We start from the raw sequence: 115,343 nt of genomic DNA on the forward strand, positions 1-115,343 counted from the left end.
ACCATGTAAATCAATAGTTTGACCATTAAATAAAGCCTCAACAAAACAAGCACACTCAGTATGTCAACCAGGTCTTCCTTTTCCTCATGGACTATTTCAACTAATACCTATTGTTGTTGATTTTCACAAAGCAAAATCTAGATTATTTTCTTTAGCAACTAAATTTTTAATTCTAAAATTTGGAATTAAATCTTCAATATTTTTATGTGCCAAACTTCCATAATCTTTTAACTTATTAACTTTAAAATAAACATCACCAGCAGTAACATATGCATAATCTTTAATAATTAATTTATTAATAAATTCAATAATCTTTGAAATATATTCACTTACTTTTGGTAATTTTGTAGGAGAAATAATATTTAATTTTTCTAAGTCTTCATAATATGCTAACGTATATTTTTTAGTAACTTGTTGTTCTGTTATTTTTAAATCCGCAGCTTTCTTAATAATTTTATCATCAATATCAGTAATATTATGAACATAATTTATTTTATAATTTTGATCAATTAACAAACGATGTAAAACATCAAAAACAAGTACACCACGAATATTGCCAACATGAATATAGTTATAAACAGTAGGACCACATAAATACATATTAACTTGCTTTTTATTAGGGGCAAGCGGTTGCAATCTTTGTGAAAAACTATCATAAATTTTAATCATTTAATTAACCCTTCTTAATAAAGTTTAGTTTTCATATACTCTATTATACTGTAAAGAATATCAATCTGTAACAAAATAATTTTTTAAATTTAAAACTCTCTTTAACAAAGAGAATCATTAATAATTAAAAAAGTATTAATTATTTGAAATTTCATAATTTTTGATAGATATCATTTTTATGTTTTTATTTTTTTTCAGTTATATATAAATTTCCTTTATTAGCAGAAGTTATTGTTCCTATATAAATAGTATCATTAATATTTGTTAAACTTCAAACTGCACCATTAGTATTCTCTCAATCAAGCATCAATCCAAAACTTTTATCAGCTTTACTTTTATATATTTTTCCTTCACCATTATTATTTTTTATTCCTACATAAAGTGTACTATCAACATTTGTTAAACTTGAAACTTCACCATTAGTATCTTTTCAACCAGATACTGGCTCAATCTTAGCATTAATATCATTAGTATTTATTTTATATAAATTTCCCTTTTTATTAGCAATTGATGTTCCCACATAAAGCACACCATTAATATTTACTAGAGCATGAACTTCACCATTATTATCTTTTCAATTAGAAACTTTTTTAAAAGTATCACCAGTATCGCTTTTATATAATCTTCCATTACCATTGCTAGTTATTGTTCCAACATAAACTGTACCATTAACATTTAATATACTTAAAGCTACACCATTACTAGCAGTTCAACTAGTAAGATCAGTAACTTTATCATAACTATTAATTTTATATAATTTTCCACCTTTAGTATCTTTTGCTCCAACATAAACTTCACCATTATTAGTACTTACTAAAACATGAACTTCACCATTAGTATCTTTTCAACCAGATACTGGCTCAATCTTAGCATTAATATCATTAGTATTTATTTTATATAAATTTCCCTTTTTATTAGCAATTGATGTTCCCACATAAAGCACACCATTAATATTTACTAGAGCATGAACTGCACCATTATTATCTTCTCAATTAGAAATTTTTTTAAAATTAGTAATAGTACAACTTAAAGAAACTTCGTTTTTATAAGTACCTTTACCATTAATAATGATTTTTGCAGTGTCAATAAAACTTTTAATATCAAAATCATCTTCAGTTAGATCAATTGCTTCTTTATTTTTATCTTTAATAGCTTTTAAAATTTCAGATTTATTTGGTTTGTCCAATTGACCAATGTAAATAATACCTAATTCCTTTTTAATAATAACTGTATTTAAATCAGTTTTTTCTACTGGTGAAGGTCTTTCTCCACCACAAGTGACGACACTTATACTTGTTACTCCAATTAAAGTTACTACTGCTAGACTACTTAGTAATTTCTTCATATATCTTTACCACCTAATCTTTAATATTTTAATACAATCATTTTACATGATTTCTATATCAATAAAAATAAACATGCTATTAAAATTAAAATAGTAATATTAAAAAATTACTATTAATTTAATATATTCTCAATAAAGAGATAAATTTAAAAATGTTACAAAAAATATCAGAAATTTTAATTAAATAATTATTTTTTGGTTTATTCTTCAGGTACTCTATTATATTGTAAAGATTGCGGATCTGTAGCGAAATAATATTTTTTAAATTGATTTTCTAAATTTAAAGTTTTCTTTAATGCAGAATAACAAGTAACAATTAAAAAAACATTAACCGTTAAATCAATAGGATATTTTATAACTCTTAATGGAAAATACATTAATCATAAAGGTGGTAATCCAGGAAATAATATTTTTAATGCAATAGGATCAGTACCAGTAATAATTAATGAAGTAATAGCATAAGCAATTGGCAAATATCAATAAAATGTCTTTTTACTATAATAAATTTTACTAAAATTTAATACTAAATAGTAAGGTAATATACATCATAAAATACTAGTAAAAGTAAAAAATAAACATGGTGATGCACCACCAGTACTAAATAATAAACCTAAAAAATCACTGGCAATACCACTAAGAAAACCTAATATTCCACCACAAAAGAAACCTATTAAAACTAATATAAAATTACCCAATTTAATTTCAAAATATTTAGAAAATGGTAAACTTTTTAACATTAAAGCACCTGTTGTATTTAAAGAAACAGCTAATGCTAACATTATTCCACTTAAGCAAATAAATTTTATTTGCTTTATCTTTTTTTTATTATCTTTATAATCAAAAACTGTGATTAATAAAAAAGTAATTAAAATTAACACTCCACCAATTATATTCAATAACAATACATTCATTTAATTACCACCCTTTTTTATCATAATTATTTTCTTTGTTCTTAAATAATTATAAACATCTGCTAAAAAATAACAAGAACCCGTAATTAAAATTATTTTATGAGGGCTACATTTAATCATTTTTTGATAATCAAAAAATTCACCAGTAATACTATTTAAATTACTATTACTACAAATAATAATATTATCTGAGACTTTTTTTAAACAACTAATTAATTTTTGTGGATATTTATTTTTTAAACAAGAAAATATAATTTGTTGAGGAATAATTTTATTAATTTTTAGCGTTTTAATTAATGCTTTAATACCATCAATATTATGAGCAGCATCAAAATAAATAGTTTTATCATTAATTTGATATTTCTCAAATCGTAATCTAATATTAGTATTATTAATGATTTTTAAAGCTTGTTTAATATTAATTTCTAAAAATGTTTTTGAAATTACTGTTAAAACTAATTCTTTATTTTCTTGATAGTATGGTTGATTGATTAATCTTGGAGAATATATAGGTTTATAACCTTCCATATCGATTTGCTTTTTTAATTTATTATTTAAATTACCTGAAATAAAAAGATTTTTTGTCGTTGATTTTACTATTCCCAATTTTTGATGTAATATTTCAGATGTAGTTTTATCAAGTCTATCTTGATGATCTTTACCAATTGAAGTGATAATAGCATATGTTGCATCAATGATATTTGTAGGATCAATTTTTCCACCAATCCCAACTTCAATTATTACTCATTGCACATTTTGTTCTTGAAAATAAATTAATGCAATTAAAGTTAAAATACCAAAAAAACCTAATTGATAATATTCAATATCATCAAAAATCAAGTCTCTAATACGAACTAAATCTTGATTACTAATCATTCTATCATTAACAATAATTCGTTCATTAACAAACTCAATATGGGGAGAAGTAAACAAACCAATTTTTTGTTTTAAGGTTTGTGATAATATAGCAAAAATTAAACGCGATACTGAACCTTTACCGTTTGTTCCAGTTACATGAATATACTTAATATTATTGTTTAAATACTTTGGAGTAATAATTTTTAATTTTTTTAAACAATCTTTATTTGAATATTTAGATATTTTTTTAAAAAATTCTTCATTCATATTTTTAAAATCCTTTATTTAATAATTATTATTATCAATATTAATTAAAGGATTAACAGTTCTTCAAGTCACATAAATTATAATTGAATTAATTATAATTTTAAGAGGCGCTTGCACAATTCTCATAATTGCTGTTACTCCATAATCCTTGGCATTAGGATCAAATAAAGTCATATCAGCATAGGAGGCTATAAGCACTGTTGTTACATACTCGGCTACTACCGCTAATAAAATAATTGGTAAAATTTCTTTAATTCTATAAATTTCTTTTTTCAATAAATAATAAAATAAAACACTATAAATACTTAATAGGCCAATAATGCCACCACCACCCATAATACTAGCCAGAACATATTTATTAACAATAATTCCTGACATAGAATATGATGATTGCTTACCTGAAATAACAATATACATGCCACCACCAGCAAAGAAAATAATAAAAAAATTAATTAAAGCAAAAATAACTCATGGATAATCTTTTAGTTTTACTTTAAATATTCCAGCAATTCCTGCCAAAAAACCAGTGAAAATAATACAAAACATATAATAAATGCTAATATATGAAGGAACAAATAACATTACTAAAATATCCGTTACTGCAGCACAAATAATACCTATAATTGGACCAAACATATAACCGGTTATTTTAATCATTAAACCCTCAAAAGCAATTCTAATTGGTGGTAATACTGTAATGGGTATCGTAATAGAAACAATAATAGTTGCCACAACTGATACCGAAGATAACATTGTTATATAAGCAATATTTTTAGTAGTAAAACGAACACCTTTATATTTATCTTTACGAAATCATTTTCAAAAACTATTCATTAAAATATATGCTAACATTATGCTACTTAAAGTAATAATTAAATAAATAGCTGTAGATCTACTAAATAAATTTAAGGTATTTAAATCATATCGTTGAGAAAATATGTGATTAAATATTAAATTATTGGGCATTTAAATAACCACCATTCCCGAAATATTCTTTAAAACTATATTAATTTTAACAAATATATCATAACATTGTTTGCTTAAATACATATAATAAAATTAGTATTTTTTTATTTTTATCACTTAATGGGAGTTTTATTTTTTGAAATCAATCAATTATTAGTTTTGCTAAATGGTCTTGAATTAAAAAAACCATTATAAGCACTTAAAGGTGAAGAATGTGCACTCTCAATAATAAAATGTTTTTCTGTGTCAATTAACATTTTTTTATTTCTTGCATTTTTACCTCATAAAATAAAAACAAGATTAGTACAGTTTAAATTTAAAAATGATAAAACATGATCAGTAAAAGTTACTCATTGATATTGTAAATGACTATTAGGTTGACTTTGTCTGACAGTTAAAGTTGTATTTAAAAGCAAAACTCCCTGTTTAGCTCAAGTTGTTAAATTACCATCATTATCTTTTTCAATATTTAAATCATTTTTTAGTTCTTGAAAAATGTTTTTTAAACTTGGTGGTAATGGAGTATTTGTTTTAACACTAAATGCTAAACCATGAGCTTAATTTGGCTGATGATAAGGATCTTGACCTAATATTATTACTTTAACCTTTGATAAAGGAGTTATTTTAAAAGCTTGAAATATTTCTTCTCATTGAGGATAACAAAGATAAGTCTGATATTCTTTTTTAATATCTTCTAATAATTTAGTAAAATATGTTTCTTTATATTCTTGTTGAAAAAATTCTAATCATGAGGAATCAACAAATAAAGTTTTATTATACATTTCTTTCACCTACTACTTATGATAACTTTGATTATTAAGTATTTGTAATGAACGATATATTTGCTCTAATAAAACAACATAACATAATTGATGAGGTAATGTTATTTTACCAAAGGAAATTTTAATTAAATTAATATTGTCTTTTAATATTTGTGCGACACCATTACTACCACCAATAATAAAACCAATTTTACCTTGTTGATAAATTTGATTTTTATTAATCATCTGTGATAATTGTTCGCTACTTATTAATTGTCCTGATAAATCTAATAAAAATCATTGATAATCATTATTCTTTGATATGTATTCAGTGATTTTATTAGTTTCAATTTTAATATTATTAGGAATTGAATTTAATTTAGACTCGATAATATTTTTTGTTTCAATATTAGTTCGTTTTTTAATTCGTTCTAAATAATCTTTGGCAGCTGATTTTCAATATGTTTGTGACAACTGACCAATACAAACAATTTTAATATTTATCATTATGATTCTGAAAAAGTCATGTTATTTATTCTTTCATGAACCACTTTATCTGGGTTACGAAAATCAACATCACCCAAAGCTTTATCAATAGTATTTGGATTAATAACAACTATTTCTTTTTTATTTTTATCAACTCATAAACTAAAACTTACATCAATTTGAATATTAAAATCAATTTTAAAAGTTTTATTCATTTTTGAATCTTTCATTATAAAGAATAAGTGAATTCAACCTTTTTTAATAATGGTTTTATTTTTATCATCTTTAAAGTCAGTAATTTTTGGTGAAACAATACTAGTTTTAGCAACTTTTGAAGGATTTTCTGCTTCTGTTGCTGTTTCATATGTAACATATCAATAACCATAATATTGCTGTTTAGATATATCATTATCAGTTAAACCAAAAACTAAAATACTTCCATTTGCATCTTTACAACTAAATGGTTCATTCATTACTTTATTTGGATCATTATTAACATTATAATTAATACTCTCATAATTACCTGATTTATATTGATCACTATTATAAAAATCCCTAGCAGCATCTGTAACTTCTAATGCATTACGATGAATTCTAATTTTGTCTGCTGCTAGTTGCATAAATGCAGTAAGTGGTTTATATAAAAGTTTAGTATCATATTGATAGTATTTATTATAAACATAATCAACTAACGGATCACCATCTTTGTTTGATGGCTCGTTTTTAAAATTTGTTTCAATCTTTGAACCATCTCCAGTACCACAAGCCACAATAGTACTCACAGAAGAAGAAAGTAAACTAAGTGTTGAAAATAAAGTGATTAATTTACGCATTTGATTGTTATTCTCCTTAAACTAAATAATAATTAAATATTCACTAAAAATTGTAACTTATTTTTTTATAAAAAGCAAAAGGAAATTCATATAGGTAAAAATACATTTTTTAAAATTAAAATATTAATGTTTATTTTAATATTTTAATAAAATTATTATTATCATAAAAGGAATTAAATTTTTATCGTTGATAATTGCTTTTGCAAATCTATTTCATCTTTAAAAGATCAGATTTATTAATTTTTTGTTGAAATTTCATTGCTTCTTCATATGTTGGTAATTTGTCTTTATTTTATTCTAAAATTTCTTCATTTAAAATATCGTTAGTATTTTTCATTAAAAAAAATTAAAGACTTCCAAATGATTATTTCAAACGACTAACATTAAAGCATTATATCCATATTCATTTACTTGATAAAGATTTCATTATTATCTATTAAATACTTGACTATCTCTAAATCATTATTTTTGATAGTTAACATCAAAATAGTGAAATCATCTTTAATTACATAATTTATACTAACACCATTCCTAACTAATAATTTAACTTTTTCTAAGTTATTATTCATAATGACTTGTATCATTTTTTCATTTTTCTTATTAAGAAATACTCTTTTTTCCTAATGTACTTTTTTTCTCTTTCTATAAATTAAACTTGATACAATAATAAATTTAATCTTATTAGTTTAAATTGTATTTAATATTTCTGCTTTTGTTTCCAAAGGTAATTGAGATTCTATTAAGCCCATATTCTCTCATTTTTGTTTGCTTGCATTTTTTGATTCTTCTGATAAAGGTTGCTGTAACTCTGGAATTTCAGTACTTATTAATTTTCATACTTCATTTAAAGATGTTAATTTTATTTCTTCTTCATTTAATTTATTTTTAATTTTTTGTTCTTCTTTTTTTAAATTTTTTTTATTTAAACTATTTTTTAAATTATCACAATTTTCAGTAGTTTTTTTAATTTCCATTGCAAAAAAATCTCTAATATTTTCCAATGTTGTAGATAAATCTTTTACTTCATCTTCATGTAATTCCTTTATTGAAATTAATTTTTTTTCTAAATAATTTATTTGAAATTCTAGTTTTTCAATTGTTTTATTTTGTTCTTCAATTTTTTGATCTTGTCAACTAGGTTTCTCATTTTCTTGATTTATTTCGGTTTGGATTTCAATACTTACTAGTTTTGATTGATTAATTGTTCTTAAAGACTCCTGAATTTTTTCCTTTTTTTCTCTAATTGCATTTTTTATTATTTTTTTTTCTTTTAATTTAAAATTAATTTCTAAAGTTGTGAAATCATCTTTAAATTCATTTTCTATTTTTTCTTTTTCTTCTCTTATGTTTTCTAAATTATTTTGAATGTTAAAATTTTCATTAAATTTTTTAATATTGTCAGCATTTTCTTCTCAATAATTTTCAATAATCTTAATAAATTCTATATTTTCTAATTTATTAACTTCTTTTAAGAAATTAATAAATATTTTTTGATCTTTACTAATATTTTTAATTCATTTTTCTTTTATTTTTTTAAGTTCAAACATCATCGTATGTTTATTTTGCTTAAAAAAATCCTCAATTTTATTAATTTTATCCTCAATTTTTTTTATTTTTTTATCATTAATACTTAACTCAGTATCATGTCTTGTAATATTATCTTGTAACTCCGTAATATAATCATTCTTTTTCTTAATATCACTATTCTTTTTTTTAATCACTACATCTATTTCTTTTAAATATTGTTTTTTTCCTTTTTTATCATCTGAAATATTTGGAATAAATATTTGATTTTCAATATTATTTTTATTTTCTTCTAAATCTTGCAAGTAAGTAATTTTTTTAATTTTTATATTTTTCTTTCGTTTTTCTAAATTTTCAATTTGTTTTCTTTTTTCTGCTATCTCTTTCTGATGCATTCTAATTTGTTCTTTTTTTTCTTCTAATTCATTTTTAAATAATTCTATACTTTCTTTCACTTTATCTTTAGTTTTAATAATTTCTTCTTGTTCACTTATTAATTCTTTTTCTCGATCATTATATTTTTCAAATATATCATTGTATATTCTTTCTTCATTTTTAATAATTTTTTTAATATATCGGTTAAATATGTCATCTATTAATTCAAAGAAAAATACAAAATTTTTATCAAATTTACTTTTTAAATCTTTATCTTCATTTAAAATTAATTTATATTCATCTCCACTTTTCATTCTAAATGCTCAAAAAGATAAAATTAATTGAGTCATAACTTCTTCTTTAAAAAGATTTTCAAAAATTTTCTCTTTTTTATTTTCTAATTCCTCATTTTTTTGATATAGCCTACGAATTTCTTTATCAATTTTTATTTTTAATTCTCGTGTTTTTTTTAAAAACTCTTTTTTATTTTCAAAAATATTTAAATTTATTGTTTTTAAAAAAATAATATCATTACTTATTGTTTCACTTAAAAAATTAAAAAGATTAAAATAATCTGTGATTTCAGTAAACTCAGTACTATTTTGACTACCCTTATTAATTTTATTTTGTTCAATTAATGTTTTATTTTTTTCCAAGAATAATAATTTTTCATTTTGTTCTTTAATTTTACTATCAAGTTCTATTAAAAAATAATCTAATTGTTTAATTAATTTTAAATCTTCTTTTTTTTCTCAAAAATAAGAAAAAAAATTATATTTTAAATCATTTCTTAATTCTTTAATTAATTTATCTAAATCAGTTTTTTTATTTTCTTTTAATTGAGTTAATGGTGCTGATGTACTTGGGTTTTCAAAATCAGTATCTTCTGAATTAGAAAAAAAGTTATCTTTTTCATTATACTCTTTAAAAAAATTCTTAAAAGTTTCAACAACTTCGTCTAAATTTTCATCAGTTAAAGGATAATTTCTAAATTTTTTTATTAATTCATTAAATCAAGGCATAAATCTTATTCTCCTAAATTTTATTTATAAAATAAAAAAACCAATTGTTTTTAAATAAAACAATGGGTTTGAAAACTTATATTTTTCAATCTTTTGTGTTAATAACAATAAAACGCTCCTTATTCTAAAGATCTAAAGAAGTATCTTGATTATAACTAATTAATTTATCTTTTTTTAAAAAAAAGATAAATTACTATTATATGTTTATATAATAAAAATTTATCACAAAAATTATTTTTCAGCTCTAGGTTTCATATGTGGAAATAATAATACATCTTTAATACTATTTTGGCCAGTTATTAACATGACCAAACGATCAATACCAATTCCCAATCCACCTGTTGGTGGCATACCATACTCCAATGCTTCAACAAAGTCTAAATCCATAGTTGCTGCTTCATCATTACCACTATTTTTTTCTTTTACTTGCTCTTCAAAACGATTATATTGTTGCAAAGAATCATTTAGTTCCGAATAAGCATTTGCATATTCTCTACCAGCAATAAATAATTCAAAACGATCAGTAAACTCTTTACTATTTTTATTTAATTTAGCAAGTGGTGAAATTTCAATTGGATAATCAAAAATAAAAGTAGGTTGAATTAAAGTTTCTTCAACAAAAGATTCAAAAAATAAATTAATAATATGACCAGTACTATTATAATGATCTGGAATATGAAGTTTATAACTTTTTGCAAGTTTTAATATAAGTTTAAATGTTTTATTTTTTTCAATATTTCTAATATTATCATCTTCAATATTATGATATTTTAAAATCATATCACTAATTTCTTGGAAAATTTTAGTAAACTCTTCATCTTTGATCATAGCTTTTTTAATTGAATCAATCATACTAATTTTTGTTCACGATTTTTCAAAATTTAATATATTTTCATCATATTCTAATATTAATTTATTATGCACTGTATTAATTAAATGTTTTATACAAGACTCTGTTAAATCCATCATATATTTCATATCTTGATAGGCAACATAAATTTCAATAGTTGTAAATTCTGGATTATGTTTTTTACTCATACCTTCATTACGAAATAATCTACCAATTTCATAAACTTTTTCAAAACCACCAACTATTAATCTTTTTAAATGTAATTCAGTAGCAATCCGTAAATATAAATCGGTTTTTAATGTATTATGATGAGTGATAAAAGGTTTAGCGGCAGCACCACCATATACTTCTTGTAAAATAGGTGTTTCAACTTCTAAATAACCTTTATTATTTAAAAAACTTCTTAATTCATTAATAATTTGTGTACGTTGTAAAAATGTCTTTTTAGTTTCTTGATTCATAATTAAATCTACATATCTTCGTCGATAACGTTCTTCAATATCTGTTAAACCATGAAATTTATCTGGTAAAGGTCTAAGTGCTTTTGATAACATTACAATATCATAGATTTGAACTGTTAGTTCTCCTTTATTGGTTTTCATAACCTTACCTTTAATACCAAAAAAATCGCCTAAATCTGCATATTCTGCAAATCATTCAAATTTTTTTTGATTAATATATTCTGGTTTTAAATAAATTTGAAATTTACCTATTTGATCTTGCAAATGAGCAAAAATTGAACCCTTTCCCATTTCTCTTTTTGTCATTAATCTACCCGCCATTTTAATTTGATCATTAGGTAAATTAGCAACAAATTTTGCTAACTCTTCTTTATTTTTATTTCTAAATTCACTATTTAAAGTTTCACAATTATAATTTCTTTCTCAATTACGCCCATAAATATCATAATTTTGTTTATATAAATCTTGTATTTTTTGATATCTTAATGCTTCTTGCTCTGTCAAAATACGTCCATTAATTTCAAGTTTAGTTTCTTTCATTGTTTTCATCCTTTGTATTTAAAATAAGTATTTAAAATAAAAAAATTAAATTAAATAAGATTGTTTAGGTTTATACATAATGATATCAATTTTCAATACCAAATTCTACTGTCAACAATTAATTTTAAATTTTATAATAAAACCCGAGGCTTTTTAATAATCTGTGTATCTTTGTTTTACAAAGTTACTAATTTAGATTAATTCTGTCTTCAAATTTTATCATAAAATGAGCAATTGCTGTATTTCAATTTTGAATAGGCAATGTTCATTTTTTTGTTATATTTTCAATTGCCAAGTAAAATATTTTGAAAACTGCCATATCATTAGGAAAAACTTTTTTATTTCTGATGATTTTTCGTAATTGACTATTAACAGATTCAATAGCATTTGTAGTATAAATCACTCTTTTGATTTCTACTGGATAACTAATAAAAACCATTAAATTATCTCAATTTTTATATCAAGATTTAGTAATTTGAGTATATTGTTTATTTCATTTACTTTCAAACGATTCTAAAGCTTGCATTGCTTGTTCTTCACTACATGCACTATAAATTGGTTTTAAATCTGCAACTAGACCTTTTCGATGTTTGTATGAAACATATTTTAAACTATTTCTAATTTGATGAACAATGCATAATTGATGTTCTGTTTTAGGATAAACTGATTGTATTGCTTCTGACATGCCTGTTAAATTATCACTACAAGCAATAAGAATATCATTTAAGCCACGATTTTTCATTTCTGTGAAATTAGATAATCAAAACTTAGAACCTTCATTTTCACTAATTCATAATCCTAAAACATCTTTTTTGCCTTCTAAATCAACTCCTAATGCTATATAAACTGATTTGTTAATAATCCGTTTATCTTGTCGTACTTTAACTACTATACAATCAAAATAAACAATAGGATAAATACTTTCTAATGGTCGATTTTGTCATGCTTTAACATCATCAATAACATCATCAGTAATTTGACTAATAACACTTTCACTAATATCAGCACCATGATATAACTCTTGCAACTGCATTCTAATGTCAGATAATGTCATTCCTTTTGCATACAAGGAAAGAACTTGTTGATCAAAACCATCAAATCTTCTTTGCCTTTTAGGAACTATTACAGGAGTAAAATTACTATTGCGATCTCTTGGTACATCAATTTCAATTTTACCTTGTTGAGTTATTAATTTTTTTGAACTTGTACCATTACGAGCATTTTCAGTAGTACTATGTTGATTTTTTTCATATCCTAAATAATTTTGCATTTCAGAATTCAACATTTTTTCAACTAATCTTTTTGTTAATTCTTTATATAAACCGCCAGGTTTAAAAACTGTTGTTAAATCTTCAGTATTTTCTAGTAATAAATCTACTGCTTTTGATATTGGATCATTATTATTAAAGTTATCTTTTTTAGCCATCTGTAACTCACTCTTTCTAGTCATTTAATTATATTTACTAGAATTAATTAAACATAGTTATTTTTGTAAGTTACACAGATTACTAAACATTTCCTAAAACCCTTATATTTATAATAAGGGCTAAAATTTAATTTAAATATTTCTACTAATAGATATCTATAAAAATTAGAGACAATTTATTAATCATTTTTTACCTTCTAAATATTAATTTTGTATAAAACATGTTTTGCTAAAATATCACTTTTATTTATTTTTGGATGATAAGATTCTTTTTTTTCATACCTATTCGTTTCATTACATTTTCTGATTTAATATTTAATATACTAGTAAAACTATAAATTTCAGTGAATTTTAATTTTTTTTGCATATTTTAAACATTCTTTAGCTGCTTCTGTTGCTATTCCTTGACCTCAAACACTTTTTTTAAAACGTCAACCAATTTCAATACATGGTCTAAAATCATCAATAAAATCAACTTCGCTAAAGCCAATAAAGCCAATAAATTTATTATCTTTTTTAAATTCAACAGCATAAAAACCAAATCCATTATTATTTAAATTATTTTTAATTTTCGAAAAATATTTTTCTGTATCATCTTTTGATAATGTACTAGGAAAATATTTCATGACATCTTTATCAGAATTTAATAAAACAAGTTCATCTAAATCACTATCTTCTCAATATCTAATTTTTAATCTAGGGGTTTCAAAAAATATCATATTTTTACTCCTTTGTTATGATATTTTTTCTATTAACAATTTGTTAGTTTATTTAATTAATAATATTAACTTCAATTTATTTCACTTGGTTTCATTGGTTTTTCATTATTCTTTACACTAATAATTTTACCATTTTTAACGTTAATAACAGTATTTGCAACATATTGGAAGTTAGAATTATGAGTAACCATAATAATTGATGTTTTATATTCTCGATTAACATCCAATAAAATCTCTAATACCTTACGCCCCATTTCCTCATCAAGTGCTCCTGTTGGCTCATCACAAAATAAAATTGTCGGATTTTTTGCTAGTGCTCTACCAATCGATACTCTTTGTTGTTGCCCACCTGATAATTGACTTGGAAATTTATTCATATGTTCATCCATTTCAATAACTTGAAAAATATCATCAATACTCATATTTTTATTTTTAGCAAGATTTTCACCAACTTCAGCATTTTCACGAGCAGTTAAGTTAGTTAATAAATTGTATTGTTGAAAAATAAAACCAACATTATCTCGTCTAAATTTAGTTAAATGACTATCTTTTAATAAAGATAAATTGTATCCCGCCACAAAAACATCACCAGTATTAGGTTTATACAATCCCGAAATAATATTTAATAATGTTGTCTTACCACTTCCCGATGGTCCTAAGATAACAACAAAATCACCTAATTTAATTTTTAAATTAACTCCTTTTAATACTTCATATTCTAAGTCTCCAGTTAAGTAAGATTTTTTAACATCAAATAATTCAATAACATTAGTTTGAGTATCAGGAGTATTATTAGTCATTGATATAATTTTACCTGCTAAAATTTCTTTTGAATGAGTTTTTGTTAATTTTTTAATTGCTTTTTGATTATCTTTAAAAGCTTGCAATTTGGCTTTATTAGCTTCTATTTCTTCCTTTGATTCTGCTTTATCATGAGATTTATGGGTTACTGGTGGTATTGTAGCTTCATTTTTAGATACTGACTTCTTTGTAAAACTAGATTCTAACTTATTTTTAGTTACTTGTTTACTTCCAATGTCTTTATCATCTTTTTTAATTTCCTTATTATCTTTTTTCATAATCATTTCTCCTTTTTAATTCCATGCTTTTATAAACAACACACTCATTTTATCAATTACTTTACCTTATTTATATAGAAATACTTAAAAAATATTTTAACTTCCTTGTAATAAATCTGTTACTGGTTTGTATTTAATTAAATATAACCCAACAGCATAGCCAATAACCATTATTAAAAATACCATTCCAAAGCAAGATAAAATTGTAACTAGATTAGCAGCCACATTAAAAACAACGCCTGCTTTAATTGCAATAATTAAAGTAATAATATTCCACACAACATAAGAAATAATAGTACCTAAAATAAAAGCAACCAATAAAGCAATAATATAGGAGCCAATAATCAATCTGTTAATTTCATTTACACGATAACCCAAAGATTTCATCATTGCAATAATTAATAAATTATTATCTAAAATCATATTAACGATAATTACCAATACAAAAGCTACAGCAAATAATGTTAAAATTTTTGTAATATTTATAATTGTTCTAATTCCATCAAATATTTCAACTAATAATCTTTTAACTAAATCATTAATAAAAGGTATTTTATTAATAGGTTCTAAATTTTTTGCTAATATTTGTTCTTTAGTATATTCTGCAGATGGTTGCAAAATATTTATATAATTTAATGGAAAAATATTGCTATCTTTAGATAATCAATGATTAAAAGAATCTGATATTGGTTTTGGATCTTCTGACGGGGAAGGTTTTATTAATCCAATAGATGTTCGTAAATCATCAAGATTAATATAAACATTCGAATTGTCTAAATTATTTTCAATAATTCCTTTAACTTGATAAATTACTGGAATTGTATAATTATATCAACTTGCTAACATTAAAAAGTGATCATCAATTTTATAATCATTTAAAATTGATAATGTTTTTGAAATAACTGCTGGTAAAATATAAGCTGTAGTTGTTATATTTTGTCCTTGATTATCAGTATAAGTAACTTTTTGTGATTGTAAATTATGAGAATTATTAAAAATAGGATCAATATCACGATTTTTTGCTTCTTTAAAGTTAAATCAATTTTTTCAAACTAAATCTTGATATGGATCATTATAAAGTCCTGTTGCTTTAATTTTTTTTGCAAGCATGCGACCTTGATTATGTCCTTTTCATTCATTAGGAGGTCTTAAATTTATTTCAATAGTTGGATAATACTTATTATTATAAATATTTAAACCTAAACTAATACCAGGCAACGGGTTTATTTCTGGATTAATACCTGTATTTGTTGAAATATAATTAAATATTTGATGAATATTTTGACAAATAATTTTCATTAATGGTTCAGGTATTATCTTTTTTGGATTAATAAAATCTTTACAATCAGATTTGTTCTTAGTTTTTTGATAAAGGATATTAATTTCTTCACTATTCATAAAATAATTTTTAAAGTTATTATTATTAATAATACTTTCAATTTTTTTAGCTTTATTATCATTATCAATATGAAAATCATCAGCTATTCATTGATGATATTTATTAGTACCGGTTTCTTTATCTTTCGTAATATCTTTTTCTGAAACTCAATCAAAAACCTGCTTATCAATACTTAAATTAGAATCATTAGTATATGTATACATTGATGAAGTTGATGTATTTCATTTAACATCTTTATTGTAATATCCATATAAATTATTTATTTTATTATCAAATAAATCAGTAGCTGAACTTTGAAATAGTAATAAAAAACTAACAAAAATAAAAGTAAAAAATACTAAAAATAGTTTTCCAACCGATTTTAGAGTGAAAGCAATTGCTAAACGCTGTTTAAATGGTCAATAACGAAAGGGGTATTTTAAAACTGAAATTAGTTTAGAACTTGAATTACTTGGTCTATCATAAATTAATAATAATGGACTAACGCGTAATTTTGTTTCCGATTGCATATAACTAATTACTATAAAAATAATAGGAATAATTATTAAACTTACAATAAATACTATCCAACTAAAAAATAGTATTGGTAATGGCATAAAAAACCCAATGTTATTTAACGAATTAAATCATATTTGTAACCCTAGACCAATACCTAAACCAATAATACCAGAAATGAATGTTATCAAAAATATTAAAATTACAAAACTAATAGCAATTTGAAAATTACTATAACCAAGGGCTTTTAATAATCCTATCTGTGGTTTTTGTAAATCAATTTCTTTTCTAACATATGACATAATGATAAAAATAATAACTAATAATACTACAAGAGTAATTGCTGTAAACATTATATTTTCCATTTTAAAACTCTCTAGAATTTGTCCTGATCGAATATCTTCGCTATCACTACTAATAATTGAACCAAAACTAAAACTAAAAGTTTTAATTAAAAGTTCTTCTAACTTACTAACAAAATAGTTATCGTTATTGTTAACTTTTAATAAAAATATATTATTTAAATTAGTTCTAAATGTAGAGTCTTTTATTAAATTATTAAACCATTGATTTGACATATAAACAGGACTTGTATTTTCAGATGTCGGATTAGGATTTGTTGCAGTACGACTACCAGTAATTCCCCAATAAGCATAACCAAAGCCAACAACTTTTAACTTTTCAACTTTATCAATAACTGTTATATAATCATTTAATTTAATATTATTAATACGTGCAAATTCAGGATTGATTACTATTTCTAATGGATTAATAGGCTTAATACCTTCGGAAATATAAACTTCATTAATATTATTTCTTTTTGGAGCAAAATCAAAAGATTCACTTTTTTCTGAAGTATAAAATCCATTTTCTAATGAATAATAAATTTTTTTAAGAGAACTAACGTTTTCATAATCAAAAGTTTTAAAAAATGATTTAGCAAGTTCATAATGTTGCAAATTATAAATTTCATCATTTTTAACTTCGTTTTCTAAAATATCATTAAATAGTATTCCTTGATAACTTAATCCTCAATTTAACAAATAATTTTCAAAATCTTTATTAATATCTACTCCCGAAGGAAGGATAGGAAAACTATTATTTCTAAGATTATTTTCTTTAATTTCATTTATCTGTTTATAAATTTCTTGCTTTTGCAGATGATCTTTAAATTGTTTTTTGATAATTGTTTGGATTCTTGATGTTGCAGTAGCAGTATCTTTATAATTATTTAATAATTGTAAATTAATACGATAGTCATATTTACCACTATTGTTTAATACTGTATAAAAACCTGATTCAACTCTTGATGCTGTACTATAAAGTGCAGAAATAGTAGAAATTATAATAACTAATAGTATTATAATACCTAAATATTGTAATAATCTTTTCTTGATTCCTCTTAAAACATTAACAAAAAGATTGCTCATTATAACTCCAATATTCTTATACAACTTAAAAAATGCTAATAGTATAATTTTATCATAATAAAATAATGCTAATTATATTTGAACTATATTAAAAAATAAAAATTTTAATATTATTATTAAATTCTAAACTTATTTACTTAACTACTTTTTTTACATTTTTCTAAAATTGCAATTTTATTAAGGTCAGCAATACCAACATAAGGTAAGTTTCTCAATTTTTCATCATAATCAAGACCATATCCTACTAAAAAATGATCAGGAACTTCAAAGCCATATCAATCAGCTTCAATTTTAGCAACTCTTTTAGATTTCTTATCTAAAAGAGTAATTATTTTTACCGATTTTGCTCCAAGTTGTTGTAAATGATCACGAATTTTAAATAACGAATTACCTGAATCAATAATATCTTCAACAATTAATAAGTCACGACCCTTAACATTATTAATAACATCCATTCTTATTTTTGGTTTATTTACCGCCTTTGTTTGTCCTAAATATGACTCTACATACATAAAATCAACCAAACAATCAATCTTAAGGTTTAACATAAATTGTGATAAAAAAGGTAAACATCCTCTTAATATCCCTACTAAAATAATGGGCTCTTTATTATCTTTATAATAACTATTAACTGATTTTGTAAGTTCAATAATTTTATTATTGATTACATCAGTACTTAATAATATTTTTTCTACTAATTCATGTTTTTCCAACATTGTTTTTTCTCCTTATTACTTTTTATATTATATTTACCAAATAAAAAAAGAAAATAAAACAAAACTTACACATTATCGAAAATATTAAAATAGTAAGTTTTCTTTTTTTATTATAATAATTTAATTATTTCTTCTTAGGAACAACTGATATTGTATCATCATCAGTCCCTGAATTATTATCTTCCTTTTTATCATTTGATTCATTATCCTCTTTGGAAGGATTTTTACTATTTTTTTGCATTTCTTTTTGCATTTCTATTACTTCAATTGGTAATTTATTATATTTATCAATATATTCTATTTGTTCAGCAGTAATTGTTTCTAAAGTCATTAATGACTTAGCAATTAACTCTAATGTATCTTTATGTTTTTTAATTGTTGCTACTGCTTCAATATAACAAACATCTAATAATTTTTTAATTTCTCCATCAATTTTAGATGCAATATCATCAGAAAACTTATTTGCTGCAAAAGGTGAATACTCATTACGTGGACTTTCAAATTGAACTAATCCTAATTCAGATGACATTCCATATTCAGTTATCATTTTTCTGGCAATATTTGTTGCTTTTTCTAAATCATCATGAGCACCAGTAGTAATATTTGCATTACCAAACATAATCTCTTCTGAAGCGCGACCACCTAAATAACCAGTAATAGTTGCTCTTAAATGTACTTTTGAATAAAACATAGTATCTTCTTTAGGAGTCATAATAGTATATCCACCTGCTTGTCCACGTGGTATTATTGTAACTTTTTGAACTTTAGAAGCATATTCTAGTTTTAAACCAATAAGAGCATGTCCAGCTTCGTGATATGATACTATTTTTTTATCCATATCAGTAATTATTCTTGAAGTTTTAGCAGGTCCACCAACAACTCTATCAATAGCTTCATCAATTTCTACTAAACCAATAACTGTTTTATTATGACGAACAGCTAACAACGTTGCTTCATTTAATACATTTTCTAATTGTGCACCACTAAATCCTGGCGTTCTCTCTGCTATTCTTTGAAAATTAACTTTTGGCGAAATATTTTTATTACGAGCATGTAATCGTAAAATTGCTTCACGTTCTTTAATATCAGGTCAACTTAAAGAAATTTGACGATCAAATCTACCTGGACGTAATAACGCTTCATCAAGTATATCAGCACGGTTAGTAGCAGCCATAATAATAACTCCCAAGTTAGTTTCAAATCCATCCATTTCAACTAATAATTGGTTTAAAGTTTGTTCATTAGTTGCAGTTGAAGCTGAGGCACGTTTTCTTCCTACTGCATCAATTTCATCAATAAAAATAATACAAGGAGCACTTTTTTTAGCAGTAGTAAACATTTCTCTAATTCTTGAAGCTCCAACTCCAACAAAAACTTCTTCAAATTCAGAACCAGAAATTGAAAAGAAAGGAACACCTGCTTCACCAGCAACTGCTTTTGCTAATAAAGTCTTACCAGTACCAGGCGGTCCTACAAGAAGAACTCCTTTTGGCACTCTTGCACCCATTTGTGCATATTTTTGTGGAAACTTTAAAAAATCAACAACTTCTTCTAATTCCAATTTTTCTTCTTTAATACCAGCAACATCAGTAAATCTAGTATCTGATGTTCTAATCTTAGCACGACTTTTTCCCATTGAAAAAGGACTCATGCCACCACCGGCACCCATTTTATTCATTTTAGAAAATAATCAAAATGAACCACCAACTAATACTAATATTGGAAACATACTAATTAAAAATGTTTTTCAAAAGGGAACTAATTCACTAATAATTGTGGGATTAATATCAAAGCCTTTACCATCTTTATCTTTTCTGAATAATTTTTCAATAACATCATGATAAAAACCACCTGTAGCAGTTCCAGAAACTGTCGCTTCAAATCGTTTTACCTTACCATTAATTCCTAAAAAACCTGTAATATAAGTAGTATGATCAAAAAATTGAACTTGTACTCCATCAATTTTGCTAACAGTGTCACTACTATTGCCAGGGAGTTTACCATCTCTAAGTAGTGTTTCTAATTGAAATTGATCTAAAGTTAAAGCATTTCCTCTTAAAAAATATCACAATAAAATTCCAACAAATACTAAAAAAGCAACGAATAGTGCAACAATTATTCAATTAATTTTAATTCGCGTTTGCATTATTTTTTCACCTACGTTTAATTTCTAATTTATTTTCTTAAATAATACCATAATATTTTAGCACATACAAATTAGGTTTCTCACTAATATTGTTTTTATTTACTGATAATTTTGGAATTGCCACTACTTTTCCGCTTGAATTTATGATTACTGGTCATATAAGACGTTCACGATATGGAATTTTATTATCAATAAATAAACGATTAATTTTTTTTGTACCAAATGGTGTCTCAATTTCTTCTTCACCATTATTAGTTCTAATTGTTAATGGAAAATCTGATTTATTAATATATAAAGCTTGAAATTCACCACCTGTTGGTTCAGTTTTAGAAATAGTAATTTCCTTAAAATTATAGTTATTTATTTTAGAAATTTTATAACTAAATTGTTTTGGTTCATTTTTTTCACTAATATATGCAAAATTATATTCTTTAATAACTCAAGTATTTTCAGAAATACAAATAGTAATATTTGGTTTACTAGATTTAGTTAAAACTCTAACTATTTCTTTAATTTTAGCCTTTTTTAAAGATAAAACTAATTCTTCATCATATTGGCTTAAAAATTCATAGATAATCATTTGTTGTAATTTAAATTCATATTTTTTAAACTCATTAATAGCAAGCACATCATCATTAATAATAGTATTATAAATTACTTCAAGTTCATCTTTCAGTAATTCTTGTTCACTATTTAATTCTTTAATTTCACTTAACATTAAATTAATATCAAAATCAGTAAGTTTATTAATTTGTTGTTGTCTAATTCGATTTCTTTCATAAATAATTAATTCATTTGTTTCATCAAATCCATATTTAATATGATACAAAGTTAAATAGTCAATAATATCTTCTTTTTTTAATTCTAACATTGGACGATAAACCGATAAAGATTTATATGTTGTTTTAAATTTTAATCCATAATAAGAAACTATTGCCTTGCGTTGTTTTTGAATAATATATGTTTCAAGTAAATCGTAAATATGATGTGCTACAACAAGATTATAAACTTGATATTTTTGAGCAATTTCATTAAAAAAATCATATCTAAGTACACGTGCTTGACTTTGAAAATTTTGTTTTTTATTGTATTCCTCTTCTTTAATATTTTTTACTTCTAAAGTTATTTTATTATTTGTACAGTATTCTCGAACAATTTGCTCATCAACATTACTACTTCAACGTTTATGATAATTAACATGACAAACAATAATTTTAAACTCATTACGTACTAAATTATCTAATAAAAACATACTATCTGGACCACCTGATACAGCTAATAAGTAAGTTATTTTTTTATTAAGTTTATTTAATCAATTAATATTCATTTTAAACACCTAACCTTACACTTATATTAAGATTATTTATATCACTTTGCTATTTCATCAATATAAGTATTATTTTCATTATGACAAATCAATGGTGGCAAAACAATCATTCCTTCTTTCGCTAAAAATCCTGCTTCAATTAAAAAAACATTGGCAGCCTGATTAATTTTAGGATAAACTATTTGTAATTTTTTAGGTGTAATTTGATATTTTTTTAATAAAAGTAATGTTTCATTTATTCTTTCTACACTATTTATCATAACCAATCGCCCTTTGTCTTTTAATAATTTACTTACACTAGCAATAATCTCCTCTAAATTAATATATACTTCATGTCTTGCTGGAATTTTTAAAGGTTGTGCTTTTACTTTGCTTTTATCCCATAAAGGAAAAAAAGGTGGATTGCATACAATTAAATCAACTTTTTCTTTTTCTCTTTGAGCATAAATTTTTATGTCTTCATGAACAATGACAATTCTTTTTTCTAAATCATTAAGTTTTATATTTTCTAAAGCAAGTTCAACAGCTGGCTCTTGAATTTCAATACCAATTACTTTTCCTTGAAATTTTGCCGATAAAATTATTGGAATAACAGCATTATTAGTTCCAAAATCAATTATTGTTTTAGTACTAGGTTTTATTTTAATAAAATTACTTAATAAAATAGTATCTAAAGAAACACAAAACATATCTTTTCTTTGAATAAGTTTAATTTTTTTATCATCTTGATTTAAAATTAAAATTTTTTTTGTACTTTCCATAGTTTAATTATCACTTACCTTAATAAGAAAAGAATTTATTAATAAATTTAAGTTAACATTAAATTTTAATTTGGTAATTGTAAATGAAATTTGTTCTAAAATATAGGCTATATTTTTTAAATTACTATTTTTTCATAAATTAACTAAACTTTCAATAAAAAAATTATTAAAATCATACTTTTTAAATAAAAGAAAAGTTAATTTATTAAAAACTACTAAATTAAAAAATCTAAAAAAGTAAATAATTTCTTCTTTTAAACTAACTATTTTTTTATTCAAAAGTTGATTGTTAACCTTTTTATCATTATCATTAATAATAAATTGTTTAATAATTTCAATATATTTTTTTAATTTAAGTTTACTACTTTCATCTGTCAAAAAAATAGTATTTGAAAATATTTTTAATATTAATAATTGTTCATCATCATAATTGTTACTAACAAATATATCATTTTCTTTTGAACAATTTATCAATTGACAACGAGATTTAATAGTAGGGAGTATTTGATTAATATTAGTGGTAGTAAAAATTACATAAATATTTTTAGATAATTCTTCTAAAGTTTTAAGCATAACATTTGAAGCTGAAATTGAAGAAAATTCAATTTGATTTATTAAATAAATTTTACTAGCATCTTTTTCTAAATTAGTTTTAGAAAAATCATTAATAATTTCTAAAACAATATTTTTATTCATAATATTATTTTTACTAAAATCAAATTTTTTAAAATCAAAATAACTATTAGTTTTAATTTTAAAACAATTTTGACACATATTTTCTTCAGTACATTTTTTTAATTGATTATTATTTTTACAAATAATTTTTTTTATTAACTTATTACTAACATTTATATTTAATATTTTATTTTTCGAATACAATAAAATTACCTGTGGAATATTTTCCATTGCAAAAATAGAAAAATTTTCTGATTCTTCATTTTCAAATAAAATTACATTATTTTCCTTCATTAGATCCTCTAATTTTAATTTTTTTTTCTTTAAAACCTTTTTCTTCAACTAAATTTATGATTAGTTCATAAACACTATTAAAAACTTTTTTTTCTGATAAATTAGCATTTATTGTATGAACGCGATTTGGATTACTAATAGCAATTTTTTTATAACCATTATATACTTTTTGATGAAATTCTAATGTTTCTTCATCTAATCTATTTAATTTTTCACCTTTTCTTAATAAAATTCGTTGTAAACCTGTTTCTGGTTTAATATCAAATAAAACTGTCAAATCAGGTTGATAATCTTCAAAAATAAGTTTTTGAATAAGATTTATTTTATCAATATCTAAATTTCTAGCATAACCCTGATATGCTAAAGTTGAGTCAGAAAAACGATCAGAAATAATGATTTTATTACTGTTTTTATTTGGCAGAATTTTTTCAATTAAATGTTGTCTTCTAGCTGCAATATAAAGCAAAACTTCTGTTCATGGATCCATTAATGTATTTTCTTTATTTAAAATAACTTGTCTTATCTGTTCAGAAATTTCGCTACCACCTGGTTCTCTCGTAATAATAACATCAAAACCATCTTGTTTTAATTGTTCTTTAATCATTTTTAAAACTGTAGTTTTACCTGCACCTTCTGGCCCTTCAAAGGTAATAAATAACATTTTTCTACCTCTTTCTATGCTAAAATTACTAAACTCTTCTAAAACTTGCCAGCAATATTTTTTTCTTTTTCATCTATTTGTTTTAATGCTTTATTTAGTTCTGTTTGTAACATATCATTAATACTTGAATAATCATTCTCTGCTTCTTTCAATAATCCTTCAATATTAATTGAAACTAGTTTACGTCCACCTGTTATAATAATTTTAACCAAACCATCAATATCAGAAAAAGTAAATTCTTCTTTTTTAAATTTTGTTAACTTTCCTTGAATTGCTTGTGCTTGTGCTAACATTCTTTTCATATCCATATTTTTTTCACCTCATATTTTTATATTTCTTCAATTTCAGTAAATATTTTTTTAATAAAATTTAAAGTCGGATCTCTATCTACGTTGGTAAATGACTCAATTACAGGTTTTGATATTACAATATCTACTGGTTTTGGTAATATTTTTTTTGTTAGTAACTCTTGATATTTTTTTCTTGTTTCCTGTCATTGATTTTTATCAAGGGCATAAATCATATATTCATTTTCTAATAAAATATTTAAAAATTCTCTATGTTCTTTACTTAAAAAACTTTGATTTATTAAATCAGATTGAATAATGTTTTTGGTAATAATAATAATGCCATTAGTAGATGCTGCCGCAATAATAGTATTTATATAAACTTTAGTTATGTTTCTAAATTTATTATCATTAATAAATTTAGAAATATTTTTTCACTTTTCACTAACTTCTTTTCTAATATTTTTATCAGCTTGTAAAATTAAATTAATGGCTTTATCAATTATCTCATCATTTTTTAAATTTTTCACAGTTGGTACATCAAAAATTTCTTTTTCTTTAATATTAGTATTTTCTTCTTTTACTAAAATTGAAGTTAATTCTTCATTATTTTTATCTATTTCGCTTTTTTTTAAAATTTTTGTTATTTCATCTTTACTATTTAAATTTATGCTTTTATTTTCTATATTCATAATAGATATTTTTGCTTTTTCTAAATAATTTAATGAATATTTATTCTCAAAATTTTTAATTAAATTTAATATTTTTAGTATTAATATTGGTTTTAAATCATCAACATCTTCTTGAATTAAAATTTCATTAAATGAATTCAAAATTAAAAGTAAATCAGATTTTACTACTTCAGAAAAAATATTTACTTGTTGAATATTTATCATTTTAAGTAATTCTGTTTTTTTAGTAATAGCATAAATTAATATTTCTTCAAGAATATAAATAAAATCAATAATATTTTTTTTATATTGAATAGTATATTCATCAAATAATGTTAATTGTTTTATTACTTGCTCAATATTACAATTAAATATATTAATTAAAAATAATATTTTATTTTTTGTTGATAAAACAGAAAATATTTTTTCAACATTTTTAAGTGTTATATTGTTACCATAATTAAATGTTTTTTCTAAATAATTTAAACCATCACGTAAAGAACCTTCGCTCAATATTGCTAATTCCTCTATTGCTTCAACCTCAAAATTAATTTTTTCTTTTGTTAAAACATCAATAAAATGTTTTTTAGTTTCATTTACATTAATTTTTTTAAATTCAAATCATAAACAACGAGAAATTATAGTTGGAATTACTTTATACGGTTCTGTTGTTGCTAAAATAAAAATAATATGTTGTGGTGGTTCTTCTAAGGTTTTTAATAATGCATTAAAAGCAGAAGTTGTTAACATATGAACTTCATCAATAATATAAACTTTATATTTAAAATTCATCGGTAATAAGTTAATATTATCTCTAATACTTCTTATTTCATCAACACCATTATTGGAAGCACCATCAATTTCTAAAATATCAATACAATTATTTGAACTAATGTTTATACAATTTTCACAAGTATTACATGCATCTCCATCAATGTTATTTTGACAATTAATTGCTTTAGCAAATATTTTAGCCGTTGATGTTTTTCCTGTACCTTTTGAGCCTGAAAATAAATAAGCATGATTAAAACTATTATTTAAAATAGAATTTTTTAATATTCTTACAATATTATCCTGACTAATTATTTCTGAAAAAGAATTTGGTCGATACTTTCTATAAAAAGATTTATGTTTCATTTAAATCACCTATATTTATCCTAACAATTTTTTATAAAATTTGTTATAAAAACAATTATTATAAATTACGAATTTCTCCAAAAAAACTTTGTAACATTTCTTTACTATCTAAGTTTAAAGAATAAGTATATTCACTACGATGATTAAATCTTTTATCTAATGTTAAATTATAGAGTGATTCAACACATCCAAATTTACTATCTTTTAAAGCAAAAACAATATGTTTTATTCTTGTTTGTAACAAAGCACCTACACACATTAAACATGGTTCTAATGTTGTATAAATAGTACAATTTAACAAACGTCAATTATTAATTTTTTTACATGCTTTTTTTATTGCAATAATTTCCGCATGTTGAGTTGGATCTTTATCTTTTTCCTTTTTGTTAAATCCTCTACCGATAATATTATCATTTTCATCAACAATAATTGCACCAATTGGAACATCACCATTAATAGCAGCTTTTTTAGCAAGTTTTAAGGCAATTTCCATGTAATTTTGTTTTTTCATTTAAAGAAACCTCTTTTTTATTTTTCAAAATAAAACCACCGCACACAATCCTAATCCTTATGGCTGCTACCTTTCGGTCCTGACCCGGTTCGAATGTAATCGTTGCAGTGGCATTATTAATTATAACAATTTTTTTTATAAAAAAATACATTTTTTTTAATTTATAATGTTTCACGTGAAACATTATAAATTAAAAAGTTTTTAAATTATTCATATAAGGTTGTAAAATAATAGGTATATTTACAACATTATCTTCTTCAACATAAAAATTTTCTAAAATTGCTGCAACAACTCGATCAATAGCTAATCCTGATCCATTTAGTGTATGTGGAACTACTTTCTTATTATCTTGACTAACTCTAGTTTCCATTCTTCTTGCTTGAAAATCTTCACAATTACTACATGAAGAAACCTCACGATAACACATTTGAGAAGGTAATCATAATTCTAAATCATAAGTTTTAGCAGCACTAAAACCAATATCACCACTACATAAATTAATAACTCTATAAGGAATATCTAATTTTTGTAAAATTAATTCAGCATTTTTAGTTAACTCTTCAAGGGCATCATAAGATTTTTCAGGATCAACAATTTGAACTAATTCTACTTTATTAAATTGATGTAACCTAATTATTCCTCTTGTATCTCTACCAGCAGAACCAACTTCTGAACGAAAACATGGTGTATAAGCGCACATTTTTATTGGTAATTCAGAAAAATTAATAATTTCATTGCGATAAATATTTGTTAAAGGAACTTCTGCTGTTGGAATTAAATACTGTTCATTATTTAATTGAAATAAATCATCTTTAAATTTAGGAAGTTGCCCTGTACCAAATAAGTTTTCTTTATTAATAATTAATGGTGGTAAAAATTCAGAATAACCATTTTTTAAATGAGAATCAATCATAAAATTCATTAATGCTCTAACTAATAAAGCACCTTTATTTTTATACATAATAAATCTAGTACCACTTAATTTAGTTGCTTTTGAAAAATCAATTATATTTAATTTTTCAGCAATTTCTCAGTGTGGTTTACTATTTTTTTTAATAATTTTCCCTCATTTTCTAACTTCTTGATTATTAGTTTCATCGTTTCCTTGTGGAACTGAAAAATGTGGTATATTAGGAATTACTAATTGTAATTCATATATTTTATCTTCTAAATCTACAATTTTTAAATTATTTTTTATAATTTTTTCTTTTAAAATAATCATATCATCTTTAATTTTTTTTATTTGATCATTTTTTTTATTTTTTAATAATTCACCAATTTGTTTAGATTGCTTATTTCTTGTTTCTTCTAATTTTTGATTTTTTGTTTTTAAAATTCTTATTTCTAAATCTAAATTAAAAATTTTATTTATTTCATTTTTATAACTTTGGCCCCTTGTTTCTATTTTATTAATAGTTTTTTCCAAATTATTACGTATTTTTTCTATATCAATCATTTTAGCACCTCTTAAATTAATCAATAAAAATAGTTTTTTCTTTAGTGATTGGGATTGTTACAATTGAAGAAATTGCATCTTCTTCTGTTTTAAATCTAATTAATTTAACACCTATAGTATTTCTACTTGTAGTTCTTATATCTTCTAAAGAAAATCTAATAACTGTACCTTTTAAAGTCATAATTAATAAATCATTACTATTATTAGTGTTATTTATTGAATTTATACCAATTAATTTTCCTGTTTTTTGAGCTAATTTCATTGAAATTACACCCTTACCACCACGATTTGCTAAACGATATTCTTCAAATCGTGATATTTTTCCATAACCTTTCTCACTAATAGAGACAACTAAATCACCATCTTTATTAGAACACATCCCAATTACATGAGTACCTTTTGTATCTATTCCTTTTACTCCGCTAGCTATTCTTGACATTACTCTAACTTGATTTTCATTGATTCTAACTGCTCGTCCATTAGCCACAGCAATAATTATTTCATTATTACCTGTAGTTTTCAGCACATCTACTAATTGATCATTTGAACGCAATTTAATAGATATTTTACCATTTTGGTAAATAGATTTAAATTGATCTAAAGTTGAACGTTTAATAATTCCTTTTTTAGTAACAAAAAATAAATTAGCATTTATATCATAATCTTCTGATATAGCAATTATTGTTTTAATAGTCTCATTTTTTTCTGTTGCTATTAAATTAACAATTGGTGTTCCTTTAGCCGTTCTTGAATAATTTGGTACCTTATGAGCACGAATTCGATAAACTTTCCCTTTATTACTAAATATTAACAAATCAGAATGAGTTGAAGTAATTAAAACTTTATCAATATCATCAGTATTAATATCAGTGCCACCAGCACCTTTAACACCAACACCACCACGATGTTGAGTTCTATATGTGTCTAAAGGTAAACGTTTAATATAACCGCTTTTTGAAAGAGTTATAACCACCTGTTCTTCTTTAATTAAAGCTTCATCAATAATTTCACCTTCATAATTTTCAATAATTTCAGTTCTTCTATCATCACCATAATTTTCTTTAATTGTTGTTAACTGAGAAATCATTAATTCTATTTGCTTAGAAGGTTCATTAATTAAAGTTCTTAATCGAATAATTTCTTCATTAATAAATGATAATTCATTATTTAATTTTTCTTGTTCTAAATCTGTTAAACGTTGCAGTTTCATTTCTAAAATTGCTTTAGCTTGCTTTTCAGAAAATTCAAATTTATTCTGTAAATTAGTTAATGCTTCTTCTGTTTTCTTTGATTCCTTAATTATTTTAATAATTTCATCAATATTTTGTAATGCTTTAACAAGACCAAAAATAATATGATATTGATGTTCATATTTTTTTAATTCAAAATTAGACTTATTAAGAATAATTTCAATTTGATGTTCAATATAAATTTCAATAATTTCTTTTAAATTCATTACTTTAGGTTGTTTATTATGTAATGCTAATAAATTTATTGTGAATGTTGTTTGTAATGAAGTAAATTTATATAGTTGATTTAAAATAAGTTCAGCATAATCAATATTTTTAATTTCTAATACTAATCTTATTCCTTCACGATTAGATTCATCTCGCAAATCAGTTATATAATTTACTTTTTTTTCTTGAACTGCTTTAACTATATTATTTATTAAATTAGTTTTATTAGTTTGATAAGGTATTTCTTCAACAATAATTGCAGGTTTACCATTTGATAATTTTTCAACTTTAGTTTTACTACGAACTGTTATTGTTGATCTTCCGTTTAAATAAGCATTTTTAAATGAATTTACACCTAAAATCATTGCACCTGTAGGAAAGTCAGGTCCTTTAACAATATCTAATATTTCCATAATATCACAATCAGGATTTTGAGCTACAAAAATAATTGCATCAACTATTTCTCTTAAGTTATGTGGTGGAATACTTGTTGCCATTCCAACAGCAATACCTGTTGTTCCATTAACTAATAAATTAGGAAAATAAGCTGGTAAAACACTAGGTTCTTTTTCAGCACCATCATAATTTTCAACAAAAGTAACTGTATTTTTATTTAAATCTTTAACCAACTCTCCTGCCATTTTACTCATTCTAACTTCAGTATATCTCATAGCAGCAGCACTATCACCATCAATTGAACCAAAATTACCTTGGCCATCAGCTAAAGGATAACGATAATTAAATTCTTGTGCCATTCTTACCATTGTTTCATAAACTGCAATATCACCATGAGGATGAAATTTTCCAATACATTCTCCAACAATACGTGCTGCTTTTTTATAAGGTTTATCATATGTCATACCTAAAATTGCTAAAGAATATAAAATTCGACGATGTACTGGTTTCAATCCATCTCTTGCATCTGGTAAAGCTCTTGAAACAATAACTGACATTGAATATTCTAAAAAACTAGTTCTCATTTCATCAGATATATTACGAACATATTTATTAGAAATAAATGTTTCATTTTTTTTAGTTATTTCACTCATATATAAACTCCTAATTTTATTTTATTAACTTTTAAGCATCAATGTTTTTTACATATTTAGCATTTTCTTGAATAAATTCTTTTCGTAGAAATACATCTTTCCCCATCAATATTGAAAAAGTTTCATCTGCTTCTGAAGCATCATCAATACTTACTTGTAATAAAATTCTATGTTGTGGATCCATAGTTGTTTCTCATAGTTGTGTGGCATTCATTTCTCCTAAACCTTTATAACGTTGAATGTTAAAATTAGTTCCATTAAAATTATCTTTAATTTCTTGCAATTCTTGATCATTATATGCATATTTAACAAATTTACCACTATAAAATTTGTATAAAGGAGGCTGAGCTATATATATATAACCAGCATCAATTAAGGGACGCATGTAACGATAAAAAAATGTTAATAATAATGTTTTAATATGTGAACCATCAACATCAGCATCAGTCATAATAATAATTTTATGATAACGTAATTTAGTAATATTAAATTCTTTACCAACACCACAGCCAAAGGAAATAATAAGATTATTTATTTCTTCGTCAGAAAAAACTTTTAAAAGTCGTGCTTTTTCAACATTAATTATTTTTCCCCTTAATGGTAAAATTGCTTGAATTTCTCTACTTCTTCCCAACTTTGCAGTTCCACCAGCTGACTCACCTTCGACAAGAAAAACTTCTGTTTTAGTTGGATCTTTAGAAGAACAATCTGCTAATTTACCAGGTAAATTAGAAAATTGTAAAGGATTTTTTCTCGAAGTCATAATATTCTCACGTGCCTTTTTAGATGCTAAACGTGCACTTACTGATAAAATAACTTTGTTAATAATAATTTTTGCTTCAGCAGGATTTTCCAATAAAAATTTATTAATTATTTTTCCAGTTACATTAGAAACAATTTTTCTAACTTCAGAATTACCAAGCTTTGTTTTAGTTTGCCCTTCATATTGTGGATTAGGATGTTGAATTGAAATAATTGCTAAAATTCCTTCTTTAACATCATCACCAGTAAATGTTTCATCATTATTTTTTAAAAGATTATTTTTTTTCGCATAAGAATTCAATTCTCTTGTTAATGCTAAACGAAAACCATCTTCATGTGTTCCACCTTCAGGTGTATTAATATTATTACAAAATGAAAATATTTGAGATTCTTCACTTTCATTATATTGAAAAGCTATTTCTGTGTTTATACCATTTATTTCAAACTCTCCATAAATAATTTCATGTTTTAAAGGTTCAAATTTATTATTTAAAAAGGCAACATATTCTTTAATGCCCCCTTCATAACAAAAAGTTTCTTCTTTATTTTCACGTTCATCAATAACTTGAATAGTTAAACCTTTATTTAAAAAAGCAAGTTGTCTTAACCTTGTTTTAATTATTATAAAACTAAAATTTACAGTTTCAGTAAAAATACTTTCATCAGGTTTAAATAAAACAGTTGTTCCTTTTTTATCACTTTGTCCAATAATTGCCAATGGTAATTCTGGTTTACCACCTTCAATATATTTTTGAAAAAAAATATTACCATCACGGTAAATAGTAACTTCCAAATACTTACTTAAAGCATTTACTACTGAAGCACCAACACCATGTAAACCACCTGATACTTTATAAGAACCATTATCAAATTTTCCACCAGCATGTAATGTAGTAAAAACCGTTTCTACTGTTGAAATATTAGTCTTTGGATGTATATCAGTAGGAATACCTCGACCATTATCTTTTACTAATATTTCATTATTTTTAGTAATAGTTACAGAAATTTTTGTACAAAAACCAGCAATAACTTCATCAACAGCATTATCAACTATTTCTCAAACTAAGTGATGTAATCCTCTTTCTGCAGTGGAACCAATATACATTCCAGGTCGTTTTCTAACTGCTTCTAGTCCTTCTAAAACTTGAATTGAGTTAGCATTATAATCATTTGGAGTCCTTGTGCTCACTATTTTCACTCTCTTTCATCATTAAATATTTTCATTAATTTAATAATGAAAATATTTAAAATTTCAAAAATAAATTCAAAAAAAAGACTTTTTATTCTTTAAAATAAGCATATTATTTTACATTTTATATATAAATTATACATTTTTTTTGATTTAAAACAACATAATTTTTTTAAAAGAAAAATTAAAAAATCTTTATTCAAAAATAATAAATTACTTTTTTTAAAAATATTTAACAAAAAATCTATTTAAAATTTTCTATTAAACTAATAATACTATTTGCCATTTGTTGATGAAATCACATACCTGGATGAAATTCATCAAAATAAAAATATTTATTTAAATTACTTTCATTAACTCCAGAATTAAAAACCGGTTTATAAGAATATTTTGTTTCTTTAGACATCATTTTACAAATTGTAGCACTAGTTTCAACAATTCCATCTGGAATTTTACTTTTAAAATTATTCATATCAGTTGCTAATTCTTTTGAAAGAAAAAAGGTGTAATAATATTTTTATAAATTATTTTCATTTCTAATATCATTTTCTTTCATTGTTTTTGATATTCAATACATGTTTTACGTGCTATTTGTATTTTTTGTTGATTATTATGTAATATCTTTTTAATTTTTGGTGTTAATGTTAAGTCAGGAACATCACTAATAATAATTTTATTTGCACCATTTTTAATTAATAATTTTATTGCTTTTTTTTCTTCATTTATTACATTATTAATTTTACTGTTAATAATAATAGGATCTGTTTTATTCATTAAATTAGCAATATCATTAGCTCCCATTTCTATTCAAATAACATCTTTTTTTTGTAAAGAATGTTGTAATAACAACATTTGTGTTTGATGAGACAAATCAAAAGTTTTAATAATATCTAAATTATTATCACTGCTATCAGCAACTTCTCCTCCATAAGCATAATTATTACCCAAACTTTGAAATGTTTTACCATTGATGTTAAATAATCACCCAGGTTTAAAATTAATATTTAATTTTTCAGCAATTAATTGTGAAGCTACTTTATTACTACTTCAACAATTATTATAATAAGGTTTATCTAATTGAAAATGTTTACATTTACTATTACTATTTTCTAAATATTGATTTTGTGCAAATGTTCCTGCACCAGTATCTGACAAACTATCCCCTAAAACATAAAATTCACTAATAGTATCTTGCTTATTTTTACAAGCAATTATATTTAAATTAGTAAAAATTAAAATAGTAAACATACTTAACAATCGTAATTTCTTCTTCATTATTTTTTTACCCTTTCTTAGCTTATTAATTAAAAATAACTATTTTATTTAGTTATATCATATTATTTTTCTCCAATTGGTAAAACTAGTTGTAATAACCCAGTTTCTTCTTCACTATCAATAATTGTATAATTTTTTGGTCAAGAAATTTTCAAATTTACTTTTTTACATTTATTAAAAGATTTTAAAGCATTAATAATTAATTTTGAATTAAAAACTACTTTTATTTCTTCTTTTAAACTTTTAGATTTTACAATATGAAATTTTTTAAATTGTTCAATTACTTCACCTATACTATCATTATTAGATAAACAATTAATTTTAAAATCATTTTTTTCTACATTGATTCAAAATTGAATCATAGGTGAAGTATCTTTTTTTGCTAAAATTATTGATAATTCAATAATTTTTAAAAATTCTCTAACGTTATTAATTTCAATAATATTTTTTTCTTTTTCTATAATATTTTTAATAATATCATCCGTATTTGGATAAGTACCCTCAATCATTCGTGTTTGAAATAAAAAATTTTCAATTTCAATAATTAAATTATAATCATTTTCAAAATAAAAATTTATATTTGAATTTAAATCACTAGTAATTTTATCAATTTCGTTTAATAAATGAACTGGAATATTAAACTCTTTATTATTAAATTCTAATTTTTCTTCAAAAGAAAATCACTTTTTTGCTAAACAATATCCATCAGTTGCTGTAACAAATAACTTTTGATCATTAAATTTAAAATTAATTCCACTTAATGCTGGTTTATTATTGTTTGTATTTGTTGCAAAAGCAATTTGTTCATTTATATTTTGTAACAAATTTTTATTAAAAGATACTTTATTTTTAATATTTTTGTTAAAGTTGATTTTTGGAAATTTTTCAATTGTCATTGTACTTAATTTAAAGATAAAATCATTATTATCATTTTTAAAATTACTAATGATTAAATTATTAATTTTAAGTTCAAATAAAATTCATTCATCTTCTAGTTTACTAAAAATATCATAGATAATTTTAGTATTAATTAATACTGAACCGATGTTTAATATTTTTAAATATTTTTCATTATTATTTAGTTCATATTTTAATGATAAATTACCATTAGATGCAGTTAAAATTATTTTTTCTTTTTCAACTTCTAATAAAAAACAAGATAATTTTTCATAAGTATTATTAGAAATTGTTATTTTTATTATTTTTTTTATTATTTTGAATAATATAGAACTTTTGATTTCAATTTTCATAAATATCTCCCATTTTTAAACATTAATAATTAATTATATATTATATATATTAATTATTATTATTTATTTAATTATTAATAATATTATGATGTGGATTAATGTGGATAACTAATTTTAACTTATAAAATAAAGAAAAAATAAGAATTTTATATGTTAATAATTTATGATTAAAATAGTGGATTAATTGTGTTTTAAACATTCACGTGATAATCTTTCAATATTTTTTTTAAATTCATAATTAGTTTCAATATTTTTTTTAATTTTGTTATAAGCATTCATTACTGTTGTATGATCTTTACCTCCAAATTCAGAACCAATTTTTGTATATGATTCGTTTAAAAGTGTTTTTATTAAATACATTGCTACATGGCGTGCTATTGTTATTGTTTTAACTCTAGAAGTACTAATCAATAATTTGATTGGAATATTATAATATTCAGATACGATTGTTTTAATTTTTTTAATAGTTAGTTTTTCTTTTAATGAAGTATTTGATGTTTTAAAAGCTTTCATAACGTCTTCAAGCACTATTAAATGATTAGGCTTTATATATAAAATGCTGTAAAAAATTAATCTATTTAATGCTCCTTCTAATTTTCTAACATCACTATTAAAATTTAAAGCAATAAAACTTAAAGATTCTTCAGTAAAAATGCTTGGATTATAATTTAAAGACTTAATTTTTTCTTTTAAAATGATTAATGAAGTTTCAAAATCTGGTGAATCAATACCAACACTTAAACCACTTTGAAATCTTGAAACATTTCTTTCTTCAAAACCATATAAATCATCAGGATGTTTATCTGATGTAATAACAATTTGTTTTTGTTTGTTAACAAAGCTATTAAATATATGAAAAAATATTTCATTTGTTTTACTACGATTAGCTAAAAATTGAATATCATCAACGAGAAGAACATCGTATTGATTAAATGAATCTTTAAATTTTTCAATATCATTAATATTTTGTTTAATAATTTCTGGTACCATACGGCCAAATTCTTCAGAAGATAAGTAAAGTACTTTTTTTTGATTATTATATTTTGTTAATATTTCATTTTCAATAGCATGAAGTAAATGTGTTTTTCCTAATCCAGAATTACCATAGATAAATAAGGGATTTCAATACCTACCAAGTTCTATGGTAATTGAAAATGCTGCTTGATAAGCATCGTTATTTGATTCTCCTTTAACAAAGTTATTAAATTGAAATTGTTTTTTAATTTGTTGCAATTTATTAAATTCAACAAAATCTTTTTCTACATATATTTTTTGCTTCTTTGCTTCATTAAGTTCTAAAAATTCAATTTGAAGATTTTGTTGAATAATTCTTTCTAAAATTTCTTTAACTTTAAATGTTATATTTTTAGTTAAAATTTCTTTTGCGAATAGTGAATCAACAATAATTAAACATTTATTTTCAAAAATATCATAAATATAAGTGTTTTTAATATAGTTATTAAAAACACTTGGATCAATCATTTCATCATATTGAAGAAAATTTCTAACTTTATTTCAAATGTTTTGAAAGTTTTCTCGCTTATTATCAGTGTTATTCATTTTAAAAACCTCTTTAATTAATATAATTATTGTGGATGAATTGTGGATTAATGTTGATAACTTTTTTATAATTATAATCTGTATTATACTTTTAAAAAAATAAAAAAAAATAATATTTATTATTTAATATTATAAATGATTTATTTTTTTGTTAAACTAATATTGTTTTTATTAAAAATAAAATTAAAAATAAACAGAATAATTTGTTAAGATATAAATATTATGTTAGAATACTCTTAATGATTTTTTATTAGAATTTTTAAAAAAAGGAGAAAAAAATGAAACCGACATATCAACCAAGTAAGAGAAAACATCAAAAAACTCATGGTTTTTTTGCAAGAATGAAATCTGCAACAGGGATTAATGTTATTAAAAGAAGACGTCAAAGAGGACGTAAAAAATTAACAGCATAGTTTAAAAAATAAAATAAGGTGAACAAAATATGGAAAAAAAATACCGCCTTTTGAAAAATCATCATTTTAAATATTTAATTAATGAAGGAAAAAGTATTTCAAATGGTCAATTTTTTATCTATTATATGAATAGAGTAGATTTTGAAACTATACGAGTAGGCGTATCAGTAGGAAAAAAACTAGTTCGTTTTGCTTTTGCACGTAATAAGATTAAACGTCAAGTACGAGGAATGTTAGTAGATATTAAAAAAGATTGACCAGTAGATATAGTAATTATGATTAGAAAAAATTATTTATCTAATACATATGAAGAAAATCTTAGTTCTTTATTACATCTTTTAATGAAAATCCCATTATAGGAGAGTAAATTTAATGCAATATAAAAAGTTTTTATTTCCTGAACAACAGAAAAAAAACGTTTGATTAAAAATAACATGAAAATGAACTAAAATTATTTTAGGAACTTTTTTATTGATGTCAACACTTTGAGGTTGTGGTCAGACTATGGGTGATCCTAATGTTGCAACTAGTGATGTTATTTCAGCTTATGATTTTCAAAGATATAATGTAGCGGCTGTTTTTTTTGAATTACTTATTGGTAACAGTGATGTAGCAAAAAATCACATTTTTCATTTTAATGGTAATAATATTTATGAATATGGATTTACAGGGATTAGAACATGAAGTGAAGCTTGAACGCAAACTAAATCACCGTTCTTTGGAATGTTTGTTTATCCAATCGCTTGAATCTTAGTTAGTATTTCTGCTGGATTAAGTGGTGGAGTTGATGTAAATTCAAAATACTGATCAGTAAGTGTTATTTTTGCTATTATTTTTACAACGTTAATTATTAAACTTATTACATTAGTATTTACTTTTAAAGCCCAACAAAATCAAGAAAAAATGCAATCAGTGCAAATGAAAACTTCCGAAATTCAAGCCAAATATAAACATTCACGTGATCCAAGTGCAAAACAAAAACAACAAATGGAATTAATGGCTATTTATAAAAAAGAAGGAATAAATCCAATGGCTGCTTTTATTCCAATGTTTTTATCACTTCCTTTCTTAACAGCTATGTTTACTGTTATGAAATCAACTAATTTATTAAAAAATACTGTTGTTGGTGCTATTAGTTTAGTTGAACAACCATGAACTATGGTTACTCATGGCCAATTTATGTATTTAATAATTATTGTTATATATATACCAACACAATTAGTTTCTATGTTATTACCGATGTTTTTAAATCGTTCACGACAGAAGATTAAAACTAAAGAAGCAAAAGCTGCATTAAAAAAACAAGTTATTATTCAAAGCGTTATGATTTTTATGTTTTTATTTTATGTATGTGTTGCTCCTTCAGGATTAGGCATTTATTGAATTATTTCTGGAATATTACAAATATTTCAAACTCTTGGTTTTCATTACTATAATAAACATAAACGTAGTCGTTATAAAAAAAATGGTACAATTAGTACACCATTTTCAAGTAAGATTAAAAAGATATTTACAAAATCTGAAATAGTTGTTCAACCTAAAAAAATAAGTAATTTATTATAATGTGGAGAAAAAAAGATGGAAATTAAATCATTTAAAAAAAATATTGATTTAGAAAAAACTATCAAAAATTTGCCCCCCAAAACATTTTATATAAAATTAGGTATAGAAAAACGTTTATTTAAAACTATTACTAAAATTTTTATTTTTAATGAAAATGATGTTAAAAATTATTTGAATGATAAATGACATGATTTATTGGAACTTTTTAATATAAAAAATTATCAAGAAGAAATAATATTAAATGGTAATAAATTTTATATTAATATTAATTGTAAGTATAAAAATTCAATTTTAATTGGCAAAAAAGGTTATACAATTAGTGCTTTACAAAATTTACTTATTACTTATTTAGAAATAAAATTTAAAAGAAACTATCAAATAGTAATAAATGTTAATAATTATTTAAATATTCAAAAACAAAATTTTAAAATTAGAATATATGAAATTATAAAAAAAATAAGAATAAGTAAAGAAATGTTTCATTTTGAATCAATGCCTAATAACCAAAGAAAAATTATACATGAAATAGTTAAAAATATTGAAGGAATATCAAGTTTTTCTGAAGGTATAGGTTATAACCGACATGTAGTAATTAGATTGGAAAATTAGAGTAATCTAAGATTTTAAATCTTAGATTGTTTAAATGAAAAGAGGAAAAAATGTTAAATGATACTATTACTGCAATTGCAACCGCACCTTTAAATCAAGCAATCAGTATTATTAGAATTTCAGGAAAAGATACTTATGAGTTATTAAATAAGGTTTTTGATAAAGATATTTTAAATCAGAAAGGTCACACTTTAATAACAGGATATATTATTGATCATAATAAGAATAAAATTGATCAAGTTGTTTTGGCATGTTATCGCGCTCCCAAATCTTTTACAGGTGAAGATACAATTGAAATTAATTGTCATGGCGGAGTGTTAATAACACAAAAAATTTTGCAATTATTACTATCTACAGGTATGAGAATGGCAACAAGAGGAGAATTTACGAGAAGAGCTTATTTAAATGATAAAATTGATTTAATTGAAGCAGAAGCTATTAATGATTTAATTATGGCTGAAAATAATACTATTTTAAAAACCGCTATTAATAGTTTAAGTGGTAAAACAAGAGTACTAATTGATGAATTATCTTCAGAATTACTAACTTTAATTGCTAATATAACAGTTAATATTGATTATCCTGAATACGATGGAGTTGAGGAAAAAACAATTAATAATGTTATTCCATTAGTTGAAAAATTTTTAAATAAAATAAAAGTTATTAAAGAACATAGTAAAATTACTAAAACTATAAAAGAAGGAATTAATACAGTTATTATTGGAAAACCTAATGTTGGAAAATCTTCCCTATTAAATGTGCTTTTAAATGAAGATAAAGCTATTGTTTCTAATGAAGAAGGAACAACAAGAGATCTGGTAGAAGGCAAAATTAATTTGGGTGATATTAGTTTAAATTTAATTGATACAGCAGGTATACGTCATACTTTAAATGATATCGAAAAAGCAGGTATTGATAAATCACATAAGGCTTTAAATGAAGCAGATTTAATAATATTAGTACTTGATGGTTCAAAAGATTTAAGTGTTGAGGATAAACAATTATTAGAAAAAATAAAACATAAAAATTACCTTATTGCTATTAATAAAACGGATTTAAGGTTAAAATTAAAATTAGACATTAAAAATAATTTTAATGTGGTAAAAGTTAGTGCAATAATGGGCGAAATTGAAAATCTAATTTTAGGAATAAAAAATAAAATTATAACTACTGAAATTAATTTTGATAAAGAATTACTTTTTGCTAATACAAGACAATTAGCATATTTGGATGAAATTGAACTTAGTATTTCAGAAGCATTAAAAGATTTAAAAAAGAATATTTCGATAGACTTAATTATTGTTCACTTACAAATTGCATGAAATAAGATTTTAGAAATGCAAGGTAAAAAATTTGAAACTGATTTATTAGATGAAATTTTTAAAAGATTTTGTTTAGGAAAATAAAAGGGAAGGTAAAATATATGGCTAATAATGGAATTTTTGATACTCATTGTCATTTAATGTCAAAACATTATGATGAAACAGAAATATTAAAATTATTAACTGATGCTTATTCAGCAGGTGATAGCATTGGTAGTATTTGTAATGTTGGTTTTGACTTAAATACTAGTAAGCAAGCTGTTAGTCAAATTTATGAATTTGAGAGTGAAGAAAAAATTCCTAATCTTTATGCAGCTGTAGGTATTCATCCAACAGAAGTAAATACTTGCGATAGTAATACTATTTCAGAATTGAAAAAATTAATAGCAACCGGTAAAGTAGTTGCTATTGGTGAAATTGGATTAGATTATTATCATAAATTTACAGAACCACAATTGCAAAAAAAATGATTTATTGAACAATTAAAATTAGCTAAAGAACATAAATTACCTGTATTATTACATATTCGTAATGCTTTTGAAGATGCTTTTGAAATTATTAAAAAAGAAAATATTACTAATGGTGTTCTTCATTGTTTTACAGGAACAAAAGTAATAGCTGAAAAATTTATAAAACAAGGTTTTTATATTTCTTTTGCAGGTAATGTGACATATAAAAATGCTTTGAAGTTACAAGAGGTGGCAAAAAATATACCAATTAATAAAATATTAGTTGAAACAGATGCGCCATATTTAACTCCTGAACCAAAAAGAGGCAAAAATCCCAAAAATGGATTAACAATTAATCATCCAGAAAATATAATATTTACAGTTAATAAAATAGCTGAATTAAAGAAGATCCCAAAACAAAGTATTATTAATGCAACTAGGGAAAATGCTATTAATGTTTTTAAATTAAATAATGAATTGAAAAGAAATAATGAGTAATAATGAGAAGTTTAAAGTAGCTATTTTTTTAGCAACAGGCTATGAAATGGGTGAAGTAATAATTACTATTGATCTATTAAGAAGGGCTAATATTGTTATTGATTTAGTAAGTATTGAAAATGACTTAAAAATCAAATCAAGTCATAATGTTTTTATTTTATGTGAAAAGAAAATCAGTGATATTGATTTGTTAAGTTATAAGATGCTAATTTTACCGGGTGGTAAAGTTGGAGTAGAAAACTTAAGCAAAAATGAATTATTAAAATCAATATTAGTTATTTTTGCTAAAGATAGTAATAAGTTTATTGCTGCTATTTGTGCAGCATCCCAAATTTTAGGTCAATTAAATTTAATAGATAACAAAAAAATTACGCATTATCCAGGCACTAATATTGGTTTAAATAAAAGTATTATTTTAGATGAAAAAGTAGTAGTTGATAATAATATTATAACTGGAAAATCAATTGGTGCTGCATTTGAATTTGGTTTAAAGTTAATTGAAGTTTTAGAAAGTAAAGAAATTTCTGAACAAATTAAAAAACAATTAGTTTTTTAATTTGTATTTTTTATATAAAGTTAAAGTTATTACTTTTAAAATAGTTAATGACCTATACTTTTTATACAGTTAAAATAATAATTTTAAATATAAAAAATACATTTTAATTTAATCAATAAAAAATATTGTTGACATTTAAAAATGTATTTTTTTAATTTTTTTTTAAAATAATAATATAATAAGTGTATAAAAAGGGGGTTTTTATAAAAATGAAAAAATGATTAAATATTTTAGGAACGATTGAATTTACAACAGTAAGTACAACAGCAATAGTTGCTTGTAAAACATCAGAAAGTATTTTAAGTAAATCATTTGCTTCTAGTTATAATGTTGATGACTTTAGTAATTTAGAAGGTTTTGGTATTAAATATAACGAAGAAAATAATACATATGATTTTGTTTGATCAAAATTAACAGTAGATTTAGCAACAATTATAGTACCAATTAATAATACAGTTCCAGTTCAAAAAATTTCCAAAGATAAAAATATTGAAGTTAAAGAAAATGAATTAGTAGCAATATATTCTGCAGAAGATCAACAAGGTTTAATTATTGGTTCAGAAAATTTTATTACAATTAAAATTAAATTAAATTTATATAAAGGAGTAAAAGAAGAAACAAATAAAGTTGAACTAGTAGATCAAACAGTAGAATACGATGTTTCATTAAATTTATTTGTTAAACAAAACTTAAAATTTTTAACAACTCCAACTGTAAATTGTAAAGCAGATATTGCTGAATTTAAAACTATTTTAGTAAAAGAATTAAAAAAACAAAATGGTTTTTCTAAATTAGATATTAATATGATTAATATTGTAAAAGTAGATGGTGATCCTTTAATTACAGAAGATTTAAAAGAACATGATACACATGTTAAATTAACATTAACAGATGAGGGAAAAAACCATTTTATTGGTGAAAATAATGATTTAAAAGTTAATTGGGTTCCAGAAGTTTAATAAAATAAATTATGGAATATTTATAAAAATAAAAATGTAATATTTTAATTTATGAAAGGAAAATATATATGAAAGCTTTAGTAACATTATTAGGAACGATTGGTTTAACATTTACAAATGCAAATAGTTTTTTAAATATAAATAATAGTCCAAAAGAAGTTAAAGAAATAACTTATGAATTTAGTGAAAATAAAAAAGATATTGTTCATAGTTATAAAACTTCATCAGTATCAAATCCAGCTTATGAAAGTTGAGATTTTGTAGTTTCTACAGGTTTAAAATCTTTTCAAAAACCAAAATCTATTAGAATATTAGAATGATTCTTAAATAATGGTTCAGATAAAATAGACTGAGGTTCAGAACATTATGATGTATTTTCTGTTCCTTTAAAAATAATGGGAAAAGAAATTAATAAAATTAATGAGGGAAAAATTACAGATGAAGAAGTAACATATAATAGAATGAATTTTTCATTTAAAGAATCGTATCAAGATTTTTTAGCAACTGCTGAAGTTGTTAGAGGTATAACTACTGCATTATTTTTTGATAATCTTGATTGACACATTCAATTTTTATTTCCTGCAAAATTAACATTCGATATGTCATTTTCTAATGTATTGGAATGGCAACCCTTTTTAGGACTATTTTTTGGTAGACATTTGTTTTTGATAACTAATTGGAGTTAGGTAGTTTAGAGTACTGTGAATTCTTATGTTGTTATATCAATTGATGTAATCAAATAATTCTAATTTTAATTGGATTAATGATGTAAAATTTTTATCATTAATAAATTCAATTTTGAAAGTTTTAAAAGTTGCTTCAGCAACAGCATTGTCATAAGGACATCCTTTTTTGCTTAAAGATCGAGTTATGTTGAAAGCTAATAAAAGTTTATCAATAGTTTTATTATTGAATTCATTACCGCGATCAGTATGAAATATTTCAATATCTTTTAAACAGTGATTTGATTGCATAAATGCTTGATATACTAATGATGCATCTTTTTTAACTCCAACACTATGTCCAATAATTTCGCGGTTAAATAGGTCGATTAATAGGCAAATATAGTTTCATTTACCATTAACTTGAACATAAGTTAAATCACTAACAATAACTTCATTTTTAATTCTATTATTAAAGTTTCTATTAACAAGATTGGTTATTTGACTATCATTGACTTTATTATGATAATTTTTGAATGATAATTTAGTGTATTTTGATATTAAATTATGCTTATTCATAATTTCTTTAATTTTTCTGCGTGATAAATAAATTTCTTGGTTTGCTAGTATGACTTTTAATCTTCTAGTACCATAAACTTCTTTATTTTCTTTAAAAGCACTAATAACAGCTTGTTCATAAATATTATTTTGAATTTTATTTTTTTTCTTTAAATTAAAATAATATGTTGATTTAGAGAGTTTTAAAAAATGACACATTGTGCGCATTTTATATTTAGATTTATTATTTGCAATAATCTCTATTTTCTGCCTATTATTAGTGCTGCTTGCTTTAAAATATCAATTTCCATTCGTAACTGTTTTAATTCTTTATTTGCTTGAATTAATTGTTTTTCTAAATCTGAAAGATTATCTTTAGTTTTAAAACTACCTGAATTAGTAAATTGCTTAATTCAATTGTAAGTAGCTGCTCTTGTAACATTGTATTCTTTAACAAGGCAAGATACTGATTTGCCACTTTGATATAAAGCTACTATTTGTTTTTTAAATTCATCTGAATATGAGTTAATAGTGACCATAATTATAATTACTTTCTTTTAACTAATTTGTTCACTTGTCTATGTAATTAGTGTCCAATAAAGTGTAACCCATCCATAATTAAAAAATGTAAATATTCCATAAATAATACAACTAATAAGTAATATTATTGACATAATCATTCCAATTATTAAACCTATTTTAATAAAATTATTATTATTTATCATTTTTTGACTACTCCTTTTTTTACTTTATATAAAATTTTAATATAAAATGTTATAATATTATTATACTACTTATGGGAGAAAGATAATCTAATGCAAAAAATAAATATTTTGTTTAAAAATCAGATTCAAAAGAAAATTAAAGTAAATAATTTATTAAAACATAAAAATCAAATTGTATATTTTTATAATGTAATTGTCTTTAAAACATATATATTAGTTTATTATTATTACTATAAATAAAAAACACAAACTTAAAATACTACCAATTGATAATAATATTATAAACTACTACTTTTTCAGCTAGATTAATAATTTAACAAGTTAATATTATTATTTTTTTAAAAAAAATCTTTAAAAGAATACTATAAAAATATTAGCCACTGCTTATAAAAAATAAATAATATAAAAACTTTTTTCTAACTAAAAGCAGATTGTAATTTGAAGTGTAAAACTTTGAATTACAATCTGCTTTAATAATTTTATATTATAACTTTATTTTAAATATTTAATTAATAATCTATTGCAAATTTCAATCCATACCCTAAACTTCTAGTTAAATATACTGGATGGGTTGGATGGGTTACACTTTATTGGACACTAATTACATAGACAAGTGAACAAATTAGTTAAAAGAAAGGAATTATAATTATGGTCACTATTAACTCATATTCAGATGAATTTAAAAAACAAATAGTAGCTTTATATCAAAGTGGCAAATCAGTATCTTGCCTTGTTAAAGAATACAATGTTACAAGAGCAGCTACTTACAATTGAATTAAGCAATTTACTAATTCAGGTAGTTTTAAAACTAAAGATAATCTTTCAGATTTAGAAAAACAATTAATTCAAGCAAATAAAGAATTAAAACAGTTACGAATGGAAATTGATATTTTAAAGCAAGCAGCACTAATAATAGGCAGAAAGTAGAGATTATTGCAAATAATAAATCTAAATATAAAATTCGCACAATGTGTCATTTTTTAAAACTCTCTAAATCAACATATTATTTTAATTTAAAGAAAAAAAATAAAATTCAAAATAATATTTATGAACAAGCTGTTATTAGTGCTTTTAAAGAAAATAAAGAAGTTTATGGTACTAGAAGATTAAAAGTCATACTAGCAAACCAAGAAATTTATTTATCACGCAGAAAAATTAAAGAAATTATGAATAAGCATAATTTAATATCAAAATACACTAAATTATCATTCAAAAATTATCATAATAAAGTCAATGATAGTCAAATAACCAATCTTGTTAATAGAAACTTTAATAATAGAATTAAAAATGAAGTTATTGTTAGTGATTTAACTTATGTTCAAGTTAATGGTAAATGAAACTATATTTGCCTATTAATCGACCTATTTAACCGCGAAATTATTGGACATAGTGTTGGAGTTAAAAAAGATGCATCATTAGTATATCAAGCATTTATGCAATCAAATCACTGTTTAAAAGATATTGAAATATTTCATACTGATCGCGGTAATGAATTCAATAATAAAACTATTGATAAACTTTTATTAGCTTTCAACATAACTCGATCTTTAAGCAAAAAAGGATGTCCTTATGACAATGCTGTTGCTGAAGCAACTTTTAAAACTTTCAAAATTGAATTTATTAATGATAAAAATTTTACATCATTAATCCAATTAAAATTAGAATTATTTGATTACATCAATTGATATAACAACATAAGAATTCACAGTACTCTAAACTACCTAACTCCAATTAGTTATCAAAAACAAATGTCTACCAAAAAATAGTCCTAAAAAGGGTTGCCATTCCAAATTCAAGCAAGTAAACCAGTAACCAATAAAACTATGAAAATTATAAAAAATTTACGATATTTTTTCATAAAATCTCCTTTTAAAAAAATTATTATTAATAATTTCAATTCCTTATTTAAATTAATAATCATAGAAAGAAAAAAATGTACCTTCTAGAAATTTTATATTTTTGTTTGCTTTTTTTGAAATTGATAACTAAATCATTACCATTATTTTTTCATTTCATTTTGAATAGTAATTTATTATTTATATAAGTAAAAAATGCACTTCTATAAATTTTAAAAGTGCATTTTATTTAAACTTATTTTTTATCCTAAATCTTCATCTTTTGTTAGAATTTCGCGGTTAGGATTTTGTTCAACTATTAATTGTTTGTAAATTGTATCACGATATTTTACACAACCATCAATAACATTATCTAAAGGATTTTGAGCAACACGTACTTCAAAAATATCTCCCTCATATTTTTGACGAATTGGTTTTGTACCTTTTTCAGCTTTAACTTCGATGAAATATTCCTTAGCCAATTCTTCTTTAATAAATTCATCAATTTTTTTAATGTAAGCTCCACCACCACAAATTGTGATTCCCTTACCTTTTTTCTTTAAGTCACTAACACTACCAGCAGCTTTTTCCCCAGAAGTTCTTAGTACTCTACGAATTGATGGAATAACATGTTCTCTAAATTGAACTTGCATTACATTTTCACGAATTTCTTCTGGTGTAATTTCAATAGTTTTAGAAATTGACATTGTTTCTCCTGGCTGAGAGTCTAATCTAGGTAATGAAACACCTGAAATAGTATATGGTTTTTCATCTTGATATTTCATAAGTGAACCGATGTTCTTTTTAACATCTTCTGCTTCTTTAGTACCAATTTTTAAAGCATGCTTTTTAGCTATGTATTCTTGAATTTTTTGTGTTAAATAGTCTCCAGCACAATGTGTTGTATATGAATATAGGATTGAATCGTTGCTAAGTACGGCAATATCAGTACTTCCCCCACCAATATCAACACACATAATTGCAGTTCCAAAAATATCTTGGCCTGAACCTAATGCTGCCATTTTAACTTCTTCTTGAACAAATCCACGAAGTGCTCCTAAACGATGAACTATATTTTCTAATGCTTCTCTTTGTACTGAATTAATTTCACTTGGTGTTGCCATTAAAACAATTAAATTACGGTTTTTATCAGCTTGTTTTGAATCTTTAATTTCAAGTCTAAAATCTTGAAAAATTTTAGCAAGCATACGTTGTAAAGCATCTGGATCAGCAATATTACCATCACGAACTGGACGCTTAATAACAACATTTTCATTTGTTTTATCAATTAAAGCTTTAGCTTCTTCACCATAAAGAATAACATTTTTTTCATAGTCTTCAGCAAGATAAGTTGGAGCATCATATGTAAGTCCAATGTTAACATACCTTGCTTTAAAGTTTTCTGTTCCAACATCTAAAGCTAATCATTGGTAGTCATTAATAGACTTAATATTACTTTTTTTATTTAAGTTTTCTTTGGGTTTTTTATCAAATAATCCCATTTTTTTTCCTCCTTCTACACACCTGGAATTTTAATTACTTGGTCTAATGAATCCTTTTTCATATACATCTTGTTTATGAGTTTCATAGGCTTGAGTCCCTCTAATTACACATTCTCTTGGATTATTAGCAGATACCACATGTTCTAAATTTAGTCGTTTTTTTAGATAAGTTGTAATATTTTCAAGCAAAGCACCCCCACCAGTGATAGTTAAACCGTCTTTCATAATCATTTCTGAAAAGGCAGGTCCAGCTTTATCAATAATGTCACTACATAGTGCAATAATTGGTTCAAAGGCTTCAGTAACTACTCTAGCTACTTCTTGCTTAGGAACTGTAATTTGTTCAGGTTTTTTAGTTTTAGTACTTTTTCCATGGATAGTAATTTTATTTTCACTATCTTTTTCACCATCTATTCAAATACCACCACTAATTTTTGTTTTTTCAGCCTCCATTGAGCTAAGAGATATATAGTGCATTTTTTCAAAATGTTCTTTAATACTACGTTCAATAGCATTTCCAGCAATTGGAATTGAATCTTGAACAATAACTTCTCCACTTGATAAAATGGCACAGTCAGAAGTTCCACCACCAATATCAAGAATAAATACTCCTGAAGCATCTCAAAGTGCTTCCCCAGCACCAATAGCTGCCAATTTTACTTCAGGAACAATAACAACTTTTTCAGCTTTCATTACGCTTTCATTACTTGCATTATATCTATTGGGAAATTTATCACTATAAATTGGAATTTTAGCTATTTTTTTTCCTTGTAGAATTTCACGTAAAACAGTTCTATCTAATTTATAAACCTTAGATGGAATAGCTACAAGTGCTACTGAATTTTCTCAAATTTTTTCAGCTTTCACATCAATAATTTGTGTAAAAATTTCAGTTAATAAAGCAATCAAAGCATTATTGTCACTAATAACACCATTAGCCATTGGTTCTCTGAAAATTTTATTCGCTGGAGTTTTTTCCTTCATTAATAAAGCGGCTTCACCAATGAATACTTCTCCGTTTTCTGTATCAAATACAATTGCTGATGGTTGACTATAAACAACCCTTCCATTAACTCTGACAATTAAATTTCTTGTTCCTAAATCTAGAGAAACAATATTAACGTCTTGGTTATTGTGTCCGTCATTAGCAACCTCTATTTTTGTTGCCATATAAAAATCATCTCCTTTTCCCACTCAAATTAATATTTATTTATTAAGTTGATATATGTTAATATTACCACATGTAGATTTGCTAGTAGTAAATTTAGCATATATGATTAGTTGGCTAACTATTTGTTTAATTATTACTAGTATATAATTAACTAAAAATGTGAATTGGAGAATAATAATGGAAAATCCAAAAAAAATATTGAAAAAATACGACTTACATGCAGTTAAAAAGTTTGGACAAAACTTTTTAATTAATAATAATATAATTGATAAAATTGTTAAAACTAGTAATTTTAAAGATGAAGATGGCATTGTTGAAATTGGAGCCGGCATTGGTCATTTAACTAATAAATTACTCAGCACTGCGCAAAAAGTTGTGACAATTGAAATTGACAAAAAATTAATTCCTGTTTTAGAAAAAGAATTAAATGAATACAAAAATTTAAAAATTATAAATGATGATTTTTTAAATTTAGATTTAAAAAAAATCATTAATGAAGAATTTGCAATAAATCAAAAAATTCATGTAATTGCAAATTTGCCTTATTATATTACTTCACAAATTGTTTTAAAATTATTAGAAAATATTGAATTATTTGATTCATTTACATTAATGATGCAAAAAGAAGTTGCACAAAGATTTTGTGCTAAACCTAAAACTAAAGTATATAATAATCTTTCTGTTATGTGTCAATTTTATTGTGATGTTAAAATTATTTTTGATGTTAGTCCTAATAATTTTACTCCGATACCTAATGTTACAAGTAGTGTTGTTTATTTTAAAGTAAATCCTAAATTTCAACTTGATGAACCACAATTATTTTGAAAATTTGTAAGAAGTTGTTTTGTTAATAAGAGAAAAACATTAGTTAACAATTTGGGTATTTATTTAAATAGCAAAGAAAAAGCCGTTAATTTAATTAACGACTTATCTTGATCATTAACAATAAGATCTGAAGAATTAACATTTTCAATGTTTTACCAGTTATTTACTATTATTAATAATAAATACCTTTCAGAATAATTATTAAAATTAATGATATTAGAATGTGGATAATAAGTATATAAAACACCTCAGCAATAATCCTTGTTTATTAATAAACATATTTTTAAATATTTATTATCCGTTAACTATTATAATGATTTTATTTTTTCTTGCAAAAGATATAACTTTTTATTAATTATTTTTAATTAATAGTCTTTAAATTTAATATACTTAAATTGTAATAAACATTGTATAATGAAATTATAATTATAATTTTTAGAAACATGTAAAGGAGGATTTAATGAATAATGTAGAAAACATTGTAGTTTTTGGTTTAAGTGCTAGTCAAAAATTTACACAAGAAGTTTGTAAAAAACTTAATATTGAACCTGGAAAAGCAGAAATTAGTCGTTTTGCTGATGGTGAATTTAACATTCAATCTATAACATCAGTACGAGGGAAAGTGGTATATATTATCCAATCAACTTCGCCGCCAACTAATGATAATTTAATGGAATTATTAATTTTTGTTGATGCTTTAGTTCGTGCATCTGCTGCTAAAATTCATGTAGTAATTCCTTATTTTGGTTATGCTCGTCAAGATCGAAAACAAGGTGGTAGACAACCTATTACTTGTAAACTTGTTGCAAATTTATTAACTGTTGCGGGTGTTGATCGTGTTATTACTGTTGATTTACATTCACCACAAGAACAAGGATTTTTTGATGTTCCTGTTGATGATTTACGAGCAACTCAAGATTTAGCATCTTATTTAATTGAAGAAAATTTAACTAATTTAGTTGTTGTATCTCCAGATCATGGTGGTGTTACTCGTGCTCGAAGATTGGGTAATTATTTAAGTGTACCTTTGGCAATTATTGATAAAAGAAGAACAACTCCTAATCAAAGTCAAGTTAAGTTTGTATTAGGAGATGTTAAAGAAAAGAATGCTATTATTATTGATGATATGATTGATACAGGTGGTACTATTATTAATGCAGCAAAAGCTATTAAAGAACATGGTGCAAAATCAGTTTATATTTTAGCTACTCATGGTATTTTTAGTGGTCAAGCTTCAAAAAATTTGAAACAAGCTGTTATTGATGGAATTATTAAGGAAGTTGTTATTACTAATACTATTGAAATTTCTGAGGAAAAAAAGTTTAATGGTTTAAAAATTATTTCAATTGCTGATTTTATTGCAAAAATGATTGATGCTTCAATTAATAATAAATCATTAACAAAAGTTTATGATGATAAAACAAATGAATTAATAAAAAAAATTAATAATAAAAATAGTAAAAAATAATAAAGAGGAAATTTAAAATAGATGAAATTAGTTATTGGATTAGGAAACCCATGTAAAGAGTATGAATTGACACGTCATAATATTGGTTTTATTATTATTGATATGATTTGTGAAACATTACAATTAAAAATTAATCAAACTAAATTTAATGGTCAATATGTTAAAACTGTTGTTAATGGCACTGATGTTATTTTTTTAAAACCATTAACTTTTATGAACTTATCAGGTTTTTGTGTTTCAAATTTTATGAATTATTTTAAAATTAAAATTGAAAATGTGTTAATTATTCACGATGAAGTTGATTTAAATTTTGGTCAATTTCAATACAAACAAAAATTTAGTGCTGCTGGTCATAATGGAATTAAAAGTATTTTTAATCAAATTGGTAGTAAAGATTTTCAAAGATTAAGAATTGGTGTTGGTAAAAATCCTAATTTTAACACGGCTGATTGAGTTTTGAGTAAGTTTAGTAATGATGAGTTAAAGAATATAAAAGATCATAAACAATTTTTTGTAGAAAGCATTAGTAGTTGAATTACTGATAGTAAATTTGAAAATATTATGAATAAATATAATAAAAAATAATTAATATATTATAAAAATATTAAAGAATATTTTCATTTTTATGTTTTCTACATAAGTAAACATAAAGTTGTGTTTCTTTTTCTTTTTTAATTTTTTCTAATTCTTTTTTTATTTCTTCAATTAATAAAATATCATTTTGTGTTTGCTGATATTGATTTATTTCATTTATTTTTTCAAGTTTTGCTTCTAGTAATTTTTGCTTACAAATAGGACAAAGTTTGTCAAAATCATCATTATTATCATTTTGAAAACTGTCATTATCAAAATTTCATTTCATTTTTTAAGTTTCCTTTACTAGTTTATTTTAATAACAATATTTTGATAATCATTATTAAATAATTATATAATTAATTTATAAATTTATAAATACTTTTTTTGAGTATAAAGGAGACAATATGAAAGCAAAAAAAAATATAATCAAACCAACAATAGAAAAGGCAAAAACTAAAGTTGAACAACTTAATAAAACTATTAAACCAAAAGTTAAAGATGTAAAAAAAGCAACTAAAGTAAAAACGCAATCAATAAAAACTGACACTGTTAAGCCAACCATTAATAAGATGAAAGTAGATTTTGAAAAATCAAAACATATAATAAAAGAAGAAAATCAAAAAATTGCTAATAAAATTGTTAATACTAAAAATATTTTAATATCAAAAATTGATCAACCAAAACCATTTAAAACTACCGCTATTATTGGTTGTCAATGAGGTGATGAAGGAAAAGGTAAAATAACTGACTATTATAGTCAAAATTCTGATGTTATTGTTCGTTGAAGTGGTGGTGATAATGCCGGACATACAATTGTTTTTGATCATCAAAAATATAAATTAAGTATTATTCCTTCTGGTATCTTTAATAAAGATTCATATTGTGTTATTGCTAATGGTTGTGTTGTTAATCCAGAAAAATTAGTTTCTGAAATTGAATATTTAAAAGCTGCCGGTTTTAGTTGTCAAAATTTACGGATTTCTGATCGTGCTCATATTATTTTACCTTATCATTTAGCATTTGATGAATATGAAGAAAAAATTAAGGGCGATAAAGCTATTGGCACTACTAAAAAAGGAATTGGACCTTGTTATGCTGATAAAGTTAATCGGATTGGAATTCGAATGGGTGATTTATTAGATAAGGATCGGCTATTAGAATTGATTACTGATAATTTGTTAATTAAAAATAAAATATTAAAAAATGTTTATGGATATGAAAAAGAATTTAATGCGCAAACAATATATAATCGTTTATTAGAATTATTACCATACTTTAAAGATTTAATTATTGATACTGGTCAATTTTTAAATGAACAATTAGTTAGAAATAAAAAGATATTATTTGAAGGAGCACAAGGTACTTTATTAGATTTAGATCATGGTACATATCCTTTTGTAACATCTTCTAATCCAAGTGCTAGTTCAATTGCTATTGGTTCAGGTATTTCTTTAAAAGCAATTAACGAAATTATTGGTGTAACTAAAGCATACAGTACAAGAGTTGGTGCTGGTGCATTTCCTAGTGAAGTTTTTGGTAAATTAGCAGATTATATTCGTATGACTGGTAATGAATATGGCACAGTTTCAAAAAGACCAAGAAGAATTGGATGATTTGATGCAGTTATTGCTAAGTATAGTGCACAAATTAATGGATTTACTAGTTTAGCTATTATGTTGTTAGACGTGCTTACTGGTATTGAAACATTAAGCATTTGTACGCATTATACTTTAAATGGCGAAATAATTAGATACATACCTTCTCAAATTAATAACTTTAATAAATGTCAACCACATTTTATTACTATGCCTGGCTGAAATGAAGATATTACTAATATTACTAGTTATGATGAATTACCAGAAAATGCTAAAAATTATTTAAAAAAAATTAGTGAGTTGGTGGGTGTTCCAATTAGAATATTTTCTGTTGGTCCAGATCGTAAACAAACTATATTTATTAAGGAGTAAAAATGATTGAACGTTACGAAACAAAAGCAATGACTAATATTTGAAATATGAAAAATCGTTTAAACTTATGAATGAATTTTCAAATTGATGTTTGTGAATCATTACAACATTTAAATATAATTCCTCTTAAAGATTTTCAATTAATTAAAAAAAATGCTAAATTAGATATTGAATTAATGAATAAATTAGAATTAGAAACTAAGCATGATGTAGTTGCTTTTACTAGAATGTTGAGTGCTAACTTAAAAACTGAAAGTCGTTGAATTCATTATGGTTTAACTTCAACTGATATGGTTGATAGTGTCCAAAATCTACAAATAAAATTTTCAAATGAAATTATTGAAAAAGCTTTAATTACTTTACAATTGAAATTAAAAGAGTTAGCGTTTAAATATAAAAATCAATTAGTAATTGGTCGCAGTCATGGTATTTTTGGTGAACCAACTTCATTAGGATTAAAATTTGCTTTATGATACGATGAAATAAATAGACAGTTAGTAAGGTTGGAATTAGCAAGAAAACAAGTTGAAGTTATTAAGATTACGGGTGCTATCGGTAATTTTGTTCATATTTCGCCAAAAGTTAGTGAATTTATTGCTAAAAAATGAAAAATGGAAGTTGACAGTTGTGCTACGCAGGTAGTACAACGTGATCGTTTGATTTTTTTAATTACACAATTAAGTTCAATTGCTACAACAATTGAAAAAATAGCTTTAGAAATTCGTTTGAGTCAACGTAGCGAAGTTAATGAACTTTTAGAGGGATTTTCTATTTCACAAAAAGGTTCAAGTTCAATGCCACATAAAAAAAATCCAATTGGTTCTGAAAATATTTGTGGTTTAGCAAGATTAGTTCGAAGTTATAATAGTATAGTATATGAGAATAATTTATTATGGTATGAACGTGATATCTCTCATAGTTCTAATGAACGCATTATGTTACCTGATATTTATCATATATTAGATTTTATTATTAATAGAATGACAAATATTTTAGATAATTTAGTAATTAATACTAGTGCCATGGCAAATAATATTGCTAAAGCTAATGAACTTTATTTTTCACAAGTAATTTTATTGACTATTATTAAAAATAATCCAAAAATAACACGTGAAATTGCTTATGATTTTATTCAAAAATGCACTTTAGAAGCACAAAATAAAATGATTAATTTTAAAGATGTATTAATAAAGAATAATATTAATCAATATTTAACTAGTGAACAGTTAAATGAATGTTGTAATAATAATATTTTTTTAATAAATGTTGATTATATTTTTAAAAAAGTTTTTAAAGATAAATAATGTTTAATATTAAATTTAATTAGCATTTAATTTATTAATTTTTATTTTTTTTTATTTTATCTAATAATCAATAAATATAAAAGATTAAGAAAATATTGTAATTAGTCACTAAATTATATAAGTTTAAGGAGTGAAAATTATGAAGAAATACAAAATCGATAATAGTTTTCCTTTTATAAATCAACATTTTAATTTTATTACAAGCTATGATGATAATGAAGAACATTTTTATGATGTTTTAGATGATCGATACTTAAAAGATAATGGAGAATTAGATATTAATTTATTAAAAAAGAAAATTAATAAAATAAAAATAATATTATATTATATTATATTAGTAATAAGAAATATAAATGTGAAAAAACATTGCAGTCATATATTAAAAAACAATCTATATTTCTTTCTTATAATATAAATAGTATTAAAAAGTTAGAAATTTTCGAAAAACAAAAAACAAGTAAAATTTTTAAATTTAAGAATAAATTAGTTAAGTTTTTAACTTTTGGTTATTATAATTTTGAAAAAAAACGAATTAACAAAATAGTATGTGAAAAAGTTAATATAAGTAATCAAAAAGAAGAATTGAAAAAGGTTGGATTAAAAATTTTAAAACTTAATAATATTTTAGAAAAAATAGAAAAAGAAAAAAGAAGACAATGAGAAAAAAATGATCTTTTGAGACATTGATATGATTTTGCAATTTCAGGAAAATTACAAAATCAACCATTAATGAGTAATGGTAAATCAGTATTTACCAGTAAATAATTATGATAATGAAAAAAGTAGTGTTATTTCACACGTAAATAGTGATTATCAGTTTTACTTAAATGTTGATATAGATGCTGTTAACTCTGATAATGGTTTTAATAAAAATCAATATCAACAAAAATGTTCGATTTTATAAAAAAATAAAGATTAATAAAATATTATTAATTTAAATAAGTATTACAATAAAAAATACTATTTTAATGTAAAATTATAATTATTAAATTTAGGAGCAAATAATGACAAAAAAATTTTATATTACTACCCCTATTTATTATCCTAGTGCTAAGTTACACTTAGGACATGCTTATACAACAATTATTGCTGATGTTTTAGCTCGCTATAAGAAAATGCAAGGTTATGAAGTATTCTTTTTAACTGGAAGTGATGAACATGGTCAAAAAATTGCTAAAAAGGCGGATGAAAATAAACAAACTCCACAAAAATTTGTTGATGATATTGTTGTTGGGTTTAAGAATTTATGAAAAAACTTAAATATTGATTATGATAAATTTATTAGAACAACTGATAAAAATCATATTTTAAGTGTTCAGAAAATATTCAGCAAATTATTAAAACAAAATGATATTTATTTGGGAAAATATGAAGGCTCATATTGTATTTCTTGTGAAGAATTTTTGACAGATAGCCAAATTAATAAAACTAATAATACATGTAAAATATGTCAAGGTAATATTACTACTTTATCAGAACCATCATATTTTTTAAAATTGGAAAAATATACTAAACAATTATTAAAATATTATGATGAACACCCATTATTTTTATGACCACTTAATCGTAAAACGGAAATGATTAATAATTTTATTACGCCAGGCTTAGAAAATTTAAGTGTTACTAGAACGAGTTTTACTTGAGGGGTACCAGTATTAGAAAATCCAAAACATGTTATTTATGTTTGAATTGATGCATTAAGTAATTATTTAATAGGATTAGGTTATTTACAAGATGATGACATTAATTTTAAAAAATTTTGACTAGATTCAAATTGTGAAATTGTGAATTTAGTTGGTAAAGAAATTAGTCGTTTTCATATGATTTATTGGCCAATTTTATTAATGGCATTAAACTTGAGACAACCAAATCGAATTTTGGCTCACGGTTGAATTACTAATGAAGAAGGAAAAATGTCAAAATCAAAAGGTAATGTTATTGATCCTTTAGTATTAGTAAATCGTTATGGTGCAGATGGATTACGGTTTTTTTTAATGAAAGAAATTATTATTGGTCATGATGCAAAATATAGTCATGAATTATTTTTAAATTGTTATAACTCTTATCTTGTTAATGATTTAGGTAATTTGCTTTCGCGAACAGTTACAATGATCATTAAATATTGTGATGGTAAAATTCCCAAAGTTAATTTAAATAAGTTACAACCAGAAGCAATAGAAATAATTAAAATTATTAAAAGTACTATTAATGATTTTAATATTGAAATGGATGAGTATCAAATTCATGAAGCAATTAATGTCGTTTTTAAATTAATAACTAGTGGTAATAAATTAATTGATTTAACAAAACCATGAGATTTACATAAAAATAATAAAACTATTGAATTACATAATATTTTAAATTTATTAGCAAATATTTTAATTATTAGTAGTGCTTTATTAAGTCCAATTTTGGTTAATAGTTCATTAAAAATTCATGAACAATTGGGTGTCTTAAAAATTACTAAACCAATAGTCAATATTAACTTGAATGAAGTTTTTAATAAATCTGTTAATAAAAAAGAGTTATTATTTCCAAGATTAAATATCGAAGATGAATTATCATTTTTAAACAATGCATTTAAATAAAATATAAGAGTTATTAAAAAAATGTCAGTTATAGATAATAAATATCCAATTCATTTTGTATGAATTGGAGAAATACCAATTACTGTAAGAAATAATATAATTTATGCGGCTTTATTACACCAACATGAACGTGAAGTTATTTTATGAATTTCTAAAAATGAAAAAAATAGAGAAATTACTGAAAATGAAAAACAACAACATAAGTTACTTAATAATATTAAAATTATTAGTTTAAAAGAAATAGAAAATTTAGAAAATAATGATGTAGTAATATTTGAACAAATATTTAAAAATAATAGATTAGCAATTAAAGAAAAACTAAAATCAGCATCAGATTTTATAAGAATTGTTATATTAAACCAATATGGAGGCATTTATTTAGATGGTGATGTTGAATTAAAACGTTCACTCCCTAGATTTCTTTATGCTTGTTATGGTATTTTATTAAATATTAAAATTAAAAAAATGATAATTATAAATTATATTTTGATACAGATTTTTATGATGTAATTGTTGTCACAAAACATTCTAAAATTATTAGTAAGGTAATAAATGAATTAAGAGAAGAATTAGATCAAAAAAATAATCCAACATATGATGTAGGAGAATTGGTAAAAATTCAAAAAATTGTTAATTATATAATTGAAAATAATTTTAAAGAAGAAGAAAAAGAAATATTATATGATGCTAATAGTCAGTATATAGGAGTAGATTTTTATTCAATGAAAAATAATTTATATTTTTCATTAAAGACTTTTAGAAAAATGGCATTTCCATCAGAATTATTTTCTTCTTTCGATATTGGTTATCAACACGGTTCCAATAATTGAAATGAAATAAATGAAACCGAATATAATAAACAAAGAAGATTACAAAAAATATCAGAAGAGTATGCAAAACAAATAAAAATAATAGAAAACATTTCAATAATGATTACATTTGAAGGTAATTATAGTGAAAAAAATAAATTTTTATTTCAAAAGCATTTTCAAAAACTTAAAGAGATTTATAATGAGTATATATGAATAATAATTAATATTAAAACTGATTTAGGAAAAAATAAGTTAAAAGTTATTGAATGAAGTAATAAAAGTAAAGATGAAATAAATATTGAAGGTAAAAAAAGAGAATACAGTTTAAACTATCAAGTAGAAGAAAAACAAAAAAATACAACAAAATTTGAGGCTTTTTAATAATCTGTGTATCTTTGTTTTACAAAGTTACTAATTTAGATTAATTCTGTCTTCAAATTTTATCATAAAATGAGCAATTGCTGTATTTCAATTTTGAATAGGCAATGTTCATTTTTTTGTTATATTTTCAATTGCCAAGTAAAATATTTTGAAAACTGCCATATCATTAGGAAAAACTTTTTTATTTCTGATGATTTTTCGTAATTGACTATTAACAGATTCAATAGCATTTGTAGTATAAATCACTCTTTTGATTTCTACTGGATAACTAATAAAAACCATTAAATTATCTCAATTTTTATATCAAGATTTAGTAATTTGAGGATATTGTTTATTTCATTTACTTTCAAACGATTCTAAAGCTTGCATTGCTTGTTCTTCACTACATGCACTATAAATTGGTTTTAAATCTGCAACTAGACCTTTTCGATGTTTGTATGAAACATATTTTAAACTATTTCTAATTTGATGAACAATGCATAATTGATGTTCTGTTTTAAGATAAACTGATTGTATTGCTTCTGACATGCCTGTTAAATTATCACTACAAGCAATAAGAATATCATTTAAGCCACGATTTTTCATTTCTGTGAAATTAGATAATCAAAACTTAGAACCTTCATTTTCACTAATTCATAATCCTAAAACATCTTTTTTGTCTTCTAAATCAACTCCTAATGCTATATAAACTGATTTGTTAATAATCCGTTTATCTTGTCGTACTTTAACTACTATACAATCAAAATAAACAATAGGATAAATACTTTCTAATGGTCGATTTTGTCATGCTTTAACATCATCAATAACATCATCAGTAATTTGACTAATAACATTTTCACTAATATCAGCACCATGATATAACTCTTGCAACTGCATTCTAATGTCAGATAATGTCATTCCTTTTGCATACAAGGAAAGAACTTGTTGATCAAAACCATCAAATCTTCTTTGCCTTTTAGGAACTATTACAGGAGTAAAATTACTATTGCGATCTCTTGGTACATCAATTTCAATTTTACCTTGTTGAGTTATTAATTTTTTTGAACTTGTACCATTACGAGCATTTTCAGTAGTACTATGTTGATTTTTTTCATATCCTAAATAATTTTGCATTTCAGAATTCAACATTTTTTCAACTAATCTTTTTGTTAATTCTTTATATAAACCGCCAGGTTTAAAAACTGTTGTTAAATCTTCAGTATTTTCTAGTAATAAATCTACTGCTTTTGATATTGGATCATTATTATTAAAGTTATCTTTTTTAGCCATCTGTAACTCACTCTTTCTAGTCATTTAATTATATTTACTAGAATTAATTAAACATAGTTATTTTTGTAAGTTACACAGATTACTAAACATTTCCCAAAATTTTTATAAAAAAATAAAAAATGTATAATTTTTTTATACATTTTTGGTGAAAATTAAGAGTTAAATGTGAAATTTATTCGGGTTCATAAAATGGAACAATAACTTTTAAAGTATCTGGCTCTTCAGTTTTTAGTAAACGTTTGTCAATTTTATAAAGGTTACTATTAGACATTGCAATTCAATCCAATAAGTCTTTTTCATAAGCAATTTCTTCATAGAAATCAATTAAGAATCAGTCATAAAATTTCGCAGTTAAATTATCATTATTTTCACGAGCACTTTTAATAAGTTTATTAGTAAAATCAAGTAATTCTTCTTTAGTAGATTTTAATTTTTTTAATGCTTCTTCAATGTTTTTTGTAGTAAAAGTTGGAACTTTAATGTCTTTAATTTCAACTTGAGCATCTTGATCCATTAAATAGTTACAAATTTTACGAATATGAACAACAGCATCAGCTGCTTCTACTTGGAAGAAGCGTGCAAACCCAGGATATCCTTTTTGATTTGCATCATTACTTAATTTAAAACTAAGCATTTGATATTTTAGATGTTCACTAATATAATCATTTAGATCATCGTTAATTTTTTTAATCATTAAATACACCTTCTTTCTTGGCTTTATATGTATTATACTACTTTAATACTATATATATTAAAATAAATTAAGAATAAAAATATTGTTAATTAATTGTTTCTGTTGCATTTTTTATGAAGTAAGTTTAGTGAATAGTTCAAGACCAATTTGATCATGTGCTCATTTATTTGGATGAACATAATCAAAGAAAAAATTATTATTAATAGTTTCTGGAGTTGTTCCATCAATATATTTTGGATTTAAATTTAAAGCTAAACCGGGAATTGATCATTTTATTGATTCATTAGTAATATTTTTTCCTATTTCTTGTGCTTCAGATAATAAATCACTAAAATTAGTTTCTAAGTCAAACGGTCTGATATTAATATCAGAATTATTTTTTATTAATTCAGTAATTTTATCATTTCATTTGTTATTATATTCATTTGATAAGTGGTTTGCTACTTCTTTAACAGATTGTTTTTCATTAACATATTTTGGAATATTACTAATGTTAGGCACATTGGCAATTATTAAATTTTGAGCACCAGCATTAATTAATGTATCAACAGTTTCAAACTCAGTTGTTATTGCATTATTAATAATTGACTCTTGTTTTGCTGTTGAATTTTCATCCATAGCAGAAAGCAGATCATTACCACCTATTTCAATAAAAATATCATCATTTTTTTGTATTTTATGATCTTTTAATAATTGATTAGCTTGGTGGTCAATAGAATAATGATTTAAGAATAATTGATATTCTCAACTATGATTTTGTCCGGCTTGTGCTCCACTTACAGCATAGTTATTACCTTTTTGATATCAAGCTGGTAATAGTTCTGTTCCTAGTTTTTTCGCTAAAATACTAGCAGCAACATCGCCATTAGTAAATGAATTATGATAAAAAGGTTCTTGAAATTTAACTTTATCTATATTTCAAGTATCATAAGTAAAAATATTAGATAAATTACCATTATCTGATAAGCTGTCGCCAAGGACATATAATTGTGATTTAACACTTATTTGTTCATTAAAATGTTTTGCTATCATTTCATTTCCAGCAGTTAAAGTTATTGTTGTCAGAGTGATGTTTATTAAAAATATTTTCATTTGATAAATTCCTTTTCTCATTAAAAATTTAAATATGAAGGTAATTTTTAAAAGAAAACTATATTCTCTTTTAAAAATTAATAACTTAACTTAACTTAATAGTAAGTTATTACCTTCATATTACCATATTAGTAGTAATCAGTAAATAATGTTTTATTACAAAAATAAAAATTGATTTTAAAAAATGATTATATAAATTTAATTATTTATTAAATTTAATGCAGTTTTTAAGAATAATTTTATGTCAATATCGAGTGAAAATTTCCCAAAAATATTGATCAAAAAACACTAATTCTGAATAATCCCTAAAAATTTTAATTCCTATTTTTTAATGTAGGGATTATTTTTATAAAAAGAAGTATAATTTAAACAGATTAAAATAATTAGGAAAAAAATAAATAAAAACTTAATATAGTTTTTAATCCCTTGCTTTAATTTCAAAGTAAATGGTTTTTTTAATGTTAAAAAGTAAAGAAGGTAATAAAAATGGGAAATATTAATGAAAGTTTCAAAAAAGAGACAGCAGATAATGATATTATTAAAAATTTAGAAGAAGGTAATGGAACATACATTAAAAATAACCTTATGCATGTATTAAAACATAAAGAACATCGTAATTTTCAAAATTGAATGGTTACAGAGCCATATTGAAGTGCATGAATAGTATCATCAGATGGAAATACAGCAGAAAGTTCTACAGTTAATATTTTAGAAAGAATAGTTTATGTTGCAAATCATGATAATAAACTTACTTGAGAACTAATGTTAAAAAATGGTGAAAACGATGCAAATCCTAATTTAATTGGCAATTTTTATAATTGATATAGAACTGTAAATGAACCAGAAAATGACAGGTTTGAAAAGAGTGTATTAGAAGCAGCAATTTTAAAAAACAAGCCAAATTTAGTTGAGATTTTAGTTGAAAGTGGTGCAAATATCAATTATCAAAATCCTAAAAATGAAAATAAAACACCATGAGAACTTGCAATTATCGAAAAGAAAAATAAAATAGCAAAATATTTAATTAATAAAATTGAAGTAGATAAAAAAAATAAAAATGGTCAAACACCTTTACATTTAGCAGTTAGATATAAAAATAAGGACATAGTTAAATTTTTACTTGAAAATAATGCCAATTTAAATATTAAAGATAATTGAGATGATACACCTTTATTTGATGCACAAAATGTTAATAATGTTGAAATATTTAAATTATTAGTTAAAAAAGGAGCAGATTTAACGAAAAAGAATAAAAAAGGTCAAACAATTAAACAAGTAGTAAAATTAGAAAAAAAATGTTTAATAATGGAATATGAAAAATTTTGTCCTGATAAATTTACTTTGGAATTATCTGGAAAGTATAAAGTAGTAGATTGAAAACTTACGTATGAAAAAACAGATAATGAGTCAGTGAAAAAAATTATAGGTAAAATTATATCAAAAGATGAAATGCTTAATATAATTAAAAATTACAAAAATGATTTTGATTCAGATGAAATAAACTCAAGCAATTATCAAAATCAACCTTCAACAAGTGGATATACATCACCAAGAATATAAAAAATAAGAGATTGTAATTGCAATCTTTTTATATCTTTAAAATCAATTTTAAGGCATTAAATTTGCTTTTCGACAAACAATTTAAAATTTTATATAGTTAAGTATTCACAAAAATAATCTTTTATAAAAAGAATTTTATCTAATTTTAATTTGACATTATTGGTATCCATATCTTCAAGGATGGTTTTTATTTGGTATATAAACCTTTTTAGTTTTTATCAACTCTTCTTTGATAATTGGTTTTGGTGCTATTTCTTTTAATTCATATACTTGATGATTGTAACTAAGATATAACTCATTAATAAACGATTTAAGTACAATTACATCAGTTCTAGGTTGTATGTATTGAACTTTGTTATTTTTATAAGGAAAATACTTTTTACCATAATATGTTATAGTTGAACCACTATCCGTTTTTCTTTTAGAAAATCTTGAAAGATAAATATTTATTTCTTCTGATGTAGGAGCTTTAATCATAGCAGATTTATTATTATCAATAGCAAAGGCAAATTGATTATTAAAAATACTTATATATGTTTTAAGAAATTGATTAGCTTCTTCTAAATTTTTAATTTTATTAAGTCTAAGTTCACTAATTAAGCGACTTTGAAGTGTTCCAAATAAGCGTTCGATTCTACCCTTAGCTTGTGGAATGGAAGTTCTAATAATTTCAACACCTAAATCATTACAAGACTTTTGGAATTGAGTATAAGTATCATTTTCCGTGTTTATTTTGCCAGCATCGATTTGTTTTTTATATCCAAAAACTGTTCTATTATCAGTATAAAATGTTTTTGGTATGCCATATTTAGTTAAAATTTGATAAAAAACATTATAATAACCATCTAATGTTTCTTGATGATCAAATCATAGTCCGACAATATTGCCTGTAGCATCATCAATTGCAGCATGTAAAAATGCTTTTGGTTTATCCTTACCAAATCAATGATGATTACTTGCATCCATTTGAATTAATTCACCAAAATTTGTTCTACGATTTCTTGTTGGATGTAAGTTATTTTTTTTATTTTTATGTCTTTTTGGTGAAATTATTTTTTCATTCATTAATATATTATAAAGTGTACTATATGAAATTTTAATTTTTTCTTCATTGTTTAATTTCTCATGGAAATGTTGAAAATTAAAATTATAATATTTGGTTTTATATAAATTTATAATCTTAATTTTGATTTCAAAATTTGTTACCTTATTAGAAATTTTATTTCGAGATTTATGAATAAAACCAATTTTACCTTCTCTATTAAAAATTTGAATTAATTGGTTAATTCTTCTAATAGTTAGGTTAAGTTTATTCTTGGCTTGATGTTTAGATAATTTATTAGTAATAATGTCATTTATAATTTTATACTTATATTTTTCTTTCATAGTCATGCTTCTTTCCATATTTATCACCAAGTATATTTAACTTTATTTTTGGGAAATTTTTACTTGATAACTAATAGGAAATTATCACTAAATAATGACATTTAAGAATAATTTTATGTCAATATCGAGTGAAAATTTCCCAAAAATATTTTTTAAAAAATAAATTATTTTGAAAAGTTATACTGTTAAATAAACATAAATTCCAAATAAATTCTTTTCTAGATAAAAATAGAAATAAAGTTTTTTAATTTTTTAAAATTTTTTGTATAATTAATTTATACAAAAAATTATATAAGTTTTTAACTCATTTATTTTAAGATAAAATAAATGAGTTTTTTTATTATTTATTCAAAGGAGAAAATAAAAAATGTTTAAAGTTAAACCTAATTCACCAGTTTATGAATTTTATTATTCTGAAATAAAAAAATTAGAGGGTAAAATTAAAGATAATAAAGAATTAGATAATATAATAAATACTGAAAAAAATCTTAAAGAAGAAATAGAAAAACTAGAAATATATCTAAAAACATTAAATGAAAATTTAAAAAAGAAATATAAAATAATTCCATATATTGAAAAATTAAATATATATGATTTAGAAGATAAAATCGAATCAAAAGGACAAAAAAGGGTTGATAATGTAGGAAAATATTTAAAATTAAAATCAAGTTTAGATTATGATTTTGATTCAATTTTTGAACAATGAAAACGCAGTGCAAACAGTGAAAATCAACCTTTAACAAGTGGATATAAACCAAGCTCACCACAGATGTAAAAGGGGAAGATATTGCATTTGCAATATCTTTATATCTTTAAAATTGATTTTAAGACACCAAATTTGCTCATATACAAATGTTTTAAAATTTTATATGGTTTAGTATTAATAAAATAAATCTCTTCTAAAATATGTTTTTTTACTTTTAATTAAAAATTATTGATATCCATATCTTCAAGGATGGTCTTTATTTGGTATATAAACTTTTTTAGTTTTTATCAAATCTTCTTTAATAATTGGTTTTAATGCTATTTCTTTTAGTTCATATATTTTATTATTATAACTAAGATAGAATTCATTAATAAATGATTTAAGTACAATTACATCAGTTCTAGGTTGTATATATTGAACTTTGTTATTTTTATAAGGAAAATATTTTTTACCATAATATGTTATAGTTGAACCACTATCTGTTTTTCTTTTACAAAATCTTGAAAGATAAACATTTATTTCATTTTGTGTAGGAGCTTTAACCATAGCAGATTTATTATCATCAATAGGAAAAGCAAACTGATTATTAAAAATGTTTATATATGTTTTAAGAAATTTATTACCATCTTCTAAATTTTTAATTTTATTAAGTCGTAATTCACTAATTAAGCGACTTTGAAGTGTTCCAAATAATCGTTCAATTCTGCCTTTAGCTTGTGGAATTGAGGTTCTAATTACTTCAACACCTAAATCATTACAGCATTTTTGAAATTGAGTATAAGTGTCATTTTCTGTGTTTATTTTACCTGAATCAATTTTTTTCTTATATCCAAAAACTGTTCTATTATCAGTATAAAATATCTTTGGTATGCCATATTTAGTTAAAATTTGATAAAAAACATTATAATAACCATCTAATGTCTCTTGGTGATCAAATCATAGTCCAACAATATTTCCTGTAGCATCATCAATTGCAGCATGTAAAAATGCTTTTGGTTTATCGTTACCAAATCAATGATGATTACTTGCATCCATTTGAATTAATTCACCAAAATTTGTTCTACGATTTCTTGTGGGATGCAAGTTATTTTTTTTATTCTTATGTCTTTTTGGTGAAGTGATTTTTTCTTGAATTAATAGATTATAAACTGTACTATATGCAATTTTAGTGTTTTCTTCATTAATTAATTTTTCCTGAAAATGTTGAAAATTAAAATTATAATATTTTGTTTTATATAAGTTTATAATTTTATTTTTAATTTCTATTTTTGTTGCCTTATTAGAAATTTTATTGCGAGATTTATGAATAAAACCAACTTTACCTTCTTTATTAAAAATTTGAATTAATTGGTTAATTCTTCTAATAGTTAGGTTAAGTTTATTTTTGGCTTGATGTTTAGATAATTTATTAATAACAATGTCATTTATAATTTTGTATTTATATTTTTCTTTCATAGTCATGCTTCTTTCCATTTTTATCACCAAGTATATTTAACTTCACTTTTTGAGAAATTTTCACTCGATAACTAATAGGAAATTATCACTAAATAATGACATTAAGAATAATTTTATTGTAAAAAAAATAAAATGTGTTAATTTTAAATCAAAAGATTAGTTTTTTACACATTTACTTTATTTTTAAAGTAAATGGGTTTTTTATAAAATATTGAAAGGGAATAGGAAAAATGAGTAGAAATATAGCAGTAGCAATTGAAAATTTAGTTAATTCGAAAATAGTAGAAGAGTGAGTTTTTCTTTTTGAACAAAAACTTGAAAAAGAAAAATTAAGAAATTCAGAATATATGAAGTTACACAGCAAAGATATATTTTTTAAATATATGTTTTTTGATGAAGATGAAAAACTTGAAGAAATTGAAAAAGCAGAAAAAAAATAAAAATAAAATTAAAAAAAATAGAAAAAATTGAAGCAAAAATAGAAAAAATTGAAGCAAAAATAGAAAAAATTGAAGCAAAAAATAAAAAAAAATAAAGAAAAATAAGAATGAAAAAGAAATTGAAGATTTAAAAAATGAAAAAACAAGACTTAATAAAAAAATCGCTTGTTTACATTTACTTATAGATGATAAAAAAGAAGAAGTAAAAGATTTAGAGTTACAAAGATGTAAAATATTAGAAGAAAAAAGTAAAAATGAGAAAAATAATTTCTTATCAAAAGAAGATAGAGAAATACGAGATATTGAAAATAAAATATGAAAAATTATTTTAGATAATTATTTTCAAGATAAAAGTAATAAGAAACTTATATTAAAAGAATATGAGGAATATGCAAGTAATTTTAAAAAAACTATTAAAGAATTAAAGATTGGTGATAAAAAATGTTATGATGCATTATTAGATATAGTTACAACCTTATATAAAGACGTGTCAAGAGACAAATTATTTTTAGAAAGAGAAAACATAAAAACTGATCGTTGACAAGATATAAATTTAGATGAAGATTCAACAAGATTACAAAATTTATCTTTAGAAAATAAATTTAAACCATCTTTGTAGTCAAAAAATGGAAAGAGAATAAAAGATGAAAGAAACTATAGAAAAAATAAATAATGAATTAAAAGAATTTTGAAATAAAAATCAAAAAAAACATCCTGATATTTGTAAAAATTTAGAGTTATTAGGAATTGTGGTTATAAAAGGTGGTGTTCCTATGATTGGAGTTGCGGGAGGACCTATTGGTATAACTGTGGGCGTACCTATTGGTGTATTGCTAGTTTTTAAAGGTGCACTTCTTCAATTTAAACCAAGTATTGATGAAAAATATAACCAAATCAAAAAGACAAAAAAACTAGAAAAATTATTGAAAAGACTAGAAAGTATTGTAGAAGAAGTAAATTTGCAAGAAGAAAATATTATAACAATAGAATCTGACAGTGAATTAAGAGAAGAAAATTTATCTGATATTTTAAGAAAACATAAATTGTACAATGAAGAGTGTAGAAAAAAATTTTTTGAAGATGATCAATCATTTAAATCTGAAACAAAACTTCAAGATTGAGGAAAAAATATAGGTGAAGAAGTAAATAAATTGCATTCAGTAGCATCTTTAGTACAACAGAATGTAACTAGTAATTATCAAACATCTAAAATGTAAATAAATACAAAAATAAAAAACTACTTAATTAATTTTAAGTAGTTTTTTATTTTTATAATCCGCATTTAGATTGAATACCACAATTATTGCAAGTATAACAACCAACGCTAAAGACAAGGACTCCTTCTTTACACATTGTACATAAGTCACCTAAATCAGTACCAATTTTACGATCTTGACGATCATTACGTCATCCTGGTTTAATTGGTTTTGTTTCATTAATACTATCGGCAAAAGTTTCAGTTAGACCAAGATCACTTAAGTTAACTTGCTCTTGCATTTGATTATCATCATCGGATAAAGATAAGACTTGACTATCTCTACTTCCATCAACATAAACAGTTCCACCTTTTGCTCCATCTTTATATAATTTGTAATATATTTGTTCTACTTTTTTAACAGTGTAACCTTTTGGAGCATTAACAGTTTTTGAAATTGAAGAATCAACTCAACGCTGAATAATACATTGTACATTAGCATGATCTTCAGGTGTTAATTGCATTGCTGAAACAAAAATATCTGGTAATGGTTTTTCTTTAAATTCTGGATGATACTGTAATCAGTCATTTACAATTTTTGCTTTTACTTCCATAAATTTGCCAAGTCTTCCTGAACGGAAATATGAAAAGGCAAAGTATGGTTCAAGTCCTGTTGATACACCAACCATAGTTCCGGTTGAACCTGTTGGAGCAACAGTTAATAAATGTGAGTTACGGATACCATATTTAAGAATATCATTTCTGATGTCTTCAGGCATTGTTTTCATGAAGCCACTATTAATAAATGCTTCGCGTGATTTTAAAAATGGAAAACTTCCTTTTTCTTTAGCAATATTAATTGATGCACGATAAGCACTAGTAGTAATAGTTTCAAAAATTTTATCAATTACTTCATTAGCTTCTTTTGAGCCGTATTTTAGATTACTTCAAATTAGTAAATCATGTAAACCCATTACTCCTAGACCAATTCTTCGTTCACCAAGTGCTTGTTTTTTATTTGCTTCTAAAAAGTATGGAGTGCTGTCAATAACATTATCTTGCATACGAACACAAGTTGTTATAGATTTACTTAGTTCATCGTAAAGAATTTCACTTGTTTTTTTATTAACAAAATTAGCTAAATTAATTGCTGATAAATTACACACTGAATAGGGTGCTAATGGTTGTTCACCACAAGGATTAGTAGCAACAACACGCATACCATATGCTTGAGCATTAGTCATTTCATTAGCTCTATCAATGAAAAAAATACCAGGTTCTGCTGAATATGTAGCACAGAAATTAATTAAATCTCATAAGTCAGATGCATTAATTGTATAATAAGTTTTAATTGGATAACCCATTTTTTCTCAATCATGAACATTACCAATTTTATTTCAATGTTCATCATAAGCTTGTTTTTGAGTTACAGTATAATTATCTAAGTCAGGGAAACGTAAATTTCATTTACCATTTGTTGCAACGGCATTCATAAATTCATCACTAATTGTTACTGAAATATTAGTTCCGGTTAAAAAATCGCTTTTAATTACTTCTCAAGATCCACCAAGTGCTAGTTTATTTTTAGCATTTTCTATTATTTCTTCATTAAAAAGTTGTTCATTATTTAAGATTGATTCAAAAATATTACGATCTTGGTCACTAAGTACTTCAAATTTTAATTTTTTACTTGCTTCATCACGAATTAAACTTGATTTTGAATTTTCTTTTAACCATAATAAAATTTTTGCATTTTGCATTTTTGAAATAATAAATTCGATAATATCTGGATGTCAATCAGCTAGCATAATCATTTGTGCGCCACGTCGTGATCCACCTTGTTCTACTAAATGAGTTAATGTAGATAAATCGTTTAATCAAGAAACAGCTCCTGAAGATTTACCACCAACTGTTTTAGCAACAGTACCTTTTGGTCTTAGTGTTGAACCATTAGAACCAACACCACCACCATGTGACATAATTTCCATAACTTCTTGACGATGGGCAGCAATTCCACTTCGTGAATCATGAATAAAAGGCATTACGAAACAGTTAAAAAAAGTAACATCAGAATCACTATCAGCCCCATATAAAACTCTTCCGGCAGGTACTATATTTAGCGATTTTAATTGCTCATAAAATTCGGATAAATAAACAGATCTTAATTTTGGTGATTCTTTTGTAGTTAATGATTTACTAACACGATAAGCAATTTGTTCATAAAATAACTCTAGTGGTTTTTCAAGTTCATATTTTTGTTTGTGGATAATACCAGCTTTACCAGAAATTTTTATTAGTTCAGGATCAATTGAGCCTAAGTATTCATCTTCAATTTTGATAGCATAAACTTGATTTTCTAATTCTTCAACAACATAACCAATTCCTCTAGTTGGAAAAATAGCGTCTTCACGGATAATACTAATTACCAAATCACCTCGTTTTAAAGTAATTAAATTTTTGTCTTTTTGTGCATAACGATCAAGCATTACCATTCTTGATACACCTTCATGAGTAATTTTATAATCTTTTTCTATTGTTTTTAAGTGTGTAAAATGCTTACTAATATCTTCATTTAAATTATTTTTTAAACTTTCACTGTACATAAAAATTCACCTGACCCTTTACAAATTTATTCTTATTATAACAATTGATAAATTTAAAGTCTAAATTTACATTGTTAGTAACTTATTATTTATTTCAGAAAATAATACGCTTTAAAATAATATCATAATTTATTTTATTGAAATAATTTAATTTTAAACATTGTCTAATTGTTTATTATAAATTTTTATAAATTTAAATTTATTTTATAGTTAAATATTTTTTTCTTTTTTTAAAATTAATAAGTAAAATATATTTTTATGTAAAAACTATTACTATTAAATAATAGTTTCTTTTTATTTTAAATATGATATTATAATTCTAAAATTTTATATTAAAGTTTTTTTGTTTAACTTATTACTTGGTTTTTAAAGTAATGAGTTTTTTATGTTAAAGGAGGATATTTAAATATGCCTATTCAAAATTATCAATCAATTAATGGTGATATTGAAAATGTAAATTCAAGAGAAAATATAGCAACTATTTTTTCAAGTATTAGAAAAAATGCTTTGAAAAATTTAATCATACACGGTTTTAAATTAGGTTGTTTATGTTGTATGGGAGCCTTATTTACAGCTTATATTGAAAATGAAATGACTAGTGATAGATTTAATAGTTTTTGAGAATTCCTTAAACAATTTAAAAATTATCTTTCTTGAGGTTTAGCAAGTATAGGGTTTGGTATTATTTTAGACAAAACTGCTTTTGCATATTTTGATGCTGTTATTATTGATATTAAAGAATTAATAACAGATGAAAAAATATTTACAAATGAAGAATTAGTTGCAGAAAAAATAAAAGAATTGGAAGAAAAAATTAAAAAATTTCAAGACAAGGAAATTGAAAATCGTGAAGAAATTAAATTATTTAAAGAGAATATTTGGAAAGAAATTGCTGTTTCTAAAGATTGTTCAAAGTGTAAAGTAAATGATGAAAATTTTTATACTAATAATTTTCTTAAAGAAGATTTTAATCACAATATAAAATATATTAATAATTTTGTATACTCAAATGAATTTGAAAGACAAAAAATAAATGATGATAATCAGTTTTTAAAAAGTAGTTCTAAATCAAAATCAGCAAAATTATAAATAAAAAATGATGTATACTGTGATTGTAATTTGTATGAATCAAAAATGGAAAGGGAAATAGTTTTTGTATATTTAAATTAAATAAGCGGCAAGCAAGTTTGAAAGAAAATATAATAATTAATGTGATTACTGTTTATATTAATGTAATTTAGTTTGTAGTTTACTTCTCTTTTATTTTTAAAATTTAGTTTATAAATATATGAATTTGATTTATTTGATAACTAAAAAGTAATAGTATCGTTATCAATAAATTCTATGTTATGATAAATATAGTTAAAAGGGTATATAGAATCAAGAAAGTGTATTATCAATAATTTCAAAAATGTAATTGATATTACGTTAATCTTTGAAAATATAAGCAACGAGTTTTAGTAAAAGTAAAATTTAATTTATTAAATGTTTTTTTATTTGGAGGGAGAAAATTTATATATTAAGATAAATTAATTGTAATCATATATTATGGGAGGCAAAAAATGAAAATTGTATTATCTGGTGTAGTTGGTGTTGGTAAGAGCACTATTAGTAGAGAATTAGCAAAATTATTAAAATATAAAATTATGGACGAGCCAGTTACTAGTAATCCCTATTTAGATGATTTTTATCAAAATCCTTTAGAATATGCTTTTAAAATGCAAGTATTTATGCTGATGGCACGAAGTAAACAATTAAAAGAAGCACAAAATTTTAACAATGTTATTTTTGATCGTAGTATTTTAGAAGATCCTATTTTTGTTGAGGTATTAAAAGCTCAAAACAATATGAATGATAGAGATTATGAAGTGTATTTAAATTTTTATAATAATGTTATTATTTCATCACTTTATTTTGATCCACAAATTAAGCCCGATTTAATTGTCTATTTAAAAGCAAATCTTGAAAACACAATTGAACGCATAAACCTTCGTGGTCGTGAATCAGAAAAACATGTACCTCATGAATACTGAAGTTTATTAAATAAAAAATATGAACAGTGATATGAAAAAGAAAAAAATAACTTTAATTTTTTAGTAATTGACACTAATGATTTAACTCCTAAGCAAATAGTGCAAAAAATAATTGATTATATAAAATAAAATTTCTTATTGAAATCAAATTTTTATTTAGTCATTTTTTCTCATGTTATATTAATAATTATTGTTATTTTTCCTTTACTTTAAAGGTAATTACGTTATAATATTGTATGAGTCAAATATTTAAAAATCAAACTTAATATATTTACTCCTTGCTCATCAGAGCCATATGCCCAAAAGGAGGTCTTCGAACATTGGAAGATTTAAAACAAAAGCATAATTATGAAATTATGTACATCGTTGATGATCAAAATCAAGAAAAAGCACAATTAATTAAAAAAGAATTTTGTGAAATTTTAACTAAAAATGCTGGAAAAATTACTAAAGAACAAGATTCTATTCGTCAATTTGCTTATCCTATTAACAAAAAAGTTAAGGGTCATTATTTTATTATTGAAGTGCTAACTTCACCAGAAAACATTGCTAACTTTAATCGTGTAGCTTTAAATAAACAAAGACAATTAGACGTAATGCGTTTTTTGGTTATTAATTTAGATAGTGAAAAAGTTAATAAGTTTAAACCAAAACGTCAAGTAGAATCTAGTTCTCTCTCTCGACCAACAAGACCAAGAAATCATCCTTCTTATAATCGTGATGAAAATGGTGAAAGAAAACCAAGACCAATCGCTGGTACTGAATCATCTTATCGTACAAAAACTAATTACCAAAATTCAAAAACAAATACTAATAATAATGCATCGAATACTGAACAAAAAGATTAATAAAATCTAAGTTAAAAGTGAGGATAAAAAATGAATATTGTTACATTAATTGGTAGAATCACTCGTGATTTAAAGTTACATCAAACTTCAACAGGAAAACCTTTTACTTTTTTTACACTTGCAGTTAATAATATTCAAAATCAAGCTGATTATATTTCGTGTGTGGCTTGAAATAAAGTTGCTGAAAATATGACTAATTATTTAGTTAAAGGTTCTTTAATTTCAGTTTCAGGAAGACTGTCAGTAAGAAAATCAACCGATCAAAATGGAAAAGAACTATATATTACTGAAGTGGTTGCACAAACTGTTACTTTTTTAGATAATCGTAAAAAAGATAGTAGTGGTAATAATGCTAATATTAATTATTCAAAACCAAGAGATGAGAATAAAATTCATTTAGATGATGCTTTTAAAAGTCCTAATTATAGTACTGATATTGCCTTTACTAATACTAATCAGCTTCAAGAAAAAGAAGCGGCTATTCAAAATATAGAATTTGATGAAGAAGATATCATTTGAGATTTAAATAATTAAAGGAGGATAATTATGAACACTGGTAAACCAAGAAATTTTATAAGAAGAAAATCTTGTTTTATTACTAAAAATAATATTACTTATATTGATTATAAAGATATTGAATTACTAAGTAAATTTATGGGTAATAATAACAAAATTTTGCCAGCAAGAACAACAGGTACTAATCCAAAGTATCAACGTTTAATTGCTAAAAATATAAAACGTGCCCAAATCATGGGATTATTAAGATATTCAAGATAAAAAATTGAGTAAGTTTACAAATCTTACTCAATTTTTATTTATTTTTATCTTAAAAATATTTTATTTTAAATAATAGTTTAAAATTAAAATAAAAAGACCTTAATAGTATTATATTACATAAAAGATAATGCCTGTTTTTAGTATTAGTGTTATAGTATAATTAATAATATTAGAAGGAAGTGACAAAGTGTTCAAATCGTTAAGAAATTATCATTTAATAATGATTGTTTGATTAGTAGTTGAAATTTTAATTGGCTTGACTTATTTTATTGTTAATATTGAGACAGCAGAACAAGTGGTCACTATTACTGTAATTTTAAGTTTAGTTTTAGGTAATTTTATTATTGTTTGTCTTTATATTTTTTTATTTAGTTTATGAATTCGTCATCGTTATATTAACACAGCCGAAATCATAAAATTAAATAATGCACAAGCTTTAACTTTTGGTAGTGTTGGTATGATTGTTTTGGATAGTGATTTATCAATTATGTGAGTAAGTGAATTTTTAGAAGATAAAGGTTTAGGTAGATTAATTGGAAAATCAATTGTTAAACTATCAAGAGATTTAGAACAATTAATTAGTAATAATATTACTCAAATTACACTTAAAATTGAAGATATGCTTTATGATGCTATTTATTTAGTACAAACTAGAACAATTTTGTTACAAGAAACAACTAAATATCATTTCTTATATAATAAATTACAGCAAGAAAAATTAGTTTTTGGTGTAATTAGTATTGATAATTTTTATAATTCTTTACAAAAATTAAGAGTTGAGAATCAAATTCGTGTTGAAGCATTTATTAAAACTGAATTAAATGATTTTGCTAATAATTATTCAGGTTTATTATTAGGTAATATTGAAGATGGTTACAATATTTTACTTTATCAAAATGAATTTAATAAAGCAAGAAATGATAACTTTCCACTTATTAAAAATATTCGAGAAGGTGTTAAAAAATTTAAAGCAGATATTACGTTATCTGCTGGTTTCTCTTATGGTAATGCTATTAGTAAAGATCTATATGATTTGGCTATTGAAAGTAAAGAGTTAGCAGTTTATCGTGGTGGTGATCAAGTAGTTATTCGTGAATTTGGTGGTAATACAGTTTTTATTGGAGGTACTATTGAAGCAAAACAATCAGAATCTAAAATTAATATTAGAATGTTTGCACAATCATTATATAATGAAATAAAATTAGCAGAAAACATTTTAGTTATGGGACATGCGGCTGCTGATTTTGATAGTATTTCTTCAGGAACAGCTATTATTGAAATTGCTAAAAGTTTAAATAAAAGTGCTCATTATGTTATTAATCAAAATGAAGTTGATGAAAAAACATTAAAAATTCTTCATGAACTTGTTCCTGAAAGTTATATTAGTCGTAATTTTATTACTGGTAAACAAGCACTTAAATTTCTTCATGCAAATACTTTATTAATTGTTGTTGATACTCATAATCCACAACGCGTTGATAGTCCTGATTTATTAAGTAAAGCTGTAAAAATTATTGTTATTGATCATCATCGTGTTTCTGATGAATCAATTAGTAGCACTATTACTTCTTATATTGATGCAGGAACTTCTTCAACAGCTGAAGCAATGACAGAAATTATTTATTATAATGATTTTAATAATATTGAATCAGAATTTTTATGAAATATAATGTTTGCAGGTATTTTAATTGATACTAATAATTTCCAAGTAAGAACAACAAGAAGAACTTTTGAAGCCTGTGGATTATTAACTGATTGAGGAGCTTCTCCTTCTAAAGTTAAAGGATTATTGAAAAATAGTTTAAATGAACTAATTGATAAATTTGCTTTAATTAGTCACGCCCAAGAAATTAAAAAAGGATTTTTAGTTGCTGTTGGTGATGAAAACTTAGAAGTACATACTTCATATTTAGCCCAAATTTCAGAAATGTTGTTAGACTTACGTGATTGTAAAGCATCATTTACTATTGCTTATGATCGTCAAGGACGTGCCTGTTTATCAGCACGAAGCAACGGTGAAATAAATGTTCAAATTATTTGTGAAAACTTAGGTGGTGGTGGTCACTTTAGTGCTGCTGCTGTCCAAAGTAGTAAATTGGGAATTAGAGCATTGTATGATGAATTGGTAAAACTAATTGAAAGTGGCGTATATCAAAGTGAGAGTGCTACTACTGAAAGGTATTAAAAATTATTAAAATAGAAAGTGAGATGTTTACAATGAAAGTTGTACTTTTAACGGATGTTAAAAATTATGGTAAAAAAGGTGAAGTTGTTAATGTTAGTGATGGTTATGGTAAAAATTATTTATTACCTAGAAAATTAGCTGTAATTGCTACATCAGAAGCATTAAAAATTAATCAAAAAGTAATTGAAAATAAAAAAATACAACGAGAAATGGAATTAGAAGATTTACAAAAAATTAAAGAACAATTAGCTTTAATTACTTTACAATTTAAATTAAAAAGTAATAATGGTAAAGTTTCTGATGCTATTTCTTCAAAACAAATTTGTGAACAACTAGTGCAAAAATATAACATTAAAATTGATAAACATAAATTTGTTAAATTTAATCCTATTAATGAATTAGGTATAACTAACATTAATATTAAATTAGATGTTACAATTATTGCACAATTAAAGGTTGAAGTTTTAGGAGAATAATTATGTCTAACAATGGTCAATATATAAATAATGCAGAAGTTAATGTTTTAAGTGCGATGATTCAATCATCACCAGCATGTGAAAGTGCATTAAATTTATTGGCACCACATGACTTTACAATTAATTCTAATCAAATTATTTTTAAAACAATTACCAATCTTTATAAAAATAATTCCGGTATTGATGTAACAACTATTGCCGAAGAATTAGTTAAGCAAAATAATTTGGATAAAATTGGTGGAATTGAATATTTATCTTCTTTAGTGGCTCAATATATTACTGATGCTAATTTAAAAGAACACATTGATATTTTGATTGAAAGAACTACTAAACGACAATTAGAAAATGCTTTAAAAAATATTGCTAAAGAGTTACAAAGTGAAAAGTCAATTAATGAAGTTTTAATTGCTGCTGAAGCTCAAATTGTACAAGTAAGTAGTGAACGTAATCATGAAGAGATGTTGCCAATTAGTGAACACATTGATGATGTGGTAACTAAAATTGAACAACTACAAAAATCAACAGTTAATATTACTGGTACAAGTTCAGGTATTAACAATTTGGATATGATTACTAGTGGTTTTCAACGAGGTGACTTAATTATTTTAGCAGCTAGACCTTCAATGGGTAAAACCGCCTTAGCACTTAATTTTGCTTTAAATGCTGCTAATGAACAAGATAATAAAAACGATGTTGTTGTTATTTTTTCATTAGAAATGCCAAAAGATCAATTAATTACAAGAATGATTTCTTGTCAAGGACATTTTGATGCTAATCGTTTACGTAATAAGTCTAAATTTACACAGGCTGATTGAAATCGTATTAGTGCTACTGCTGAGCAATTGAAACAAAAAAGAATTATTATTGATGATACACCTGGTTTAAGAGTTTTAGAGTTGCAAACTAAATTAAGAAAATTAAGTCGTGAAAATAGCATTAAGTTAGTAATTATTGATTATTTACAGTTATTAACTGGTAGAGATAGTGAATCACGTCAACAAGAAGTTTCAAATATTTCTCGTAGTTTAAAAATTTTGGCAAGAGAATTAAGAGTACCAATTGTTTGTTTATCACAATTATCAAGAATGGTGGAGAGACGTGAAGAAAAACGTCCTTTAATGTCTGATTTACGTGAGTCAGGGGCTATTGAACAAGATGCTGATGTAATTATGTTTTTATATCGTGATGATTATTATAAGGAAAAAAATAGCGAAGAAACAACAAGTTCACAAGAAAGTAATCTTGCTGAAATTCTTATTTCTAAACATCGAAACGGCCCGACAGGAAAAGTAGTAACTGTTTTTATTCCAAAATGAGGTAAGTTTGAAAATTATACAGGATAAAAATAATAAAAAACCTAAAATTTAATTTTAGGTTTTTTTAAAAGAAGTTAATAAATTAAATTAATTAGTTTTTATTATCCTTCTGGATTTAAACTTTTAAATAGTTTTCCTTTATTATCACTAATTTTAGTTCCAGCGTAAACAATACCATTGACATTTAATAAACTATGTACTTCACCACCACTGCTACTTCAACTAAAAATACCAATTGCTACTGTATAGACAACTTTAAATAATCTTCCTTTACCATCAGTAGTTCTTGTTCCAACAAAAATTGTATTATTATCATTAACTAGACTTAAAACTTCACCATTAGTATCTTTTCAGTTAGTTACTACTGTATTTTCACCATCTTCTTTAACTTTATATAAATATCCTTGACCATCACCAGTTTTAGTTCCGATATAAATATTTTCGTTTGTTGAAGTAGTTAAACTATAAATTTCACCATTGTTTACATTTCATTTTGATAATATTGTTATTGTGTCATCTTTTGTAATTTTAATTAACTTTCCTGTATATACATTATCAACGGGTGTTGTTTTAGTTCCAACATAAATTGTGCCATTGACATTTAGTAAACCACGAACTTCACCATTAGTATCTTTTCAATCAGATAGTGCTGTTATTGTATCATCATCAGTAATTTTAAATAAATTACCTTTGTCATCACCAGTTTTGGTTCCTGCATAAATAGTATTATTAATGTTTAATAGACTACATATTTCACCGTTGTTTTCATCTCATTTAGATAGTGCTGTTATTGTATCATCATCAGTAATTTTAAATAAATTACCTTTGCCATCGCCAGTTTTTGTTCCAACATAGATCGTAGCATTAACATTTAATAAACTTTGAACTTTACCATTACTTTCTTTTCAATTTGTTAAAGGTGTTGTTGTGTCATCTTTTGTAATTTTAAATAAATTACCTTTGTCATCACCAGTTTTGGTTCCTGCATAAATAGTATTTTTATTATTAACTAAGCTTTGAATTTCACCATTATTTTCTTTTCAATTTGTTATTTCTTGAAAATTACTTGTTATATTACTTATACATGCAGTGACATTGCTTGTTGTTGCTGCTGTAAACCCTAAAACACCTACAATTGATAGTATACTTTTTAAATTTTCATAAAATACCCCTTTTTCAAACTTTAACCCTTTTATAAAATAATTTTACATTATTTCAAAAATAAAATAGTATTTATAATACTTTTTAGTGTTATTTATGAAGTTAATGTAAGTATTTTAGAAAGATATTAAATTAGAAATCTATATTAAATTTTTTTGATTAATATATGAAGTATTTACAAAAGGTTCATTTAATAAATCATTAATTTCTTCGATATTTATGATTTTTTCTGTAGTTATTTCTTGAATTTTATTTCAACTTAAACTTAAAAAATTATTTATTTCAGTATCATTTAATTTTAAAATTTTGCTTATTATTTCCAAAATATTATTTGTTATTTTAACAGTTTTTTTAATTTTTTTATAATATAGTGAAACATCCGCCAGTAATTCTAAGTTACTATAAAATTTATTTTCTTCTTTTTTTGAATTTATAAGTTTTACTAAGAATTCTTTGATTTGATCATTTTTATATTGTTTTTCTAAAATTAATTTAACTTCTAAGTCACATTTTTCATCTTCATCATTCATTGTTATATTGTCCCTTTTTCATTATTATAATTAATAAATTTAGCTTAAATATGTACTATTTATTTGAAGTTTAAAGTGTGCTCCTTCTACAGCATTTTTTGATTCTTCTTTTAAATGAATAGATAAATATATATTGCCATTATTACTATATCAAAAAAATGCTTGAGCATATATATGAATAAAAACTAACGGAGTAAGTCAACTGCCATAATAATACATAAATTCTATATTTCAAGTTTTGTTTTTTTCATCATTTGTGTTACTTGATGTGTTAATTTTTGCTGTATTAACTGATAAGTTAGGTCCTGTAATTTGAGATGGTAAATTATGTCATATACAGTTTTTATATGTGGCAGTTTCAACTTTAATAATTGCTTTATCATCAAAATTTAACAATTGATACTTTTTAATAAATGATTGTCAATCTAAATGATATTTTTTTCAAGACATTATATTGATATTGTCTACAATATTGCCTTCATATTGAGAACTTGTGCCATTAAATCATTCTTCATTTTCGTACAAAGGTTTTGATTTGTGAGGGTTGTTATCAAAAAAGTCACAAGCGTTAATGTTAATAGTAGTTAATGCACTAAATGTTAAACAACTTAAAATATTTAATATTCTTTTCATTTTATACCTCTTTAAAATTTTTAGATTTATGGTGACATATTCAAATATATCATTTATTTATTATAATATTTTTAAAACTTTTTTCAGTGTATAAAAGGTAATTTATTTCATTTCATTTCAAGGATATATGAAATTATATATGGATAAAAATTAATAACATCGCTACCTTATAATTTCTCCAAACACTACTATAAATCAATTAATGAAGTAAAATATTAAATATTTTTTCAATTTTTAAAATTAATTAGTTGCGTAATATGTCTAAAGTTTAAAAGTATCTAAGATTTATATTTTTTGTAATTTATTACTAGAACTTTGACCTTTACTTGTTGAAACTTTGCTATTTTCTTGATTAATAAAATCTATATCTGTTTTATTTCATTGTGAATAAAATGGTATTTCTTTTCATAATATTTTACTTAAAATAGTTTCAGTAAAATTTATAGATGCATTATTTCAATCTTCTGCTACTGTTATTGATTTTTTAACAATTTCTTCAACTACTTTTGTATATTCTTTAATAATTTTTAATTTCAATGAATCATTTTTCAAACACAAATCAATTATTTTATTACTAAAGTTTTCATAAGCATTTGCTTCAGATTTTAAATTTGGATAGAAATTTAATAATGTCTTAAATTCAAACAATTCATATTTAAAAAAGTCTTCAAAACTATAATTTTGATATTTTTTAAAACTTTCAACATTAAATTCTGAATTTAAAAAATTATTCAAATTTGTATCTTGTTCTATTTTACATTTGATGTGTTTTGGCAACTCTTTATATTTATAAATAAATTCTATTTCTTCTTTATTATTTTCATTTTTAACAAGACACATTATTGCAATTAAATGTATTGTCTTATAATTTTCTATTAATGTATTTACGGTTTCTTGTGTTTGTTTTAGTAAAATTTGGGATGGTAACAAAAACGGAGGATATAATTACTTTTTAAACATTTTTTTTAAATTATAGACAAGAAATAATTGTAATTATATGCAATTGTAAATTTATATTACTACTAAATTAAATTAATTTCAATTAAAATACAAATATTGAAAAAATCAATAATAAAATTAATATTTATACACAACAAAAATTCTTATTAACTTTTAATTTAATCAGTTTTTAAAATTTTAATAAAAAAATTAATTAAGTTATGTTTTTAAATTTATTTGATTACATTTAAAAATAACCATTTTAATATAAATATTTATGTTATAAGTTCTATTACCAAGCATTTCTTTTAAAATATGTCAAATATTACCTTCTGTAAAACAACCTATATTTCACTTTGCACCTTGATTTTCAATACCTTGTTTATTATTTTTAAAATATTGTTTTTTTAATTTTTTATGGTTTTTTAATATTTCATTCATATATTTTATTAACTCATCATATTGACCATTTTCAATAAAATTTCTACAAATCTTATATTCATCTCAATATTTTCCTTTATTTCCAGCGATTATTCCAACATATAATTTTTTAACTAAATGGAATTTATCTAAAACAAAACTTGCACCTAAATAATCAGCAACTTCTTTAATTCATCCTGCACTATCTCCACAAATAATAATTTTTGCTTGGTCAAAATTTTCAAAAAATCTATTTCCTTGTTCTTTTATAAATTCAGCAGTTTTTTTAACACCAATTGCTGTTTTTGTTTGTCTTATTATTACATCTGCTCTTTTATTAACTAATTTATGATTAACATTATCTGTACAAAATAATACTAAACGCATTGAATATTTAGCAGAATTGCGTTTAAATTTTCAAAATTTTCGATGTCCATCATCAATACTAATATAAATAAATTGATTTGGTTCTAATTTAATTTTAGGAACATTTAATTTATTAACTTGATATTCTTGAAATAATCTACTAATACTTGTTGTACTAAATTTTGTTTGTTTCATAGTATGTAAAATATCAATATATCTTTTTCCGTCAGCAAAATGTTCAATAACATTATTTTTGATATCCTGACAAGTTCTTTTATATTTAGGCAATTCTAATTCTTCATCTAATAAACAAACTCTTACTCATTTTTTTAATTGTTCATCATAATATTTATAATCACGACATTTATAAGTAACAAGACCATTGATAGTATTTCTAGTTCTTTCTTTAATTTTAACTGGAATATATTTTCTATCTCTTTCTTTTAATATTCTTCAATCTGTTTTTTCTCATTGATTTTTTATATCATCTCTAAATGATTGATACATTCTTTTTGTTGCTTCTTTTAAAGTTTATAAATAATTAAAACTCATATTTTTTCTCCTAACTATTTTAAAAAAATCTAAATTTATTGTAAATATATTTAAAAAATTAATTTACTTAATTATTATATAAATATATAAGTGTTATTTTAAATAAAATAAAAAATATTTAAAAAACCACTTTCATATTTAAAATATAATAAACAAGTTACATATAATTAATAGTATAGGTATTACAAAATAAACGCCTTTAATTTAGGCGTTTATTTTGCATTTAAAAGCATACTGTCAATATCGAGTGAAAATTTCCCAAAAATATTTTTTAAAAAATAAATTATTTTGAAAAGTTATACTGTTAAATAAACATAAATTCCAAATAAATTCTTTTCTAGATAAAAATAGAAATAAAGTTTTTTAATTTTTTAAAATTTTTTGTATAATTAATTTATACAAAAAATTATATAAGTTTTTAACTCATTATTTTATCTTAAAATAAATGAGTTTTTTTATTATTTATTCAAAGGAGAAAAGAAAAAATGTTTAAAGTTAAACCTAATTCACCAGTTTATGAATTTTATTATTCTGAAATAAAAAAATTAGAGGGTAAAATTAAAGATAATAAAGAATTAGATAATATAATAAATACTGAAAAAAATCTTAAAGAAGAAATAGAAAAACTAGAAATATATCTAAAAACATTAAATGAAAATTTAAAAAAGAAATATAAAATAATTCCATATATTGAAAAATTAAATATATATGATTTAGAAGATAAAATCGAATCAAAAGGACAAAAAAGGGTTGATAATGTAGGAAAATATTTAAAATTAAAATCAAGTTTAGATTATGATTTTGATTCAATTTTTGAACAATGAAAACGCAGTGCAAACAGTGAAAATCAACCTTTAACAAGTGGATATAAACCAAGCTCACCACAGATGTAAAAGGGGAAGATATTGCATTTGCAATATCTTTATATCTTTAAAATTGATTTTAAGACACCAAATTTGCTCATATACAAATGTTTTAAAATTTTATATGGTTTAGTATTAATAAAATAAATCTCTTCTAAAATATGTTTTTTTACTTTTAATTAAAAATTATTGATATCCATATCTTCAAGGATGGTCTTTATTTGGTATATAAACTTTTTTAGTTTTTATCAAATCTTCTTTAATAATTGGTTTTAATGCTATTTCTTTTAGTTCATATATTTTATTATTATAACTAAGATAGAATTCATTAATAAATGATTTAAGTACAATTACATCAGTTCTAGGTTGTATATATTGAACTTTGTTATTTTTATAAGGAAAATATTTTTTACCATAATATGTTATAGTTGAACCACTATCTGTTTTTCTTTTACAAAATCTTGAAAGATAAACATTTATTTCATTTTGTGTAGGAGCTTTAACCATAGCAGATTTATTATCATCAATAGGAAAAGCAAACTGATTATTAAAAATGTTTATATATGTTTTAAGAAATTTATTACCATCTTCTAAATTTTTAATTTTATTAAGTCGTAATTCACTAATTAAGCGACTTTGAAGTGTTCCAAATAATCGTTCAATTCTGCCTTTAGCTTGTGGAATTGAGGTTCTAATTACTTCAACACCTAAATCATTACAGCATTTTTGAAATTGAGTATAAGTGTCATTTTCTGTGTTTATTTTACCTGAATCAATTTTTTTCTTATATCCAAAAACTGTTCTATTATCAGTATAAAATATCTTTGGTATGCCATATTTAGTTAAATGGATGGGTTACACTTTATTGGACACTAATTGCATAGACAAGTGAACAAATTAGTTAAAAGAAAGGAATTATAATTATGGTCAATATTAACTCATATTCAGATGAATTTAAAAACAAATAGTAGCTTTATATCAAAGTGGCAAATCAGTATCTTGCCTTGTTAAAGAATACAATGTTACAAGAGCAGCTACTTACAATTGAATTAAGCAATTTACTAATTCAGATAGTTTTAAAACTAAAGATAATCTTTCAGATTTAGAAAAACAATTAATTCAAGCAAATAAAGAATTAAAACAGTTACGAATGGAAATTGATATTTTAAAGCAAGCAGCACTAATAATAGGCAGAAAGTAGAGATTATTGCAAATAATAAATCTAAATATAAAATTCGCACAATGTGTCATTTTTTAAAACTCTCTAAATCAACATATTATTTTAATTTAAAGAAAAAAAATAAAATTCAAAATAATATTTATGAACAAGCTGTTATTAGTGCTTTTAAAGAAAATAAAGAAGTTTATGGTACTAGAAGATTAAAAGTCATACTAGCAAACCAAGAAATTTATTTATCACGCAGAAAAATTAAAGAAATTATGAATAAGCATAATTTAATATCAAAATACACTAAATTATCATTCAAAAATTATCATAATAAAGTCAATGATAGTCAAATAACCAATCTTGTTAATAGAAACTTTAATAATAGAATTAAAAATGAAGTTATTGTTAGTGATTTAACTTATGTTCAAGTTAATGGTAAATGAAACTATATTTGCCTATTAATCGACCTATTTAACCGCGAAATTATTGGACATAGTGTTGGAGTTAAAAAAGATGCATCATTAGTATATCAAGCATTTATGCAATCAAATCACTGTTTAAAAGATATTGAAATATTTCATACTGATCGCGGTAATGAATTCAATAATAAAACTATTGATAAACTTTTATTAGCTTTCAACATAACTCGATCTTTAAGCAAAAAAGGATGTCCTTATGACAATGCTGTTGCTGAAGCAACTTTTAAAACTTTCAAAATTGAATTTATTAATGATAAAAATTTTACATCATTAATCCAATTAAAATTAGAATTATTTGATTACATCAATTGATATAACAACATAAGAATTCACAGTACTCTAAACTACCTAACTCCAATTAGTTATCAAAAACAAATGTCTACCAAAAAATAGTCCTAAAAAGGGTTGCCATTCCAAATTCAGGTAGTTTTAAAACTAAAGATAATCTTTCAGATTTAGAAAAACAATTAATTCAAGCAAATAAAGAATTAAAACAGTTACGAATGGAAATTGATATTTTAAAGCAAGCAGCACTAATAATAGGCAGAAAGTAGAGATTATTGCAAATAATAAATCTAAATATAAAATTCGCACAATGTGTCATTTTTTAAAACTCTCTAAATCAACATATTATTTTAATTTAAAGAAAAAAAATAAAATTCAAAATAATATTTATGAACAAGCTGTTATTAGTGCTTTTAAAGAAAATAAAGAAGTTTATGGTACTAGAAGATTAAAAGTCATACTAGCAAACCAAGAAATTTATTTATCACGCAGAAAAATTAAAGAAATTATGAATAAGCATAATTTAATATCAAAATACACTAAATTATCATTCAAAAATTATCATAATAAAGTCAATGATAGTCAAATAACCAATCTTGTTAATAGAAACTTTAATAATAGAATTAAAAATGAAGTTATTGTTAGTGATTTAACTTATGTTCAAGTTAATGGTAAATGAAACTATATTTGCCTATTAATCGACCTATTTAACCGCGAAATTATTGGACATAGTGTTGGAGTTAAAAAAGATGCATCATTAGTATATCAAGCATTTATGCAATCAAATCACTGTTTAAAAGATATTGAAATATTTCATACTGATCGCGGTAATGAATTCAATAATAAAACTATTGATAAACTTTTATTAGCTTTCAACATAACTCGATCTTTAAGCAAAAAAGGATGTCCTTATGACAATGCTGTTGCTGAAGCAACTTTTAAAACTTTCAAAATTGAATTTATTAATGATAAAAATTTTACATCATTAATCCAATTAAAATTAGAATTATTTGATTACATCAATTGATATAACAACATAAGAATTCACAGTACTCTAAACTACCTAACTCCAATTAGTTATCAAAAACAAATGTCTACCAAAAAATAGTCCTAAAAAGGGTTGCCATTCCAATTTTACTACCAATTGTTTTTATCGTTTTGTACCAACAGCACGTGGAACAAGAAAAACTTGAAATTGTTTAGCATTTGATTTATTTATATGTTGTAATTTTAGTGATAGTAGTGTTCAAAAAGTAAGAAGATATGAAAATACTCATAGTGAAACTACAATTGGTGCTTTAATGAATGTTTGTCAAGTTTTATTAGATACATATAATATTAATTTATTACCTAATAATCCACATGGTATTAAATGAAAAATAACTAAGGATGGTGGATGTATTATTTTTCCTAATAATCAACAAATTGACTTTATTGGTTATGCTAATGGTAATAAGATTTTTGGAAAAGAAGCCGGTGGTTCAAGTTTTTTAGGTTCAAGAACAGATGAAATTATTATGGCAGAAGAAAAAGAAACACTAACAGAAAAGCAATTAACATATCGATATGAACGTTTACAAAACTCTATGTTTAGAAGTAATCGTATTAAAGTATCAAAAGAACCTATTAAAGAATGAAGTTGAACGTTTATTGATAAAAATATATATAGTCCTAATTTTGGAAAAAAAATTACTCGCTATTTTTATAAAAGTTTCTTTATTACTTTTACATGTAATCCTTATGATAAATATCATCCATTTTATTTAAAATACTGTACGCCATTTTTACCATTAAATGATAAAGTGATGGAAAATCTTAAAAAAAATGGCAAAATTTATTATGAAAATCAAGATATGTTTAGTGGTTTAGGTTTATTTGTTTTAAGATTTACTATTCAACCATTTTGAAATAAATTACCAGATATTCAAAAAAGAACATTATTAGAAATGAAAAAAAGTAATCCTGATGAATTTAATACTGTTTTTTATGGTTTTGAATTTTTAGATAGTGATGCAACAATTTTCCCATTTCAAAAAACTGTAAAGTGCTGACAACCATATGATTTAAAAGAATTTTATAATTCAAAAAAAGATATGTATAAATTTGATTTTTATTCAGTTGGTGTGGATTGAGCAACTGGTCATAAAGACCATACTGTATTTATAGTAGTGGGTTTTAAAGAATATAATAATACTGGTTATTATGATGCTTATATTATTTGTGAATTAGTAGTTACTCCAAATGATTTTATAAATGAAAATGAAAAAATTAATGCTTATGTTAATGAAATTTTAGGATTAATTGATAATTTTGAAAATTTTGAACAAGCAATTTATTTTTATGATGATAAAGCACGAACTGCCATTGATTGATTAAATCAAAAATTAATAGATGAACATAATACTATTTTAATCACACAAACTGCTATTAAACATGCTTCAAATTTAAATCAAGAAGCAGGATTAACTAATAGAGTAGTTTGAATGAGAAACATTATGAGTTATGGAAACTTTTATGCAAATAAAGATGATTTACCAAAGACTACTCAATGTTTAGAAGAATTACGTTATGACCAAACCAAAACTAACATTCCTGATAAAAATATGTATCAAGACCCGTATGATGGATTATTTTATGCATTGTATCCATATAAAAATGTAATTAGGGGTAAAAATAATGCTACTGTGAAAAAAAGCATCTTCACATTTGCCATATAATAAACAACTACAATATCATTAATAGTATAGGTATCACAAAATAACGCCTTTTATTTAGGCGTTATTTTGCGTTTAAAAACGTACTGTCAATATCGAGTGAAAATTTCCCAAAAATATTTTTTAAAAAATAAATTATTTTGAAAAGTTATACTGTTAAATAAACATAAATTCCAAATAAATTCTTTTCTAGATAAAAATAGAAATAAAGTTTTTTAATTTTTTAAAATTTTTTGTATAATTAATTTATACAAAAAATTATATAAGTTTTTAACTCATTTATTTTAAGATAAAATAAATGAGTTTTTTTATTATTTATTCAAAGGAGAAAATAAAAAATGTTTAAAGTTAAACCTAATTCACCAGTTTATGAATTTTATTATTCTGAAATAAAAAAATTAGAGGGTAAAATTAAAGATAATAAAGAATTAGATAATATAATAAATACTGAAAAAAATCTTAAAGAAGAAATAGAAAAACTAGAAATATATCTAAAAACATTAAATGAAAATTTAAAAAAGAAATATAAAATAATTCCATATATTGAAAAATTAAATATATATGATTTAGAAGATAAAATCGAATCAAAAGGACAAAAAAGGGTTGATAATGTAGGAAAATATTTAAAATTAAAATCAAGTTTAGATTATGATTTTGATTCAATTTTTGAACAATGAAAACGCAGTGCAAACAGTGAAAATCAACCTTTAACAAGTGGATATAAACCAAGCTCACCACAGATGTAAAAGGGGAAGATATTGCATTTGCAATATCTTTATATCTTTAAAATTGATTTTAAGACACCAAATTTGCTCATATACAAATGTTTTAAAATTTTATATGGTTTAGTATTAATAAAATAAATCTCTTCTAAAATATGTTTTTTTACTTTTAATTAAAAATTATGAGAGGAAGCATTTAATGACAGATCAAATTACTATGGAAAATAATTATCTTTATAAAATAGAGTTAAAAGATAAAGAAAATATTTTAATTGTAAAAAATTTAATTACAAATGAGGATATTAATTTTGTCATTATTTAGTGATAATTTCCTATTAGTTATCAAGTAAAAATTTCCCAAAAATAAAGTTAAATATACTTGGTGATAAATATGGAAAGAAGCATGACTATGAAAGAAAAATATAAGTATAAAATTATAAATGACATTATTACTAATAAATTATCTAAACATCAAGCCAAGAATAAACTTAACCTAACTATTAGAAGAATTAACCAATTAATTCAAATTTTTAATAGAGAAGGTAAAATTGGTTTTATTCATAAATCTCGAAATAAAATTTCTAATAAGGTAACAAATTTTGAAATCAAAATTAAGATTATAAATTTATATAAAACCAAATATTATAATTTTAATTTTCAACATTTCCATGAGAAATTAAACAATGAAGAAAAAATTAAAATTTCATATAGTACACTTTATAATATATTAATGAATGAAAAAATAATTTCACCAAAAAGACATAAAAATAAAAAAAATAACTTACATCCAACAAGAAATCGTAGAACAAATTTTGGTGAATTAATTCAAATGGATGCAAGTAATCATCATTGATTTGGTAAGGATAAACCAAAAGCATTTTTACATGCTGCAATTGATGATGCTACAGGCAATATTGTCGGACTATGATTTGATCATCAAGAAACATTAGATGGTTATTATAATGTTTTTTATCAAATTTTAACTAAATATGGCATACCAAAAACATTTTATACTGATAATAGAACAGTTTTTGGATATAAAAAACAAATCGATGCTGGCAAAATAAACACGGAAAATGATACTTATACTCAATTCCAAAAGTCTTGTAATGATTTAGGTGTTGAAATTATTAGAACTTCCATTCCACAAGCTAAGGGTAGAATCGAACGCTTATTTGGAACACTTCAAAGTCGCTTAATTAGTGAACTTAGACTTAATAAAATTAAAAATTTAGAAGAAGCTAATCAATTTCTTAAAACATATATAAGTATTTTTAATAATCAATTTGCCTTTGCTATTGATAATAATAAATCTGCTATGATTAAAGCTCCTACATCAGAAGAAATAAATATTTATCTTTCAAGATTTTCTAAAAGAAAAACGGATAGTGGTTCAACTATAACATATTATGGTAAAAAGTATTTTCCTTATAAAAATAACAAAGTTCAATACATACAACCTAGAACTGATGTAATTGTACTTAAATCGTTTATTAATGAGTTATATCTTAGTTACAATCATCAAGTATATGAATTAAAAGAAATAGCACCAAAACCAATTATCAAAGAAGAGTTGATAAAAACTAAAAAGGTTTATATACCAAATAAAAACCATCCTTGAAGATATGGATACCAATAATGTCAAATTAAAATTAGATAAAATTCTTTTTATAAAAGATTATTTTTGTGAATACTTAACTATATAAAATTTTAAATTGTTTGTCGAAAAGCAAATTTAATGCCTTAAAATTGATTTTAAAGATATAAAAAGATTGCAATTACAATCTCTTATTTTTTATATTCTTGGTGATGTATATCCACTTGTTGAAGGTTGATTTTGATAATTGCTTGAGTTTATTTCATCTGAATCAAAATCATTTTTGTAATTTTTAATTATATTAAGCATTTCATCTTTTGATATAATTTTACCTATAATTTTTTTCACTGACTCATTATCTGTTTTTTCATACGTAAGTTTTCAATCTACTACTTTATACTTTCCAGATAATTCCAAAGTAAATTTATCAGGACAAAATTTTTCATATTCCATTATTAAACATTTTTTTTCTAATTTTACTACTTGTTTAATTGTTTGACCTTTTTTATTCTTTTTCGTTAAATCTGCTCCTTTTTTAACTAATAATTTAAATATTTCAACATTATTAACATTTTGTGCATCAAATAAAGGTGTATCATCTCAATTATCTTTAATATTTAAATTGGCATTATTTTCAAGTAAAAATTTAACTATGTCCTTATTTTTATATCTAACTGCTAAATGTAAAGGTGTTTGACCATTTTTATTTTTTTTATCTACTTCAATTTTATTAATTAAATATTTTGCTATTTTATTTTTCTTTTCGATAATTGCAAGTTCTCATGGTGTTTTATTTTCATTTTTAGGATTTTGATAATTGATATTTGCACCACTTTCAACTAAAATCTCAACTAAATTTGGCTTGTTTTTTAAAATTGCTGCTTCTAATACACTCTTTTCAAACCTGTCATTTTCTGGTTCATTTACAGTTCTATATCAATTATAAAAATTGCCAATTAAATTAGGATTTGCATCGTTTTCACCATTTTTTAACATTAGTTCTCAAGTAAGTTTATTATCATGATTTGCAACATAAACTATTCTTTCTAAAATATTAACTGTAGAACTTTCTGCTGTATTTCCATCTGATGATACTATTCATGCACTTCAATATGGCTCTGTAACCATTCAATTTTGAAAATTACGATGTTCTTTATGTTTTAATACATGCATAAGGTTATTTTTAATGTATGTTCCATTACCTTCTTCTAAATTTTTAATAATATCATTATCTGCTGTCTCTTTTTTGAAACTTTCATTAATATTTCCCATTTTTATTACCTTCTTTACTTTTTAACATTAAAAAAACCATTTACTTTGAAATTAAAGCAAGGGATTAAAAACTATATTAAGTTTTTATTTATTTTTTTCCTAATTATTTTAATCTGTTTAAATTATACTTCTTTTTATAAAAATAATCCCTACATTAAAAAATAGGAATTAAAATTTTTAGGGATTATTCAGAATTAGTGTTTTTTGATCAATATTTTTGGGAAATTTTCACTCGATATTGACAATGAGGATATTAATTTATCTTTAATTAAAGAAGATAAAGAAAATATAAATAATCAAATAGTTTTAACATTTGCAAATATATTTAATAGAGAAATTAAATTAATTAAAGAAGATATTTTAAAAATAAAAAAAGAATTATTAATTTAAAATTGTAACACCATATTCCCCACTTAGAGTTAAACTTTTAAGTGGGGTATTTTTTATTTACTTAGTAAAATTAATGTAGTATTAATTAATTTTTAAAAGCAGAATAGGAAATTGATATCAATACAAGAACAAATTAGTATTGTTTTTTATCACAAAAATTAGTTGATGTTTTTAAAAGAGCATTAGAAGATTTAAAGTTTGAATATGAAGATAAAGAAACATTCCATTCAAAATCAAAAAAAGGAAAATTAATAATATCTTTGGTGATTTTAACTTATAGCCATCAATCGATATAAATTATGTTACTTTAATTTTTAACAACCCAAAATTTTATAGACGCTGTATTTTATTAAACAAAAACGATGAAATTATTGTAACTGGTCAAATTTTTAACACTTTAAATATTCCTAAAAATCGTGCATTTTGTTCAATAAATGTTAAATGATTTAAAAAATGAAAAGAGTAAAAAATGATATTATGAAAAATTTTATTAATAGTACCAATATTAATAACAAGCATAACACTAATAATATTTTTAATATTTATTAGTAAAGAATTAAAAAATGAATATAAAGTATTAAAAATATTAAGTGAAATTGCTAATCAAATTGAAAATAAGGAGAAATAATATGAAATATGAAGATAAATGTTCTATGTGCAATAAAGTAAAAGAAAACTTTTTATCCAATACCTGTAATAGTTGTTGATTAGAATCAGTTAATAAATGAAATAGAAGAAGTTGAAGAAATTTAGGAGACATTGATAATGAATAAAGAAAATATACCATGTTGTTTTAGTGAAGTTAATGAACTTGGTAAACATATAACAAATTGTAATAATTTACCAACAAAATTAGATAAAGATAATGTTCAAGTAAGATATTTTTGTGATAAACATATGATAAAAGTTGAAAATATAAGAAGAAAAATTGCCCAAAAATATATTAATGAATATAAAGAAAAATTAATTTTAGATATCGATGAAATTATAAATGATAAAAATCCACATAGAACTTATACAGAATATGTCTTTTCTTTAAAAGAAAGAATTGAAAATGGAGAATTTGATAATGATTAAATTAAAAGATTTATTTGGTGAAGATAAAATAGAAATATTTTCACCAAATTCCAAAGATTTAACAGATAGTAATGATATAAAAGCATTGATTTTATGAAAATATCCCAATGTCATTGCTAAATATTTAATTGTTTCTCAACCACATGCTAATACTGCAATTTTAGTTGGAGATAACTTTAATTATCAAGGTTGAATAGAATTTTTATTAAACAGAAAGTAGAAGGAGTAGAAGAAAATGCCAAATGACATAACTGTACAATCAAGTAATTACACTTTATTAAAATTAATAAGAACTGGAGCAAGTCCATTATTTGGTATGATAGGAACTTTTGCATACTATGGTCAACTTATTGGTAATCCAATATTAGGTAGTATAAATGCTTTATTATTTTCTAAAAAATTAGGAATTGATATATGAAATTTAAATCAAATGCCAAATTTAAAAAGTAAACTATTAAATTCAAGTAAAAAAATAGCATTAGGATTAGGAACAATTGGTTTAGCAAATTATAGTAAATTTACTGAAACAATAAATCCTATCACCCCAACTACAACCACTACAGAAACTCCGCCATGACCAGCATTAACATTATCAGTAACTAACAATAATGTTAATGACCAATCTTTAATGGATTGAGATACTTATATATCTTTAAATTCATATGGTATTGCAAATTTGGTTGCTGGAATTACAGAATTAATACCAAGTAAATTTGAAACTATACGTAAAATAGCAAATATGGCAACTGGTGGTTGTTTGATTAGTAGTGGTGTTGCTATGGGTATTAATAATGATTTTATGAATGCTTATGCAGTTCCGACTATTATTGCTGGTGCATCTGAAATTATCCATAATTTACTACCAATGGAAACAACTAATCATGTTGAAGAAATGCAAGAAACAACATTTACTAGTGAAAATGCAAGATTAATTAATGATGTTGTAGATAGAATATCACCAGTATATAGACCAACTACATATTATGACAGTTTATAAAGGAGGTGAGTAATTTATGAATAAAGAAAAATTAATTGAATATTATAATCACGAAATAAAAATACATAAAGAAAGGATGGAACAATTAAATAAAGAAATTTCTTTATTAGTAACTATTATAAGTAATTATCAGTCAATGGTTGAAAGAATTAATGGTGGTCAATTTGACGAATAATTAAAAAATAAATAATTGAAAGGAAAATATTGAAATGAAAGAATTATTGCATGAATTAATCATTATTGGAACAAGTGTAGGAACATTAATTTGCAGAGAATTAATTGTTTGATTTAAACGATTTATTACAACTCCAAAACATGTTCGAGCAAATAATAAAGTAATAAAACATCAAAAAAAATTAGCAAAATTAAATGAAAAAATTAATAAAGAAAATAAATAAAGGTGTAATGTAAATGTTAGAAAATGAAACTAATGTTCAAGAAACAACTGAACCTTTAACTGAAAATAATGATTTGCAAAAAGAACAAGAAACTAAGATTGTTGAATTAGAAAATAAGTTAAATAAACTTAATGAAGAAATTAAAGAAAAAGAAATGCTTAATATATTTAAAAAATATCAAGTTAAAAAAGAATTTTATGATTTTTTAAAATTTAAAACAAGTAATATAGAAAATTCAAAAGTAGAAGACACTATTAAAAAAATGATTAAAGAACAACCAGTATTTAAAGAACCAATTAATACAGGTGGTAAACAAGAAACAATATTAACAAATCAATCGAATTCAATAAAAAGTAGTTTATTGGATTATAAAAAGAAAAATAATTTATAACAGAAAGGAAAATAAAAATGGCAATTAATATTCAAACAAACTTAAATAATACAGAAAAACTAGTTGAAGCACCAGAATTTATTGAATTTTTCAAACAATCAAATAGTCCATGAGCAAACTTTTTTCCTATTGAAATAGTTAATTCTACTAAAATAGAATTTATTATTAAAGTTCCAAAAGACCCATCAATTAAAGTTATTGCATGAAATGATAAAAGTCAAAGAATAGATGTAACTTATGCACAAACTGATACTATTCCAAAAATAATTGAAAAATTATATGTTGCTGGTGAAACTATTGCAGCAATTGACTTAAATGCTGAAAATGGACAAAATTTATTAGAAAGTATGCAATATGAAGTCGCTAATGATTTAGCAGATAAATTAGCAACTGATGATATACAAGTAATTAGCGATAACGGAACTAAAGTAATAATTAGTGACACATCACCAACAGGGCATATACAGGCAATGTTATCTGCTTGAAATACTTTATTTCAATTAAGAAATAGTGCAAATTGTCGTTTCTTTATTACAAATAATCTTTATGATACTATTGTTTATTTGGCTAATAATAAAGGTTTAATTACAGATAACCAAATTGCTCAACAACTAAGATTAAATGGTAATGATTTATATATAAAAGGTGTATTATGTCAAATTGTAATGGATGATTATATGACATTTACTGATAGTGAAAATAAAAAACAAATTATACCTTTTATTTTAGCAACACCAAGAGCAATGAAAAGATATATGTTACAACAAACAATTGTTTATGTTCAAGAAATTGCTGATGGCAAACTTGGTAGAGCATATAAAGTTGGTGGTGAAGTACTAGGTCAATTAATTCCTTATATGTCAAAAAAAGAAACAACATCACGTTGAATGCTATGTGGAATTATTACTAAAACAGATTTAAGTAGTAAACTTACAATTTTAACAACTGATATTACTGCTAATACGAATAGAAAAAATCAATTACTAGATACAGCAATAAAAAATGCAAGAGAAATTACTGGTTTGAATCCAGCATTAGATTTAGTACATGCAAATATTAAATATTTTAGTGATGCACAAGGCAAAACTGATGTAAGTAATCAAAATCAAAAAGCAGGAGATTTATATGTAATTATTACTGCAGATATTAATGATGCAAATTATCAAGGTTCAACAAATCCTATAAAAATAACTCTTAAATAATAAGGACATTAATTATGCCTATTGGTACAGCAAATACAGCCACACTCTTAAAAATAAATAAACCCAAACATACTAGAATTAGTCAACAACAAGAACATAAAAGTTTATGATGAGAAATTTTAGAAATGATTGGTGTACAAGTTATAGCAGTAGCACTTGCTCCTTTTACTGGTCGTTTAAGTGAAGATTTAGCACTTGGATTAGGTGCAAGTGATTTAATTGCTAGTATTAGTGCTGTTGGTGTAGAATTTTTAACTGATTTTACTATTAATCAAGTTTATGATTATTTAAAAGGAAATGTAATACCATTAAATACTTTTTTTAATATATTACCAGCATTTGCTGGACTTAATAAAATTAGTCGTGGTTATCGTACAACTAAATTTATTAAGTTAGCACAAAAAACTAAAACATTAGAATAAGTTGGTATTAAAGAAGCAAAAAACTTACAAGAAATTATTAGTCAAGTAAGTGGAAAAGAAATTTTAACAGATAAAATTATTGGTAATAAACGTTATTTAATGAAGTATAGTTTTACTCCTAATCGTGAAACAGTATTACGAGATTTAGGATATGTTGCTGAAAGACAATATAAGAATAATTTTCAAAAACTAGAAACAGAAAAATTAATGGAACACTTATTATTACAAAATACATTAATAAAATTAAGTCCACAATTAACTCCTAAATTTAAAATTAAAGATATTGAAAAAGCAAATAACTTTTTAAAAAAATTTAATACTGATTTAAAAGAAGTATTAAAAATGAATCAACATGATTGATTAAATTTAGTTCATACAATACATACAGAAAATAGATATGGAAAAACTTTAATTTTAGATTTACAAAAAATTCGTGCTAATGCTATTAAATTTAATTTTAAAAATAATGTTATTCATCAACTTGTTTTAAAAGCAAATCAAACTTTTAAATATTTTGATATTAGATTTTATTTAAAAAAAGGTTTAAATAAATTTTGAAAAGATACACCATATTTTGAAAAAATACGAGAAAGTATATATAAATTACAAGAAAAATTTGAAAAGTTAGAAAAACAAGTATTTGAAAAAATTCAGAAATTAAAAGAAAAAGCAACTGATTTATTTACTAGTGCAGAAAAAAGAGCAATTAAACACGCACAATTAATTCCATTAAATTCACCAGTATTTATGGGTTGTAAAATTCAACCTTTGTCATTAGATAAATGTGCAATTACTATTTATCATCGCAATCCTAAATATAAACCAATTACAGTTGTTGATAGTATTCTTAAAGCAAAAACTTTTGTTACTCAAATACATCCATTCCATTGATATCGTTGATATAGTGGTTGATACATTGGTTATGGAGTTAATCAAAATAAATGATTAAAAGCAATAGCATTTGCTCCACCAGTGGTGCAACAAGTAATTAGAGATAGTTTTAAAGTATATAGAGAAATATTTAGAACTATTAGAACTTATCATAAAGTAGTAAATGTTATTAATAATCCTATTGAAAATATTAACAAATCATTTAAAAATGTTGGTTTAAAATTTAGTGTTAATACTTTATTTGGTACTGGATTATTACATCATTTAGAAAAGTTTGCATATAGTCAAGTTGTAACAAAAAGTAAGAAAAAAATAAAAAAAGGTAAAAATAAAATACAAAAAGAAATTGAACATATAACACATAAAAAAACAAAAAAACATACTTATCATTATAAACAAGCATTTTTTAAGGAATGATAAATTATGATTAATAAACTTTGAACTGATGTCAGTCTTGAAAATTATAATAACTGATATCCATTAACTGGAAAAATTACAGAAACTCCACAACAATATATACAAACATGACCAAATATTAATGATTGATTTATAACTTTTGCTATTCGCGCGCAAAATGATATTAATGCTTATCTTGATTTTATTTTATCTAAATTTCCTTTTGATAGTTTTAAAGATGAATTAATTAAAGAAACATTAAGAGATATGGTTTATGTTATGGTTGAACATTGAGTATTTAATCGTACACCAATTGAATTTAATGTTGATGCTACTATTCAATTTAATAATGGTAATCAATTTAGTGCAAATAGTACTCCTACAATTAATGTTTGAGATTTAGCACCTAGTAGAATGAAAATATGAGCAAGATTAACAGAATTAAAACAAATATTTTCAAGTTATAATAATGATGAAATAGATGTTGAAAAAATTGACTTAAAAGCATTTTATACTAGAAATCAAGTTGATGAATTAATTAAAGAACAAAAAGAATTTACATTATTAAAACAAATTAAATTATATGATGATTTAGTTGATGATAATGAAAATGAAATATATAGAGGTCCTGTTAGTAAATTTGTTAATAAAGGTTATGTTGCAACTGGTTATGATAAAGAAACTGAAACAATGATTTTAGATTGACCAGATGAAATTGGAACATTACCACCAGAAGCATTACAAAATAATCCGCAAATTGGTGATTTTACTCATGCACCAACTTGTGATTTTTCTGCTAAACAACAAAAACGAATTACTACTAATGAAAATGAAATTACCAAATTAAATAGTGAATTAACTAAAACAAATGAAAACATTGATGATATCAAAAATAATTGATTTAATATTGAAACTAGTCCTTTATGAAAAAAAGTTGAAAATAATAATATAGAAATGTTGAAATGATATTTTATTAAAATCAGTTATCACTATTCAACAGAAAATAACTTTATGAAATTTTATAAAATAATTAAAATTTATTTAAATAATATTTTTCATGAATTTGAATTGTTAAATGTTGATTCCATGACTTATAAAGAACAAATACAAAATAAAAATATTTTAAATATTGGAACTATTTACTATGACAATAGAAATAAAAAATTTAGTGGTGGAGGTAATTCCTATCCTGAACGTGGAAAAATTAATTTAATTGGTGATATACAAGAAATATATCAATATCAAGGAATAGATACACCAACTGAATTTATAACAGAAGAAAGTACTGAACATGATTATTACACAAAACTAGAAACTAATAATTTATTAGATAAAAAGCAAAATATCAATGATGATGCTTTACAAACAGTTTCTAAACAAATCGTTCCTGCAATTAATGAAATCAATAATAAAATTCCTAATTTATCTGATTATTATAAAAAAGAAGAAGTAGATAAAAAATTAGAAGATGTAAAATCACAATTTCCTATTGCATTTCAAATAAATGCTATTAGTGCAGAAATTCCTAATTTAGAAACTACTGATAAAACTATTGCCGGTGCTATTAATGAATTAAAAGAAAAAATAAAAGATAAAAAATTTTCAAATGATTATTTTAAATATAAAACTGAAACAAATGAAATTGCATTAAATGATGAAGAAAATTCATTACTTTGTAAAGATTTATTAGAAAATAATGAATATAAATTATTAAAAACTCAAAATAAAAAATTATTACAAGCAATTAATGAAATATTAGAAAAACAACCACAACCCAGTCCAAGTGGTTCAAATTGAAAAGAAGTAGGTAAAGTCGTAGTAGATAAAAATAATATTACACATATAGAATATATATTTAAAGATAAAACACATTATAGAATATATTATAGTTTTGGTGATTATACTAGTAAAGAAAATAATAAAAATTATAGTTGACAAATAATTAATTTTTATTATCAATTAGATACAAATGTTTTAAAAAGTAGTTTATGAATATCAAATAATAATGTTAATGCGGATACTGAAATTAATATTTATAATAATAGAATAATGTGGGGTATGGGTAGAGATTATATTTTTAAAAAATTAGAAGAATTACAGGAATAATATTATGTTTTTTAAAATTATAAAAATTATTTTAGGTTTAATAGGAGTAATTTTATCATCAGCAACAGCAGGTTTAATTATATTTATTATTATAAAAATTGTATTAAAAATTAATCAAATATTTTAAAAAAAGGTGGTGAATATTATGTTAAGTCTATTTAAAAGAAAAGAAAAAAGTAATATTAGTGATAATCAAAATGAAAAAGTAAAATTTTTAACTAATAAAAATAAAAGTACTCATGCTTCAATTTTAAATTATTTTGGTTTTAATGATTTTAACCATGAAACTTATTTCACTGATTTTGTAGCAGAAAATAATGCTAATTTATATAATGCTCCATTAGATATTAATAATGAAACTATTAAACAATATTTAATTCAACAAGAATTTTACAGAAAAAATTGAAATTCAATTTTTAAATTAAGTAAATTAGGAATTAGTGCTTATTTAATTTATATTGCTAATGATGACTTATATTTTCAAGTAGTAGATATACAACAAAGAGTTTATGATATTACTGGTAAATTAATTGAATGTACTATTTTTTATGATAGTTATGAACAAAATGCACAAATGGTAAGATTATTTGAAGTTTATACATTAAATAATGAACAAATAACTATTAATCGTGCAATTTATAGTATTAGTGATAATAAAAAACAATTTCCATTAGATTTTAAATCATTCATTAATAACCCTAATTTAGCACAAGAACAAACACTAAATATTAACTATATACCAATAGCAATTATGAGAAATAAAGCAAATGAGCTAGCAGATTGTAATAAAGTAATGGATAAAATTAAAGCATTAGATGTTATTTATGAACAAATTGTTTTAGATACTATTTTAAACTCACCTAAATTTATATTTAGTCAAACTTATGGCAATGTTCAATCTTTAATAGAAGACGCAGTAAGAACATTAGTTACTAAAAATTACATATTTAAAAGCGGTGGAGATAATAATGAACAAAACGAAAATATCAATATGACAAATAGTAATTTTAAAGGTAAAAATTTAACTGATATATATGATTGAAATGTTAATGAAATATTTAAACGTTGTGGTATTCATATACCAAGTCAAAAGAAATCAGCACAACAATCAGTTCCCGAAAGTACAGCAGTAAATATTTCAACTATTAATTATATTGAACAAAAATTATGACAATTTAATATTGATATTCTTAAATTTATTCAAATATTAGTAAGTGTAGATAAAGATTTATTAAATAGTAAAACATTTAATATTAATGATGATCAAGAAATTAATAATTTAACAGTTAAATTAAAATTATTTAATCCCGAAAATAACCAATTAATAGGAGAGAACAATGGAAAACAACAACAAACCACAAACGAAATTTCCACAGAAACAAACTAAACTTAATCAAGCAGAAGTAGAAAATGATTATTTAATTGATAACATTCCTTATGACTTTACTAATATGATGCGTGCTACTAGTGACCCAGATATTAATAGAGCATATGATGAATTTAAAAAAAGAACGATATATATTTATGAAATTGAACGTTTATTTAAAAATAATGAAAATAATAGTTTAAAATTTTCAGCAAATACTATTAAAATAGGTTTTATTGATATTGATAAAGTATTAAAAACTACTGCTGTTGAAACATCTGATTTTACTATGCAATTAAATCAAAGAGCAAGTACTAATATTAATGATAATACAATTGAATATAGTATGACTGATATTAAAAATTTAATATTTCAAGAAATAAATTTATTAAATCAATTTAAGTTATATGCTGTATCTATTAATGAACCTTTAACTGAAAATAATATTGATAATTTATATATCATTAATAATTATTCACAACCTTATCAAAATCCAAAAACAAGAAGTACTAAAAGTATAACTATTATTAAAATTAAAGATTTTAAAACAAGAGATGGTTATCCAATTATTATTAAATTACAAAAACCATTAGATAAAGATACCAAAGTAACTGGTTTAAAAATTAAAGCACGTAGAAGCATGATTTTTGGCAATATAAAGGTACTTGGTGAAGTTGACAATATGGAAGTATACCCAAAGTTATTTGTTAAAGATAAGATAGCATTTCCGCTATTATCAATGCCTATTGAAACTCAACCAAAAGTTAGAATATTACAACAATGATTTAGTGAACAAATATTACCTTGAAACTTAGCAAAACAATTTATTGGAGAAGAAAAATCAGTTTTAGATTTAATTGCTATTGGTGGAGGGACTGAAACAAGAAAAGAAATTATTAATAATGCAAGAGTAACAAATGCTAAATTAGGTTATGATGTTTCTAAAAATTTAAAAGTATGACCATTATCAGATGAAATAGAATTAAAAGATAAAAAATTAGAGTCATGATTTTTAGTAGGTAACTATAATTTATTTATTTCTACAACAAATAAATTTTATGATGTAGAAATTGAAATAAATGATAAACCACCAATTGATAGTTTACAACAGTTATTATTAGATATGCTAAGTTACACATATAACTATAATAGAAATTTTGATGGCGCAGATTATGATGATAAAAATGAAATAGCAAAATTACGTAATAAATTCTCAGGTCAAAAACCTGATGAAGTTATTACTAATTTATTTAGAAAATGAGAACTTGATTATCCAAATTACATAAATTTGCAACAAGTTAAAATATTTAAACAAGTATTTATTATGTTATCAAAGTATATTTATTCAACATTATCAATAAATAAAGGTCTAAATGATGATAATAAAATTTTATTACCTTATTATTTTGAATTAAAATCAAATCCTATACATTCTAATAAGGATAATAGTTGAAAATATAAAGATGTAAAAGTAATACTAAAATCTGAATATTTTGATTTTACAGATATGAATAATATTAAATTAAAAAATAATGATATTAGTCAAAATGAATTATTTAAACTTGATGATAATCAATTTAATTGATTATCTATTACAAATGAATTAGAAAGCAATAATATTCCGTCATTAATTCCAGCAGATTGAACATTAGGAAATGGCGAATATGGAAAATACTTTACAAGAGTAATTATTAGTAACAATAAAATTGAGAATGCTTTAAATTTATATGGTTCAAATAAATCTCAATTATTTTCTAAATTAGAATTTTATGAAGAGATATTACAAATTGATAATAAAAATGAATTTGAATTGCAAATTAAAAATCCAATTAATAATTTAAATCGGATTGAAATTAGTGGAATATTTGGTGCTGGTAATTATTATTTAATTTTAATAACTGACAAACAAGAAATAAACTTAACTAATATTAATTTATTTGACAAATATAATGAAAATATTTCTTATATTAATTTAGAAATTTAAATGTTATTTATTAAAATAACCATATGGATAATTGCCATCTCATGGTATATCTATTCTTTCAATAGTATCTCCACCATTATAAAATTTTGTTTTTTTAGGATTATCAGCAAAGTATATTTTAAATTCACTTTTTATAGAAACTGAAATACCATGAATGTCAGACATTCATATTTTCTGAACACCCATTATAGGTTTTTTATATGAATTTAAATAATATTTAAGTCCACTAAGATTATGGGTAAGCACCCCCCCATGATTAATCCTATTGTTCCAGTTGTAGCACCAGTTAGTGCTAATGCTAATGTTATTTTACTTAAATTTGCTTTTATTCATGTTTTCATATTAAATTACTCCTTTTTTCCTTGATTTTACTTATAAATTGTACTATTTTTGATTATTTTTACAAGTACGTTTTTAAACGTGTCATTATTTAGTGATAATTTCCTATTAGTTATCGAGTGAAAATTTCTCAAAAAGTGAAGTTAAATATACTTGGTGATAAAAATGGAAAGAAGCATGACTATGAAAGAAAAATATAAATACAAAATTATAAATGACATTGTTATTAATAAATTATCTAAACATCAAGCCAAAAATAAACTTAACCTAACTATTAGAAGAATTAACCAATTAATTCAAATTTTTAATAAAGAAGGTAAAGTTGGTTTTATTCATAAATCTCGCAATAAAATTTCTAATAAGGCAACAAAAATAGAAATTAAAAATAAAATTATAAACTTATATAAAACAAAATATTATAATTTTAATTTTCAACATTTTCAGGAAAAATTAATTAATGAAGAAAACACTAAAATTGCATATAGTACAGTTTATAATCTATTAATTCAAGAAAAAATCACTTCACCAAAAAGACATAAGAATAAAAAAAATAACTTGCATCCCACAAGAAATCGTAGAACAAATTTTGGTGAATTAATTCAAATGGATGCAAGTAATCATCATTGATTTGGTAACGATAAACCAAAAGCATTTTTACATGCTGCAATTGATGATGCTACAGGAAATATTGTTGGACTATGATTTGATCACCAAGAGACATTAGATGGTTATTATAATGTTTTTTTATCAAATTTTAACTAAATATGGCATACCAAAGATATTTTATACTGATAATAGAACAGTTTTTGGATATAAGAAAAAAATTGATTCAGGTAAAATAAACACAGAAAATGACACTTATACTCAATTTCAAAAATGCTGTAATGATTTAGGTGTTGAAGTAATTAGAACCTCAATTCCACAAGCTAAAGGCAGAATTGAACGATTATTTGGAACACTTCAAAGTCGCTTAATTAGTGAATTACGACTTAATAAAATTAAAAATTTAGAAGATGGTAATAAATTTCTTAAAACATATATAAACATTTTTAATAATCAGTTTGCTTTTCCTATTGATGATAATAAATCTGCTATGGTTAAAGCTCCTACACAAAATGAAATAAATGTTTATCTTTCAAGATTTTGTAAAAGAAAAACAGATAGTGGTTCAACTATAACATATTATGGTAAAAAATATTTTCCTTATAAAAATAACAAAGTTCAATATATACAACCTAGAACTGATGTAATTGTACTTAAATCATTTATTAATGAATTCTATCTTAGTTATAATAATAAAATATATGAACTAAAAGAAATAGCATTAAAACCAATTATTAAAGAAGATTTGATAAAAACTAAAAAAGTTTATATACCAAATAAAGACCATCCTTGAAGATATGGATATCAATAATTTTTAATTAAAAGTAAAAAAACATATTTTAGAAGAGATTTATTTTATTAATACTAAACCATATAAAATTTTAAAACATTTGTATATGAGCAAATTTGGTGTCTTAAAATCAATTTTAAAGATATAAAGATATTGCAAATGCAATATCTTCCCCTTTTACATCTGTGGTGAGCTTGGTTTATATCCACTTGTTAAAGGTTGATTTTCACTGTTTGCACTGCGTTTTCATTGTTCAAAAATTGAATCAAAATCATAATCTAAACTTGATTTTAATTTTAAATATTTTCCTACATTATCAACCCTTTTTTGTCCTTTTGATTCGATTTTATCTTCTAAATCATATATATTTAATTTTTCAATATATGGAATTATTTTATATTTCTTTTTTAAATTTTCATTTAATGTTTTTAGATATATTTCTAGTTTTTCTATTTCTTCTTTAAGATTTTTTTCAGTATTTATTATATTATCTAATTCTTTATTATCTTTAATTTTACCCTCTAATTTTTTTATTTCAGAATAATAAAATTCATAAACTGGTGAATTAGGTTTAACTTTAAACATTTTTTATTTTCTCCTTTGAATAAATAATAAAAAAACTCATTTATTTTATCTTAAAATAAATGAGTTAAAAACTTATATAATTTTTTGTATAAATTAATTATACAAAAAATTTTAAAAAATTAAAAAACTTTATTTCTATTTTTATCTAGAAAAGAATTTATTTGGAATTTATGTTTATTTAACAGTATAACTTTTCAAAATAATTTATTTTTTAAAAAATATTTTTGGGAAATTTTCACTCGATATTGACAGTACGTTTTTAAACGCAAAATAACGCCTAAATAAAAGGCGTTATTTTGTGATACCTATACTATTAATGATATTGTAGTTGTTTATTATATGGCAAATGTGAAGATGCTTTTTTTCACAGTAGCATTATTTTTACCCCTAATTACATTTTTATATGGATACAATGCATAAAATAATCCATCATACGGGTCTTGATACATATTTTTATCAGGAATGTTAGTTTTGGTTTGGTCATAACGTAATTCTTCTAAACATTGAGTAGTCTTTGGTAAATCATCTTTATTTGCATAAAAGTTTCCATAACTCATAATGTTTCTCATTCAAACTACTCTATTAGTTAATCCTGCTTCTTGATTTAAATTTGAAGCATGTTTAATAGCAGTTTGTGTGATTAAAATAGTATTATGTTCATCTATTAATTTTTGATTTAATCAATCAATGGCAGTTCGTGCTTTATCATCATAAAAATAAATTGCTTGTTCAAAATTTTCAAAATTATCAATTAATCCTAAAATTTCATTAACATAAGCATTAATTTTTTCATTTTCATTTATAAAATCATTTGGAGTAACTACTAATTCACAAATAATATAAGCATCATAATAACCAGTATTATTATATTCTTTAAAACCCACTACTATAAATACAGTATGGTCTTTATGACCAGTTGCTCAATCCACACCAACTGAATAAAAATCAAATTTATACATATCTTTTTTTGAATTATAAAATTCTTTTAAATCATATGGTTGTCAGCACTTTACAGTTTTTTGAAATGGGAAAATTGTTGCATCACTATCTAAAAATTCAAAACCATAAAAAACAGTATTAAATTCATCAGGATTACTTTTTTTCATTTCTAATAATGTTCTTTTTTGAATATCTGGTAATTTATTTCAAAATGGTTGAATAGTAAATCTTAAAACAAATAAACCTAAACCACTAAACATATCTTGATTTTCATAATAAATTTTGCCATTTTTTTTAAAATTTTCCATCACTTTATCATTTAATGGTAAAAATGGCGTACAGTATTTTAAATAAAATGGATGATATTTATCATAAGGATTACATGTAAAAGTAATAAAGAAACTTTTATAAAAATAGCGAGTAATTTTTTTTCCAAAATTAGGACTATATATATTTTTATCAATAAACGTTCAACTTCATTCTTTAATAGGTTCTTTTGATACTTTAATACGATTACTTCTAAACATAGAGTTTTGTAAACGTTCATATCGATATGTTAATTGCTTTTCTGTTAGTGTTTCTTTTTCTTCTGCCATAATAATTTCATCTGTTCTTGAACCTAAAAAACTTGAACCACCGGCTTCTTTTCCAAAAATCTTATTACCATTAGCATAACCAATAAAGTCAATTTGTTGATTATTAGGAAAAATAATACATCCACCATCCTTAGTTATTTTTCATTTAATACCATGTGGATTATTAGGTAATAAATTAATATTATATGTATCTAATAAAACTTGACAAACATTCATTAAAGCACCAATTGTAGTTTCACTATGAGTATTTTCATATCTTCTTACTTTTTGAACACTACTATCACTAAAATTACAACATATAAATAAATCAAATGCTAAACAATTTCAAGTTTTTCTTGTTCCACGTGCTGTTGGTACAAAACGATAAAAACAATTGGTAGTAAAATATTCTGCTCATTCATCACCAACAAATTCTTTAAAAATATCCCAACTAAAACCATAATTATTATCACTAAAATTAAGATTATATTTTTTATTTAATTGTACATAACTAGTGATAAAAGCCATATTTACTCCTTATTTTTAAAAAAAATTAAACTTAAATTATTAACAAATAAAATTTTGAAAGGAACATTAAAAATGTTTATATTACCATTTGTAAATCATTTTGATTGAGACAAACACAATTTTAATCAAGATGAATTAAATTTACAACAAACAGAAGAATTATTTAAAAAAATAGATGATTATTTATGAAATGCATGTGATAAATCTGTATATAAGTCATATAGATTTAGAAAAAGAAAATTAAAAACAAAAAAAGGTTTATTAACTTATAAACGACGTATTTGTACATATTATAACCCAAAAACACAAAAAATGGAATTTCTTTCATTGTTAGATAATTATCTTGGTGTTAAAAAATATAGTAAACTTGCACCTAATGTTATTAAACAAATTTTGAAATATTTTGCAGATGGTAAAAAGTATCATGATGTTTGTGATACTTTTATTGAAGGTTTAATAAGTAATAGTACAGTTTGTAGAACATATAAAAAGTTTCAATTACCAAAAGCCAATATCCTCAAAATACCATTACAACCATATCAAAATTTATATGTAAATATTGATGATGGACATAGAAAATTTAAGTTTAATGAAAAACATAATACTAAAAATTGTAAAAAATGTTCAATGAGATTATTAGTATTTTGTACTGGTAAAAAGAAGAATGGAAAATTAATTAATAAAAGAGCTGTATGTAAAATTAGAGTATCAAAAACAGAAATTGGTGCTGAAAAAACTGCCAAATTAATTGAAAAATATGGTAATTTATTTTTTGAAAATTTTGACCAAGCAAATTTAATAGTTTGTGGAGATAGTGCAAAATGAATTAGAAAAACTGCTACAATTTTAAATGCTAAATTTATTTTAGATAAATTCCATGCTTTTCATGTTTTATTTCTTGGCATAATGGCTGGAAGAAGAAAAAATAAAATTGCTAAATTACACTATCAAAATGCAATAAATTTATTTTCCAAAGGTCAATATTATGAATTAATTGATTTTTTACAATCATTGACTTTACAATATAAAAAATTAAAAGTTGGTTATTTTGTTAATGCAAAAGATGGCGTATTAAATCAAGCATTAGTTGAAAATATTGGTTGCTTTACTGAAACTAATATTAAACAAATTTTAAAGCATATGATTGGTGATAGAACTTATAACATTGATATGTATACCAAAATGGTTAATTTTAAATGTTATCAAATAAATACAGCAATACAATTATTATAAATTAACCATTTCAATTTAAAGATAACTAAAAATAAAATAAAACTTATTAAAGTAAAATTTAATAAGAATTTTTGAGTTATAAAAGTAAGTATTATTGTTGACTAATATTTTACAAGTGTTAAGATTAAAATACAATTGCATATTGAAGTCTAAATTATTCTCGTCTAATCTTATAATTTAAAGACAAATTTGAATATTATTGACAACATCGGTACGCTCCCAAAAATTTTGAAAAGGAATTATGATGGATTAAATTAAAAAGGGGGTTAAATAATTGTGATTTGAAATGATTCAACTAAGGAATTAGCAAAAAAATTAAATACTAATTTTGTTACAGGTTTAACTGAAGAAGCCGCAACTCAATTGCTAATAGAAACAGGACCTAATCAATTACCAGTTACGAAAAAAAAACCAATTTGAAAAATAGTTTTAGCACATTTTATTGAACCATTTGTTTTAGTATTAATTGCATTAGCAATTATTGCTACTGTTATTGGTCAATGACAAGAAGCATTAGTTGTTTTTTTAATTGTAATTGTTGATGCTACTTTGGCTACTTATCAAGAAGTAAAAGCTGCAGCTTCTTTGGACTCTTTAAAGAAATTAGTTTCTTCACAAGCAGTAGTAATTCGTAATGGTAATAAATACGATATTGATGCTAAAGATTTAGTGGTAGGTGATTTGGTTTATTTAGATGCGGGAATGTTTGTACCTGCTGATCTGCGTATTATTCAGTCTTATAATTTACGTACTAATGAATCACTTTTAACTGGTGAATCAACCTTAATTAGTAAAACTACTGAAGCATTAACTGAAGAAAAATTATCAATTGGTGAAAGAACTAATCTTGCTTTTATGTCTACTTCTATTGCGACAGGTAGTGGTCTTGGTTTAGTTTATGCAACAGCAAAAACTTCTGAAATTGGAAAAATAACTAAGTTATTACAAGAAGAAAAAGAACCTAAATCACCATTAACGCGACAAATTTCTTTTTTAATTAGAATAATTTCGGTTTTTGCTTTATTATTAGGTTTAGCTATGTTTTTATTACAATTTTTCTTAATTAAAGTACCTGCTATTAATGCTTTAATTTTTGGAATTGCTTTAACAATAGCAGTAATACCTGAAGGTTTGCAAGTTATTGTTACCGTTTCATTATCACTGGGAAGTTCAAGAATGGCAAAAAAACATGCTATTGTTAAACATTTACCTGCTGTTGAAACATTAGGTCAAGTTGATATTATTTGTTCTGATAAAACCGGAACTTTAACACAAAATAAAATGACTGTTAAAAAATATTATTTAACAAAATCAGTTAATGATAGTAATGACTTTAAAAAGAAAACTAAGCAAGAACAATTATTTTTAGATTGTTTAGTATTATGTAATAATAGTGAAGTTAGTAAAAATAAAACTATTGGTGATCCAACGGAAGCAGCACTTATTAATTGATCAGAAACATTAAAGTTTCCAACAAAGGCACTTAGTGATAAACATACTCGAGTTCATGAAATACCTTTTGATTCCAATCGTAAATTAATGTCAACAATTAATGAATACGATAAAGAAACTTATGTTTTTGTTAAAGGTGCGGTTGATAATATGATTAATATTTGTACTCATGCGCTTATTAATAATGAAAGGGTAGTATTAACTGCACAAATTAAAAAAGAAATAATTGCAAGTATGGAAGAAATGTCAAATTCAGCATTACGTGTTTTGGGAGCAAGTTATAAAACTGTTAATAATACGAAAGATTATAGTAATATTAGTGAAATTGAAAGTAATTTAACTTTTTTAGGATTAGTTGGAATGATTGATCCACCAAGAAACGAAGTTAAAGATTCTTTAGTTAAAACTAAAAAAGCAGGTATTGATACAATTATGATTACTGGTGATCATTTAAATACTGCTGTTGCTATTGGTCAAGAATTAGGTTTGATTGAAAATAAAACACAAGCACTTAGTGGTAATACGATTGATGATATTCCAGAAGAATCATTTAATGCTAATATTAATCAATATCGAGTTTTTGCTCGTGTTTCTCCTGAACATAAAGTTAAGATTGTTAAAGCATTGCAGAGTCATAATAAGGTTGTTTCGATGACTGGTGATGGTGTTAATGATGCTCCTAGTTTAAAAGCGGCAGATATTGGAGTAGCGATGGGTATTACGGGAACTGATGTTGCTAAAGAATCTTCACAAATAGTATTAACTGATGATAATTTTGCTACTATTGTTGATGCTATTGAAGAAGGACGCAATATTTACAGTAAAATTAAAAGAATTGTTATTTTTATTTTAATTACTAATATGGCCCAAGTATTTTCAATTGTTATTGGTGCTATTTTTGGATGAAATGAATTATTGCAACCAATTCAAATTTTATGAATTAATTTAATTGTTGAATCTGTTATTGCAATTCCAATGTCAATGGGACCTAATAACCCTGATTTAATGCTTAGAAAACCAACGAAACGGAATGATAGAATTCTTACTGGTAGTTGAGGATTTATTGGTATTGTTAGTATAATATTAAGTACCTTATTACTATTAGCTTTTCATTTTTTACCTCAAATTTTACGTGAAAATAATAGTGAAGGTTTTGTTTTTGTTTTTGTTATAATGACTAATGCTCCTGTTTTTTATGCATTTTCTTTTGTTTCAGGTGCTAATACAAGTATTTTTAATAAGATTACTTGAAAAAATAAATATATTTGAGTTGCGGCGATTAGTGCTTTTGCTATTAATACTTTTATTATTTTTACACCTGTTGTTAGCAATGCTTTTGGTATTGGTGCTGGTTTTCGGGCAGTTGATTGATTACTTTGTATTGCTTTATCAACAATACCAATGTGATTATTAGAAGTGTATAAAGGAATTAGACTTTTAGTTAATAAATTAATTAAAAAAGAACAAAATAAAGTAAAAGTTAAATAATATAGAATGGAAAATTAATAATGAGAATTATTCCGTATGAATTATTTAGTTATACACCAGATATGAGTTTAACTGCATTGCGTAAAGAACTACTAATGTATGATCATTGTTTAAATAAAAAAATTACAAATATGGCAATGCAACCATTTTTAGACTTGGAACGCAACTATTTTAATTTACTTTTATGTAAATGAGAATTAGAAATGAAAAAACGAAATCATTATGTTAATTCATTATTTAAATGTTATACTAAATACAATGATTTTGAATTTGTTGCAACTCCTGATTTTTTAATTATTGAATGTTGTATACAATGAGATTTAAAAGGTTTTCAACCATATAAATGTAATTTAAATTGATATGAAATTATGATGATGACAATTAAAAATAAAGATAAAATAAATAAAGATTTTTATGAACAACTTTCTTTGTGGTATAAAGAAATGTTTATGAAAATTAATGATAATGGTTCTTTTAAACCTAAGAAATTAAATATGAATGTTGTTTTTGAAAAAATAAGTAATTTTTTATTAATAGCATAATAGTTTTTGAAAAAAATTTTGATTTTATTTTATAATTAAATTATAAAACACTCTAATAGAATGGAAATTTTATTTTTGAAATTAAACTAAATATGTTGTTGAATTGTTTCTATTTTAATTACCCTTTTTAAACAATTAACCCATTTACTTTGGCATAAAAGTAATGGGTTAAAATTATATATTGGATAGCAACTATATGTTATTAAATTTTGTGTATTTTCAATAGACTTCTTTCATGTTTGATTTAAAATTTACATTAGTTAATAATTTTAATAGCTTTTGGTAAAGTGACAGATATTAAATTAGTCATTCCAACAAAATCAATTGAATTTCATTGAGCAGTAATTTTAACTTTGACTATCTTACTAGTAGTTGATAAATCAATAGTAGTAATTCTATTAATACAATCTTCATCTATTATATCATATACATAATCAAGGTTTTTGATGACAATATCGCCATAACATATTTTTTGTACAGAATTATTGATGATTGAATCTAATGCATTTTCTATTTCTTCTTTTGTAACAGTATTTGGGTAAATAGCCTCAATTTGATTTGGACTATCAA

The 115,343-nt window shown here is 23.3% G+C and carries 115 protein-coding genes, 1 other RNA gene and 2 pseudogenes (2 of these 118 running past the window's edge); 63 read left to right on the forward strand and 55 right to left on the reverse strand.

From position 1 onward, the window contains the following. The 33 genes from cysS to dnaA all read right to left on the reverse strand — a co-directional run. On the reverse strand, positions 1 to 669 hold the 5' portion of the coding sequence (cysS, locus tag AAHM95_RS02735; RefSeq protein ID WP_342274028.1) for a cysteine--tRNA ligase. It extends 663 nt beyond the left edge of the window; the window shows 669 of its 1,332 coding nt (coding positions 1–669); it begins with the start codon at positions 667 to 669; the stop codon falls past the left edge of the window. A 184-nt stretch (positions 670 to 853) separates the two neighbouring features. Then, positions 854 to 2,014 carry a hypothetical protein gene (locus tag AAHM95_RS02740; protein ID WP_342274029.1) on the reverse strand — a complete coding sequence of 387 codons (1,161 nt, stop codon included), beginning with the start codon at positions 2,012 to 2,014 and terminating at the stop codon, positions 854 to 856. A 200-nt stretch (positions 2,015 to 2,214) separates the two neighbouring features. After that, on the reverse strand, positions 2,215 to 2,925 hold the full coding sequence (locus AAHM95_RS02745) for an ECF transporter S component family protein (protein ID WP_342274030.1): 711 nt from the start codon (positions 2,923 to 2,925) through the stop codon (positions 2,215 to 2,217). Further along, a complete protein-coding gene (locus AAHM95_RS02750; RefSeq protein ID WP_342274031.1) occupies positions 2,926 to 4,050 on the reverse strand; it encodes a Mur ligase family protein in 1,125 nt (374 codons plus the stop codon). Positions 4,051 to 4,068: 18 nt separating this feature from the next. Continuing rightward, positions 4,069 to 5,016, reverse strand: a complete 948-nt coding sequence (locus tag AAHM95_RS02755) for a hypothetical protein (protein WP_281748707.1) — start codon at positions 5,014 to 5,016, stop codon at positions 4,069 to 4,071. Between the two features lie 110 nt (positions 5,017 to 5,126). Further along, complete coding sequence (locus AAHM95_RS02760) at positions 5,127 to 5,564, reverse strand: uracil-DNA glycosylase (protein ID WP_342274368.1); 438 nt, start codon at positions 5,562 to 5,564, stop codon at positions 5,127 to 5,129. 9 nt (positions 5,565 to 5,573) lie between these two features. Next, on the reverse strand, positions 5,574 to 5,798 hold the full coding sequence (locus AAHM95_RS02765) for a uracil-DNA glycosylase (RefSeq protein WP_342274032.1): 225 nt from the start codon (positions 5,796 to 5,798) through the stop codon (positions 5,574 to 5,576). 12 nt (positions 5,799 to 5,810) lie between these two features. Next, positions 5,811 to 6,284, reverse strand: a complete 474-nt coding sequence (locus AAHM95_RS02770) for a 23S rRNA (pseudouridine(1915)-N(3))-methyltransferase RlmH (protein WP_252320439.1) — start codon at positions 6,282 to 6,284, stop codon at positions 5,811 to 5,813. Continuing rightward, on the reverse strand, positions 6,284 to 7,096 hold the full coding sequence (locus AAHM95_RS02775; RefSeq protein WP_342274033.1) for a hypothetical protein: 813 nt from the start codon (positions 7,094 to 7,096) through the stop codon (positions 6,284 to 6,286). The genes AAHM95_RS02770 and AAHM95_RS02775 overlap by 1 nt, the downstream gene beginning before the upstream one ends. Positions 7,097 to 7,503: 407 nt before the next feature. After that, a complete protein-coding gene (locus tag AAHM95_RS09640; RefSeq protein ID WP_338961588.1) occupies positions 7,504 to 7,680 on the reverse strand; it encodes an ankyrin repeat domain-containing protein in 177 nt (58 codons plus the stop codon). Positions 7,681 to 7,782: 102 nt separating this feature from the next. Beyond that, on the reverse strand, positions 7,783 to 10,017 hold the full coding sequence (locus AAHM95_RS02780; RefSeq protein WP_342274034.1) for a coiled-coil domain-containing protein: 2,235 nt from the start codon (positions 10,015 to 10,017) through the stop codon (positions 7,783 to 7,785). Positions 10,018 to 10,248: 231 nt separating this feature from the next. Continuing rightward, positions 10,249 to 11,868 (reverse strand): lysine--tRNA ligase, encoded by a 1,620-nt coding sequence (locus AAHM95_RS02785; protein WP_342274035.1) that lies wholly within the window; start codon positions 11,866 to 11,868, stop codon positions 10,249 to 10,251. 187 nt (positions 11,869 to 12,055) lie between these two features. Beyond that, entirely contained in the window at positions 12,056 to 13,294 is a 1,239-nt protein-coding gene (locus AAHM95_RS02790; RefSeq protein WP_342273945.1) for an IS256 family transposase, read from the reverse strand. A gap of 332 nt (positions 13,295 to 13,626) precedes the next feature. Then, positions 13,627 to 14,013, reverse strand: a complete 387-nt coding sequence (locus AAHM95_RS02795; RefSeq protein ID WP_342274036.1) for a GNAT family N-acetyltransferase — start codon at positions 14,011 to 14,013, stop codon at positions 13,627 to 13,629. Between the two features lie 65 nt (positions 14,014 to 14,078). Continuing rightward, on the reverse strand, positions 14,079 to 15,092 hold the full coding sequence (locus AAHM95_RS02800; protein ID WP_342274037.1) for an ABC transporter ATP-binding protein: 1,014 nt from the start codon (positions 15,090 to 15,092) through the stop codon (positions 14,079 to 14,081). Positions 15,093 to 15,188: 96 nt separating this feature from the next. After that, positions 15,189 to 18,416: an ABC transporter permease gene (locus AAHM95_RS02805; protein ID WP_342274038.1), complete on the reverse strand. Its 3,228-nt coding sequence runs from the start codon at positions 18,414 to 18,416 to the stop codon at positions 15,189 to 15,191. A gap of 137 nt (positions 18,417 to 18,553) precedes the next feature. Then, positions 18,554 to 19,132: a hypoxanthine phosphoribosyltransferase gene (gene hpt / locus AAHM95_RS02810; RefSeq protein ID WP_342274039.1), complete on the reverse strand. Its 579-nt coding sequence runs from the start codon at positions 19,130 to 19,132 to the stop codon at positions 18,554 to 18,556. A 124-nt stretch (positions 19,133 to 19,256) separates the two neighbouring features. Beyond that, the gene (gene ftsH, locus AAHM95_RS02815; RefSeq protein ID WP_342274040.1) at positions 19,257 to 21,278 is read right to left on the reverse strand and encodes an ATP-dependent zinc metalloprotease FtsH; all 2,022 of its coding nucleotides are present in this window, start codon (positions 21,276 to 21,278) and stop codon (positions 19,257 to 19,259) included. Positions 21,279 to 21,315: 37 nt separating this feature from the next. Next, a complete protein-coding gene (tilS, locus tag AAHM95_RS02820) occupies positions 21,316 to 22,605 on the reverse strand; it encodes a tRNA lysidine(34) synthetase TilS (RefSeq protein WP_252319076.1) in 1,290 nt (429 codons plus the stop codon). Between the two features lie 32 nt (positions 22,606 to 22,637). Continuing rightward, positions 22,638 to 23,366, reverse strand: coding sequence for a tRNA1(Val) (adenine(37)-N6)-methyltransferase (locus AAHM95_RS02825; protein ID WP_342274041.1), 729 nt, complete (start codon positions 23,364 to 23,366; stop codon positions 22,638 to 22,640). Between the two features lie 3 nt (positions 23,367 to 23,369). Beyond that, positions 23,370 to 24,335, reverse strand: a complete 966-nt coding sequence (locus AAHM95_RS02830) for a hypothetical protein (protein WP_342273217.1) — start codon at positions 24,333 to 24,335, stop codon at positions 23,370 to 23,372. Beyond that, positions 24,322 to 24,996 carry a dTMP kinase gene (gene tmk, locus AAHM95_RS02835; RefSeq protein WP_338961563.1) on the reverse strand — a complete coding sequence of 225 codons (675 nt, stop codon included), beginning with the start codon at positions 24,994 to 24,996 and terminating at the stop codon, positions 24,322 to 24,324. The genes AAHM95_RS02830 and tmk overlap by 14 nt, the downstream gene beginning before the upstream one ends. Positions 24,997 to 25,034: 38 nt before the next feature. Next, a complete protein-coding gene (locus tag AAHM95_RS02840; protein WP_210368440.1) occupies positions 25,035 to 25,304 on the reverse strand; it encodes a YbaB/EbfC family nucleoid-associated protein in 270 nt (89 codons plus the stop codon). Positions 25,305 to 25,324: 20 nt separating this feature from the next. After that, positions 25,325 to 27,091 carry a DNA polymerase III subunit gamma/tau gene (dnaX, locus tag AAHM95_RS02845; protein ID WP_338986027.1) on the reverse strand — a complete coding sequence of 589 codons (1,767 nt, stop codon included), beginning with the start codon at positions 27,089 to 27,091 and terminating at the stop codon, positions 25,325 to 25,327. Positions 27,092 to 27,149: 58 nt separating this feature from the next. Next, positions 27,150 to 27,602: a nucleoside deaminase gene (locus tag AAHM95_RS02850; protein ID WP_338974350.1), complete on the reverse strand. Its 453-nt coding sequence runs from the start codon at positions 27,600 to 27,602 to the stop codon at positions 27,150 to 27,152. Positions 27,603 to 27,626: 24 nt separating this feature from the next. Then, positions 27,627 to 27,721: signal recognition particle sRNA small type (ffs, locus tag AAHM95_RS02855), an RNA gene on the reverse strand. A gap of 71 nt (positions 27,722 to 27,792) precedes the next feature. After that, positions 27,793 to 29,058: a serine--tRNA ligase gene (gene serS / locus AAHM95_RS02860; RefSeq protein ID WP_342274042.1), complete on the reverse strand. Its 1,266-nt coding sequence runs from the start codon at positions 29,056 to 29,058 to the stop codon at positions 27,793 to 27,795. 16 nt (positions 29,059 to 29,074) lie between these two features. Continuing rightward, positions 29,075 to 31,564, reverse strand: coding sequence for a DNA gyrase subunit A (gyrA, locus tag AAHM95_RS02865; RefSeq protein WP_342274043.1), 2,490 nt, complete (start codon positions 31,562 to 31,564; stop codon positions 29,075 to 29,077). 31 nt (positions 31,565 to 31,595) lie between these two features. Next, positions 31,596 to 33,518, reverse strand: a complete 1,923-nt coding sequence (gyrB, locus tag AAHM95_RS02870) for a DNA topoisomerase (ATP-hydrolyzing) subunit B (RefSeq protein WP_425289627.1) — start codon at positions 33,516 to 33,518, stop codon at positions 31,596 to 31,598. A gap of 241 nt (positions 33,519 to 33,759) precedes the next feature. Further along, positions 33,760 to 33,987 (reverse strand): hypothetical protein, encoded by a 228-nt coding sequence (locus AAHM95_RS02875; protein WP_342274045.1) that lies wholly within the window; start codon positions 33,985 to 33,987, stop codon positions 33,760 to 33,762. An 8-nt stretch (positions 33,988 to 33,995) separates the two neighbouring features. Beyond that, positions 33,996 to 34,790: an SGNH/GDSL hydrolase family protein gene (locus AAHM95_RS02880; RefSeq protein WP_342274046.1), complete on the reverse strand. Its 795-nt coding sequence runs from the start codon at positions 34,788 to 34,790 to the stop codon at positions 33,996 to 33,998. Between the two features lie 62 nt (positions 34,791 to 34,852). Further along, positions 34,853 to 36,040: a DNA polymerase III subunit beta gene (dnaN, locus tag AAHM95_RS02885; RefSeq protein ID WP_342274047.1), complete on the reverse strand. Its 1,188-nt coding sequence runs from the start codon at positions 36,038 to 36,040 to the stop codon at positions 34,853 to 34,855. Positions 36,041 to 36,220: 180 nt separating this feature from the next. Continuing rightward, positions 36,221 to 37,600 (reverse strand): chromosomal replication initiator protein DnaA, encoded by a 1,380-nt coding sequence (gene dnaA, locus AAHM95_RS02890; RefSeq protein ID WP_342274048.1) that lies wholly within the window; start codon positions 37,598 to 37,600, stop codon positions 36,221 to 36,223. A 278-nt stretch (positions 37,601 to 37,878) separates the two neighbouring features. Between dnaA and rpmH the strand changes: the two genes are divergently transcribed. The 9 genes from rpmH to AAHM95_RS02935 all read left to right on the forward strand — a co-directional run bounded on the left by rpmH (position 37,879) and on the right by AAHM95_RS02935 (position 44,655). Beyond that, entirely contained in the window at positions 37,879 to 38,013 is a 135-nt protein-coding gene (gene rpmH, locus AAHM95_RS02895) for a 50S ribosomal protein L34 (protein WP_174481423.1), read from the forward strand. Between the two features lie 29 nt (positions 38,014 to 38,042). Beyond that, the gene (rnpA, locus tag AAHM95_RS02900) at positions 38,043 to 38,372 is read left to right on the forward strand and encodes a ribonuclease P protein component (protein ID WP_174481422.1); all 330 of its coding nucleotides are present in this window, start codon (positions 38,043 to 38,045) and stop codon (positions 38,370 to 38,372) included. Between the two features lie 13 nt (positions 38,373 to 38,385). Beyond that, entirely contained in the window at positions 38,386 to 39,576 is a 1,191-nt protein-coding gene (gene yidC / locus AAHM95_RS02905; protein WP_342274049.1) for a membrane protein insertase YidC, read from the forward strand. A 15-nt stretch (positions 39,577 to 39,591) separates the two neighbouring features. Next, the gene (locus AAHM95_RS02910; RefSeq protein ID WP_342274050.1) at positions 39,592 to 40,185 is read left to right on the forward strand and encodes a Jag family protein; all 594 of its coding nucleotides are present in this window, start codon (positions 39,592 to 39,594) and stop codon (positions 40,183 to 40,185) included. Between the two features lie 50 nt (positions 40,186 to 40,235). Next, on the forward strand, positions 40,236 to 41,591 hold the full coding sequence (gene mnmE / locus AAHM95_RS02915; protein ID WP_342274051.1) for a tRNA uridine-5-carboxymethylaminomethyl(34) synthesis GTPase MnmE: 1,356 nt from the start codon (positions 40,236 to 40,238) through the stop codon (positions 41,589 to 41,591). 17 nt (positions 41,592 to 41,608) lie between these two features. Then, positions 41,609 to 42,454: a TatD family hydrolase gene (locus tag AAHM95_RS02920; protein ID WP_174481418.1), complete on the forward strand. Its 846-nt coding sequence runs from the start codon at positions 41,609 to 41,611 to the stop codon at positions 42,452 to 42,454. Next, positions 42,429 to 43,010, forward strand: a complete 582-nt coding sequence (locus AAHM95_RS02925) for a DJ-1 family glyoxalase III (protein ID WP_342274052.1) — start codon at positions 42,429 to 42,431, stop codon at positions 43,008 to 43,010. Before AAHM95_RS02920 ends, AAHM95_RS02925 begins: the two co-directional genes overlap by 26 nt. 209 nt (positions 43,011 to 43,219) lie before the next feature. Continuing rightward, the gene (locus AAHM95_RS02930; RefSeq protein WP_342274053.1) at positions 43,220 to 43,969 is read left to right on the forward strand and encodes a hypothetical protein; all 750 of its coding nucleotides are present in this window, start codon (positions 43,220 to 43,222) and stop codon (positions 43,967 to 43,969) included. Positions 43,970 to 44,037: 68 nt separating this feature from the next. Next, a complete protein-coding gene (locus AAHM95_RS02935) occupies positions 44,038 to 44,655 on the forward strand; it encodes a hypothetical protein (RefSeq protein WP_342274054.1) in 618 nt (205 codons plus the stop codon). On the opposite strand, the gene AAHM95_RS02940 is transcribed toward AAHM95_RS02935, so the two are convergent. Next, positions 44,611 to 45,728 (reverse strand): IS3 family transposase gene (locus AAHM95_RS02940; protein ID WP_342273898.1). Its coding sequence is split into 2 segments (ribosomal slippage): positions 44,611 to 45,458 and positions 45,458 to 45,728, totalling 1,119 coding nucleotides; the frame shifts between segments, so codons are not numbered across the junction. The two genes, AAHM95_RS02935 and AAHM95_RS02940, sit on opposite strands and share 45 nt — an antisense overlap. 39 nt (positions 45,729 to 45,767) lie before the next feature. Further along, positions 45,768 to 45,914, reverse strand: coding sequence for a hypothetical protein (locus AAHM95_RS02945; RefSeq protein WP_342274055.1), 147 nt, complete (start codon positions 45,912 to 45,914; stop codon positions 45,768 to 45,770). A 648-nt stretch (positions 45,915 to 46,562) separates the two neighbouring features. Here AAHM95_RS02945 and AAHM95_RS02950 point away from each other — a divergent pair. After that, a protein-coding gene (locus tag AAHM95_RS02950; RefSeq protein ID WP_338975281.1) for an IS3 family transposase occupies positions 46,563 to 47,680 on the forward strand; the annotation gives its coding sequence in 2 pieces (ribosomal slippage) (positions 46,563 to 46,833 and positions 46,833 to 47,680; 1,119 coding nt in all). 332 nt (positions 47,681 to 48,012) lie between these two features. Here the strand turns inward: AAHM95_RS02950 and AAHM95_RS02955 are convergent. Next, positions 48,013 to 49,251 (reverse strand): rod shape-determining protein, encoded by a 1,239-nt coding sequence (locus AAHM95_RS02955; protein ID WP_342274056.1) that lies wholly within the window; start codon positions 49,249 to 49,251, stop codon positions 48,013 to 48,015. Between the two features lie 30 nt (positions 49,252 to 49,281). Beyond that, entirely contained in the window at positions 49,282 to 50,421 is a 1,140-nt protein-coding gene (locus AAHM95_RS02960; RefSeq protein ID WP_342274057.1) for a rod shape-determining protein, read from the reverse strand. Between the two features lie 178 nt (positions 50,422 to 50,599). Between AAHM95_RS02960 and rsmA the strand changes: the two genes are divergently transcribed. The 3 genes from rsmA (at position 50,600) to pth (ending at position 53,300) form a co-directional block, all read left to right on the forward strand. Then, a complete protein-coding gene (gene rsmA / locus AAHM95_RS02965; protein WP_338978412.1) occupies positions 50,600 to 51,445 on the forward strand; it encodes a 16S rRNA (adenine(1518)-N(6)/adenine(1519)-N(6))-dimethyltransferase RsmA in 846 nt (281 codons plus the stop codon). Between the two features lie 262 nt (positions 51,446 to 51,707). Beyond that, positions 51,708 to 52,715 carry a ribose-phosphate diphosphokinase gene (locus AAHM95_RS02970; protein WP_286641660.1) on the forward strand — a complete coding sequence of 336 codons (1,008 nt, stop codon included), beginning with the start codon at positions 51,708 to 51,710 and terminating at the stop codon, positions 52,713 to 52,715. 21 nt (positions 52,716 to 52,736) lie between these two features. Continuing rightward, positions 52,737 to 53,300: an aminoacyl-tRNA hydrolase gene (gene pth, locus AAHM95_RS02975; protein ID WP_342274058.1), complete on the forward strand. Its 564-nt coding sequence runs from the start codon at positions 52,737 to 52,739 to the stop codon at positions 53,298 to 53,300. Positions 53,301 to 53,319: 19 nt separating this feature from the next. On the opposite strand, the gene AAHM95_RS02980 is transcribed toward pth, so the two are convergent. Continuing rightward, the gene (locus tag AAHM95_RS02980; protein ID WP_252320612.1) at positions 53,320 to 53,577 is read right to left on the reverse strand and encodes a hypothetical protein; all 258 of its coding nucleotides are present in this window, start codon (positions 53,575 to 53,577) and stop codon (positions 53,320 to 53,322) included. Between the two features lie 118 nt (positions 53,578 to 53,695). On the opposite strand from AAHM95_RS02980, the gene AAHM95_RS02985 reads away from it, so the two are divergent. The 8 genes from AAHM95_RS02985 to AAHM95_RS03020 all read left to right on the forward strand — a co-directional run bounded on the left by AAHM95_RS02985 (position 53,696) and on the right by AAHM95_RS03020 (position 60,343). Further along, the gene (locus tag AAHM95_RS02985) at positions 53,696 to 55,258 is read left to right on the forward strand and encodes an adenylosuccinate synthase (protein ID WP_342274059.1); all 1,563 of its coding nucleotides are present in this window, start codon (positions 53,696 to 53,698) and stop codon (positions 55,256 to 55,258) included. A 2-nt stretch (positions 55,259 to 55,260) separates the two neighbouring features. Beyond that, entirely contained in the window at positions 55,261 to 56,562 is a 1,302-nt protein-coding gene (gene purB / locus AAHM95_RS02990; protein WP_342274060.1) for an adenylosuccinate lyase, read from the forward strand. A gap of 139 nt (positions 56,563 to 56,701) precedes the next feature. Further along, positions 56,702 to 56,977 carry a hypothetical protein gene (locus AAHM95_RS02995; RefSeq protein WP_342274061.1) on the forward strand — a complete coding sequence of 92 codons (276 nt, stop codon included), beginning with the start codon at positions 56,702 to 56,704 and terminating at the stop codon, positions 56,975 to 56,977. Further along, entirely contained in the window at positions 56,929 to 57,327 is a 399-nt protein-coding gene (locus tag AAHM95_RS03000) for a hypothetical protein (protein ID WP_342274062.1), read from the forward strand. The genes AAHM95_RS02995 and AAHM95_RS03000 overlap by 49 nt, the downstream gene beginning before the upstream one ends. After that, a complete protein-coding gene (locus AAHM95_RS03005) occupies positions 57,299 to 57,466 on the forward strand; it encodes a hypothetical protein (protein WP_342274063.1) in 168 nt (55 codons plus the stop codon). The genes AAHM95_RS03000 and AAHM95_RS03005 overlap by 29 nt, the downstream gene beginning before the upstream one ends. Before the next feature lie 100 nt (positions 57,467 to 57,566). Then, complete coding sequence (gene metG / locus AAHM95_RS03010) at positions 57,567 to 59,150, forward strand: methionine--tRNA ligase (RefSeq protein ID WP_342274064.1); 1,584 nt, start codon at positions 57,567 to 57,569, stop codon at positions 59,148 to 59,150. Positions 59,151 to 59,171: 21 nt separating this feature from the next. Then, the gene (locus AAHM95_RS03015; RefSeq protein ID WP_342274065.1) at positions 59,172 to 59,660 is read left to right on the forward strand and encodes a glycosyltransferase; all 489 of its coding nucleotides are present in this window, start codon (positions 59,172 to 59,174) and stop codon (positions 59,658 to 59,660) included. A gap of 98 nt (positions 59,661 to 59,758) precedes the next feature. Continuing rightward, positions 59,759 to 60,343: a hypothetical protein gene (locus AAHM95_RS03020; RefSeq protein ID WP_342274066.1), complete on the forward strand. Its 585-nt coding sequence runs from the start codon at positions 59,759 to 59,761 to the stop codon at positions 60,341 to 60,343. Positions 60,344 to 60,373: 30 nt separating this feature from the next. Here the strand turns inward: AAHM95_RS03020 and AAHM95_RS03025 are convergent, their stop codons facing one another. From AAHM95_RS03025 to AAHM95_RS03035, 3 genes are all read right to left on the reverse strand, one after another. Next, a complete protein-coding gene (locus tag AAHM95_RS03025; RefSeq protein WP_342274369.1) occupies positions 60,374 to 61,612 on the reverse strand; it encodes an IS256 family transposase in 1,239 nt (412 codons plus the stop codon). 172 nt (positions 61,613 to 61,784) lie between these two features. After that, the gene (locus tag AAHM95_RS03030; protein ID WP_342274067.1) at positions 61,785 to 62,306 is read right to left on the reverse strand and encodes a ferritin-like domain-containing protein; all 522 of its coding nucleotides are present in this window, start codon (positions 62,304 to 62,306) and stop codon (positions 61,785 to 61,787) included. A 111-nt stretch (positions 62,307 to 62,417) separates the two neighbouring features. Further along, positions 62,418 to 63,398 (reverse strand): SGNH/GDSL hydrolase family protein, encoded by a 981-nt coding sequence (locus AAHM95_RS03035; RefSeq protein ID WP_342274068.1) that lies wholly within the window; start codon positions 63,396 to 63,398, stop codon positions 62,418 to 62,420. 486 nt (positions 63,399 to 63,884) lie between these two features. On the opposite strand from AAHM95_RS03035, the gene AAHM95_RS03040 reads away from it, so the two are divergent. Further along, a complete protein-coding gene (locus AAHM95_RS03040; protein WP_342273918.1) occupies positions 63,885 to 64,958 on the forward strand; it encodes an ankyrin repeat domain-containing protein in 1,074 nt (357 codons plus the stop codon). A 156-nt stretch (positions 64,959 to 65,114) separates the two neighbouring features. Here AAHM95_RS03040 and AAHM95_RS03045 read toward each other — a convergent pair whose 3' ends face one another. Then, entirely contained in the window at positions 65,115 to 66,362 is a 1,248-nt protein-coding gene (locus AAHM95_RS03045) for an ISNCY family transposase (RefSeq protein ID WP_342273919.1), read from the reverse strand. Positions 66,363 to 66,711: 349 nt separating this feature from the next. Between AAHM95_RS03045 and AAHM95_RS03050 the strand changes: the two genes are divergently transcribed. Beyond that, positions 66,712 to 67,119 carry a hypothetical protein gene (locus AAHM95_RS03050; protein WP_342273977.1) on the forward strand — a complete coding sequence of 136 codons (408 nt, stop codon included), beginning with the start codon at positions 66,712 to 66,714 and terminating at the stop codon, positions 67,117 to 67,119. A 156-nt stretch (positions 67,120 to 67,275) separates the two neighbouring features. Here the strand turns inward: AAHM95_RS03050 and AAHM95_RS03055 are convergent, their stop codons facing one another. Further along, positions 67,276 to 68,523 carry an ISNCY family transposase gene (locus AAHM95_RS03055; protein ID WP_342273976.1) on the reverse strand — a complete coding sequence of 416 codons (1,248 nt, stop codon included), beginning with the start codon at positions 68,521 to 68,523 and terminating at the stop codon, positions 67,276 to 67,278. A gap of 212 nt (positions 68,524 to 68,735) precedes the next feature. On the opposite strand from AAHM95_RS03055, the gene AAHM95_RS03060 reads away from it, so the two are divergent. The 3 genes from AAHM95_RS03060 to AAHM95_RS03070 all read left to right on the forward strand — a co-directional run bounded on the left by AAHM95_RS03060 (position 68,736) and on the right by AAHM95_RS03070 (position 70,162). Next, positions 68,736 to 68,945 carry a hypothetical protein gene (locus tag AAHM95_RS03060; RefSeq protein ID WP_339041856.1) on the forward strand — a complete coding sequence of 70 codons (210 nt, stop codon included), beginning with the start codon at positions 68,736 to 68,738 and terminating at the stop codon, positions 68,943 to 68,945. A 487-nt stretch (positions 68,946 to 69,432) separates the two neighbouring features. Then, on the forward strand, positions 69,433 to 69,564 hold the full coding sequence (locus AAHM95_RS03065) for a hypothetical protein (RefSeq protein WP_342274069.1): 132 nt from the start codon (positions 69,433 to 69,435) through the stop codon (positions 69,562 to 69,564). A gap of 25 nt (positions 69,565 to 69,589) precedes the next feature. Next, complete coding sequence (locus AAHM95_RS03070; RefSeq protein ID WP_342274070.1) at positions 69,590 to 70,162, forward strand: hypothetical protein; 573 nt, start codon at positions 69,590 to 69,592, stop codon at positions 70,160 to 70,162. A gap of 52 nt (positions 70,163 to 70,214) precedes the next feature. On the opposite strand, the gene AAHM95_RS03075 is transcribed toward AAHM95_RS03070, so the two are convergent. Then, positions 70,215 to 72,743: a vitamin B12-dependent ribonucleotide reductase gene (locus AAHM95_RS03075; protein WP_342274071.1), complete on the reverse strand. Its 2,529-nt coding sequence runs from the start codon at positions 72,741 to 72,743 to the stop codon at positions 70,215 to 70,217. A 408-nt stretch (positions 72,744 to 73,151) separates the two neighbouring features. On the opposite strand from AAHM95_RS03075, the gene AAHM95_RS03080 reads away from it, so the two are divergent. The 10 genes from AAHM95_RS03080 (at position 73,152) to AAHM95_RS03125 (ending at position 81,233) form a co-directional block, all read left to right on the forward strand. Next, positions 73,152 to 73,832 (forward strand): hypothetical protein, encoded by a 681-nt coding sequence (locus AAHM95_RS03080; RefSeq protein ID WP_338975678.1) that lies wholly within the window; start codon positions 73,152 to 73,154, stop codon positions 73,830 to 73,832. 473 nt (positions 73,833 to 74,305) lie between these two features. After that, entirely contained in the window at positions 74,306 to 74,905 is a 600-nt protein-coding gene (locus AAHM95_RS03085; RefSeq protein WP_338978382.1) for a deoxynucleoside kinase, read from the forward strand. 191 nt (positions 74,906 to 75,096) lie between these two features. Then, complete coding sequence (gene rpsF / locus AAHM95_RS03090; protein WP_342274072.1) at positions 75,097 to 75,624, forward strand: 30S ribosomal protein S6; 528 nt, start codon at positions 75,097 to 75,099, stop codon at positions 75,622 to 75,624. A gap of 30 nt (positions 75,625 to 75,654) precedes the next feature. Continuing rightward, positions 75,655 to 76,158, forward strand: a complete 504-nt coding sequence (locus tag AAHM95_RS03095; RefSeq protein WP_281748838.1) for a single-stranded DNA-binding protein — start codon at positions 75,655 to 75,657, stop codon at positions 76,156 to 76,158. Positions 76,159 to 76,170: 12 nt separating this feature from the next. Further along, positions 76,171 to 76,401 (forward strand): 30S ribosomal protein S18, encoded by a 231-nt coding sequence (gene rpsR / locus AAHM95_RS03100; RefSeq protein ID WP_342274073.1) that lies wholly within the window; start codon positions 76,171 to 76,173, stop codon positions 76,399 to 76,401. A 187-nt stretch (positions 76,402 to 76,588) separates the two neighbouring features. Further along, a complete protein-coding gene (locus AAHM95_RS03105; RefSeq protein ID WP_252320081.1) occupies positions 76,589 to 78,586 on the forward strand; it encodes a DHH family phosphoesterase in 1,998 nt (665 codons plus the stop codon). A gap of 32 nt (positions 78,587 to 78,618) precedes the next feature. Continuing rightward, a complete protein-coding gene (gene rplI, locus AAHM95_RS03110) occupies positions 78,619 to 79,062 on the forward strand; it encodes a 50S ribosomal protein L9 (protein WP_342274074.1) in 444 nt (147 codons plus the stop codon). Positions 79,063 to 79,064: 2 nt separating this feature from the next. Continuing rightward, positions 79,065 to 80,405, forward strand: coding sequence for a replicative DNA helicase (gene dnaB / locus AAHM95_RS03115; protein ID WP_342274075.1), 1,341 nt, complete (start codon positions 79,065 to 79,067; stop codon positions 80,403 to 80,405). A 561-nt stretch (positions 80,406 to 80,966) separates the two neighbouring features. Next, positions 80,967 to 81,098 carry a hypothetical protein gene (locus AAHM95_RS03120; RefSeq protein WP_342274076.1) on the forward strand — a complete coding sequence of 44 codons (132 nt, stop codon included), beginning with the start codon at positions 80,967 to 80,969 and terminating at the stop codon, positions 81,096 to 81,098. A 12-nt stretch (positions 81,099 to 81,110) separates the two neighbouring features. Continuing rightward, positions 81,111 to 81,233: a hypothetical protein gene (locus AAHM95_RS03125; RefSeq protein WP_338975673.1), complete on the forward strand. Its 123-nt coding sequence runs from the start codon at positions 81,111 to 81,113 to the stop codon at positions 81,231 to 81,233. 446 nt (positions 81,234 to 81,679) lie between these two features. Here AAHM95_RS03125 and AAHM95_RS03130 read toward each other — a convergent pair whose 3' ends face one another. The 4 genes from AAHM95_RS03130 to AAHM95_RS03145 form a co-directional block, all read right to left on the reverse strand. Beyond that, positions 81,680 to 82,069 carry a hypothetical protein gene (locus AAHM95_RS03130; RefSeq protein WP_338975671.1) on the reverse strand — a complete coding sequence of 130 codons (390 nt, stop codon included), beginning with the start codon at positions 82,067 to 82,069 and terminating at the stop codon, positions 81,680 to 81,682. 39 nt (positions 82,070 to 82,108) lie between these two features. Then, positions 82,109 to 82,702 (reverse strand): hypothetical protein, encoded by a 594-nt coding sequence (locus tag AAHM95_RS03135; protein ID WP_338975670.1) that lies wholly within the window; start codon positions 82,700 to 82,702, stop codon positions 82,109 to 82,111. Between the two features lie 285 nt (positions 82,703 to 82,987). Continuing rightward, the gene (locus tag AAHM95_RS03140) at positions 82,988 to 83,542 is read right to left on the reverse strand and encodes a hypothetical protein (protein WP_342274077.1); all 555 of its coding nucleotides are present in this window, start codon (positions 83,540 to 83,542) and stop codon (positions 82,988 to 82,990) included. Between the two features lie 318 nt (positions 83,543 to 83,860). Beyond that, positions 83,861 to 84,934 carry an Mbov_0401 family ICE element transposase-like protein gene (locus tag AAHM95_RS03145; RefSeq protein ID WP_342274078.1) on the reverse strand — a complete coding sequence of 358 codons (1,074 nt, stop codon included), beginning with the start codon at positions 84,932 to 84,934 and terminating at the stop codon, positions 83,861 to 83,863. A 530-nt stretch (positions 84,935 to 85,464) separates the two neighbouring features. Between AAHM95_RS03145 and AAHM95_RS03150 the strand changes: the two genes are divergently transcribed. After that, positions 85,465 to 85,872 (forward strand): hypothetical protein, encoded by a 408-nt coding sequence (locus AAHM95_RS03150; RefSeq protein WP_342273977.1) that lies wholly within the window; start codon positions 85,465 to 85,467, stop codon positions 85,870 to 85,872. A 156-nt stretch (positions 85,873 to 86,028) separates the two neighbouring features. Here the strand turns inward: AAHM95_RS03150 and AAHM95_RS09645 are convergent. Next, positions 86,029 to 86,688: pseudogene (locus AAHM95_RS09645) on the reverse strand (transposase family protein); the annotation flags it as partial. A 118-nt stretch (positions 86,689 to 86,806) separates the two neighbouring features. Between AAHM95_RS09645 and AAHM95_RS03160 the strand changes: the two are divergent. From AAHM95_RS03160 to AAHM95_RS03185, 6 genes are all read left to right on the forward strand, one after another. Next, a protein-coding gene (locus AAHM95_RS03160) for an IS3 family transposase (RefSeq protein WP_342274370.1) occupies positions 86,807 to 87,882 on the forward strand; the annotation gives its coding sequence in 2 pieces (ribosomal slippage) (positions 86,807 to 87,008 and positions 87,008 to 87,882; 1,077 coding nt in all). A 94-nt stretch (positions 87,883 to 87,976) separates the two neighbouring features. After that, a complete protein-coding gene (locus AAHM95_RS03165) occupies positions 87,977 to 88,882 on the forward strand; it encodes an IS3 family transposase (protein WP_342274371.1) in 906 nt (301 codons plus the stop codon). Between the two features lie 193 nt (positions 88,883 to 89,075). Beyond that, entirely contained in the window at positions 89,076 to 90,491 is a 1,416-nt protein-coding gene (locus AAHM95_RS03170; RefSeq protein ID WP_342274080.1) for a hypothetical protein, read from the forward strand. A 335-nt stretch (positions 90,492 to 90,826) separates the two neighbouring features. Further along, positions 90,827 to 91,234 carry a hypothetical protein gene (locus AAHM95_RS03175; protein WP_342273977.1) on the forward strand — a complete coding sequence of 136 codons (408 nt, stop codon included), beginning with the start codon at positions 90,827 to 90,829 and terminating at the stop codon, positions 91,232 to 91,234. Positions 91,235 to 91,409: 175 nt separating this feature from the next. Continuing rightward, entirely contained in the window at positions 91,410 to 91,532 is a 123-nt protein-coding gene (locus tag AAHM95_RS03180; RefSeq protein WP_342274081.1) for a hypothetical protein, read from the forward strand. A gap of 69 nt (positions 91,533 to 91,601) precedes the next feature. Next, the gene (locus AAHM95_RS03185) at positions 91,602 to 92,849 is read left to right on the forward strand and encodes an ISNCY family transposase (protein WP_342273919.1); all 1,248 of its coding nucleotides are present in this window, start codon (positions 91,602 to 91,604) and stop codon (positions 92,847 to 92,849) included. A 156-nt stretch (positions 92,850 to 93,005) separates the two neighbouring features. On the opposite strand, the gene AAHM95_RS03190 is transcribed toward AAHM95_RS03185, so the two are convergent. Beyond that, the gene (locus tag AAHM95_RS03190) at positions 93,006 to 94,079 is read right to left on the reverse strand and encodes an ankyrin repeat domain-containing protein (protein WP_342273918.1); all 1,074 of its coding nucleotides are present in this window, start codon (positions 94,077 to 94,079) and stop codon (positions 93,006 to 93,008) included. Between the two features lie 204 nt (positions 94,080 to 94,283). On the opposite strand from AAHM95_RS03190, the gene AAHM95_RS03195 reads away from it, so the two are divergent. The 16 genes from AAHM95_RS03195 (at position 94,284) to AAHM95_RS03270 (ending at position 105,699) form a co-directional block, all read left to right on the forward strand. Then, positions 94,284 to 94,469, forward strand: a complete 186-nt coding sequence (locus AAHM95_RS03195) for a hypothetical protein (protein ID WP_342274082.1) — start codon at positions 94,284 to 94,286, stop codon at positions 94,467 to 94,469. Between the two features lie 469 nt (positions 94,470 to 94,938). Beyond that, the gene (locus AAHM95_RS03200; protein WP_174480528.1) at positions 94,939 to 95,097 is read left to right on the forward strand and encodes a hypothetical protein; all 159 of its coding nucleotides are present in this window, start codon (positions 94,939 to 94,941) and stop codon (positions 95,095 to 95,097) included. 1 nt (position 95,098) lies between these two features. After that, a complete protein-coding gene (locus tag AAHM95_RS03205) occupies positions 95,099 to 95,242 on the forward strand; it encodes a hypothetical protein (RefSeq protein WP_174480527.1) in 144 nt (47 codons plus the stop codon). Beyond that, positions 95,235 to 95,546, forward strand: coding sequence for a hypothetical protein (locus tag AAHM95_RS03210; RefSeq protein WP_338975561.1), 312 nt, complete (start codon positions 95,235 to 95,237; stop codon positions 95,544 to 95,546). The genes AAHM95_RS03205 and AAHM95_RS03210 overlap by 8 nt, the downstream gene beginning before the upstream one ends. Then, positions 95,539 to 95,766, forward strand: coding sequence for a hypothetical protein (locus tag AAHM95_RS03215; protein ID WP_342274083.1), 228 nt, complete (start codon positions 95,539 to 95,541; stop codon positions 95,764 to 95,766). The genes AAHM95_RS03210 and AAHM95_RS03215 overlap by 8 nt, the downstream gene beginning before the upstream one ends. Positions 95,767 to 95,781: 15 nt before the next feature. After that, positions 95,782 to 96,543, forward strand: coding sequence for a hypothetical protein (locus tag AAHM95_RS03220; protein WP_342274084.1), 762 nt, complete (start codon positions 95,782 to 95,784; stop codon positions 96,541 to 96,543). A 16-nt stretch (positions 96,544 to 96,559) separates the two neighbouring features. Beyond that, the gene (locus AAHM95_RS03225; RefSeq protein WP_174480523.1) at positions 96,560 to 96,718 is read left to right on the forward strand and encodes a hypothetical protein; all 159 of its coding nucleotides are present in this window, start codon (positions 96,560 to 96,562) and stop codon (positions 96,716 to 96,718) included. 34 nt (positions 96,719 to 96,752) lie between these two features. Further along, positions 96,753 to 96,941 carry a hypothetical protein gene (locus AAHM95_RS03230; RefSeq protein WP_338975562.1) on the forward strand — a complete coding sequence of 63 codons (189 nt, stop codon included), beginning with the start codon at positions 96,753 to 96,755 and terminating at the stop codon, positions 96,939 to 96,941. 13 nt (positions 96,942 to 96,954) lie between these two features. Next, the gene (locus AAHM95_RS03235) at positions 96,955 to 97,332 is read left to right on the forward strand and encodes a hypothetical protein (RefSeq protein WP_338975557.1); all 378 of its coding nucleotides are present in this window, start codon (positions 96,955 to 96,957) and stop codon (positions 97,330 to 97,332) included. A 17-nt stretch (positions 97,333 to 97,349) separates the two neighbouring features. After that, positions 97,350 to 98,534 carry a hypothetical protein gene (locus AAHM95_RS03240; RefSeq protein WP_342274085.1) on the forward strand — a complete coding sequence of 395 codons (1,185 nt, stop codon included), beginning with the start codon at positions 97,350 to 97,352 and terminating at the stop codon, positions 98,532 to 98,534. A gap of 14 nt (positions 98,535 to 98,548) precedes the next feature. Then, positions 98,549 to 98,956 carry a hypothetical protein gene (locus AAHM95_RS03245; protein ID WP_342274086.1) on the forward strand — a complete coding sequence of 136 codons (408 nt, stop codon included), beginning with the start codon at positions 98,549 to 98,551 and terminating at the stop codon, positions 98,954 to 98,956. Between the two features lie 99 nt (positions 98,957 to 99,055). Further along, entirely contained in the window at positions 99,056 to 100,267 is a 1,212-nt protein-coding gene (locus tag AAHM95_RS03250) for a hypothetical protein (protein ID WP_342274087.1), read from the forward strand. A 3-nt stretch (positions 100,268 to 100,270) separates the two neighbouring features. Then, complete coding sequence (locus AAHM95_RS03255) at positions 100,271 to 102,349, forward strand: hypothetical protein (RefSeq protein ID WP_342274088.1); 2,079 nt, start codon at positions 100,271 to 100,273, stop codon at positions 102,347 to 102,349. A 4-nt stretch (positions 102,350 to 102,353) separates the two neighbouring features. Further along, entirely contained in the window at positions 102,354 to 102,476 is a 123-nt protein-coding gene (locus AAHM95_RS03260; protein ID WP_338977759.1) for a hypothetical protein, read from the forward strand. 18 nt (positions 102,477 to 102,494) lie between these two features. Further along, positions 102,495 to 103,736, forward strand: a complete 1,242-nt coding sequence (locus tag AAHM95_RS03265; protein ID WP_338975553.1) for a hypothetical protein — start codon at positions 102,495 to 102,497, stop codon at positions 103,734 to 103,736. Next, positions 103,687 to 105,699, forward strand: coding sequence for a hypothetical protein (locus tag AAHM95_RS03270; RefSeq protein ID WP_342274089.1), 2,013 nt, complete (start codon positions 103,687 to 103,689; stop codon positions 105,697 to 105,699). Before AAHM95_RS03265 ends, AAHM95_RS03270 begins: the two co-directional genes overlap by 50 nt. Positions 105,700 to 105,702: 3 nt before the next feature. On the opposite strand, the gene AAHM95_RS03275 is transcribed toward AAHM95_RS03270, so the two are convergent. Further along, positions 105,703 to 105,945 (reverse strand): hypothetical protein, encoded by a 243-nt coding sequence (locus tag AAHM95_RS03275; RefSeq protein WP_281749131.1) that lies wholly within the window; start codon positions 105,943 to 105,945, stop codon positions 105,703 to 105,705. Next, positions 105,906 to 106,040, reverse strand: coding sequence for a hypothetical protein (locus AAHM95_RS03280; protein WP_342273790.1), 135 nt, complete (start codon positions 106,038 to 106,040; stop codon positions 105,906 to 105,908). Before AAHM95_RS03280 ends, AAHM95_RS03275 begins: the two co-directional genes overlap by 40 nt. A gap of 163 nt (positions 106,041 to 106,203) precedes the next feature. On the opposite strand from AAHM95_RS03280, the pseudogene AAHM95_RS09650 reads away from it, so the two are divergent. Further along, positions 106,204 to 107,452: pseudogene (locus AAHM95_RS09650) on the forward strand (ISNCY family transposase). Positions 107,453 to 107,608: 156 nt separating this feature from the next. Here AAHM95_RS09650 and AAHM95_RS03295 read toward each other — a convergent pair. Beyond that, the gene (locus tag AAHM95_RS03295) at positions 107,609 to 108,016 is read right to left on the reverse strand and encodes a hypothetical protein (protein WP_342273977.1); all 408 of its coding nucleotides are present in this window, start codon (positions 108,014 to 108,016) and stop codon (positions 107,609 to 107,611) included. 335 nt (positions 108,017 to 108,351) lie between these two features. Further along, positions 108,352 to 110,058, reverse strand: coding sequence for a hypothetical protein (locus AAHM95_RS03300; protein WP_342274092.1), 1,707 nt, complete (start codon positions 110,056 to 110,058; stop codon positions 108,352 to 108,354). Between the two features lie 72 nt (positions 110,059 to 110,130). On the opposite strand from AAHM95_RS03300, the gene AAHM95_RS03305 reads away from it, so the two are divergent. The 3 genes from AAHM95_RS03305 (at position 110,131) to AAHM95_RS03315 (ending at position 114,773) form a co-directional block, all read left to right on the forward strand. Beyond that, positions 110,131 to 111,291 carry an Mbov_0401 family ICE element transposase-like protein gene (locus AAHM95_RS03305; RefSeq protein ID WP_338975594.1) on the forward strand — a complete coding sequence of 387 codons (1,161 nt, stop codon included), beginning with the start codon at positions 110,131 to 110,133 and terminating at the stop codon, positions 111,289 to 111,291. A gap of 276 nt (positions 111,292 to 111,567) precedes the next feature. Next, positions 111,568 to 114,231 carry a cation-translocating P-type ATPase gene (locus AAHM95_RS03310; protein WP_342274093.1) on the forward strand — a complete coding sequence of 888 codons (2,664 nt, stop codon included), beginning with the start codon at positions 111,568 to 111,570 and terminating at the stop codon, positions 114,229 to 114,231. Positions 114,232 to 114,251: 20 nt separating this feature from the next. Beyond that, positions 114,252 to 114,773, forward strand: coding sequence for a hypothetical protein (locus tag AAHM95_RS03315; RefSeq protein WP_342274094.1), 522 nt, complete (start codon positions 114,252 to 114,254; stop codon positions 114,771 to 114,773). A gap of 256 nt (positions 114,774 to 115,029) precedes the next feature. On the opposite strand, the gene AAHM95_RS03320 is transcribed toward AAHM95_RS03315, so the two are convergent. Beyond that, on the reverse strand, positions 115,030 to 115,343 hold the end of the coding sequence (locus AAHM95_RS03320) for a hypothetical protein (protein ID WP_342274095.1). It continues 388 nt past the right edge of the window; only the last 314 of its 702 coding nucleotides appear in the window; its start codon lies beyond the right edge, outside the window; the stop codon is at positions 115,030 to 115,032.

The organism is Spiroplasma endosymbiont of Phycita roborella, assembly GCF_964031195.1.
Taxonomy (GTDB): Bacteria; Bacillota_I; Bacilli_A; order Mycoplasmatales; family VBWQ01; genus Spiroplasma_E; species Spiroplasma_E ixodetis_A.